Source organism: Thauera sp. 2A1, from assembly GCF_009469595.2.
Taxonomy (GTDB): Bacteria; Pseudomonadota; Gammaproteobacteria; order Burkholderiales; family Rhodocyclaceae; genus Thauera.
This window is the reverse complement of the sequence record NZ_SSXV01000001.1, coordinates 1-112,059: the sequence shown is the minus strand read 5'-3', so window position 1 is coordinate 112,059 and position 112,059 is coordinate 1. Positions and strand designations below refer to the sequence as shown.

Sequence of the window (112,059 nt, the reverse complement as noted above, 5' to 3'; positions counted from 1 at the left end):
TGGGATTCGGTGCATAAAACTGGAACACCACCGGCTGGAAGGTTTCGAAGCCGCCGCCGGTGATGCGGGCCTTGGCGACATTGAAAGCCGTCCACCATGCGTTGATGCGTCCTTGCGCCGAGCCGTCATCCTGGTAGGTCTTGATCGAGTTCATGCGGTCGTACCATTCCTCGGGCATGATCTGCGCGATGACCAGGATGGAGAGGGCCCCGAGGATCGCCACCATGAACTTCTGACGCGACTTGAACCAGAACACCAAGCCCATGATCGCCATGCCGACCATCGCGCCCCGCGACTGCGTGCCGATTGCTCCGATGGCGTTGAGTACCGTGATCGCATACACGGCGGGACGCAAGGAAAGGGGCGTCGCATTGCGCGCGAGGAAGTAAAGCAGCGGCACGGTCATGGCGACGGCGAGGCCGAGTTCGTTGTTACCCTCGATGAAGGTCCCCGGTGGCCCCTGCACCCGGAAAGCCCCCCCGTGGATGATGGTGAAGATCCCGCCCTTGAGGCCATAGACGCCGATCGAGATGGCGATGACCCATACCAGCCACTTAAGCCGGTCTTCGGTCGTGATCAGCATCATCGCCACGAAGATCATCACCTGAATCTTGATGATCTTTTCGAACTGCTCCCAGGCATAGGCGGGGAAGAGCGCGTTGATCGTCGTGATCAACATCCAGCCGATGAACAGAGCGAGGACGACGGTTTCCCGCTCCCACGGTATGCGCTTCGGCACCCGGTGCATGATCATCGACGTAAAGGTCGTCAGCGCCACGATGTAGGCAAACGGCATCGTCGTGCTGAATCCCCACGCCATGCGGTGGGGATTCATGAAGCCGAGCCAGGTCCACACCAGGATGCCGATCCATGGCCGCTTGAGGATGAAGGGCAATGAACCGAATACGGCCAGCGTTACGGCGATGTCCCTCATGCGCGCTTTTCCTGGACGGCAGTCCTTGCGAACCACTCGACGCGACGAGGCAAGGCCAGCCCGGCCAGCATGTCCGGCAGGCGTCTGGCCAACGACCTTTCATGCGCGAGGCCGCGATCCTTGACCTGGTACAGCCTGCCCTTGCCAGGCTGCGCCACACCCAGGGATTCCCCGCGCCCAAGGCGTTCGACGGCTTCCGCGTACACCTCCGCGCTGTCGCGCACGGCGCGCCAGAATAGGACCAGTTCGCTGTCGCCCGCCTTCACCTCGGGCGAGACGTGGGCGATGAGGCGGCCGGTGTCGATGCCGGCGTCGATGTAGTGCAGCGTGCAGCCGACCTTTTCCGGTTCGCCGTTGTACAGCGCCCAGAAGGTGCAGTCGGCGCCGCGATATTCGGGCGACAGGCCGCCGTGCAGGTTGACGATGCCGAGGCGCCCTTCCTTCAGCAGCTCGCCGCGGATCAGCGAAGTGCCGAAGACGCAGATGAGGTCGGGCTTGAGTTCGCGCGCGAGCTTGAGCACGTCCGGGTGATTGATGTGCGGCACTTCGCGCACGAGCTCCGGGCGGTCGAGCCGGGGATTGCCGCCGGGGAAGAAGAACTTCGCCTCCGGATTGCCGGTATAGCGCCGGCGGTCGCGCAGCCAGCGCCAGGCCTTGCGCGCGAGATTGTCCGGGCGCAGCTTCCTGAGCGTCTTGCGCAGGTTCCACTCGGTGCCGGTCTCCTGCACGATGGCGACGGCGTCGCCGGCCTGGCACAGGCGGTTGGCGACGTGCAGGTGCCGTGCACTGCGGCCGCACAGGATCATCAGCCGCAGCTTGCTCATTTCGGCGATCCTTCGGCAGCGGCTGGAACCGGCGGCACGGCGATGCCGGCCATGTCCATCAGCAGTGCATCGGCAAAGAACTTGGCGGCCCAGTTGGGGAATTCGAAGCGCGAATAGGCGCCCCAGATCGGTGCCGAGCCGGGGATGGCGCCGCGCACGATGAGGTCGTTGTCGTCCAGGCTTTGCGTGCGCTTGACGTAGCCGATGGCCTTGCGCGCCGCTTCGCGGAAATCCGCCTTGCCGGTGATCTGGGCCAGGCGCAGCCAGCACAGCGCCATTTGCGCGACGCCGGTGACGCAGGCGTAGCCGGCGGTCGGCTTCCAGCCGTCGGCATAGGTGCCGGCAAGCCAGCCGTCCTCGCGCTGTCTTGCCATGATGCCGCGCGCCGCTAAATCGGCGGCTCGCAGGTAGCGCTCCTCGCCCAGCAGCACGCCGACCTCGATGAAGCCGCGGATGGCGTAGGCGATGGTGTGGGTGAAGGGATCGCGCGTGGGCACGAAGGCATTGGTGCCGAACCAGCCGCTGTCGGTCTGCTGCAACAGCGCCCAGTCGAGGTTGCGCCGCGCGGCCTGGGTGAAGCGGGTTTCGTTGGCCACCACGCCCATCGACGCCAGCGCCCAGATGGCGCGGGTGTTATACACGTGCGGCACGCCGTTGTGCTCGAAGCGCCGGTAGCAACCGTCGTCGTCCTGCTGGGCGACGAGCCAGTGAGCGGCGCGCACGCCGGCCTCGAGGCAGTCCTTGCGGCCCAGTTGCACATGGCCGGCGACCAGGCCGTGCATGATCTGGCCCTGGTTGAAGATGACCGGATGGCTGCCGGGCTCGCCGAAATGGCCGGGGAAGGCGCCGTCGGACGCCTGGAGGGACAGTTCCCAGTCGATCATGCGCTGCGCGCGCTGGATGAGCTCCGGCCGTCCAAGCTGTTCGGCCGCCGCGATGAAGGTTTCGATGATGTAGCCGGTGGTTTCCGGGTAGGACGGCAGCCAGCCGTCCTCGAAGCTCCAGCCCGCAGCGACGCCGCCGGCATCGGGCCGGTTGTTGCGCACGTCCTGCGCGCGGCAAAGCCAGTCGATGGCGCCCCGCAGATGGACGCGGTGGTCCCGCTCCGGCTGGCGCGCCGCCCCGGCCAGGTCGCGCATCAGCAGGCGCAGGTGGCGGCCGCGCCAGGGTTTGTAGCGGAGGGGGAGTTCGAGAAGCGAGGAAGGATTCATGGGCGGATTCGGTTGATTGTCACGCGGCGGCCTGCTGCAGGCCGCCCGCCAGAGGCACGTGACTGACGACATAACGGTGCTTGCCGGACGCTTCCGGCGGGATTTCGTCCATCAGGCGCAGATCGATGCGCAGCGAGGCGCCAAGGCGCGCCTGCAGGCCGGCTTCGATGGTGCTGCGGCTGGCGTCGCTCCACCCCGGTCCGGGAACGACCTGCACTTCCATGCGATCGATGGCGTGCTGGATGCACTTGAACTGCGCCACGCCCGGCGCCGCACGCAGCACATAGATGACGGCGAGCGCGTGCATCACGCGGCCGTCCCGAGCCACGACGAAGTCGGTCTGACGCCCGCTCACCTCGGCAATGACGTGCAGCCCCCTGCCGCCGGCCGCGGGCTGGGTGGACAGGCGCAGCGTGTCGCCGGTGCGATAGCGAATGAAGGGTTGCGCTTCCGAGGTGAGGCCGGTGACGACGGCTTCGCCGACTTCGCCAGGTGCGACGGGCGCACCCGCCGCATCCAGCACCTCGACGATGTGGCTTTCGCTCAGCAGCAGCATCTGGCCGCCGGGGGCTTCGTGCGCGGTGAAGCCGATGTCGCGGCTGCCGAACTCGTTGGCGACGGGGGCGCCGAAGACGCGGCCGATCAGCTCGCGCTGGTGCGGATACAGCGGCTCGCCGGTGGTGCACACCACCTTGAGCTGCTTCAGGCCGGGATCGACGCCGCGCGCCTCGGCGTGCGCGGCAAGCAGCGCGACGCTGGAGGCGTAGCCGTACAGGCATTTGGGCTGCCAGGCCTTGAGCGTGTCGAGGTAGGCGTCCATGCGCTCGGGCGACATGGCGAAGGCGTTGAGCACGAGCTGGTTCACCAGGCGGTCGCGCAGCGTCTTGACGCGGTCCGTCTTGTTGAGCTCGACCGGCGCACCCCACAGGTAGGCCTCGCGGTCACCCGGCGCCACGCCCCACCAGTTGCGCGCACGCATGCGGCCCGCAGCATCCGAGGCCTGGCGGCTGCGGCCGAAGTAGAAGATGAGCGGTTCGCCGCTGGAACCGCCGGTGTTGTACTTGAAGACGCCGCCGGGCGCATCGCGCCAGACCAGGTGATCGAGGTTCTCGCGCGCGTCGCGCTTGCCCATGGTGGGGAGGCGAGCCAGGTCGGCGATGCCCACGTGGCTAGCGCGCACCGCGTCCTCCAAGCCGGCGGCACGGATGCGCTCCGCATGCCAGGGGCTGTGCGCCAGCGCATGCCGCAGCAGAACGTTGAGCTTGCGCGCCTGCAGGGCTTCGATGGCATCGCGCGACAGCCACTGGCTCTGCTCGAGCTCCTGCCAGTAATCGAAAGTGGGTCGGCCCAGGGCCGCTTCCTGGGCGCGGTAGATGGCACGGGCGAGTGAGGTCAGCATCGGCTTCAGCGTGCCCGGGTCTGCTGCAGCGCGCTGCCGATCTGCGGCGCGGCGGACTGGACGAATCGGGACAGCTTCTCTTCGGCGACCTCGCGGTGATCCGCCACCGACGACGTAAACACGGCGACCATGGCCGAATCGTCGCCCTGCCCCATCAACTGGGCAAGCGCCAGGTAAGCTTTGCCCACGTAGTCGCTCGAGGTCCAGCGCCCGCCGATCCAGTACCAGTGCCAGACCAGCACACGATGCTCGGGGTTGCGGATCTCGGTGGAACGCACCTCCACCGTCTGCTGCCCGAAGCTGGCCGCATTGGTGCCATAACCGGCAAAGGTCCATTCCGGATCCTTGTTCATCAGGACGCGGTTCTCGGAGTTGATCAGTTCGGCGTCCTGCTCCTGGTCGCGGTAGTAGGCGATGTGCAGGCCGACGGTGCTGCCATTGCCATCGGTGAACGCGAGCCGCTGCTCGCCGCGCATGCCGTGATAACGCGGCGTCCAGGGCGGCAGCGCGTCGTTTGAGGCCTGCTGCCAGCCGGGGACACTGATGTCGGCGAACTGCACCGGCCCGTGATTGCCACGGCGGTCCAGGTCAGCCAGCAGCGGCTTCCATGCCAGCACGGCAAGCAGCGCGACGGCGAACCATACGAAATTGGATCTGCGCAGCGTGCCCGCTTCACTGGCCGCAGCGGCCGACAATACCGGCACCGGCGCTTCGTCTTCCTGCCAGCGGGCACCGATCCAGAACAGCCCGAGCATGATGATGCCGAAGAACACCCAGCCATAGACGAGGTGATCGACACCGGTGGCGATCCGGTTGTCGCTGAAGTGGCCGAGCATGACGATGCCCCAGGCGCGCACCCAATTGGCGAAGACGGGTAGCACCACCGACACCGCGGTGAAGATGACGCGGCGGGTGGTGGACCGGTAATTGAGGTAGGCGTAAAGGCTGCCGACCACCACCGAGGCGATCAGGTAGCGCACGCCGCTGCAGCCTTCGACGACCTGCCAGTTGCCCGACGGGATCACCAGGCTGCGGCCTTCCGCGTACACCGGGATGCCCGACAGGCGCAGCGCACCGACCACGAAGTTTGTGGTCCAGTCCATCATCGTCGGGAACAGAAACTCGCCGAAGGGCACGAGGAAGACGAGAAAGAAGATGGGGAAGGCGTAGGCGCGCAGCACCGCGGTGCCCATCACCGCCCAGATCACGGAGATGATCATGCCCACGAGGGCGAACTGCGACACGCTGGCCACGCTGGTGAGTTCACCCAGCAGCCAGCCGAAACCGGCCACCGCACCGGCCAGCACGCCGAGCAGCGACGGCGCGAGGGGCACGCCCTTGATGTGCTCGCGATGCCGCCACACCAGCCACAGCGAGATCGGGGCGACCAGGTAGCCGTGGGCGTAGGTGTCGGAGCGCTCCCAGATGTGGACGATGGACATCAGCGTGTCGCGGTACCAGAACAGCAGCCAGGCGAGCGCGATGCCGAGCACGGCCAGATGCTGGTTGCGCGCCGAGCGGGCGGCGTCCTGGGGGACGGGCATCGCCGGGCTGCCGGCGGAGGCCATGCGTCCACCGCCGCCGGAGGGGCCGGCGGGCTCGAGGGAATCTGTGTGGCTGGACGGGGCGCGCATCGGATCCTTCATGTCTTTCAAGTGAGCTGCGGGCGCGCGGCCCGCATCGCGTCGTCGTAGGTTGTGGCGAGTACGGTCCGCACCGAGTCCCAGCGGTATTGGCGCACCTCGGCGAGGCCATTTGCAACGAGCTGGGCGCGCAGCCCGGCGTCGCGCAGCACGTCGAGCGCGGCGTCGGCGAGGGCCGGCGCATTGTCGGGCGGTATCAGCATCGCAGTGTGGCGGTCGCGCACCATGTGCGGGATGCCGCCCACGTTGCTGCTGACCACCGGCACGCCGCTCGCCAGCGCTTCGAGGACTGCGTTGGGCATGTTATCCACTCTGCTGGCGTTGAGCATGAGATGTGCATCACGGTAGAGCGCAGCCATCTGGTCGCGGTCGAGGCGGCCGGTGAAATGCACACGCTCGGCGATGCCCAGGTTTCGCGCGAGCTCGGCGAGCGATGCGGCCTCGGGGCCGGAGCCTGCAACAGTCAGGCGTGCCGTGGGGAAGTGCTCGAGGATGCGGGCGAAAGCCTGCAAGGCCACGTCGTTGCCGTAGATGGGCTCGAGGTTGCGGGCAACGACGAGGCGCGGCGCCTCGCTCGCCGCGCCCGGCGCGGCAGCGGGGCGGAAGCGGTCGAGATCGATGATGTTGGGCACGACGCGCCCGGGCATGCCGTGGCGTGCGAACACTTCGAGCAGGAAGCTGGATGGCAGCACCAGCGCCGCCGCACGCCGCATGGTGGGCTGTACCCACTTGCCCGCTCGTGTCAGGAAGGCATCGGCTTCGCCGCCGCGGTAATTCACCACCACCGGCGTGCCGCGCAGCCAGGCGATCCATACCGCGGGGGCCGCGAACAGGTGCCACGACCAGCCCGAGTTGGCCATCACATGGACGAGATCGGCCCGCCCGCAGCCGCGCCACAGCGCCAGCAGGTAGGGCACAAGGCGAAACAGCGCCCGCAGCCCCTTGATGCGACCGGCCCAGGCGGGACGGTAGGGTGCGTTGACCTGCGCGACCTCGACCTGCACGCCCTCCCCGCGCAGCAGCTCGGCGAGTTGGCGCGTCTGGTTGGCCATGCCGCCGGCAGGCGGCGGCAGCGGGCCGACGAGGAGGAGGCGGAGTGAGGGAAAGGTCATATCGCAAGCCTCGCACCCAATGACAGAAACTCCGTCGGCTGGCAGCAAGGAGCCCTCCTACAGCAGCACATTGAGATCCTTCAGCATCAGGAAAAGATGATACGGGTCCGTCGGGCTAGGCTCGAACTCCCAGGATTCGTACCAGCGCTGCGCGGCTTCATCCTTCGCGTGCACAAGCAGGCAGCGGATGCCGGCGATATCGGCGGCTTGTGCCGTACGCAGCAAGGCGTCCTTCAGCAGCGCCTGCCCCAGGCCCTTGCCTTGGTGATCCTTGGCGACCGCGAGCCGGGCGAGGAGCATCACCGGCACCGCGTGGCGAGCCAAGCCCTTGATGACGCGCGCCGGGGCACGGTCCGGTTCCACGCTGCCGACGGCGAGGCTGTAGAAGCCCACAACGGACGACGCCACGCAGCACACATAGGTTTGTGCGCTGTTGGCGCGCTGGTTGAGGAAGGCGTAGCGTTCAAGATACTGGTTCAGCGCCGGCTGCCCGCAATCGAAGCGTTCCACGACGTCGGACGCGGCAAGCTTGCGGATCGGTGCGTAGAGGCTGCTCAACCCAGTACCCCGCGCTCGGACAACAGCTTCGCGAGCCGTGGCTTGGGCTGGACAGGGCGATCGAGCGCTTCCTGGAACGCGCTCCAGCGCTCGTCGTCGAGCACGAATTGGCGACGCTCCGACAGCGCGAGGTTGGCCGCCGTGACGCCGGCATCGAGCAGGAATTCGCTGACGTTCTTATGAACCGACCGCGCGGCCTCCTGCAGGAGCAGCTTGACCGGGCCGCTGGTGCGGACGTCGATCCGCTCGGTTTTCGACAGGTTCGGTGAAGTCATGATCGCCTCGGGCTGGACACTGAGACATGTTAACGTCCGGACATCAGCCTGACAAATACGCTGTTCAAGCAGCCTTCCTCTGTGCCAGGCGGCGATACACCGGCGCGTAGTTGGCGACGCTGTTCTTCCAGTTGCGCACTTCTTCGACGAAGCGGCGGCCCTCGGCGCGCATGGCGGGCCAGCGGTCGCGGTGGGCGAGCATGTCGAGGATGGCGTCGGCGAGCGCGTTGGCGCTGCCGGCCTTGAAGAGCTTGCCGGTTTCGCCGTCGCGGATCAGTTCGTGGTGGCCGCCGACGTCGGACGCGACGAAGAGCCGGCCCTGCGCCATCGCCTCGAGCGGCTTCAAGGGCGTGACGAGCTCGGTGAGGCGCATCGAGTGGCGCGGGTAGGCGAGCAGGTCGATCTGGTCGTAGTAGCGGCTCACTTCCGAATGCGGCACGCGGCCAGTGAATACGACCTTGTCGGCGATGCCGAGGCGCTGCGCCTGGGCCTTGAGCTTGGCGTCCTGCGGGCCACCGCCGACGAGGAGGATGCGCAGCTCGGGGCGCTGGGCGAGCAGCCTGGGGAAGGCGTCGAGCAGCAGGTCCAGGCCTTCGTAGGCATAGAAGGAACCGACGAAGCCGAGCACGGTGGCGCCTTCGAGGCCCAGCTTGCGGCGCAGCTCGGGGTCGGCGTCGCCGGAGAGCTGGAAGCCTTCGATATCCACCGCGTTGGGGATCACCGTGACCTTGGATTCCGGGATGCCGCGGCCGACGATGTCGCGCCGAAGGCCTTCGCAGATGGTGAAGACGTGGTCGATGCGCTTGAGCGCCCACGTCTCCAGCGCCTTGGTGGCGCGGTAGCGCAGGCTGCCTTCGTTGGTGGTGCCGTGGTCGACGGCGGCGTCTTCCCAGAAGGCGCGGATCTCGTACACGACCGGGATGCCGAGCTTCCTGCCGACGCGGATCGCCGGGATGGCGTTGAGCACCGGCGAATGCGCGTGCAGCACGTCGGGCTTGAGCTCGCGCGCAAGCTGCTCCAGCCGCGCTTCCACCGTGCGGATCTGGCGCCATTCGTTGAGCCCCGCCCTGCCCGGCTCCAGCGCCGGGCTGCGGTAGAAGCGCAGGCCGTCGACGTCTTCCACGTCGGCAGTGGTCTTGCCTTGCTTGGGCGAGGTCAGGTGAAAGGTCTCCCACCCCAGCGCCCGCTGCTCGCGCAGGATGGCCGCGGTGCGGAAGGTGTAGCCGCTGTGCAGCGGGATGGAGTGGTCGAGGATGTGGAGGATGCGCATGGGTCGATGAGTACGTTCTGCTACTTGCGATAAACCTCACGGCGGTTACCCACCCGCACGACAAGAATGGTCAGGAGGCCGTCTTCAATCTTGCTGATGATCCGGTAATCCCCGACCCGATACTTCCAGAACTCCCCGAGCGTCGGCCCACTGAGCGCCTCGCCAATGCTTCGTGGGTCATCGAGCACGGCGACGCGCTCGCGCAGGAATCGCGTAATGCGCCGCGCGACAGGTTTGTCGAATCCGGATAGATCCTTGAGCGCAACACGATCGAACTCAATCTTCCAAGCCAAGGATTCGCTCCGCTTCGTCTAACGAGTAGGTCGCAGACTCCCCTGCACGGTTGGCGATGAGGCGTTGTTCCGCAAGGTAGAGATCTTCCAGGTCGTCGAGATGCTCAAGAATCGCTTCGCGCGCGTAGAAGGTTTTCGTTCGGCCGGTCGCTTTTGCGAGCGCCTCAAGCCGCGCCTCGACGTCCGACGGTAATCTGATGGCGAGCATGTCCAAGTCCCTCGTTCGTTATTGCTATACAAGTATAGCTTGACTGCTCGGCACGTTTGGCGTCGCAGCGGACTTGAGCTGATTCCGCACGAACGCCTCGAACATCAGCACCGTCCACAGCGGCGCGCTGTAGTCGCGCGCGCCGGACTGGTGGGCGTCGACCAGGTGCTGCAGGTAGTCGCGGTTGAAGATGCCGGTGGCGGCCAGGGTGTCGCCCAGCACCGCGTCACGCACGCGCTGCTTGAGCGGACCGCGGAACCAGCGCGCGAGCGGCACGGCGAAGCCCATCTTGGGGCGGTACAGCACGTCGTTGGGCAGCAGCGGCTCCATCGCCTTCTTGAACAGGTACTTGCCTTCGTTGCCCTTGATCTTGAGGCCGGAGGGCAGCGTGGCCAGCCATTCCACCAGCTTGTGGTCCATCAGCGGCTCGCGCACTTCCAGCGAGTGGGCCATGCTGGCACGGTCAACCTTGGTGTTGATGTCGCCGACCAGGTAGGTCTTGAGGTCGAGGTACTGGATGAGCGCCAGCGGGTCGTCGGTGTGCACCTTGGCGGCGTGGCGGCGGAACACGTCGATGGCGTTGTAGCCGCCGAGCTGCTTGCGGAAGCCCGGGGTGAAGAGGCTGCGGCGCATGTCGTCGCGCAGCAGCGACACCGAGTGGAAATACGCTTCCACCGAGTCGCGCGCCAGCGCCTGGAAGGTGGTCTTGGCGCGGAACACGCGCGGCGCCCAGTCGGCTTTCGGATACACCCGGCCGAGCAGGCCGAACACCGGCTGGCGCACGCCCAGCGGCATCGCGGCGCGCATCTTCTCTTCCATCAGGTGCAGCCGGTAGCGGCGGTAGCCGCCGAAGCTCTCGTCGCCGCCGTCGCCCGACAGCGCCACGGTGACCTTCTTGCGCGCGAGCTGGCACACGCGGTAGGTGGGGATGGCGGAGCTGTCGGCGTAGGGTTCGTCGTACAGCGCGGCGAGCGTGTCGATGAGGCCGAAATCGTCGGACTTCACCGTCTCGACGAAATGGTTCGTGCGGTAGCGGTCGGCGACCATCTGCGCGAACTCGGACTCGTTGAACTTGGGGTCGTCGAAGGCGATGGAGCAGGTGTTGACCGGCTCGTCGCTGATGCCCGCCATGGTCGCGACCACCGCGCTGGAGTCGACGCCGCCCGACAGGAAGGCGCCCAGCGGCACTTCGGCGATCATGCGCAGGCGCACGGATTCGCGCAGGCGCTCGGTGAGTTCGGCGGTGGCGTCGGCGAAGCTGATCTTGTTGTCGAGGGTGAAGTCGACGTCCCAGTATTGCCTGGGCTCGGGGATGGGCTGGCCGCGGCGGATGCACAGCGACTCGCCGGGGCCGAGCTTCTTCGCGCCGAAGAAGATGGTGCGCGGCTCGGCGACGTAGCCGAGCGCGAAGTACTCCTCCACCGCGTGAGGGTCGATGCGGCGATCCAGCGCCGGATGCTGCATCAGCACCTTGAGCTCGGAGCCGAAGGCGAGCGTGCCGTCCGCGAGCAGCGCGTAGAACATCGGCTTGACCGCGAGGCGGTCGCGCGCCATGAAGAAGGTGTCGCGGTTGCGGTCGTGCAAGGCGAACGCGAACATGCCGCGGAAGCGCTGCACGCAGTCCTCGCCCCAGGCCTCCCAGGCGTGGACGATGACCTCGGTGTCGCTGCGGGTATGGAAGACGTGGCCCAGCGCTTCCAGCTCGGGAACCAGTTCCTGGAAGTTGTAGATCTCGCCGTTGAAGACGACGGCGACCGAGCCGTCCTCGTTGAACAGCGGCTGCTGGCCGGTGGCGATGTCGATGATCGACAGCCGCCGGTGCGCCAGCGCCACGCCCGGCTCGAGATGGTAGCCGCCTTCGTCCGGCCCGCGGTGGTGCTGCACGTCGTTCATGCGGCGCATCAGCTCGCGATCGAAGTCGCGCTTGCCGCGGGTGTCGAAGAGGCCGGCGATTCCGCACATGCTGTTAACTCCTTTGTTCCCGATCGTCTGCAACGGAATCGATGCCTGAGGCGAGCTCGAGACATTGTGCGGCCCAGCCGAGAATCCCCGAGACGGCACCATCAAGCTCATCCCGCGTGATGGGCGCAACAAGCTCGTCGTCGTAGCGAAACTCGACCGCAAATGGGTTGATGAGGCGCAGGGTGTCGATGTCGACGGCAGGGGTCACACCACTTGCCCGGATCAGTTCGGCCAAAGCGGCGAGGTCATGCGTGCGACGGATCTCGATATCTCGCAGCACGCACACTGCTTTCAATGCATTCTCGATGGACTGCTGGGCATGAAAACCCACCGCAGCGAGGCTGGCCTGCGGAATGTCTTTGAGCAATCGGAATGTCTCGTTGTCCCTCTGCGCCAGCCGAAGCAGACGAATCGCTTCTTCAAAGGCTGGCGTCATACAGCTGCTTTCCTTCCTTTGCCGCCCAGTAGGGCAAGGTGCCTCGCACCTGACTGCGCCGGACGAACTCGTCGCGCGAGAAGACGAGTACGTCCACCCCGACCCCCAACGGTCCGATCGCACGATGCAAGCGCACGTACTCCGCCGCCTTGTCGGGCACCTCGTCTTCGATCACCAGCAGGTCCAGATCCGAGGCTTCATCAGCGTCTCCCCGTGCGTAGGAGCCAAACAGGATCACGCGCGCGGGGCTGCTGGCCGCGCTCGCTGCGCGTCGTGCGGCATCCATGATTGCTTCAGGTGCGAGCATGTGCTTGCTCCATCTACGGGAAACTCTGGTAGACGCGAGTGTATCGCTCCACCATGCCATCGAGGCTGAACTCCGCCTCCACTCTCTTCCGCCCCGCCGCGCCGTGACTTTGCCGCAGCGCAGCATCTGCAGCGTAGCACATCAGCGCGTCGGCCATTGCAGCGGGGTCCGCCGCAGGCACGAGGGTGCCGGTTGCGCCGGCGACGACCAGTTCGCCGTTGCCGCCGACATCCGTGGCGACGACCGGCAGGCCGCTGGCCATGGCTTCGAGAATGGTGTTGGAGATGCCTTCGGAGATGGACGGTAGCACGAAGACATCCAGGCCCCGCATGAACTCCGGCACATCCTTGCGCTCGCCGGCGAGCCAGATGCGGTCGGCGCAGCCGGAGGCGCGGACCTCGGCTTCGACCTGGGGGCGCAGCGGGCCGTCGCCGGCGATCACCAGCCGCGCCCGATCGCTGCCGGGCGCGCCGCTGGCGGCGAGACGGGCGAAGGCGCGCACCAGGGTGAGCTGGTCCTTGACTGCCTGCAGGCGGCCGACGGTGCCGATGAGCACGTGATCCGGCGACGCGAACGGGCTGCCTGCGATGGGCGGACGCGTGCCGTTTGCGGGATGGAAGCGCACGGTGTCCACGCCGTTGCAGATGCGGCTGACGCGTGCCGCCGCGATGCCCACACGATCGACGAGGTAGCGCTCGAGATCGGCCGACAAGGCGACGTAGTGGCTGACGAAGGGCCGGTAGAGCCGGCGCAGGAAGCGGAACTTGGGGTTCAGCCCGCGCGGGTCGGACTCCTCCCAGCCGTGTTCGCCATGGATGCGCACCGGCACGCCGGCAGCGAACGCGGGCACCACCGCCTCGAGCGCGGCGAGGTTGCGGCTGTGCAGGATGGCCGGGCGGTACTGGCGGAACAGTCGAAACAGCTTCGGGTAGAGCTTGTAGCCCTGCCCCGGCGGCTTGTGCAGCGACAGGAACTCCACGTCCGGCCGCGTGATGCGGGCGCAGAAGGCCGGCGCGCATTGGGTGAGCGCGACGACCATGTGGCGGAAGCGCTCCGGCGGCATGCGGTTGATCAGGTTGACGACGCCGTTCTCCAGCCCGCCGACGTCGAAGCTGTAGACGAGGTGCATCACCAGCGGGCGCGGATCGCTCATCGCGGCGCGGCGCTGGCCGGGGTATGGATGACGGTGGCTGGCGGCTCGCATGCCGGCGGATCGTCGGCGCGGCGCAGGGCGAACAGGCGCTCGAGCTGCGCGAGATGGGCCGACCAACTGTAGCCGCGCAGCACCGCCTCACGGCCGGAGCGGCCCATGTCGCCGCCACGATCGGGCTGACCGAGGAGTTCGACGACCTTGTCGGCGAAGCTGGCGGCATCGGCCGCGATGGCGCAGTCGCGCCCGTCTTCCGCCGCGAGGCCGACGGCGGGCGCGGCGGACAGCACCACCGGGCGGCCCATGGCCATGGCCTCCAGCACCTTGTTCTGGATGCCGCGCGCAATACGCAGCGGCGCGACGACCACGTCGGCATGGGCGAGGTACGGGCGCACATCGGGCACGGTGCCGGTGACGCGGACGACTGCGCCCTCGACGTCGCTGGCCAGGGCCTGCACCGCGGGCGCGGGATTCATGCCGACGATCCAGAAGCGCACGCCGGGCACCTGCGCGCGGATGGCGGGCAGGATGTCGGCGGCGAACCAGGTCACCGCATCCACATTGGGCCAGTAGTCCATCGCGCCGGTGAACACCAGCACCGGGCCGCCGGGCGGGAATGGTGAATCGAAGCGGTGCGACGGCGAGAAGTATTCGGCATCGACGCCGTTCTGCATCGCGCTCACCTTGGCGGCCACCTCCGGCGCAGCGCGGCGGAAGAGCTCGGCTTCGGCCGCGGTGACGAACAGGCTGGCCTCGGTGGCGGCCGCCGCGCGGCGCTCGAAGGCGAGCAGGCGCGCGCCTTCGCGGCGGTACAGCCAGGACATCGGCCAGCGCCGGTCGGCGGCGTACTGCGTCCACTTGGCCGAATCGACGTCGCAGAAATCGACAATGCGCCGCGTCAGGCCAGGCGCATCGAGGTATTGCGCCATCGGCCCGGAGAAGGCGACCGCGTCGCGGATGCGGTGCTGCGCCACCGTCTGGCGCACCCACGCGGCCAGGCCGGCATTGCGGTAGTAGGGCAGGCTGAGCGCCTCGCCGCTGATCAGCCCGCGCAGGCTGGCGAGCCGCGCGCGGCGCGGGTCGATGGGTACCGCATGGACGTCCTCGCACCACTGCGACAGTGCCTCGACATGGCGCTGATCGTCGGGGTGATCGACGAAGGTGCCGAGGAACACCCGGTGGCGCCGGGCGAGCTGGCGCAGGATGTTGAACGAGCGCACCTTGTCGCCCTTGTTGGGCGGGTACGGGATGCGATGGACGAGATAGAGCAGCGGCGGTCGCGCCGCGCGATCCTTGTCCATCTCCTCACCCCAGGTTGCGCACGATGTGCGGGCCGAGGGCGTTGGCCACACCGAGCGGCAAGCGCTTCCACAGGGCGATGAAGGCGCGGTACTTCGGATTCATCGGGTTGTTCTGGGGCACGCTGTCGCGCTTGTACAGGCGGTATTCGTAGGACAGCGGCTGGGGCTCGAAGCCCCAGTTCTTCTTGAAGCTCCACGGCCCGGTGCCGACCTTGCTGCGGCCGTAGTCGAACACCTTGCAGCCGCGCTCGCAGGCGCGGCGCATCAGGTCCCAGTACTTGAAGTCGTTGGCCGCCAGATCGCGCGCGGCGACGTCGTCGCCGGCGTAGTACGGCAGCACCTCATCGCGGAAGTAGAAGCTGAGCACGCTGGACAGCGGCTTGCCGGCGGGATCGGTGACAGTGAGCACCTCGCAGGCGTCGCCGAAGGCGCTCTTCAGACGCTGAAAGAACTTCTTGGGCAAAGCCGGCGTGCCGTGGCGCAGCACGTTGTCCGAGTAGAGCGCGAAGAAGCGATCCACGCTGGCGTCGATATGGCCGACGAGGCCGTTCTTGATGCCCTTGCGCACCATCGCGCGCTGCTTGCGCGGGATGGCGAGCATGTTGTCCTCGACCTCGGGCAGGATGGCCTTGCGGAAGGTGACGTAGAGCTCCTGCCGCGGCCAGTCGGCGTGGCGCGGTGCAAGGTTGCGGTATTCCAGGTGCTGCACGCCGCGCTGGCGGGCGATGCGGTCGGCTTCGGCCTCGAGCGCGGCGACGGCATCGGCCTCGCATTCGGCATCGGCGGCGATGCCGCCATAGACGCAGAATGGCAGCGAGGTGAGCGCGTGGCCGAACAGCCGGCTCTTCACCTCGGCCAGCGGCAGCACTGCGACGATCTCGCCGGCGCGCTCCGCATACAGGAAATGCGCGCGGTGGCGGAAGACGCCTTCGATGATGTCCTGCCAGGGCGACAGGTGGAAGAAGGTGCCCTGCGGGCAGGCGCGCACGAAGGCGTCCCAGCGCGCGGCGGTTTCCGGCGCGCCGGGCGTCAGCGTCTTCACGATCACGGGCAGTCTGTCCATGGGCGGGTGTGGCAGTGTGGGTTCAGGCAGCGTCGCGGAAGACTTCGTCCGCGCGCCCCCAGGAGAAATCGGCGAGCAGGCGCTCGAGCCGCGATGCGGTGCGCTCTAGATTGACGTAGTGGCGGAAGCGGGTGCGGGCAGTGGCTTCGCGCACGCGCGGCTGCTCGGGGTCGATCTCCCACGGGTGGAAGTAGAAGATCGCCGGCTGCTGGTCCTGCGCATTGACGCGCGCGATCTGCCAGCGCGACACGCCATACGGCAGCAGGCGGAAGAAGCCGCCGCCGCCCGCAGGCCAGTTGCGGCCGAAGACGCGCAGCGTGGTGACCGGGACTTCCACCAGGCCGTTGTCGAGCCGCCAGGGGAAGCGCGGTGCGTCGGGAATGCCGTAGTGGTCGTGCTTGACCGGATAGACGCTGGAGCTGTAGCGGTAGCCCGCCTCGGCGATGCAGTCGTGCGCCCACAGGTTGGCCTTGCCGATGGAGAAGCTCGGCGCGCGGTAGCCGGTGATGAGGCGCCCGGTGATGTCCTCGAGCACTGCCTTGGCGAGGGCGATGTCGGCCTTGAAGGCCTCGGGCGTCAGCGCGCTGGCGCGCTCGTGGGCATAGCCATGGCTGGCAACCTCGTGCCCGGCCGCAGCGATGCGGCGCACGAGCTGCGGGAAGCGCTCGGCGATCCAGCCCAGCGTGAAGAAGGTGCCGCGCGCGCCGTGGTCGTCGAGCATCTGCAGGATGCGCTCAACGTTGCGCTCGACCCGGCAGGGCACGTTCTCCCAGGTGTGGCGCGGGAAATGCGGCGCCAGCGCCGAGACCTGGAAGTAATCCTCGACGTCGCAGGTGAAGGCGTTGGTGATGCGCTCTGCCATGTCAGGCACCTGCAGCGCGTTCGTGCGTTTCGAGCCAGGCGGAAAGGTGCGCGGCGATGCGTTCGGCAGTGTGGCCGTCCCACAGCTCGGGCACGCGGCCGCGCTTGCCGCCGCCGGCGAGGATGACGTCGGCCGCATCGATGATGGCCTGCGGCGAGATGCCGACCAGGGTGTTGGTGCCCTGCTCCACCGTGATCGGCCGCTCTGTGTTCTCGCGGATGGTCACGCAGGGCACGCCGAGCGCGGTGGTTTCCTCCTGGATGCCACCGGAGTCGGTCAGCACCATGCTGGCGCCCGACATCAGGCCGAGCATTTCCAGGTAACCCTGCGGCGGCAGCACGAGGAAGCCGGACGAATCCAGCTTGGCAAGCAGGCCGAAGCGCTCGAGGTTGTTGCGGGTACGCGGATGCAGCGCGAACACCAGCGGCAGGCGCGCACTGATGTGGCGCAGCGCGTCGATGATCGGACCCAGCGTGTCGGGGTGATCGACGTTGGACGGCCGGTGCAGCGTCACCACGCCATATCCGCCACCGATGCGGCTCGCGTCGAGGCCGGCGCCGGCGAGCAGATCGGCCGGCGGCACCGCCTTGGGCAGGCTGGCGAGCAGGCTGTCGATCATGACATTGCCGACGAAGACCGCGCGTTCGGCGGCGATGCCCTCGCGCGCGAGGTTGTCGTGGGCGCTGCGCTCGGTGGTGTAGAGCAGGTCGGAGATCTGGTCGGTGAGCACGCGATTGATCTCTTCGGGCATGCGGCGGTCGTCGCTGCGCAGGCCGGATTCGACGTGGACCACCGGCACGTGGCGCTTGGCCGCGACCAGTGCGCAGGCGAGCGTGGAGTTGACATCACCGACGACGAGCACCGCACGCGCGCCGTGCTCGTCGATGATCGGCTCGAAGCGCTTCATGACTTCGGCCGTCTGCACCGCATGCGAGCCGGAGCCGACGGCGAGATTGACGTCGGGCTCGGGCAGGCCGAGATCGGCGAACAGGCGGTCCTTCATCGCCGGGTCGTAGTGCTGGCCGGTGTGTACCAGCAACGTGCGCAGCGGCGGCTGGTGCGCGGCGAGCGCGCGGATGATGGGCGCCACCTTCATGTAGTTGGGGCGCGCACCGACCACGCACAGGATGGGCGCCGCGGCGCCGGTGGGCACGCTCATTGCGACTCCTCCTCGACCGGGCCGTCGCGACGCACGGCCTGCAGCAACTGGTTGAGCACGCCCAGTGTCGCGGACATGGAGTGTTCCAGCCCGGCCAGGCGCGCCTCGATGCGCTGCACATCGAAATTTGCCGCCATGCCGGCGACCTGCTCGGCCACCTCGGGCGAAACCTTGAGGCGATCGAGCGCGAGCTGGTCGAAACGGATCTCGCTCACCCCCGGGCCGGCGCCCGCGCCGCCCACTGCGTCGCGCAGGATGGGTCGCGCCTCGACCTTGCCTCCCCGCGCCGCGAACTCTTCGTTGAGCTCCTCGATGACGGCGCGCACATCGTCCTCGTCGATGGAATGGCGCTCGGCAAGGAAAGCCGCGAGCATCAGCCGGTCGCACAAGGTGTTGATGCGCCGCGGGATGCCTCCGGAGTGGCCGTAAACCGTCGTGAAGGCCGCGGGCGAGAAGATCGGGTCGCCCTCCCAGCCGACGTGGCTCAGCCGGTGTTCGATATAGGCGCGGGTCTCTTCCGCATCGAGCGGGCCCAGGTGGTACGAGGCGATGACCCGCTGGCGCAGTTGCTGCATCTCCGCGCCCTGCATCATGTCGCGGAATTCCGGCTGGCCGACGAGGAAGCTCTGCAGCAGCGCGTGGTCCTCGAGCTGGAAGTTCGACAGCATGCGCAGCTCCTCGACCGCGTCGGCGCCGAGGTTCTGCGCCTCGTCGACGATCAGCAGCGCCCGCTTGCCGGCCGCGGTGATCGAGACGAGGAAGGTTTCCAGCGCCAGCAGCAGCCCTGCCTTGTCCAGCGTGCGGTTGGGCAGGCCGAAGGCGGCCGCCACCATGCGCAGGATGTCCTTGGAATCCACCTGGGTGCTGACGAGATTCGCGGCGACGACCTTGTCGGGGTCGAGGTGTTCGAGCAGGCTGCGGACGATGGTCGTCTTGCCGGCGCCGATCTCGCCGGTGATGACGATGAAGCCCTCGCTCTGGTGCAGGCCGTATTCGAGATAGGCCATCGCCCGCCGGTGACCGCGGCTGCCGTAGAAGAAGGCAGGGTCCGGGTTGAGCTGGAAGGGCTTGCCGCGAAGCTTGAAGAAGGATTCGTACATCTGCTGCCTGTCTTAGAAGCGCATGCCGACCGATGCGGTGACTGCGTTCTCGGTGAATTCATTGTTGTTGCTGCCGCCGAAGCTGTCACCGTCGGAGCGCTGGTGGCGGTATTGCAGCAGGCCCGTGGTATGCGGGCCGAGGCTGGAACTGAGGCCGACCACGAACGCAGTGCGCTGCGTGTCAGCGGCGTTGAGCCCGGAGCCGCTGGAATTGGTCCGGGTCAGCGAGGTGTTCAACGAAGTCTCCGGCGTCAGGCGGTGGCTGTAGGAGAGGGTCGCAGACCTGGATTTCAGTGCGTTGAAGTTGCGGAAATCATCGACGGTGCTGAGCCCATCGCCCGAGCCGATGCGCGAGTTGTCGGAGCGGCTGAGCGTCAGCGACAGTACACCGCGCGGCAGGCTGTAGGTAAAGCCGCCCGAGAGGCTGCGTGCGACATAGTAGGCATTGGTCAGCGCATAGGCACTGCCCAGGCCCAGTTGCCTCAGCAGCCAGTCCCGGCGGGCGATGGGGTCGGGGATCAACTGAACGAAGAACGGGTTGTTGTAGAGCGCCAGGAAGGTCGGATCGAGCAGGCCGCCGCCAGCGATCAGATCCAGAGAAGACCGGATGTCGCGCGAGAAGGTCGCGAAAACGGCCGTGCGCGCAAACCGGTGCTGGAAGCTGAAGTCGTAGCCGCGACCGAAGATGCGGCGCTCCACCGTGCCGGCAATGGTGGTGCGGTTGGTGGGGTTCCAGTCGAAACCGCCGCCGGTGACCGTGGTGCTCTGCCTGCCGCGGTCGCCGTAGTCGTTCGATTCGCGGCCGACGATGCCGCGCAGGCGGAATTCCGGCGTGACCTTCGCATACAGCGTGGCGCGCGCGACTTCCTGCGACTTGCCGCCGCTCAGCCCGGAGCGGGAGCCCGATCCGATCCCGCTGCCACCACCGAGGCCGGAAGCATTGCCGTAGCTGCCCTCGGTGCGCTGGTAGTCCAGCCCGAGGCCGAAGATGCCGGTGATCTGGGTGTTGGAGATCTGCGCCGACCACTGCCCCGCACTCTGGTTGGCGAGCCCGGTGTTGCCTGAGTCCGTCCAGCGGTAGCGGTAGAGCAACTGGCCCTGGGTGTTGTCGCCGATGCGGAACTTGAAGCGCGGCGACAGCGAGAAGACGCGCGTTTCGTTGTTTGAATTGACGTCGAGGCCGTCGTTCGGCCCGCGCGTGGAGAACACCGACAGGTTGCTGCGGCTGATCGACGCGTCGGCGTCGATGAAGAACATGTCCTTGACCGCCTCGTACCGGCCTGCGCCCGTGAGCGCGAGATAGGACGTGTTCGAATCGCTGTTGCTCGCGTACATCAGATTGCGGAAGCTCGCGCTCAGCGTGCCGCTGAGCCGCCCGCTGTCGCGCGACATCGAGACGCCCGGCGACAGCTCGAGGATGAAGTCCTCGCCGCCGCGACGGCCACCACCGAAACCCCCACCGCCGATGCCGCCAAAACCGCCGATGCCGGAGCTGCCGGCGTTGTCCGTCCAGGTGAGGCTGGCGTTCAGCGTCGGGCTGACGACAGTGGTCTGCGCGGCGACGCTGCCAGCGCCCAGCATCATCCCCAGCGCGAGCAGCGACGGCGCAGGCAGCCGGCCCCCTTCAGGCCGCTTGCGGCGGACTCGCTTCAGCGCCATATCCGTAACCATATCCATAACCGTAGTAGGAGCCGGCACCCGCGCGGCGCGACTTGTTCAGCACCATCAGCTTGACCGGGCAGGCGTCGATCGTTCCCAGCGCCTGCCGCACCGAACCCTGGGTGGTGCGCTCGGCCTCGACCACGACGACGATCTGGCCCATGTGGGTGGCGAGCACGCGCGCCTCGGTCGTCACCAGCAGCGGCGGCGAGTCGAACACGATGATACGGTCGGGGTAGCGCTTGGCGATCTGCTCCAGCAACTGGTTCATGCTGTCCGACGCCAGCAGCTCGGTGGCGCGCGGATGCGGCATGCCGGCGGGCAGGATGGACAGCTTCTCGATGTTGGTGCGCAGCAGCACGTCGCCGAGGTCATCGACGTCGCCGGTCAGCACGTCCATCAGCCCGCGCTCGGGAGCCAGGCCGAGGTGGCGCAGGACCGACGGGCGCGACACGTCGGCATCGACGAGCAGCACGGTGTGATCGAGCTCCATCGCGATGCTGACCGCGAGGTTGATCGCGGTGAAGGACTTGCCCTCGCCCGGCAGCGCGCTGGTCACCATGATCAGGTTGCCATTGACGACGGCGGCCGGACCGCTTGCCGTCGCGTTGTGCAGCAGCGGACGCTTGATGACGCGAAACTCTTCGGCAAGCGGGCTGCGCGAATGCTCGGGCGTGACCATGCCGATGTGATGCAGGCGCTCGAGGTCGATCGCCACGCTGCGCGAGACGATGGGATTGGCGTGCATCGGCGCCGAACGCGGCACCGCGGACGACTGCATGGCGGGTGCCGGCTCCGGCTCGGCCGCACGCGGCGCGACGGGCGCCACCGACTCCAGGGTGTCGATGTCTTCACCCGCGGCCTGCTTGAGCTTCTCCAGGCGTTGTGCTGCTTTTTCGATCAGGCTCATTGCTCTATTCCGTTCAACGCTGGATCACCATGAGCGCGACCGTTGCCAGCACGATCGCACCCACGAAGGACGCAAGGCCGCCCGAGAAGGCGAGCAGGCCACGGCGGCGCGCACGGATGCGCTCCGGGGTCGACAACATGGAGACGATCCCCAGGACCGGCAGGCCGGTGGCCTCGCGCAGCCCACGACCATCGCTGAAGGCAGGGCGCAACTGGCTGATGAGGAAGGTCAGCGCCGCGCCGGCCGCGAGCGCGGCAAGGCCGACGAGAGGCAGCAGCAGCAGGCGATTGGGCGCCGACGGCTTGTTCGGCAGTGTCGGCGGATCGATCAGGCGGAATTCGGCGATGCCGGACTGCGCGCTCATCTCGACACCGATGTTGGCCGACTCGCGCCGCGCCACGAGCTGGTCGTAATTGCTCTTGTTCACCGCATAGTCGCGGTTGAGCTGCGCCATTTCCGCTTCGAGCTCCGGCACCATCTTCGCCGAGCCGCTCAGTTGCTGGATGCGGTGCTCGTATTCGCTGACGCGTGCGCGCATCGAGGCGACGCGCGCATCGGCTTCGGCCAGCGCCAGCTTGAGCTGCTGGAAGCCCGGGTTCGCTCCCATCACGCCCATCGGGGCGCCGACGGCCGCCTGCTGCATCTGCGCGATCTGCTCGCGCTTCTGCTGCTCGAGCTGGGTAATGACGCGCCGCGCGCCGATCACGTCCGGATGCTGGTCCGTGTAGCGCTGCATCATGTCGTCGAGGTTGCGCTTGAGCGCGTCGATGCGGGCGTCGATTTCCGGCGTGGCCATCGCGGCCGCAGGCGGCGCCATCTCCTGGGTGGAAGGTTCGCCCAGAAGCTGCTGCTTCATCGCGTCGCGCGAATTCTCCGCCTCACGAAGCTCGAGCCTGGCCTGCTCGAGCTGCTCCTGCAGCTTGCCGATCTGGCCGAGAAAGTCCCCGGTGCTGCTGCCGAGCAGCGCCATGTTCTTGAGGCGGAACTCTTTCAGGCGGTTCTCGGCTTCGGTCAGCTTCTGCTCGTAGCTCTTGATCTGCTCTTCGATGAAGCGCCGTGCCGCATCGCTGTCCTGGCGCTTGCTGCCAAGGCCGGATTCGACGAAGAGCGATACCAGCGACTGCACCACCCGCTGCGCGCGCGCCGGCTGGGTGTCGGCATAAGCGAGCAGGAAGAGGTTGTTGCTGCCGCGGTCGGCCGGACGGATCTGCAGGCCGTTGCTCAGCGAGTCGATGAGCGCTTCGCGCTCCTTCTGCGAGCGCACGCCGAGGTCGAGGTCGGCCATGGTGATGAGCTTCTCGACATTGGGGCGACTGATCAGCGTACGGCTCAGGATGGCGACCTGCTGGTCGATGTTGGGCTGCACGGCAAGGCCGGACATCAGCGGCCGCAGCACCGACTGGGTGTCGACGAAGATGCGGGCACTGGATTCGTACTTGTCGGGCATCAGGTAAACGACGACGCAGCCGGCAATGCCGACCACCCACGACAGTGCGAGCCCCCACCAGCGAAAGCGCCACATGCCGCGCAGGTAGCCGACCAACTGTGTTACGAGTTCTTCCATGAATCAGTACCGCTCAGGGCCGCGCGCGCCGGACTGCCGTCCAGCGCCGCGAAGGTGAAGAAACGAGAGGGAAAATCAGAACCAGCTCTGAGGGATGATCAGCACGTCGCCCGGCCGCATCTCGACGTTGGCCGACACATCGCCGCGCTTGATCAGGTCGCGGATGCGCACGCCGTATTGCTTGTTGCCCTCGGCAGTGCGCAGGATGGATGCTCCGTTGCCATCGGCAAACTCGGTGATGCCGCCCACCGCGATCATCACGTCCAGCAGCGTCATCTTCTGCTTGTAGGCCAGCGCTTGCGGATTGGCCGCCTCGCCCACCACGCGGATCTGCTCGCTGTAGGGGCCAACGCCGTTGGCCATCACCGTGACGATGGGGTCACGCACATACTTGCCCAGCACCTTCTCCATGTCGCGCGCCAGCGTCGTGCCGTCCTTGCCCATGGCCGGCAGGTCCTCGACCAGCGGCACGGTGATCTTGCCGTCCGGCCGCACCGTCGCCGATGAAGAGAGCTCGGGGTTGCGCCAGACCTGGATGTTGACCGTGTCACCCGGTCCGATCACCCAGTTCCAGTCCGGATCCGCAGCCAGCGCAGGCGCGGGCGGGTAGGGCGTCGCGCATGCGGACAACACGCCAGCCGCCACCACGATGGCAAACAGGCCACGAAACTTTTGCCACCAGTTCAACAAGGCTTTGCTCATGCTCAAACCCTCAGATTGCAAACGGGCGCTATGATACGCCCAGAAAATTGATGACATGCTACGGACAGGGTGATCCCTGGTTACAGGAAAAAATACACAAACGCGCGAAACGCCCACCTCGTCCAGCCAGCAAGGGAGCTCGCGTGGTGAATTCCAGGCCACGAAAGAGGGGAACGATGCCCTTGGCACAGCGGCAGGAAGGGCTCAACAGCCCTTCGCCAACAAGCAGTTCGCAGAACTCGCTAGGGATCGCCATTCATGACATATAGAATGCGATCCCCATGAACCCGACCATTGTCCATCACGGTGCGCGCCACGGCGTGACCGGCTCGTGCCACCAGCTTTTCGTCGAAGGCGACGACAGCCTGCTGATCGACTGCGGGCTGTTCCAGGGTGCGGAAACCGCCCCCGACGGCAGTGCCGCTGCCGACCGGCTGGACATTCCCTTCCCCGTCGACAAGATCGGCGCGTTGGTGCTGACGCATGTGCACATCGACCACTGCGGCCGGCTGCCCTGGCTGCTGGCGGCCGGCTTCAAGGGGCCGATCCTGTGCAGCGAGCCGTCCGCCCGACTGCTGCCGACGGTGCTGGCCGATGCCTTCGAGATGGGCGTCACGCGCAACAAGGCGCTGGTCGAGCGCTACCTGAAGATGGTCGAGGCACGCCTGCGGCCGCTGCCCTACCGCGAATGGCGCACGGTGTACTCGAGCTCTCAGACGACGTTGCGCATCCGGCTGCAGCGCGCCGGCCACATCCTCGGTTCGGCCTATGTCGAATGCGATTTCTCCGGCCCGGCGTGGCCGCAGGGACGGCGCGTGCTGTTCTCCGGCGATCTCGGCGCGCCGCACGCGCCGCTGCTGCCGGCGCCGCGGCCGCCGTGGCATGCGGACGTGGTGGTGCTGGAGACGACCTACGGTGACCGCGTGCACGAGGACCGGCGCAGCCGGCGCGCACGCCTGCAGAAAGTGGTCGAACAGGCGCTGGCCGATGGCGGCACGGTGATCATCCCGGCCTTCAGCATCGGCCGCACGCAGGAGCTGTTATACGAGTTCGAGGACATCCTGCATCGGCAGCGCGTCCGGCCCGGGCGCAAGGCGGAGCGCTGGGCAGAATTGCCGATCTACCTCGACTCGCCGCTCGCCGGCCGCTTCACCGAGCTGTACCGCGAACTCCAGCCCTACTGGGACGCCGAGGCGCTTGCCCGCGTGCGCGCCGGACGCAAGCCGCTGGGCTTCGACCAGTTGGTGGCGATCAACGACCACGAGGCGCACCTGGCCAACGTGCGGCGCCTGGCGCGCAGCGGCGAGCCTGCCATCGTGATCGCCGCCAGCGGCATGTGCGCCGGCGGGCGGGTGGCCAACTATCTCAAGGCGATGCTCGGCGACGCGCGCCACAACGTGGTCTTCGTCGGCTACCAGGCGCGCGGCACGCCGGGGGCGGCCATCCAGACCTACGGGCCGCGCGGCGGCTATGTGGAACTCGACGGCGAGCGTCTCGACATCCGCGCCGGGATCCACACGCTGTCAGGCTATTCGGCGCACGCCGACCGCGACGATCTCACCCGCTTCATCCTGCGCATGCGCCACCTGCCCGAGGAAGTGCGGCTGGTGCATGGCGAGGACGCCACGCGCCAGGCCTTCGCCGAGCACCTGGCGCGCGCGAGCGGCGGGCAGGTGAGCGTGGTCGTCTGACGGCGCAGCCCGGCCCGCTTACTCCAGCCCCCACTTCTGCAGCCGGTAGCGCAACTGGCGCAGCGTCATGCCGAGCTTGCGCGCGGCGGCCGAGCGGTTCCAGCGTGTCTCGTCGAGCGCGCGCAGGATGCGACGGCGCTCGTCGTCGCTGTCGTCGGCAGCCTCGCCGGCCGTCCCCTCGGCAGCCGCGGCGGGATCGGCGAGCGGCATGGCGAGGCACGCGGGCTGCAGGTCGATGTCGGCCACGTCGATGACGTCGCCCTCGCACAGCGCACAGGCACGCTCGAGCAGGTTCTCCAGCTCCCGCACATTGCCGGGAAAGGCATGCGCCTGCAGCGCCGCCAGCGCCGCGGCCGACAAGCTGCGCGGCGCACCCCCCTCACGATCGGCGAGCTTCGCCAGGATGTGCTCGGCCAGTTCGGGGATGTCCTCGACGCGCTCGCGCAGCGGCGGCACGCGCAGGGTGATGACGTTGATGCGGAAATAGAGGTCCTGGCGAAACCTGCCTTCGGCCACCAGGCGCGACAGGTCCTGGTGCGAGGCGGACAGGATGCGTACGTCGACCGGTTCCTCGGCATGCGCGCCGACCGGGCGCACCGCCCGTTCCTGAATCGCACGCAACAGCTTGACCTGCATGCCCAGCGGCAGCTCGCCCACTTCGTCGAGGAACAGCGTACCGCCGCGCGCAGCCTGGAACAGGCCCTCCTTGTCGGCCGTCGCGCCGGTGAAGCTGCCCTTGCGGTGGCCGAAGAACTCGCTTTCCATCAGCTCGGGCGAAATGGCGCCGCAGTTGACCGGCACGAAGGGGCCGGCTGCGCGCGCGCCCAGGCCGTGGATGAGGCGGGCAATGACTTCCTTGCCGGTTCCGGATTCGCCGCGGATGAACACGGGGGCCTGGTTGCGCGCGAGCTTCTCGATCTGCGCGCGCAGTTGCTCGAATGCCGGCGAATGCCCGATCAGACTGCGGCCGGCCACCAGCGGGGCGATCCTGGGCTCGAGCTTCAACGCGTGGCTCACCAGTTCGCGCAGTGCCTTGAGCTCGACCGGCTTGGTGACGAAGTCGAACGCGCCCAGCTTGAGCGCACGGATGGCCGTCTCGATGCTGCCGTAGGCGGTGATCACCGCCACCGGCAGGCCGGGCAGTTGGCTCTGGATGAATTCGACGAGCTCGAGACCGTCGCCATCGGGCAAGCGCATGTCGGTCAGGCACAGGCGATAGCGGCGCTGCGCGAGCCGCTCCCGCGCCTCGGCGACGCTGCCCGCGGTGTCGCAGGCCAGCCCCATGCGCAGCAACGACAGCTCCAGCAGTTCGCGGATGTCCTCCTCGTCGTCGACGATGAGAACGTCGATGCTTTCTGGGCGGTTGCGGCGCTCGATGACACTCATGGTCGACTCCGTCCGGTCAGCACGAAGTCGGCACCGGTGCCTTCGCCCTGCAATTCCAGCGTGGCGTCGTTGGCCTCGGCCAGTTCGCGGGCGATGTACAGCCCGAGCCCGGTGCCCTTGGCGTGCGTGGTGAAAAAGGGTTCGAAGAGATGGCTGCGGGTTGCCGCATCGAGCCCGGGGCCGTCGTCGATGACGTGCAGCGCGACACGGCCACCGGGCAGGGTCTCGGCGCGCAGGCGCACCGAGCCGGGCTGGCCGCTGCAGTAGCGGCGGGCGTTGGCGAGCAGATTGTCGAGGATCTGGTGCAGATGCGCGCGATCGACGCCCAGGGTGATGTCGTCACCGATCTCCAGCGCATGGACGCGGCGTTCGGTGTCGTTGGTGAGCACGCGCGCATCGATCACCTCGTTGACGAAGGCGGCAAGCGGCAGCGCCTCAGGCACGGCATGCTCGCGACGCCCCAGCGCCAGCACGTCGCGGATCATGCGCTCGATGCGATGGGCGTTGTCGTTGATGATGCGGGCGAGGCGCGCCTGCATGTCGGCGCGCTTTTCCTCGCACAGCAGCTCGGCTGCCTGGGTGACGGCCGACAGGGGGTTGCGGATCTCGTGCGCCATGCTGGCGGTCAGGCGGCCCAGTGCGGCGAGCTTGAGCTGCTGCATCTGCCGCTCCACATCCTCGAAATCGGTCAGGTAGAGCAGCGCCTCGCCCGTGCCGCCGTCTGTCGCGCTGCGCACCGTGCGGCAGCGAATCAGCCGCCCTTCCGCCCCGAGCCTTAGCACGCGCGGCTCCTGCGCGTCGTCGCGGGCCAGCGCCTCGGCGAAGACCGGGTCGATCTCGTCCAGCCGGCGCCCCTCGATCCGCGCCACGCCCAGCAGGGCCGACGCCTGCGGATTGACCTGCAGCGCGCGACCGTCGCCCCCCACCACGATCACGCCGTCATGCATGTCGCGGATGATGCGCTCGTTGACCGCCTGCTGGCGCGCCAGCGCCTCGCCGCGCTCGGCCGCCAGCGAGGCGTTGGCTTGCGCGCGCAGCGCGAGCCGGCGCGACACCACGGCAATGCCGAAGAAGCCGGTGCAGAAGATGCCGACCTGCAGGAAATCGCCCGGCTGGCCGCCTGCGGCGAAGCGCCAGGCGTTCTCGATCAGCACGGCGAGCGTCGCCAGCGCAGCGAAGAACAGCACCATGCGCCCTTCGGCGAGCAGGCCGGTGCCGGCGAGCACCACCATCATCAGCACCGGCATGCCGCTGCGATAGCCGCCGCTGGCCCACATGATCACCGACAGCGCCACCACGTCGACCAGGATCTGCAGCAGGATCACCCGCTCCAGGCCCAGGCGCCGCACGGCATCGGGGAACCCCAGCGCCAGTACCGCGGCGAGATAGCCGAAGGAGGCGGCATCGAAGACGAACGGGTGCTCGCCGCCGAGCCCGAAACTGCGGCCGCCTACGACGAAGACGCCCGCCAGCAGCAGACGGAAGAGGTTGAAATAGCGCAGCGACAGGCGTCGCGAGTGGTCGATGCCCGCCCAGGCGGTATAGGCCTCAGTCACGCTGGCGGGGGCCGGCGAGGCGGTGCGCTTCGCTGCAGAAGAATCGCCCGCCCTCGCGCACGCCCTCGGCCTCGGGAACGTGCAGGCCGCAATGCGCGCACTCGACCACGTGCTCCACCTTGCGCCCAGGCTTGCCCTGGCCGGCATCCTGCCTGCGCGCTTCGCCGGCTCGCCGCATGACACGACGAACCCACCAGATTCCCCACAAGGCCAACAGAAAGATCAGCAGATTGCGCACGACAGCTTCGCACCGGATGACAGGCGTGAAATGTTAGCACGCACCCGAGCTCGAGCCCGGGCTCACACCCGGGCGAGGCGCTCGCAGGCTGCGGCCAGGGTGGCCTCGTTCTTGGCGAAGCAGAAACGGATGACGCGCTCGTCGCGGCCATCCGCGAAGAAGGCCGACACCGGGATGGCGGCGACACCGACTTCGCGCGTGAGGCGGTTGCAGAAGGCCACATCGGGCTCGTCCGAGATCGCGCCATAACGGGCGAGCTGGAAATAGGTGCCGTGCGAGGGCAGCAGCTCGAAGCGTGAGCCGGCCAGCCCGCTACGAAAGAAATCGCGCTTGCCCTGGTAGAAGCCGGCCAGCGCCAGATGGCGCGCGGGGTCGGCCATGTAGTCGGCGAGCGCGAGCTGGACCGGCGTGTTCACGGTGAACACGTTGAACTGGTGCACCTTGCGAAACTCGGCCATCAGCTCGCGCGGCGCCACCACGTAGCCCACCTTCCAGCCGGTGATGTGGTAGGTCTTGCCGAAGCTCGACACCACCATGCTGCGCGCAGCAAGCTCGGCATGCGCCGCACAACTGGCGTGGCCGGCGCCGTCGAACACGATGTGCTCATAGACCTCGTCGGACACCACGACGATGCCGGTGCCGCGGGTGATCGCGGCGAGGCGCTCGAGATCGGCCGCCGACCACACGGTGGCGGTGGGGTTGTGCGGCGAATTGATCATGATCATGCGGGTGCGCGGGCCGACGGCGGCGGCCACCGCATCCCAGTCCGGCCGGTAGTCGGGGGCGGCCAGGCGCATGCGTACCGCGCGACCGCCCGCCAGCTCGATGGCCGGCACGTAGGAGTCGTACACGGGCTCGAACACGATCACTTCGTCGCCGGGCCGCACGAGGGCCGTCACCGCGGTGAACAGGGCCTGCGTGGCGCCGGCGGTCACGGTGACTTCGGACTCCACGTTGTAGGCCGTACCGTAGAGCGTCGCCACCTTGGCCGCGATAGCCTCGCGCAACGGCAGGCAGCCGGCCATCGGCGCGTACTGGTTATGGCCGGCGCGCATCCAGTGCGCGACGCGTTCGAACAGCACATCCTCGGCGTTGAAGTCGGGGAAGCCCTGCGACAGGTTGATCGCGCCGCATTCCTGCGCGAGCCGGGACATGACGGTGAAGATGGTGGTGCCGACCGAGGGCAGGCGCGACTCGATCGGGGCGGGGAAGCTCGGCATGGTGGCGCTCGGGCGTTGTCGTCGGTTGGGAATGCGCATTGTCGCAAAGCTGGGCGCGTGTGGGTGCAAGCGCTTGCTGCAAGCTGGGCGCCCTCGCACTGGCAGCGCGGATTCCAGTCGGGCCGGCAACCGTGGTCGAATCAGGTTGCACTGCGCCAATCCGAGCCGCCGGTAGAATGCGGGCGTTGCCCTGTCACGGGCAAGGTGCCGCGTCGTTGGCGGTGCAAGAGTTCCCCATGAACCACCCCGAAAATGGCCCCGCCCTCCCTCCTGTCGCCGCCCGCTGTCATGTCCTCCGGTCCTCGCAATACGCTCAATTTTCTTCAGCCGATCCCGACTCTGCGGCGCGACGGCGACGCCATCGCCATCCTCGACCAGACCCTGCTGCCGTTTCGCAGCGAAATTCGCCGCCTGGCAAGCACGCCCGAGGTCGCAGAGGCGATCGTGTCGATGCGGGTGCGCGGCGCGCCGCTGATCGGCGCCACCGCTGCTTTCGGCGTGGCCATCGCGCTCGCCACCGAGGGCAGCGACGACACCACGCTGGAGCGGGCCCTGGCACTGCTCGGTGCCACCCGGCCGACAGCGGTCAACCTGCACTGGGCGCTCGCGCGCATGGACGCCGTGCTGCGTCCGCTCGCGCCCGCGCAGCGCCTGGCCGCCGCCTGGCGCGAAGCCGAGGCCATTACGGCCGACGACGCCGCCACCTGTGCCGCGATCGGCAGCCACGGTCTTCCGCTGCTGGCGGACGTCGCCGCGCAGCGCGGCCGTGTGCGCGTGATGACGCACTGCAACGCCGGCTGGCTCGCCACCTGCGGCGCCGGCACGGCGCTGGCACCGGTCTATGCTGCACACGCGCACGGCATCGCGGTGGAAGTGCTGGTGAGCGAGACCCGGCCGCGCAACCAGGGCCTGCTGACCGCCTGGGAACTGCGCGAGGCCGGCGTGCCGCACACGCTGATCGCGGACAACGCCGCCGGGCTGCTGCTGGCGCGCGGCGAGGTCGATATCGTGATCACCGGCGCCGACCGCATCGCCGCCAACGGCGACACTGCGAACAAGGTCGGCACGCTGCTGAAGGCGCTCGCGGCGCGCGAGGCCGGCGTGCCCTTATACATCGCTGCGCCACATTCGACGCTGGATTTCGCCTGCGCCGACGGCACCTGCATTCCGATCGAAGACCGCGGCGCCGACGAGCTATGCGTGGTGCGCGGTATCTGCTGCGATGGCGAGGGTGACGGACGCATCGCCGAGCTGCGCCAGGCGCCGGCCGGTACTGCGGTGGCCAATCCGGCCTTCGACGTGACGCCGGCGCGCCTCATCGGCGGCATCATCACCGAGCGCGGCATCGCGACACCCGGCGAGCTGCGCGGCCTCTACCCGGAGCAGGCCCGATGAAGCCCCAGGGCGCCGACGCGCTGCGCCTGCCCTTGCTCGAAACGGCACGCGCCATGACGGCTGCCGGGCTCAACGTCGGCACCGCCGGGAATGCCAGCGTGCGGCTGGGCGACGAACTGCAGGCCGACGGTCTGTTGATCACGCCGAGCGGCCTGGCGGCCGAACGCTGCACCGTGCAGGACATGGTGTTGCTGCGCGCCGACGGCAGCTTCGACGGCGCGCTGGCGCCCTCGTCGGAATGGCAGTTGCACCGCGACATCTACGCCGCCTTCCCGGAGGCCGGCGCGATCCTGCACGCCCATGCGCCCTTCGCCACCGCGCTGGCCTGCCAGCGCGGCGACATCCCGCCCTTCCACTACATGATCGCGCGCTTCGGCGGCAGCACCATCCGCTGCGCGCGCTACGCCACCTTCGGCACCCAGGCGCTGTCCGACGCCGCGGTGGCCGCGCTGCAGGGTCGTCGCGCCTGTCTGCTGGCCAACCACGGCATGGTGGTGCACGGCCGCGACCTCGACCACGCCTTGGCGCTGGCAATCGAGTTCGAGACGTTGTGCGCGCAGTACTGGCGCACCTGCCAGCTCGGCGCGCCGGTGCTGCTGTCGGACGAGGAGATGGCGGAGGTGATCGAGCGCTTCAGGTGGTATGGCAAGCCGAAGCCTGCTCCGCCGTAAGGGCAGAATCCAAACGGGTCGCGGTCGAGCCCGCTCCTACGGCACCCATCCGGCGGCGGTCCCGTGGGAGCGGGCTTGACCGCGATTGGCCTGAGGCTTGGGCCAGGTTCTCACTTGCCCTCGGCTTCCTTGTCGTCGCTGGTGACCGCATCCACGCCGGCCGCAACCACATCCACCGCCATGCCGGTGACCGCTGCACCCGCCTTCACCGCGGTGGCGGCGACGGTCACCGTGGCGTCGGCCACCGCGATCACCGCACACCCCTGCAGCCACACGAGCCCGGCGCAGCAGAGCGCGAGCCTGGCGCTCACGCGTCCGCCCGGCCGCCGCCGGCCTGCTCCAGCACGCGCAGCAGGACGGAAGTGTCCTCGCGCGCCCAGCCGCTGGCCATCAACGCGTTGAGCTGCTGCCACACCTGCGCTGCCACCGGCAGCGGTGCGCCAAGGTGGGAGGCATCGTTCATCAGGATGCCGAAGTCTTTGTGGTGCAGGCGGGCCTCGATGCCGGGCACGAAATCGCGCTTGACCATGCGCTCGCCCATCACGTCGAGCACGCGCGAGCCGGCCGAACCGCCGACGAGCGCCTGGCGCACCGTGGCGAGGTCCAGCCCGTGCGCCGCAGCCAGGTGCATGGCCTCGGCGCAGGCCTGGATCACCGACACCATGATCATCTGGTTGCAGGCTTTCGCCACCTGCCCGGCGCCGGCCGGGCCGATGTGCACGATGCGCTGGCCCATCGCCTGCAGCAGCGGCATCACTGCCTGCAGCGTCGCCTCCTCGCCGCCGGCCATGATCGCCAGGCTGGCATCGATCGCGCCCTGGCTGCCGCCCGACACCGGCGCATCCACCCAGCCCACGCCCTGCTTCGCGTAGCGCGCCGCGAGCGCGCGGGCGGTGGCCGGCGCGATGGTGCTCATGTCCACATGGACGGCGCCGGGGCGGAACCCCGCGGCGAGCCCTTGCGGGCCGAAGGCCAGCGCCTCGACGTCGGCACTGGCGGTGACGATGCTGATCACCACGTCGCTGCGCACAGCCAGTTCGGCAGGCGTCGCACACACTTCCGCGCCGGCCTGCGCCAGCGCTTCGACCGACTGCGGCCGCCGCGCCCACACCGCCAGATCGTGCCCGGCGGCGAGCAGATGTCCGGCCATCGGCGCGCCCATGGTGCCCAGCCCCACGAAACCCACCTTCATCTTCGCCCCGCTCATTGTCCCTGCCCTCCGCTCATGCGTTCGAGCAGCTTCAGCATCGCCACCGAGTCCTCCTCGCCCAGGCCGCTGCCGGCCATCGCGTTGAACATCTGCGCCGCGGCGGCCGACGCCGGCAGCGCGAGGCCGAGCCGGTGCGCCTCTTCCATGACGATGCGCAGGTCCTTCTGGTGCATCCAGGCCTTGAAGCCGGGCTTGAAGTTGCGCTCCAGCATGCGCTTGCCGTGGTTCTCGAGGATGCGCGAGTAGGCAAAGCCGCCGAGCAGCGCCTCTCGCACCTTGCCGCCATCGGCTCCGCTCTTGGCCGCGAAGTTGAGCGCCTCGGCTACCGCCGCGACACTCACGCCGGTGATGATCTGGTTGCAGGCCTTGGACACCTGGCCGGCGCCGGCCGCACCCACGCGCGTCACCGACTTGCCCATCGCCTCGAACAGCGGCTTCACGGTGTCGAACGCTGCCTCGTCCCCGCCCACCATGATGGTCAGCGTGCCGGCGATCGCGCCGACGTCGCCACCCGAAACGGGCGCATCGAGCGCGACAACGCCCTTTTCCTGCAACCGCGCGGCAATGCGCTGCGCTGCGGCAGGCGCGATCGTGCTCATGTCGATGTGGATGTGGCCGGGCCGCGCGCCGTCGGCCACGCCGTCGGCACCGAGGGTGATCTGCTCGACATCGGGCGCATCGGACACGATGCTGATCGTCACCGGCGCATGGCGGGCGAGATCTGCCGCGCTGGCGCAGGCGATCGCACCCGCCTCGAGCAGCGGCTGCATCGCCTCGCGGCGCCGGCTCCACACATGCACCCGATGTCCGGCCTTCAGCAGATTGAGGGCCATGGGGCGCCCCATCAGGCCGAGCCCGATGAATCCGACTTCCATTTATTGCTTCCTCCTTGAATAATCGTGCGATGAACTACGGACCCATCATCAAGGAAATCGGCCGGGGCGCCAAGGGCTCGCGGCCGCTCGACATTCCCACTGCGGCGAGTCTGTTCGGTGACATTCTCGACGGCAAGGTGCCCGATCTCGAACTCGGCGCGATCCTGATCGCGTTGCGGGTGAAGAGCGAGTCGCTCGACGAGTTGCTCGGCTTCAAGCAGGCCATGGATGAACGCTGCGCACAGGTGACGGTGCCGGACGGACCACGTTGCGTGGTGCTGCCCACCTACAACGGCGCACGCCGCCAGCCCAACCTGATGCCGCTGGTCGCGCTGCTGCTGGCGCGCGCAGGCGTGCCGGTGCTGATCCAGGGGCGGCACGATTTCGAGACGCGGGTCAGCCCCTTCGAGCTGCTCGCGGCGCTGGGCATCGCGCCCGCCGCCGACACCGCGTCGGCTGCGGCGCAACTGGCGACGTCGCGCATCGCCTGCCTGCGAGTGGATCAGTTGCTGCCCGGGCTGGACCGGCTGCTGTCGCTGCGCCTGCGCATGGGCGTGCGCGCCAGCGGCCACACCATGGCGAAGCTGCTCGACCCGGCGCTGGGGCGCAGCGTGCGGGTGGTGGCGGTGACGCACCCGGAATATCTCGAACGCATGGACGAGTTCCTGCGCCGCGACGGCGGCCGCGCGATGCTGCTGCGCGGCACCGAAGGCGAGATCTACGCCAACCCGCGGCGCTGTCCGGAACTGAAAGCGTACGTGGAAGGCGACGCGCGCATCGCCGTGGCCGCCGAGGAAGGCGGCGCGCCGCCGCTGGCCGGCCTGCCCGACACGCCGTCGGTGGCGGACAACGCCGCGATCATCCGCGCCATGCTGGCGGGCGATCAGCCGGTGCCGGAGCCGATCCGCGCCCAGGTCGCGGCCCTGGTCGATCTCGCAAAGTCCGACGTGTAGGCGCGGGCTCGACCGCGACCCGCATCCGGAATCGCGGTCGAGCCCGCGCCTACGGCGCAACGCAGCGCGGTCAGGCCGCCAGACGGCCCTCGCGGAAATCGCTCAGCGCCTGGTAGATCTCCTGCTCGGTGTTCATGACGAAGGGCCCGTACTGCGCGATCGGCTCGTTGAGCGGCTGGCCGGCGATCAGCAGCAGCTTCGCATCCTCGGTCGCCTCGATCACCACGCCGTCGGCCTGCGCGTCATTGGCGAGGATGGCCATGCGCTGCACCGGCACCGCGTCGTCGCCCAGCCTCACCGCGCCGCGATACACGTAGACGAAGGCGTTGTGCGCCGCCGGCAGGGCTTGCGCGAAGCGGCTGCCGGCCGGCAGGTGGATGTCCAGATAAAGCGGCGCGGTCGCCTCGCGCGTCACCGCACCGGCCACACCGTGGCTTTCGCCGGCGATCACGGTGACGTCGGCGCCAGCCGCGGTGGTGAAGCGCGGCAGCTCGGCGCTGGCGAAGTCGCGATACCAGGGGGCGCACATCTTGTCGCGGCCGGGCAGGTTCAGCCAGAGCTGGAAGCCTTCCATCACGCCTTCTTCCTGCTGCGGAATCTCCGAGTGGATGACGCCGCGGCCGGCGGTCATCCACTGCACGCCGCCGTTCTCGAGCAGGCCCTCATGGCCGGCGCTGTCGCGGTGCAGCATGCGGCCGGCGATCATGTAGGTGATGGTCTCGAAGCCGCGATGCGGGTGATCGGGAAAGCCGGCGATGTAGTCGTCCGGGCGATCGCTGCCGAAGGCGTCCAGCATCAGGAAGGGATCCAGCCGGCGCTGCAGCGGCTGCGTCAGCACGCGGGTGAGCTTGACCCCGGCGCCGTCCGACGTCGGCTTGCCGGCGACCAGGCGCTCGACGCGACGCGGCTGCTCGACCTGTTCGATGCGAAGTGCGGTTTGCTTGGTCATGATCCCTCCTGCGGGAAATCGGTCACGGGGCGCCGGTCGCGCCCCGAGCATGGCACGCTCAGGCGAGCGCGGCCTCGAGATCGGCGGCCGCCTGCGCGAAGCCCTTCTGCGCCGCTTCCGGCCCCATGTTGAGGCCTTCGGCGTAGATGAAATGCAGGTCGGTCATGCCGAGGAAACCGAGCACCGCCTTCAGGTAGGGCACCTGGGTGTCGAGTTCGGAGCCACGGTACATGCCGCCGCGCGCCAGCGCGACATAGACCTTCTTGCCCTTCAGCAGGCCCTCGGGGCCGTTTTCCGTGTAGCGGAAGGTGACGCCGGCGCGGGCGATGGCATCGATCCAGTTCTTGAATTGCGCCGTCACGGTGAAGTTGTACATCGGTACGCCCAGCACCAGCACGTCGGCTGCCTGCACCTCGGCGATCAGCGCGTCGTACAGCGCGACGCGGGCCGCCTGATCCGCCGTGCGCTGGTCGGCCGGGGTGAACAGTGCGCCCAGCCCCGCTTCGTCGAGGACCGGCACCGGATCGGCGGCGAGGTCGCGCACCGACAGCTTCGCCGCAGGATTGGCGGCGAGGACGCGGGCGGCGACCTCGTTGGCGACGCGGGTGGAATTGGCGCCTTCGCGGCGGGCACTGGAATTGATTTGCAGGATGTTCATGAGGGACCTCTGTGTTGAATCAGGTTGGTGTGGAATGAACTCTAATCTTCCCAGGTTCTCCACATAAGCCTGCCAATCGGATTACATTATCCCGAATATGGAACAGTTCGATCCCAACGACTTGCTGATTTTCGCTCGCGTTGCCGACGTGGGCAGCTTCAGCCGCGCCGCCGATCGGCTCGGCCTGCCGAAGTCGACGGTGTCCCGCCGCGTCGCGCTGCTGGAAGAGCGCCTGGGCGAGCGCCTGATGCTGCGCACGACGCGCCGCCTGACGCTGACCGAGTTCGGCCAGCACCTGCTGGAGCATGCGCGCCAGGTGGCGTCCGAAGTAGATGCGGTGCAGGCGCTGGCAGAGCATCGCCAGGCCCGCCCCAGCGGCCGGCTGCGGGTGTCGATGCCGAGCGATTTCGCCAACCTGTTGCTCACCGACATGCTGGCCGCCTTCATCGCACTGCACCCCGACGTGTCGCTGGAGCTGGACCTGTCACCGCGCCGGGTCGATCTGATCGGCGAAAACTTCGACGTGGTGCTGCGCATGGGCAGCCTGCCCGACGACGCACTGCTCGCGGCGCGCAAGATCGCCGTCTTTCCGCACGGCCTGTATGCGGCGCCCTCCTATCTTGCCGAGCACGGCGAACCTGCCGCACCCGAGGATCTCGGCGAGCACCAGGCCCTGCGCCTGCTCGGGCGCAATGGCGACCCAGTCCCCTGGATACTCGAATGCGGCAACCAGCGCTGGGAAGGCGTGCCTCCCGGGCGGGGAACGGCGAACTCGCCGGAGCTGCTGATCCGCCTCGCGCGCGCCGGCGCGGGCATCGCCGCGGTGCCGGAATTCGCCGCCAGTCCGCGTGTGCGCCGCGGCGAGCTGCGCCGCGTGCTGCCGCAATGGAGCCTGCCCTCGCACACCGCCTGGGCCGTGTTTCCCGGCCGTCGCCTGATGCCGACCAAGACCCGCGCCTTCATCGACATGCTGCAGGTGGCCATGGCCGGCGAAGGGGCGCAGCAGGCAAGCATCTGACGGAGGAACTCGTCCCTCGGTCGCTGCTGTTGCCGCACCACCGATCAAGCACCGAAGTGCTCGCGAGCAGATCAGGATTGCGCCACGCGGTCATGGGTGCGGCGCAACATCGCCTACAATGTCACGTCGGCGGCGCCTGCAGCCAGCGCCCATCACCTTTCCCATCAAAAACCGATCACCGCTCCGATGTCACTGCTACAGCAAGTCCTGCGCCTGCCCGCCCGTGTCCTGTTCTTCGCGCTCTTCGTCGTCTGCATCGGCCTGCTCGCCGGCGGGCTGTTCCTGCAGCATGTCGTGGGCCTGCAACCCTGCCCGATGTGCATCATGCAGCGCTATGCCTTTGTCCTCGTCGCCCTGATTGCGCTGATTGCCGCGCTGCACGGCCCCGGCGCAGCCGCCGCGCGCATCTATGCCCTGCTCATCGGTGCCGCAGCGGTGGCCGGCGGCAGCGTCGCCGCGCGCCAGAGCTGGATGCAGCTCAACCCGCCGGAATTTCCCGAGTGCGGCCCCGGCCTGGAATACATGCTGGAAAGTTTTCCGCTGAACAAGTCGCTGCCGATGATCTTCCGCGGCGCGGGCGACTGCTCGGCGATCGACTGGACCTTTCTCGGCCTGTCGCTCGCCAACTGGTCGCTGCTCTGCTTTGCCGGGGTGACGGTGTTTGCGCTGTGGATGCTGTTCCGCCGCGGCCGCGCGTGAGCGGCCGGCTGCCGCGTCACTCGACGACGCGCACGATCGCCCCGCCGATCTCGTAGAGACCTCCGCCGAGCGCGTTGCAGCGCGTGACCTGCAGGCGCACCCGCAAGGGCGGGCGTTGCAGGGCGCCCTCCGGCCCGGCCACCGCCACGTCGAGCACTTCGCCTGCCGCGGGCACATAGGCGGCATGCAAGCTCATGCCGCCGACGCCGATTTCCATGCACTTCGCCGTCACGCGGCTTCCTGCTTCGAGGTGGATCAGCGCCGGACAGCCGATCGGGATGCGGCGGTCCAGGCGCCGGTCGTCATGGCCGGTTCTGTTGTGCATGCTGTTCGAAAGCGGGAATGAAGGTGCCGCATTGTATCCCGCCTGCAGCAGCGCCCTCCTCGCGCACTTGCCTCAATCCCTGACGCCGCACTTGCGCAGGATGTTTTCCAGCGGGCACAGCCCGGTGAAACCGCTCTGGAACAGGTTGGCGCCGACGAACACGGTGAACCACAGGAAGTTCTTGTTCACGAACAGCGGCGAGCCTTCCACGCCGAGGGCGAGCGAGATCAGCACGAAGGCACCGGCGAAGATGCGTACGAGTTTGTTGATGTTGAGCGCCATCAGTTTTCCTCCTTGAGTCGGTCGAGGCGATTGCGCATCGCCGCGTAGTACAGCACCGGGATCACGACCAGGGTGAGCAGCGTCGAGATGAAGATGCCGAAGATCAGGCTGATCGCCAGGCCGTTGAAGATGGGGTCGTCGAGGATGAACAGCGCGCCTATCATCGCCGCCAGCCCGGTGAGCCCGATCGGCTTGGCGCGCACCGCTGCCGCGCGGATCACCGCCTCGCCGAAATCCATGCCCGGCTTCCCATCCTCGCCTCGCACCTGCTGGTTGACGAAATCGACGAGCAGGATGGAGTTGCGCACGATGATGCCGGCCAGCGCGATCATGCCGATCATCGAGGTAGCGGTGAATTGCGCCCCCAGCAGCGCATGGCCGGGCATCACGCCGATGATGGTGAGCGGGATCGGCGCCATGATGATGAGCGGCGCCAGGTAGCTGCGGAACTGCGCAACCACCAGCAGGTAGATCAGCACCAGGCCGACCGCATAGGCAGCGCCCATGTCGCGGAAGGTTTCGTAGGTGATCTGCCACTCGCCGTCCCACTTCAACTGGTAGCCGCCATAGGCGTCGGCAGGCTGGCGGATGAACCACTCGCCCAGGGTGCCGCCCAGCCCCGGCGCGCCGGCCAGCGCCATGTCCTTCACCTTGCTGCGGATGTCGAACATGCCGTAAAGGGGCGAATCGAGCTTGCCACCCATGTCGCCGGTCACGTACACCACCGGCAGCAGGTCCTTGCGGTACAGCACCTGCTCGCGCGTCGTCTCGCTCACCTGGACCAGCTCGGAAATCGGGATCAGCCTGCCCGCATTCTGCCCTTCGCGGGCGCGCACCTTCATCGCCAGCAGGTTGGCCACGTCGGACTGCCGCACCGAGGGCAACTGGATGCGCACCGGAATCTCGTACTTGTTGTCGCCACCGTGGACCGGCGTGACGTTCTCGCCCGACAGGCCCAGCCGCACCACCTCGACGATGTCGGCCTGCGCCACACCCATGCGCGCCGCCTTGGCCTGATCCACGCGCAGCACCAGCTTGGGCGCGGCTTCATCCACCGTGTCATCGACGCCGACGATGTCGGCCGTGCCTTCGAACGCCGCACGCACCTTCTTCGCCACGGCGACCTGTCCGTCGTAATCGGGGCCGTAGATCTCGGCGACGATGGGCGACAGCACCGGCGGCCCCGGCGGCACTTCGACCACCTTCGCATTGCCACCGCTGCGGCGGGCGATGTCGGCCACGGCCTCGCGCACTGATGCGGCGATGTCGTGGCTCTTGCGGTGGCGTGCCTTCTTGTCGACGAGGTTGACCTGGATGTCGCCCATCTCCGGGTTGCTGCGCAGGTAGTACTGGCGCACCAGGCCGTTGAAGTTGATCGGCGCCGCGGCGCCGGCGTAGGACTGCCAGTCGGTGACCTCGGGCACGGTCGCCAGGTGGGCGCCGATCTCGTTGAGCACGCGCGAGGTTTCCTCGACCGGCGTGCCCACCGGCATGTCGAGCACCACCTGGAACTCGCTCTTGTTGTCGAAGGGCAGCATCTTCATGACGACGAGCTGCACCGCCGGCAGCGCCACCGAGACGACGATCAGCGCCAGCACGGCCAGCCACAGCCTGAGGCGCGCGCGGCCGCCACTCTGGGCGTCGAGCATCGGCGCCATCACGCGGCGGAACAGGCCGTCGAGCCTGAGCGTGAGCTTGTCCTCGCCCTCGTGGTGATGCGCGTCGACCGATTTCAACAGCCTCTGCGCCAGCCACGGCGTGACGATGAAGGCCACCGCCAGCGAGATGAACATGCCCATCGACGCGTTGATCGGGATGGGGCTCATGTAGGGCCCCATCAGGCCGGTCACGAAGGCCATCGGCAGCAGTGCGGCGATGACGGTGAAGGTGGCGAGGATGGTCGGGCCGCCCACTTCGTCGACCGCACGCGGGATCAGCTTCCACAGCGGAGTGTCGGGCTCCAGCGTGTGCCAGCGATGGATGTTCTCCACCACCACGATGGCGTCGTCCACCAGGATGCCGATGGAGAAGATCAGCGCGAACAGGCTCACCCGGTTGAGCGTGAAACCCCACGCCCAGGACGCGAACAGCGTCGCGGCCAGCGTCAGCGACACGGCGATGCCGACGATCACCGCCTCGCGCCGCCCCAGGGCGAAGAACACCAGCGCGACCACCGCCGCCGTGGCGAACACGAGCTTGCCGATGAGCTGGTTGGCCTTGTCGTTCGCCGTCTTGCCGTAGTCGCGGGTCACCGACACTTCGACGCCTTCGGGGATGAGGCTGCCGTGCAGCGCGTCCATGCGCGCGAGGGCCGCCTGCGCGACATCCGCCGCATTGGCGCCCGGCTTCTTCGAAATCGCCAGCGTCACCGCGGGGAAGACCTTCTGCCCGGCGGCGGCCTGCACCACCCGCTCGGGCGCGGCTGCGCCGGTGCCGAACCAGACGTAGCGCGTGGGCTGATCGGGGCCGTCCTCGACCTGGGCGACGTCGCGCAGGTACACTGGCCTGGCATCCTGCACGCCGACCACCAGGCGGCGCACGTCCTCGGCGGATTCGATGTACGTGCCGGTCTGCACCAGCACGTCGCGGTTGCCGGCCACCAGGCTGCCCGCAGGCTGCGATGCGTTGGCAAGCTGCAGCGCCGCGCGCAGATCCTGCGCCGTGACGCTGTGCGCGTTCATGCGCTCGGTGTCCATCTGCACGCGGATGACATGGCCCGGCCCGCCCACGGTGGTGACGTCGCGCGTGCCGGCGATGCGCTTGAGCTCCGTCTCCGTCGCGCGCGCCACCTGCTGCAGGTCGAAACCCGCGCGCGCCGGATCCGGTGTCCACAGCGTGAAGCTGATGATGGGCACGTCGTCGATGCCCTTGGGCTTGATCAGCGGCGTGCCCACGCCCAGTTGCGGCGACAGCCAGTCGGAATTCGAATGCACGGTGTCGTACAAGCGCACCAGCGCGGTCTGGTTGGGCACGCCCACCTTGAACTGCACCGTGATCACCGCCATGCCGGGGCGAGACACGGTGTAGACGTGATCGACATCGGCCATGCGCGACAGCACCTGTTCCGCCGGCCGCGCCACCAGGGCGTCGACGTCGCGCGCGGAAGCGCCCGGGAACGGCACCAGCACGTTGGCCATGGTGACGTCGATCTGCGGCTCTTCTTCCTTGGGCGTGATCAGGGTCGCGAACACGCCGGCCAGCAGCAGCACCAGCGCGATCAGCGGCGTCAGCGCATTGCGCTGGAAGGTGGCCGCGATGCGGCCCGAGATGCCGAGTCGGTCTGCCATCGTCGGGCTCCGTGCTCAGCGCGCAGTGGCGGACTTGGCCGCCTGTGCGGCGACGCCCGCCTGCACCGGATCGAGCGCCACGGTTTCGCCTCCGGCGAGCCCGGCGAGCACCTCGACTTCGCCTTGCGGCCCGACCGGCTGGCCGATGCGGACCTGGCGCAGCGCAAACCCGCCCTTGCCATCGGCGACATACATCGCGGTCAGTTCTCCACGCCGCAGCACCGCCGTCGCCGGCACCATGACGGGCTGCACCCGGGTCGCCTGGTCTGCCGAGTAGAACTGGACGCGGGCAAAGCTGCCCGGCAATACGCCTCGCGTGCCCGCAGGCAGGTCGACGCGCACCCGCACCGTGTGCGTGCGTTGGTCGGCCGCCGGCAATACCGTCACCCCTGCCGCATCGAAGGAACGCCCGCTGTCGGGCAGTTCCACGCGCGCGCGCAAGGCTGCCGCGCCGCCGAGTTCGGCAATCCGCTGCTCTGCCAGATCAACCAGCGCGCGCATCGCCGTCGGGTCATACACGGTGAGCAGCATGCGCCCGGGCTGGGCCATCTCGCCCCGCTCGATGTGCCGCGCCGCAACGAGGCCGTCCAGCGGCGACACGATGGCGGTATAGCCCTGCACCGTCGCGGCCTGGCCGCGGCTGGCGCGTGCCGCGCGTACCTGCGCCTCCGCCGCCTGGTAGCGGGTACGCGCCTGATCGAGCCCAGACTGGCTGATGAACTTGCGCTCGACCAGGCTGCGCGCGCGCTCGTATTCGGCGCGCGCATTGATGAGATCGGCCTCGGCACGCGCCACGCCGGCGTCGGCGCCCGCGACCGCCGCCGCCGCTTCCGCGGCGTCGATGCGCATCAGCACCTGGCCCTTGCGCACGGCGTCGCCTGCGTCGACGGCAAGCTCGACGACGCGGCCAGGCACCTGGGCTGCGAGCACCGATTGCCTCACCGCCTCGATCGTGGCCTCGGCAGGCTGCGTACGCATCACCGCCTGCACCTCGATCCGGACGACAGGCACTTCGGCCCGGCCGACGGTTGCTACTGCAGCAAGCAGCGCAGCCACAGAAAGGGGAATGATGAGGTTTTTCATGTTTATAAGTATATTCTTATAAACAACGACGTCAACGCCATGCTCCCGGCCCTGCACAGCAGCGCGTCGCCCGGCGATCGAACTCAGCCGGCTCGCATCTCCTGCACGCAATGCCGCGCGTAATCCGCCATGGCGCTGACCACACCATCGGCTTCGCCGGCCGCGCGCGCGAGCGTGATGGCACAGCCAGGATGCGCGCCGCGCGCCTCCTCGACCAGCAGTGGCAGATCCCGCTTCAGGTGCCCGCCCTGCGCCAGAAAGACCGGCACCACTGCGATGCGATCGGCGCCGCCGGCGACGAGCCGGCCGATCGCATCGGCCAGCGGCGGCGTCATGAACTCGAGAAAGGCGAGCTCCACCCGCACGCCCTGCTGCTCCAGCGCCGCACGAATACGCTCCATCGGCCGCGCCCACTCGGGATCCCGGGCACCATGTCCGAACAACACCACGGCCGATCCTGCGCTCGTCATTTCCTCACCCACCCCGCACCTCCTGGATTCACGCTGCGCAATGCGCGCAGCAATTGTTCGATCGCCCTCGCCGCGGCGAAGAGCCCCACGCTGGCCGTCACCGCCACGCTGGAACCGTAGCCTGCGCAGGCCAGGCCCTGCGGCCCGCGCGACGCGACAGCGGTCTGCGGCGCCTCGCCCACGTCGCAGGCTGCGGGCGCCGGGTAGCGCAGCGGTTCGGTCGAATAGACCGCCTCGATGCCGAACTTGCGCTTCGGATCACGGGTAAAGCCATGTTCCTTGCGTAGCCGGGCGCGCACCTTCGCCAGCAGCGGATCCTGCTCGGTGCGCGCAAGGTCATCGACCCGGATGCGGCCCGGGTCGAGCTTGCCGCCGGCGCCGCCCGCCATCACCAGGGGAAGGCGTCGATCACGGCACACCATGGCAATCGCCACCTTGGCGCGCACATTGTCGATGGCATCGACGACCACATCGAAGCCCTCGAGCAATGCGGCGGCGTTCTCGGGCGTGAGGAAATCGTCGACCGTGTCGATGCGGCAGGCCGGATTGATGTCCCGCATGCGCGCCGCCATCGCCAGCACCTTGGCCTGTCCCAGGGTGCTGTCGAGCGCCTGCACCTGGCGGTTGATGTTGGATTCGGCGACATGATCGAGATCGATCAGCGCGATGCGGCCGACGCCACTGCGCACCAGGGCTTCCGCTACCCAGGAGCCGACGCCGCCGATGCCGACCACACAGGCACGCGCGCCGGCAAGCGTGTGCACGGCACCCGCGCCGTACAGCCGGTCGAGGCCGCCAAAACGGCGCTCGGGGTCGGTGGCGGCATCGGCCAGCGGATCAGGGCCGCTGGCAAAGGAGGCGACGTGGTTCGGCGTGGTCATCGCGAGTCGTGTCCTGCGCATCGTGGGCGCCGGCGTGGCGTCGGCGCCCGCCAGTCATGTTCGGCGCATGTTACCGCAGCAGGCCGCTCCGGGATGAACTCGCGCCGGCCGGCGCGCTCCAACCCGCAACCGCCGCGCCTGCCGCGCTCACGCCCCAACCTAAACCCATCATGACGACGAACGCGAGTGCTGCCACAAGATCCCTCCTGCGCCGCCGGCCCGACGGCCTCGTCGCGACGATGCGCCGCAGGTGCGTCGCCACCGCCTGTGCGACGCTGCTGGCCCTGCCTGCGTTCGCCCACGCGACGCCACCAGCGGGCGATGTCGCGCAGGCCGGCGTCGTCGCCTACGAGGACGGTCGCATGGCAGAGGCAGGTGCGCTGTTCGAGCGCGCAGCCCGCGCCGGCAACCGGCTCGCCCAGTTCAATTACGCGATGATGCTGTATCGCGGCGAAGCTCAGGCGCAGGATGCCGGCCATGACGCCGCCTGGGGCTGGCTGCGGCGGGCGGCGGGCGCCGGCCTGCCACAGGCGCAGTACGTCCTCGCCCAGCTATACGACCATGGCGACGGCGTACCGCGGTCCCTCACCACAGCCGAGGAGTGGTATCGACGGGCAGCCGATCAGGGCCACGTGGAAGCTCAGATCGCGCTGGCAACCATGTATTACGTCGGCACGTCGGTCGCTGCGCCCGACTACCAGAAGGCGGCACGGTGGTACCTGGCGGCAGCGCGCGCCGGCGAGCCCGGCGCCCAGTTCCTGGTGGCGGACATGTATGACAAGGGATACGGCCTGCCGCGGGACGCGCGGCTGGCGGCCCACTGGTATCGCGCAGCCGCACGCCAGGGCGACCCTGTCGCGGCGGCACGCCTGGCCGCGCAGGGCGCCGCCGCCGACGCGCCCGGCGAGAGCGCCCCTGCGGCGGCGGAGCCCGCCGCCATGCCTGCTGCGCCGGCGCTCCCGCCTACGCGCTGACGAGCCCGCCCGCGCGTTCGCGCTGCGCGTCGAGCCACTCGCCCAGCCCCTGGGCGTTGAGCTCGAGATCCACGCGCAGCAGTTCCAGCGCGTCGTCCTCGGACAAAGCCCAGCTCTGGCGCGCGGTCTCCTCGCGCACGATCTGCTCCAGCCCGGCCAGGATCTCGACATGGCGTGCCACGCCGTCACCGCGGGCCGCCTTGGCGACCGCGACCATGGTGTCGATCAGGCGGTGCAGGTCGCCGGCAAGGCGCTCGACCTCGGTGACGCGGCTGAAGTGAGTGAGGTACATCGAGCGCGGCTCGAACGACAGCATGCGGTCGATCGAGGCGTGCATCGCCGCGGGATCGAACTGGGTGGGCGTCGTGGTGGGCATGATGAAGGCGCGCCCATCGACATCGAACTCGCGGTATGAAAGCCCGAAGGTATCCCCGGTGAAGAAGGAGCGCGAGGTCTCGTCCCAGATGCAGATGTGGTGGCGGGCGTGGCCCGGCGTGTCGAGCATGCGCAGGCGGCGACCGGCGAGATCGATCTCCAGCCCGTCGGTCGCCGCGACGATACGCGACGCCTCGACCGGAACCAGCCGGCCGTAGAGTTCGAAGGCCTTCTCCGCGCCGTATACTGCCGCGGTACCCTCCCACAAACGCGCCGGGTCCGCCATGTGCCGGGCACCGCGCTGATGCACCACCAGTCGCGCGTTGGGCAGGGCACACATGAGGCTGCCAGCCGCACCCGCATGGTCCAGGTGAATGTGCGTTAGCAGGACCCAGTCGACCGCCTCCGGGACGATGCCCAGATGCGCCAGCGCCGACAGCACCCGCGGCACCGAGGCGTTACTGCCGGTATCGACAACGGCCGCATGCCCCTTGTGCACGATGATGTGAATTGCGGCCAGCATCGGCCTGCCATAGCCCGAGTCGAGCGCATAGATGCCCTGCGGATGGGCAATGAGATTCTGCACGGCTAACTCCCGTCGTTGTGCTTCTTCTGCCTGCTTTTCCGCCATTATAACTTTGCGGTCGAGCCTACTCCCGGCCGACCGCCTGTTCGAGTGATTTGATCACGTCCCCAAGAACCTCCCCTGTTCTTGCCAAACGACGCGACAGGCTGCCGCAGCGCTGCCACAGCCCGTCTGTCCGGTGATGCCGGCAGGCTCCTTACCTCGCGGGAGACGGCTCCCGCTTCTGCTCGAGAGCTTCGGCACGCTTCGCCGCCATCTCGCGCGCCTTGTCGGCGAGTGGCGGGAAAGGACCGAATCTGTGCTGGTCGGCCGACGCCCCGTCGACATACGGAGGGAAGGCCGCGTCGATCGGCTTGTTCCACCGTGCAGGGAAATCCTTCTCGAGGTTCGCCTTCACCGGCCTGGGGTGGGACAGCACATAACCGGCCACATCGAACGCCTCGTCGTCCGTAAGAATGGGGTTCGTGTGATTGACGCCCTGGGGCATGTTGTACTTGATGAAACGTGCAGCGGTCAGGATGCGGTTCATGCCCGCGCCGTTGTTGAATGAGTCGTCGCCCCAGAGGGGGGGAAAGAGGTAGCCCTGGGCGTCACCCGCCACGCCGACTCGGCGGCCTTCGCCATTTTCTCCATGGCAGACTTGGCAATTCGCCCTGAAAACGGCCTCGCCGGCCGCCAGATCCACCCGCCGGTTCGGGATCTTGATCGATTTCGTCGCGGCGCCATCGATTTCCGCTCCTACCGGAACGCCCCGCGACAGGAAGTGGATGTAGGTGGTGAAGGCCTTCATCTCGGGCGAATCGAGCGGCAGCGACTTTCCGTTCATGCTTCGTTCCATGCAACCATTGACCCGCTCTTCCACCGTACTGAGCATGTCCTCGCGCGCACGGTATTGGGGAAAGGTCGCCGTGACGCCGACCCAGGGAATGGCGAAAGGCTTGGTGGCATCTTCCTGGTGGCATGAGGTGCAGGCCAGGTTATTGCCTGCGAAGCGCCTGGCGCGATCCTGCACCTCGGGGCCGACATGAGCAAAGGTCCGCGTGGCAAGTTCGTGGCCTCTCCGGACCAGACGACCATAGTCGTCGTCGGGGAGGCTTTCCAGGGCCGGCCTCGGCCGATCGAGCAGGCTGATCCTGCCTGGAGACACCCCGGGGGTGGAGGCGGTCTGGGCCTGTGCGGTCGATCCCAGCACGACGGCAGCGGCAATGAAAGGCGGGGATACAGCGTATTTCATGGTCTCTCTCCTGCTCGTTGCCCCGCGACTGGCCGCGGTGACGGAGCGCATATTTTAGCATTTCCATATATTTTGATATATATCAAGGAACGATGCTCGTTTTCCTGGACGCCGCATTTATCCCAGCCAGACCCTCGTTCTGCAATAGGGAAAATGATCTAGTGCGCCTCACCGGGGTGCGCTCGTCGTAGCCCGCCCGCCGCTGAATCAAGGCCTTGCGGGCAACGGCTACATTCTGAAATACACCACAGCACCGTCAGATCCTAGACTGCCTACAGGGCTGACGACCGGTTAGACCATGAAGAGCGATCATCCGGGCGGAAGCCAAGAACCGTCGTACAGACGAACAACCGGAGCGAGATCATGAAACCCAGGATGCTTTTGATCGCCAGCCTCGCCGCCGCGCTTTCGGCCGGCGCCTTCGCACAATCGGGCGGAGGGTTGCCGCCGGTCACCGACCAGACGCCGATCTACGGCTCGCAGATCATGACGCAGCAGGAGCGAAACGAGTATCGAAGCCAGATGCGGGCGGCCAAGACGCTGGAGGAACGCGAGCAGATACGCGCACGCCACCACGAGCAGATGGTGGAACGCGCCCGGGAAAAAGGCGTCACGCTGCCGGCGGAGCCTCCGGCACGGGGTGGCGGAATGGGGCCGGGCGGAGGGATGGGGCCGGGCGGAGGAATGGGGCCCGGTGGTGGAATGGGCCTGGGAGGAGGCATGGGCCCACGCGGCGGAATGGCGCCCGGCGGCCCGAACCGCTGACGCCTGCCGCCACGACTGCGATCATTCGCGCGCGACCGCGCCCATCCGTGCCGGCGGCAACCGGTCCGGCCGCGTCGTCGCCAAGGTCAGAGTGAAGGGCGCCCACCTTCCCACGATGACCGTAATGGGAAAGTGGATGGCGTGACGCTCAGAAGGGGATGTCGTCGTCGAAGTCGCCGAACCCGTTGGATGCCGGCTGTTGCGCAGGCTGAGGGCGCGCGGCGGGCGCCGGAGGCGTGCGCGAAGGCGGCGCCGATTCGTAGCCACCCGCATCGCCGCCGCGCATCGGCGCCTCACCGGCGCCCTCACGGCGGCCGAGCATCTTCATCTCGTCACCACGGATCTCGGTGGTGTACCGGTCCTGCCCGTTCTGATCCTGCCACTTGCGCGTCTGCAGGCGTCCCTCGACATAGATCTGGCTGCCCTTGCGCAGGTACTGCGCGGCGACTTCCGCGACACGGCCGAAGAACACCACGCGATGCCACTCGGTCGCCTCGCGACGCTCGCCGGTGGTCTTGTCCTTCCACGTCTCGGTCGTCGCCAGGGTCAGGTTGCAGATTGCGTCGCCACTGGGCGCGTAACGCGTTTCGGGATCCTTGCCGAGGTTGCCGATCAGGATCACTTTGTTCAACGATGCCATCGAGGTTCTCCTTTGAATGCGAAGGCGGTCGCTGCAGCGCGCCCGCCGTTGTCGTCAGCCGCCCGCAGGCGCCAGCGCGCTGCGCACCGGCGGCGGTTTCATTCCCGCCACCAGGGCGAGCCAGACCAATGCCAGTGCGCCGCACAACAGGTTCACCGCGCCATGGCCGAAGTGCTGCCCCACCCAGCCACCCAGCATGCCGCCGAGGAACAGGCCGATGGACTGCAGCGTGTTATACACACCCAGCGCCGTCCCTTTCGCGTGAGGCGGCGCAATGCGCGAGATCCACGACGGCTGAGTGGCTTCGAGCACGTTGAAGGCGACGAAGAAGAGCGTCAACAGCAGGGCAAGCGGCAGCAGCCTGTCCCCCGCCAGATAGAAGCCGAACTGCACCAGCGCGAGCAGCGCAACCGCGCCTGCGAACACCTGCTTCATGCGATTGCGGCGCTCGGCAACGATGATCGCCGGCACCATCACGACGAAGGACACCAGCACCGCCGGCAGGTAGACCTTCCAGTGCTCCGCCACCGGCAGGCCGCCCGCCGCCACCAGCGCCGCCGGCACCATGACCCACATCTTGGTCTGGATCAGATGCAGGGCGAACACGCCGAGGTTCAGGCGCATCAACTGGCCGTCGCGCAGCACGTCGGCGAATCGTCCGCCATTTGCACGCGGCACCGGCGGGGCATCGGGTACGACCCATACGACGACCGCCATCGCCCCCAGGGCCAGCGCCGCGGTCAACCAGAAGATGCCGCTCATGCCGATGGCCGCATACAGCAGCGGCGCTGCCACCATGGAAAGCGCGAACACCAGGCCGATGCTGGAGCCGATCATCGCCATCACCTTGGTGCGGTGCTGGTCGCGCGTCAGATCTGCCGCCAATGCGGTGACGGCCGCCGAGATCGCACCCGCGCCCTGCAGCACGCGACCGACGATCACCATATGGATGTTGTCGGCCATCGCTGCCACCGCGCTGCCGACGACGAACAAGGCCAGCCCGAAGAGGATCACCGGCTTGCGCCCGAAGCGATCCGATGCCGCTCCGAAGGCGATCTGCAGGAAGCCCTGCGTGAGGCCGTAGGCGCCGATCGCAAGGCCGACGAGCATCAGGTTGTCGCCGCCGGGGATGTGCGCGGCATGCACCGAAAACACCGGCAGGATCAGGAACAGCCCCAGCATGCGCAGCGCGAAGATCGCGGCGAGGCTCACCCCGGCACGGCGTTCGTCGGGCGTCATCGGGTCACGCGGATTGGCAGACATGCGGACGGTGCGTTGGCAGGACGGGAAAGGCCGGAATTCTACCATTGGCCCGGGCACGCCTTCTCTTCTATAGTTTCACGTTACCCTCAAGCCATCGGCGCATCGCTCATGGACGAAATCCGCATCCGCGGCGCTCGCACCCACAACCTCAAGAACATCAGCCTCGATCTGCCGCGCAACCGACTGACGGTGATCACCGGCCTGTCCGGGTCGGGCAAGTCCTCGCTGGCCTTCGACACGCTGTATGCGGAAGGCCAGCGTCGCTACGTCGAGTCGCTGTCAGCGTATGCGCGCCAGTTCCTGCAGTTGATGGAAAAGCCCGATGTCGATCTGATCGAGGGCCTGTCGCCTGCGATCTCGATCGAACAGAAGGCGACCAGCCATAACCCGCGCTCCACCGTCGGCACGGTCACCGAAATCCACGACTACCTGCGCCTGCTCTACGCACGCGCCGGCACGCCGCATTGTCCAGACCACCCGGACCAGGCGCTTGAAGCGCAGACGGTGTCGCAGATGGTGGACCACGTGCTGGCCCTGCCGGACGAGACACGGCTGATGATCCTTGCGCCGGTTGTCGCCGGCCGCAAGGGCGAGCAGCACGACCTGTTCGCGGACCTGCGCGCGCAGGGCTTCGTGCGCGTGCGCGTCGACGGCCAGGTATGCGAGCTCGACGCCATGCCGCCGCTCGAAAAGGGCCGGCGTCATACGGTGGAAGTGGTCATCGACCGCCTGAAGGTGCGCGCCGACCTGCGTGGCCGACTCGCCGAGTCCTTCGAGACCGCCCTCACCCACGCCGACGGGCGCGCCATCGCGGTGGAAATGGACAGCGGGCGCGAACACCTCTTCTCCGCGCGCTTCGCCTGCCCGGTGTGCAGCTACGCGCTGGCCGAACTCGAGCCGCGGCTGTTTTCGTTCAACAACCCGGCCGGCGCCTGCCAGAAATGCGACGGTCTCGGGCAGGTCGACTTCTTCGATCCGGAACGCGTCGTCGCGCATCCCGAGCTGTCGCTTGCCGCCGGAGCGATTCGCGGCTGGGACCGGCGCAACCAGTTCTACTTCCAGATGCTCACCAGCCTCGCCGCCCACTACGACTTCGACGTGGAAACGCCGTTCGGCGAACTCGCGCCGCCGGTACGTGACATCGTGCTGCACGGTTCGGGCCAGGAAAAGCTCAGCTTCCTGTACATGGCCGATAACGGCCGCATGGTCGCCAAGCAGCATCCCTTCGAAGGCATCATCCCCAATCTCGAACGCCGCTACCGCGAAACGGACTCCATCGCGGTGCGCGAGGAACTGGCCAAGTACCGCGCCACCCGGAGCTGCCCGGCATGCGGCGGCTCCCGCCTGCGCAGCGACGCCCGCCATGTGCTGGTGGGCGGAAAGCCGCTGCACGCCATCTCCGCGATGCCGCTGGGCGAGTGCGTGCGCTTTTTCGGCGCGTTGCAACTGACGGGGCAGCGCGCCCAGGTGGCGGAAAAGATCGTCAAGGAGATCGCCAGCCGCATCAGCTTCCTGATCGACGTCGGGCTCGACTACCTGTCGCTGGACCGCTCCGCCGATACCCTGTCGGGCGGCGAGGCGCAGCGCATCCGCCTGGCGAGCCAGATCGGCTCAGGCCTGACGGGCGTGCTTTACGTGCTCGACGAACCTTCGATCGGCCTGCACCAGCGCGACAACGACCGCCTGCTGGCAACGCTTGCGCGCCTGCGCGATCTGGGCAATACGGTGATCGTGGTCGAACACGACGAGGACGCCATCCGCTCGGCCGATTACCTGATCGACATGGGGCCGGGCGCGGGCGTGCATGGCGGCGAAATCGTCGCCCGCGGGCGTCCCGATGAAGTGTTCGCCCACCCCGCCTCGCTGACCGGCGCCTACCTGTCGGGCCGGCGCCGCATCGCCGTGCCCTCCTCACGCACGCCGCCCACACCTGGCAAGGCGCTGCGCATCGTCGGTGCGCGCGGCAACAACCTCAAGGGCGTCACCGTCGACCTGCCGGTCGGGCTGCTCACCTGCGTCACCGGCGTCTCGGGCTCCGGCAAATCGACCCTGATCAACGACACCCTCGCCGCGCTGGCCGCACGCCTGCTCTACGGCTCGGCCACCGAACCCGCGCCCTGCGACGCCGTCGAGGGTCTCGACGCCTTCGACAAGGTGATCAACGTGGACCAGGCGCCGATCGGCCGCACCCCGCGCTCCAACCCCGCCACCTACACCGGCATGCTGACGCCGATCCGCGAGCTGTTCGCCGGAGTACCCGAATCGCGCGCACGCGGCTACGGGCCGGGCCGCTTCTCGTTCAACGTCAAGGGCGGACGCTGCGAAGCCTGCCAGGGCGACGGCCTGATAAAGGTGGAGATGCACTTCCTGCCGGACATGTACGTCCCGTGCGACATCTGCCACGGCAAGCGCTACAACCGCGAAACGCTGGAGATCCGCTACAAAGGCAAGACCATCTACGAAGTGCTGGACATGACCGTCGAGCAGGCGCTGGACTTCTTCGAGTCGGTGCCCGCAGTCGCTCGCAAGCTGGAGACCCTGATGGATGTCGGCCTCGGCTACATTCGCCTGGGGCAGAGCGCAACGACGCTCTCAGGCGGTGAAGCGCAGCGCGTCAAGCTCGCGCTCGAGCTCTCCAAGCGCGATACCGGCCGCACCCTCTACATCCTGGACGAGCCCACCACCGGCCTGCATTTCCAGGATATCGAGATGCTGCTGACGGTGCTCCAGCGCCTGCGGGACCACGGCAACACCATCGTGGTCATCGAGCACAACCTGGACGTCATCAAGACCGCCGACTGGATCATCGATATGGGGCCGGAAGGTGGTGATCGCGGCGGCAAGGTGCTGCGCTCGGGCACGCCGGAGCAAGTCGCCGACACTCCCGGCAGCCATACCGGCCGCTACCTCGCCCGCGTGCTGGCCACCGCCGACCAAGGCATCAGCCCGACGCGTTCCGCCACCTCACCACCGCACGCGTCGTGATGCTGGCTCCGCTTCACGGTTCGCCGTAACCTTGGGGATTCGCGCTCTGCCAGCGCCACGCATCAGCACACATGCGGGCCAGATCGCGCTCGGCGCGCCAGCCGAGCACCTCCGCCGCCAGCGCGGGATTCGCCCAGCACTCTGCTACATCCCCGGGGCGCCGAGCCACGATGTCGTAGGGCACCGCGCGCCCCGATGCCGCCTCGAATGCCCGCACCACCTCGAGGACGCTGTAGCCGCGGCCCGTACCCAGATTCACCGTCGTCACGCCCGGCAAAGCGCCGATCCGCTCCAGCGCCCGAAGATGGCCCATCGCGAGATCGACGACGTGGATGTAGTCGCGCACCCCCGTGCCATCCACCGTCGGGTAGTCACCGCCAAAGACCCGCAGCCTCGGCAGGCGCCCCACCGCCACCTGGCTGACATAGGGCATCAGGTTGTTCGGGAGTCCGTTCGGATCCTCGCCGATGCGTCCGCTCTCGTGCGCGCCAACCGGGTTGAAGTAACGCAGCAGCACGATGTTCCACTGCGCATCCGCTGCGCCGACATCGCGCAGGATCCACTCGCCCATGAGCTTGGTCCGACCGTATGGATTCGTCGCCGACGTCGGGAAGGACTCGTCGATCGGAACGCTGGACGGGTCGCCATACACCGTCGCGGACGAGCTGAACACCAGCGACTTCACCCCGGCCTGTGCCATGACGCGCACCAGCGTCAGCAGCCCGCTGAGGTTGTTGTCGTAATACTCCCGCGGCAGCGCGACCGATTCGCCGACCGCCTTCTTCGCCGCGAAGTGCACCACCGCCTCGACCTCGTGGCGCGCGAAAATCCCCCCCAGGGCTTCGCCATCCCTGACATCCGCACGCACGAACGCCGCCAGCGCACGACCGCCGAGCTCCTCTACCCTGCGGATGGCCTCGTACGACGAGTTGGACAAGTCATCCACCACCACGACGTCTCGCCCGGCCCGAAGCAACTCGACGCAGGTATGCGTGCCGATATACCCAGCACCTCCCGTCACCAACGTAACAGCCATCGCCCCTCCCCCTGCCGCACCCGACCGCAGCGGCCCACTTCGACACCTGCGCGCCCTGCCGGGCGCACAAAAAGAAAAGGCCGGGACGCACCCGGCCTTTCCAATGACTGACAGACGCAACGCCGCGAATTACTCGACGACGACTTCACCTTCCGTCGCCAGCCCCTCCGGACGGTCCATCAGCTCGACCAGCGCCATGGGCGCATTGTCGCCGTTGCGGAAACCGAACTTCAGGATGCGAAGATAACCACCATTGCGGGTCGCGTAACGCGGACCCAGCTCATCGAACAGCTTGACGACGATCTCGCGGTCGCGCAGGCGGTCGAAGGCAAGGCGACGATTCGCCAGGCTGGGCTTCTTCCCCAGGGTGATCATGGGTTCGACGACGCGGCGCAGTTCCTTTGCCTTCGGCAGCGTCGTCTTGATGACTTCGTGACGCAGCAGCGAGTTGGCCATGTTGCGGAACATCGCCTGGCGGTGGCTGCTCGTACGATTCAGCTTGCGAAGACCGTGACGGTGACGCATTTCAATTCCTCACTATTCCGAACCGATTCAACCGAGCTTTTCGAGCCCGGCCGGCGGCCAGTTTTCCAGTTTCATGCCCAGCGTCAACCCACGGGAGGCCAACACTTCCTTGATCTCGTTGAGCGACTTGCGGCCCAGATTCGGCGTCTTCAGCAGCTCGGTTTCGGTCCGCTGGATCAGGTCGCCGATGTAGTAGATGTTCTCGGCCTTCAGGCAGTTGGCCGAGCGCACCGTCAGCTCGAGGTCGTCGACCGGACGCAGAAGCACCGGATCCACCGTCACCTTGGTCTCGGCGACAGCCGTCGTCGGCGTGCCCTCCAGATCGGCGAACACCGAGAGCTGATCCATCAGGACGCGCGCCGCGTAGCGGATCGCTTCTTCCGGATCGACCGCGCCGTTGGTTTCGATGTCGATCACCAGACGATCCAGGTCGGTACGCTGCTCAACCCGCGCGCTCTCCACCAGATAGCTGACGCGGCGCACCGGTCCGAACGAGGCGTCGAGCACGACGCGCCCGATCGACTTGCTTTCGCTCGAACCCGGACGGGTGTTGCCGGGCACGTAACCGCGCCCTTCCTCGACCTTGATCTGCATGTCGATCTTGCCACCTGGAGCCAGGTGGGCAATGACATGCTCGGGGTTGATGATCTCGACGTCGTGCCCCACCTCGATGTCCGCGGCGGTGACAACGCCTTCACCCGACTTGGTCAGGCGCACGATCGACTCGCTGCGATTATGCAGCTTCATCACGACGCCCTTCAGGTTGAGCAGCAGGTCAACGATGTCCTCGCGCACGCCATCGAGCGTCGAGTATTCGTGCAACACGCCCTCGATCGTCACTTCCGTGACCGCATGGCCGGGAAGCGACGAGAGAAGAATGCGCCGCAGCGCATTCCCCAGTGTGTGGCCAAAACCACGCTCGAACGGCTCCATCGTCACGCGCGCCTGAACGGGCGAGATGCTCTGGACGTCGATGATGCGCGGTTTCAGCAGTGCATTGCTTTGCATCAGCATTTCCTCGGAACTAGAAGAGGATCAGCACGCCCGCTTAGCGGGAATACAGTTCCACCACCAGGCCTTCGTTGATCGTCGGCGGCAGTTCGGCGCGGGCCGGATAAGCCTTGAACACGCCCTTGCCAGCCTTTGCGTCGACCTCGATCCACTCCGGGAAACCGCGCGAGGCGGCAGCCTCGAGGGCGGCCTTCACGCGCAGATGGTTCTTGCAGCGATCGGTCAGCTCGACGACGTCGCCCGGACGGACGACATACGACGGAATGTTGACGCGCTTGCCATTGACCAGCACGCCGTTGTGGCGCACCACCTGGCGAGCCTCGGCGCGCGATGCACCGAAACCCATCCGATAAGCGACGGAATCCAGGCGCCCTTCGAGCAGTTGCAGCAGGTTCTCACCGGTCTGACCGCGACGGCGGTCAGCTTCAGCGTAGGTCTTGCGGAACTGGCGCTCCAGCACGCCATACAGGCGGCGAATCTTCTGCTTCTCACGCAGTTGCACGCCATAACCCGACAGGCGCTGACCGGAACGCTGGCCGTGCTGGCCAGGCGCGTAAGCACGGCGCTCGATGGCGCACTTGTCGGTAAAACACTTTTCGCCCTTCAGGAACAGCTTTTCGCCTTCGCGACGGCACTGACGGCACTTGGGATCGAGATTACGAGCCACGTTTCAACTCCTTGTCAGATACGACGCTTCTTCGGCGGACGGCAGCCGTTGTGCGGGATGGGGGTGATGTCCGTGATGCTGGAAATCTTGATCCCCAGCGCATTGAGCGCGCGCACCGCGGACTCGCGACCCGGACCAGGGCCCTTGATGCGAACCTCGAGGTTCTTGACGCCACACTCCTGTGCAACCTTGCCCGCCGCCTCGGCTGCAACCTGTGCGGCGAACGGCGTGCTCTTGCGCGAGCCCTTGAAGCCCGCTCCACCCGAGGTCGCCCAGGACAGCGCGTTGCCCTGACGGTCGGTGATCGTGATGATCGTGTTATTGAAGCTCGCGTGAACGTGCGCAATACCTTCGGCGACGTTCTTCTTGACCTTCTTACGAACCTTAGTACCAGTCTTTGCCATTATCGGTTCCTATCACTTCTTGCCGGCGATCGCCTTGCGCGGGCCCTTGCGGGTACGCGCATTCGTGCGGGTGCGTTGCCCGCGCAGCGGCAGACCACGACGATGACGAACACCACGATAGCAACCCAGGTCCATCAGCCGCTTGATGTTCATCGTGACTTCACGACGCAGGTCGCCCTCGACCACGAAGCGGCCGACCTCGTCACGAAGTTTTTCCATATCCGACTCGGTCAGATCCTTCATCTTGACCGAACGCGCGACACCGGCGGCGTCGCAGATCCGCTGAGCACGCGAACGGCCGATCCCATAGATGGCGGTCAGCGCGATCTCGGCATGCTTGTGATTGGGAATGTTAACCCCAGCAATACGGGCCATTCGTTTACCCCAGAATGCGAAACATTAAATTTTAATGCGTTAGGGCGACTTGATCAACCCTGACGCTGCTTGTGACGCGGATCGGTGCAGATCACGCGAACCACGCCCTTGCGGCGAATGATCTTGCAGTTGCGGCAGATCCGCTTCACTGAAGCCTGGACTCTCATTTTTTGCTCCTGTATCTCTGATTCTTCACTTGGTCCGGAACACGATCCGACCCTTGGTCAGATCGTAGGGGGTCAGTTGCACCGTCACCTTGTCGCCAGGCAGGATGCGAATGTAGTGCATCCGCATTTTTCCCGAAATATGGCCAAGCACTTCATGACCATTCTCGAGCCGGACCCGGAACGTTGCGTTGGGGAGGTTCTCGGTCACCTCGCCCTGCATCTCGATTACGTCTTCCTTCGCCATCGCTTACCTGAGCGGCAGACCCGCCCCCTTGAAATTCGCCTTCTTCAGCAGACTTTCATACTGGTGCGACATCACGAACGCCTGCACCTGAGCCATGAAGTCCATCGTCACCACGACGATGATCAGCAGCGAGGTGCCACCAAAGTAGAACGGCACGTTCCACTTAAGGATCAGGAACTCCGGCAGCAGGCACACCAGCGTGATGTAGACCGCGCCAGCAAGCGTCAGGCGCATCAGGATCTTGTCGATGTAACGAGCCGTCTGGTCCCCCGGCCGGATGCCCGGAACGAACGCTCCGCTCTTCTTCAGGTTGTCAGCCGTCTCACGCGCATTGAAAACCAGCGCCGTGTAGAAGAAGCAGAAGAAAACGATGGCCAGCGCGTACAACAGGACATAGATCGGCTGACCCGGAGACAGCGTCGAGGCAATGTCGCGCAGCCAGTACATCCCGCTGCCGGCAGAACCAAACCACTGCCCCAGCGTCGCCGGGAACAAGATGATGCTGGACGCGAAGATCGGCGGAATCACCCCCGACATGTTCAGCTTGAGCGGCAAGTGCGAACTCTGCCCACCGTACACCTTGTTACCCACCTGCCGCTTCGCGTAGTTCACCAGGATCTTGCGCTGACCACGCTCGACGAACACCACGAACGCAGTCACCAACACCACCAGGATGCAAATGAACAGCGCAGTGAAGGGGTGCATCGCCCCGGTTCGCACCAGCTCGAACAACCCGCCGATCGACTTGGGCAGCCCCGCCGCGATACCCGCGAAAATGATGATCGAGATGCCGTTGCCGATGCCGCGTTCGGTGATCTGTTCGCCGAGCCACATCAGGAACATCGTACCGGTCACCAGCGTGGCCACCGTGACGAAGCGGAACATGACTCCCGGCTCCAGCACCAGCCCCTGCTGCCCTTCCAGCGCAATCGCAATACCGAGCGCCTGCGCGAACGCGAGCACCACAGTGCCGTAACGCGTGTACTGCGTGATCTTGCGACGCCCCGCCTCACCTTCCTTCTTGAGCGCCTCGAGCTGAGGCACCGCCACCGTCATCAGCTGCATGATGATCGACGCCGAGATGTACGGCATGATCCCCAGCGCGAAGATGGTGAAGCGCGACAGCGCACCGCCGGAAAATAGGTTGAAGACACCGAGGATGCCGCCGGACTGCGACTGGAACAACTCGGCTAGACGAGCCGGGTCGATCCCGGGAACCGGGATGTGCGCACCGAGCCGATAGACGATCAGCGCGCCAACCAGGAACAACAGCCGGCGCTTCAAGTCGCCGAACTTACCGGGAGCACCCAGCGTGGCAGCAGGTTTGGCCACAGCTTTACCCTGTTACTCAGCCGAAACCGAACCGCCGGCAGCTTCGATCGCCGCCTTGGCGCCGGCCGTCGCACCGATACCGCGGAGCGCGACCTTCTTGCCGAGCTCGCCTGACAGCACCACCTTGGCCGAAAGGGCGTCCGCAGGGACCAGTCCGGCCTGCTTCAGCGTCAGCAGATCGATCTCGTCAACCGGCAGCCCGGCCAGTTCGGACAGGCGCACCTCGACATTGCGGCCGCTCGTCAGCGAGACGAAACCACGCTTCGGCAGACGACGCTGCAGCGGCATCTGGCCGCCTTCGAAACCGACCTTGTGGAAGCCACCGGAACGCGACTTCTGCCCCTTGTGGCCACGACCGCAGGTCTTGCCCAGGCCGCTGCCGATGCCACGGCCGACACGCTTGGCGGTCGACTTAGAGCCGGCACCCGGCTTAATGGAATTCAGGCGCATATCAACCCTCACACTTCACGAGGTAGGACACCTTGTTGACCATGCCGCGCACCTCGGGGGTATCGGCAAGCTCAACGGTGTGGTTCAGTCGACGCAGCCCCAGACCACGAACCGTGGCGCGGTGCGACTGCTTGGTGCCGATCACGCTCTTTACGAGCGTGACCTTGATCTTCTTGTCGGACATCGCTTACCCCAGGATCTCTTCGACGGACTTGCCGCGCTTGGCAGCAATTTCCGCCGGGGTGTTGATCGCCATCAGGCCATTGATCGTCGCGCGAACCACGTTGTAGGGGTTCGACGAACCGATGCACTTGCAGATGATGTCGGTCACGCCCATCACCTCGAACACAGCGCGCATCGGGCCGCCCGCAATGATGCCGGTGCCGCTCGGCGCCGGCTGCATCAGCACCGACGAGGCGCCATGCTTGCCAATCACCGTGTGCTGCAAGGTGCCGTTCTTCAGCGACACCTTGCGCATCTTGCGGCGCGCCTCATCCATCGCCTTCTGCACGGCGACCGGAACTTCACGCGACTTGCCCTTGCCCATGCCGACGGCGCCGTCGCCATCACCGACCACGGTCAGTGCGGCAAAACCGAGGATACGGCCACCCTTCACCACCTTGGTGACACGGTTGATCGCGACCATCTTCTCCCGGAGGCCGTCATCACGCTCTTCGCTGGCCTGCGGGCGCTTGGTTTGCTGCTTAGCCATTCGAATCCTCGCTTAGAACTTAAGACCGCCTTCACGGGCGGCCTCGGCCAGCGCCTTCACGCGACCGTGATAAAGGAAACCGGAACGGTCGAACGCGACCGTCTCGATGCCGGCAGCCTTCGCACGCTCGGCGATGAGCTTGCCCACGGCCTGCGCCGCGCCGACGTTGCCGCCGTTCGGGACCGACGCGCGCACTTCGGGCTCGAGCGTGGAGGCGGCAGCGAGCACTCGCGAACCGCAGCCCGAGATCACCTGGGCGTAGATGTGGCAGTTGGAACGGAACACGGCAAGGCGGACCGCCTTGAGCTCCGCAAGCTTGGCGCGGGTTTTGCGCGCACGGCGAAGACGAGTTTCTTTCTTGTTCATGACGAACCGCCTTACTTCTTCTTGGTTTCCTTGAGCACTACCACCTCGTCCGAGTAACGGACGCCCTTACCCTTGTAGGGTTCGGGAGCGCGGTAGGCACGAACCTCAGCCGCGACCTGGCCGACTTGCTGCTTGTCGATGCCCTTGATCACGATTTCGGTCTGGGTCGGGGTTTCCACCTTGACGCCGGCAGGCATCTGGTGAACCACCGGATGCGAGAAGCCCAGCGACAGGTTCAGCTTGTCACCCTGAGCCTGAGCGCGGTAACCCACGCCCACCAGGTTGAGCTTGCGCTGAAAACCCTGCGTGACGCCGGTGACCATGTTGTTCACCAGAGCACGCGTCGTTCCGGACAGCGCATTAGCATTGGGCGCACCGTCACGCGCCTTGCACAGCAGCGCATCACCTTCACGCTCGACGCTCACAGCAGCGCTCAGCGCCTGGCGCAGGGTGCCCAGCGGCCCCTTCACTGCGATCTCGGCCGCCGAAATCGAAACCTCGACACCAGCGGGGATCGCAACCGGATTCTTAGCTACACGAGACATTGCATCCCCCCTTAGGCCACGAGGCAGATGACTTCGCCGCCGACACGACTGGCGCGGGCAGCACGATCGGTCATCACACCGCGCGGCGTCGACACGATGGCAACGCCGAGGCCGTTCATCACGCGCGGCAGGTCATCGCTACCCTTATAGACACGCAACCCCGGGCGGCTGACGCGCTCGATACGCTCGATGACCGGACGGCCGGCATAATACTTCAGGGCGACGTCGAGAGCGGCCTTGCCAGCCTCGTCGCGCACCGAGAAACCATCGATATAACCTTCGTCCTGCAGCACTTTCGCGATTGCGACCTTCAGCTTCGACGACGGCATGCTTACGCTTGCCTTCTGAGCCTGTTGGCCGTTGCGGATGCGCGTCAGCATGTCGGCGATCGGATCGGACATACTCATCTTCAGATTCTCCTTACCAGCTCGCCTTGGTCATGCCAGGCACTTCGCCACGGAACGCGATTTCGCGCAGCTTGTTGCGGCACAGACCGAACTTGCGGAACACGCCACGCGGACGCCCGGTGAGAGCGCAGCGATTGCGCTGACGCGTCGGATTGGCATTGCGCGGCAGTTGCTGCAGCGTCAGGCGCGCGGCCATGCGTTCCTCATCGGACAGCTTGCTATCATTGACCTGCGCGACGAGCGCAGCGCGCTTGGCAGCAAACTTCGCCACCAGCTTGGCGCGCTTCTCTTCGCGGTTGATCAGAGCCAGTTTCGCCATATCACCCTCAATTCTTGAACGGGAACTTGAACGCGCCGAGCAGCGCACGCGCTTCCTCGTCGGTCTTCGCCGTGGTCGTGATGCTGATGTTCATGCCGCGCAGCGCATCGATCTTGTCGTACTCGATTTCGGGAAAGATGATCTGTTCCTTCACGCCGAGGTTGTAATTCCCACGTCCGTCAAAGCCCTTCGCACCGATGCCACGGAAGTCGCGCACGCGCGGCAGGGCGATCGTGACGAGACGATCGAGGAATTCGAACATGCGCGGACCACGCAGGGTCACCATGCAGCCAATCGGGTAACCTTCACGAATCTTGAAACCCGCAATCGATTTGCGCGCCTTCGTCGTCACCGGCTTCTGACCCGCGATCTTGGTCATGTCGCCGAGCGCGTTCTCAAGCACTTTCTTGTCACCGACCGCCTCACCCACACCCATGTTCAGCGTGATCTTGGTGATGCGCGGCACTTCCATCACGGACTTGTAACCGAAACGCTTCTGCAGCTCAGGCGCGACGGTGTCCTTGTAAAACTGTTGCAAGCGAGCCATCGTCACTCCTTAGGCGTTCACCAGCTCGCCGTTCGACTTGAAGAAGCGAACCTTGCGGCCATCCTCAAGCACCTTGATCCCGACGCGATCAGCCTTCTGCGTCGCCGGATTGAACAGCGCGACATTCGAAACCTGGATCGGCATCTCTTTCTCGACGATGCCGCCCACTTCACCCTTGAGCGGATTCGGGCGGACATGCTTCTTCACCCGATTCACACCCTCGACGACGACCAGATCGTCATCGACGCGGCGCACGACGGTGCCGCGACGACCGCGATCCTTGCCCGTCAGCACCACAACCTCGTCACCCTTGCGGATCTTGTTCATCTGCTCGACTCCTCAGAGCACTTCGGGCGCGAGCGAGACGATCTTCATGAATCGCTCGGTACGCAGCTCGCGGGTCACCGGCCCGAAGATACGGGTACCGATCGGCTCGAGTTTGTTGTTGAGAAGCACGGCCGCATTGTTGTCAAACTTGACCAGCGAACCGTCGGGACGGCGAACACCCTTGGCGGTACGCACCACCACGGCGTTATAGACATCACCCTTCTTGACACGACCGCGCGGTGCAGCATCCTTCACGGAAACCTTGATGATGTCGCCAATGCCGGCGTACCGACGCTTGGACCCACCCAGGACCTTGATGCACATCACCGAGCGCGCGCCGGTGTTGTCGGCCACGTCCAGCCTGGACTGCATTTGAATCATGAATTTATCTCCAACTTCTCCCGCATCGCGGTCAGTCTTGGAACCCGTCAGGGCAGGATGCCCCAGCGAGCACCGGAGCAAGAAACGAAAAGTATAACAGCCTGACGCGGAGGCGCCAAGCTGTTTCACGAAAAAACGATTGCTCGCTGACTCAGATCACGCGTGCCTTTTCGAGCACCTTGGCGACACGCCAAGTCTTGGTGCGCGAAATCGGACGGCACTCTTCGATCTCGACCAGATCGCCTTCGCCAACACCGCCGTCTTCGACATGCGCATGGTACTTCGCAGAGCGGGTGATGATCTTGCCGTAAAGCGGGTGCTTGACCCGGCTTTCGACCAGAACGGTCACCGTCTTCTGCATCTTGTCGCTCACCACTCGCCCGACCAGGGCGCGGCGAACCTTTTCAACTTGCTCGCTCATTGCTGACCCGCCTTCTCGCGCAGGACGGTACGAACGCGAGCGATGTCGCGGCGCACCTTTCCGATCTGACTCGTGTTGCCGAGTTGCTGAGTTGCATGTTGCATGCGCAGGGAAAACTGCGCCTTCAGCAGCTCGAGCAACTCCTGGTTCAATTCACTTGCGCTCTTCGCGCGGAGTTCACTCGCTTTCATTCTCAAGCCCCAATCATGCGGGTGACGAACACGGTCTCGATCGGCAGCTTTGCAGCGGCGAGGCGGAAGGCCTCACGGGCCAGCGCTTCGTCGACGCCGTCCATCTCGTAGAGCACCTTGCCCGGCTGGATCTCGGCGACCCAGTACTCCGGGTTACCCTTGCCGTTACCCATCCGGACTTCAGCCGGCTTCTTCGAAACGGGCTTGTCCGGGAAAATGCGGATCCAGATGCGACCGCCACGCTTGATGTGACGGGTCATCGCGCGACGCGCCGATTCGATCTGACGCGCGGTCAGGCGACCCCGACCGATGGCCTTCAGACCGTACTCGCCGAAGCTGACCTTCGCACCACGCGTTGCCACGCCGGTGTTGCGGCCCTTCTGCTCCTTACGATACTTCCTTCTAGTCGGCTGCAGCATCATTCACTCCTGCTTTCTTCTTGCCGGCCTTCGCCGCGCCGGGCCGGACGGCGACCGGGGCGGCCTTCACCGTCGCGCGGCGCACCACGGCGACCACGGCGGTTGTCGGCCTCAGGTTCGGCAGCCACGGGTTGCTCGTTGCGGCCGAGCATCTCGCCCTTGAACACCCACACCTTGATACCGATGATGCCGTACGTCGTCTTCGCCTCCGAGACGCCGTAATCGATGTTCGCGCGCAGCGTGTGCAGCGGCACGCGACCTTCGCGATACCACTCGGTACGCGCGATCTCGGCACCATTGAGGCGGCCCGAACTCATGATCTTGATGCCCTGCGCGCCCAGACGCATCGCATTCTGCATCGCACGCTTCATTGCACGACGGAACATGATGCGCTTCTCGAGCTGCTGGGCGATCGAGTCGGCGATCAGCTTGGCGTCGATTTCCGGCTTGCGCACTTCCTCGATGTTGACGTGAACCGGGACGCCGACGATCTTCTGCAGATCGCGCTTGAGCGCCTCGATATCCTCGCCCTTCTTGCCGATGACCACACCGGGGCGAGCGCTGTACAGCGTCACACGGGCATTCTTGGCCGGGCGCTCGATCACCACACGACCCACCGAAGCGTGCGCGAGGCGCTTCTTCAGATAGTCACGGACCTTCAGGTCCTCATGCAGCATGCCAGCGAAATCGTGGCTCGAGGCGAACCAGCGGGAAGCCCAGTCACGCGTGACGGCGAGCCGGAAGCCGGTCGGATGAATTTTCTGACCCATATCTACTCCTTACTCGCCAACCGTCAGATAAACGTGGCAGGTCGGCTTGAGGATGCGGTTGCCGCGACCCTTCGCACGCGCGGTGAAGCGCTTGAGCGTCATGCCTTCTTCGACGTGAATGGTCTTCACCTTCAGCGCGTCGATATCAGCGCCATCGTTGTGCTCGGCGTTCGCGATCGCGGACAGCAGCACCTTGCGGATGATCTGCGCGCCCTTCTTCGGCGAGAACGTCAGGATGTTGAGCGCCTGCTCGACCGGCTTGCCGCGCACGAGGTCGGCCACCAGACGGCCCTTCTGGGCCGACAGGCGAACACCACGGAGAATTGCTTTGGTTTCCATGTTGTCCTCTTAACGCTTGGCCTTCTTGCTCGCGGCGTGACCCTTGAAGGTACGCGTCAGCGCGAACTCGCCCAGCTTGTGGCCGACCATGTTTTCGGTGACGTACACCGGGATGTGCTGCTTGCCGTTGTGAACGGCGATCGTCAGGCCGACAAAATCCGGCAGGACAGTGGAACGACGCGACCAGGTCTTGATCGGGCGCTTGTCGTTGCTTGCCCGGGCCGCGTCGATCCTCTTCAGGAGGTGCGCGTCGACGAACGGGCCTTTCTTGATAGAACGTGCCATCTGTTACCCCTTAACGCTTGTGACGACGCTGCACGATCATGTTATCGGTGCGCTTGTTGCTGCGCGTACGATAACCCTTGGCCGGCGTGCCCCACGGGCTCACAGGCTCACGTGCCTCGCCGGTGCGACCCTCGCCACCACCATGCGGGTGATCGACCGGGTTCATCGCCACACCACGGACCGTCGGGCGGATACCGCGCCAGCGGTTCGCACCCGCCTTGCCGATCTTGCGCAGGCTGTGCTCCTCGTTGCCCACTTCGCCGATGGTCGCGCGGCACTCGACGTGCACGCGACGAATCTCGCCGGACCGCAGGCGGAGCTGGGCATACACACCCTCACGCGCAAGCAGTTGAACCGACGTACCGGCGGCGCGTGCAATCTGCGCGCCCTTGCCCGGGGTCATCTCGATGCAATGAATGGTCGAACCCACCGGGATGTTGCGGATCGGCAGCGCATTACCGGCGCGGATCGGCGCCTCGGGACCGCTCATGAGCTGCTGACCGACTTCCACGCCGCGCGGCGCGATGATGTAGCGACGTTCACCGTCGGCGTAGCACAGCAGCGCGATGTGAGCCGAACGGTTCGGGTCATACTCGATCCGCTCGACCTTTGCCGGGATACCGTCCTTGTTGCGACGGAAATCGACCATGCGATAGTGCTGCTTGTGGCCACCACCCTGGTGACGCATCGTGATGCGGCCGTTGTTGTTGCGACCCGCATTCTTGGTTTGCTTCTCAACCAGGCCCGCAAAGGGACGACCCTTGTGCAGATCCGGGTTGACGACCTTCACCATGCCACGACGGCCGGCGGAGGTAGGCTTGAGTTTTACCAGTGCCATGACTTATCACTCCCCAGCCGCAAAGTTGATTTCCTGGCCGGGCTTCAGGCAGACGAAAGCCTTCTTCCAGTTCTTGCGGCGACCCATCATGCCGCCGAAACGCTTGGACTTACCCTTGACGTTGGCAACGTTCACCGACTCGACCTGCACCTTGAAGAGCTGCTCGACGGCAGCCTTCACTTCAGGCTTGGTCGCATCGGCGGCCACCTTGAACACCACCTGCTCGTTCTTGTCGGCGATATAGGTCGCCTTCTCCGAAACCTGCGGGGCGAGCAGCACCTGCAGCAGACGTTCCTGACTGATCGCGCTCATTGCCACACTTCCTCCATCTTCGCCAGCGCACCCTTGGTGACGATCACCTTCGGGAAGCGAACCAGCGACACCGGATCGGCCTCCTGAACCTCGAGCACCAGCACCTGGTGCAGATTGCGCGAGGACAGGAACAGGTTCTCGTCGATCTGATCAGTGATGACCAGAACGGAATCCAGACCCATGCCCTTCAGCTTTTGCGACAGCAGCCGAGTCTTCGGCGCCTCGATGCTGAAGCTATCCACGACGGCGAGACGATCTTCACGCGCCAGTTGCGACAGGATGGCCGCAACGCCAGCGCGATACATCTTGCGGTTCACCTTTTGCGAGAAGTTCTCGTCAGGCGTGTTCGGGAAGATCTTGCCACCCCCGCGCCACAGCGGGCTCGACGCCATACCGGCACGCGCGTTGCCCGTACCCTTCTGGCGGAACGGCTTTCGCGTCGACTTCGCGATCTCCGAACGGCCCTTCTGCTTGCGATTGCCCGAACGCGCGTTCGCCATGTAGGCGGTCACGACCTGATGCACGAGCGCTTCGTTGTACTCACGGCCAAACAGCGCATCCGACGCCTGCAGCGTCGACGCGGCCTGACCCTGATCATTCAACAGTTTGAGTTCCATTGCGGGCTAGCTCCTTACGCCTTGATCGCAGGACGCACGACGACGTCGCCACCCTTGGACCCCGGCACCGCACCCTTGACCAGCAGCAACTGACGCTCGGAATCAACACGAACGATTTCCAGCCCCAAGGTGGTGCGCTGCACGTTGCCGTACTGGCCGGCCATGCGCTTACCCGGGAACACTCGACCCGGGTCCTGCGCCATGCCGATGGAGCCCGGGGAGTTATGGGAAATCGAGTTACCGTGCGAGGCACGGTTCGACGAGAAGTTGTGACGCTTGATCGGACCCGAAAAGCCCTTGCCGATGGTGACACCGGTCACGTCAACCTTTTGGCCAACCTGGAACAGGTCGGCGCCGACGACATCGCCCGCCTTCAGCGAAGCGAGCTGTTCGGCATCGACGCGGAATTCCTTCAGGCCGCGCGCCGGCTCAACCGCCGCCTTGGCAAGATGACCCGCCACTGGCTTGGTGATACGGCTGGCACGGCGCTTGCCGAATGCCACCTGAACCGCGGAGTAACCGTCGGTATCAGGCGTCTTGATCTGGGACACGCGATTGTCGGACACGTCAAGCACCGTCACCGGGATGGAACTGCCATCCTCGGCAAAGATGCGAGTCATGCCGACCTTGCGCCCTACAAGGCCTAGACTCATTTTTTTCTCCTGAATCCCGGTTGCGATTGACCGGGGGTCACACTGATTAATGCGCCAAAAGGCACAAAGGCCGGATTATACCGGCCTTATTCAAGAATCCGCAAGCAAGCCGCTTACTGAAGCTTGATTTCGACATCCACGCCCGCGGGCAGATCGAGCTTCATCAGCGCATCGACGGTCTTGTCGGTCGGATCGATGATGTCCATCAGGCGCTGGTGCGTGCGGATTTCCATCTGGTCGCGGGAAGCCTTATTGACGTGCGGCGAACGCAGCAGGTCAAAACGCTCGATGCGGGTCGGCAGCGGCACGGGTCCGCGGACGACGGCGCCAGTGCGCTTCGCCGTCTCGACGATTTCCTGCGCCGATTGGTCGATCAGGCGATAGTCGAAGGCTTTCAGGCGAATGCGGATTTTCTGGTTCTGCATGATTCGAATTCCAAAGAGCGAAAAGAGCGGAGCGGCGGGACCGGCTGATCCCGCCGCATGCGGGTGTTACTCGATGATCTTGGCGACGACGCCGGCACCGACGGTGCGGCCACCTTCGCGGATCGCGAAGCGCAGACCTTCTTCCATGGCGATCGGCGCGATCAGCTTCACGGTGATCGACACGTTGTCGCCCGGCATGACCATCTCGGTGCCTTCCGGCAGCGAGATCGAACCGGTCACGTCCGTGGTACGGAAGTAGAACTGCGGACGGTAGTTGTTGAAGAACGGGGTGTGACGGCCGCCCTCTTCCTTCGACAGCACGTAGATCTCGCCGGTGAAGTGGGTGTGCGGGGTGATCGAACCCGGCTTGCACAGCACCTGGCCACGCTCGACGTCTTCACGCTTGGTACCGCGCAGCAGCACGCCCACGTTGTCGCCCGCCTGACCCTGGTCGAGCAGCTTGCGGAACATTTCCACGCCGGTGCAGGTGGTCTTGACGGTCGGCTTGATGCCGACGATCTCGATTTCCTCACCGACCTTGACGACGCCGCGCTCGACACGGCCGGTCACCACGGTGCCGCGGCCCGAGATCGAGAACACGTCCTCGATCGGCAGCAGGAAGGGCTTGTCGATGGCGCGCTCAGGCGTCGGGATGTAGCTGTCGAGGGCGTCCGCCAGGCGCATGATCGCCGGCTCGCCGATGTCCGACTGGTCGCCTTCGAGCGCCTTCAGCGCCGAACCCTTGACGATGGGAATGTCGTCGCCCGGGAAGTCGTACTTCGACAGCAGCTCGCGCACTTCCATCTCGACCAGCTCGAGCAGCTCCTCGTCGTCGACCATGTCGCACTTGTTCAGGAAGACGATGATGTACGGCACGCCGACCTGACGGGCCAGCAGGATGTGCTCGCGCGTCTGCGGCATCGGGCCGTCAGCGGCCGAGCACACCAGGATCGCGCCGTCCATCTGCGCCGCACCGGTGATCATGTTCTTCACGTAGTCGGCGTGACCCGGGCAATCCACGTGCGCATAGTGGCGCGTGGCAGTCTCGTACTCGACGTGCGCGGTGTTGATCGTGATGCCGCGCGCCTTCTCTTCCGGCGCCGCGTCGATCTGGTCGTACGCCTTGGCTTCACCGCCGAACTTCTTCGACAGGATCGTCGTGATCGCCGCCGTCAGCGTCGTCTTGCCATGGTCAACGTGGCCGATCGTACCGACGTTCACGTGCGGTTTGGTGCGTTCGAACTTACCCTTAGCCATCTTGATGGGTCCTTATGTTGAGTGTCGGTTACTTGCGATTGCTGATCACAGCCTCGGCGACGCTCTTGGGCGCCTCGGAATAGTGCTTGAACTCCATGGAGTACGTCGCACGACCCTGGCTCAGCGAGCGGAGCTGCGTCGCGTAGCCGAACATTTCGGCCAGCGGCACTTCCGCCTTGATTTCCTTCATGCCGCCAGGGATGTCGTCCATGCCCTGGACGATGCCACGACGACCCGAAAGGTCGCCCATGACGTTACCCATGTAGTCTTCCGGCGTCTCGACGACCACCGCCATCATCGGCTCCAGCAGGACCGGACTGGCGCGGCGCATCGCTTCCTTGAAGGCCATCGAGCCGGCCATCTTGAACGCGTTTTCGTTCGAGTCCACGTCGTGGTAGGAGCCGAAGTGCAGGGTGACCTTCACATCGACGACCGGGAAGCCGGCCAGCACGCCATTGTTCAGGGTGTCCTGGATGCCCTTGTCCACCGCCGGGATGTACTCGCGCGGCACCACGCCGCCCTTGATCGCATCCACAAACTCGTAGCCCTTGCCCTGTTCGGCAGGCTCGAGGTTGATGACCACGTGACCGTACTGACCGCGACCGCCCGACTGTTTCACGAACTTGCCTTCGACGTCGTTGGCCGCTTTGCGGATGGTTTCGCGATAGGCAACCTGCGGCGCGCCGACGTTCGCCTCGACGTTGAACTCGCGCTTCATGCGGTCGACGATGATCTCGAGGTGCAGCTCGCCCATGCCCGAGATGATGGTCTGGCCCGACTCTTCATCGGTGCGGACGCGGAACGAGGGATCCTCGGCCGCCAGACGACCCAGGGCGATGCCCATCTTTTCCTGGTCGCCCTTGGTTTTCGGTTCGACGGCGACGTGGATCACCGGATCGGGGAAGACCATGCGCTCGAGGATGACCGGCGCGGCAGGGTCGCACAGCGTCTCACCCGTCGTGACGTCCTTGAGACCGACCACGGCAGCGATGTCTCCCGCCAGCACTTCCTTGATTTCCTCGCGGTCATTGGCGTGCATCTGCAAAATGCGGCCGATGCGCTCTTTCTTGCCCTTGACCGAGTTCAACACCGTCGAACCGGACTCGAGGACACCCGAGTAAACGCGGATGAAGGTCAGCTGACCGACGAACGGATCCGTCATCAGCTTGAAGGCGAGCGCGGAGAACTTTTCCTCGTCCTTCGCGTAACGCACCACCTCCTTCTCGTCATCGTCGACGCCCGCAACCGGCGGAATGTCGATCGGCGACGGCAGGTACTGGATGACGGCATCCAGCATGCGCTGCACGCCCTTGTTCTTGAACGCGGTGCCGCACAGCATCGGCTGGATCTCGCACGACAGCGTACGTGCGCGCAGGCCAGCGATGACTTCCTCCTCGGAAAGCTCGCCTTCCTCGAGGTACTTGTTCATCAGGTCTTCGTTGGCCTCAGCAGCCGCCTCGACCATGTTGGCACGCCATTCTTCGGCAGTCGCGACCAGATCCGACGGAATATCGTGATACTCGAACTTCATCCCCTGGGACGGCTCGTCCCAGATGATCGCCTTCATCTTGAGCAGATCGACCACGCCCTTGAAGTTGTCCTCGGCACCGATGGGGATCACCACCGGGACGGGATTGGCCTTCAGGCGCGTCTTCATCTGATCGACGACCTTGTAGAAGTTGGCACCCGAACGGTCCATCTTGTTCACGAAGGCAAGGCGCGGCACCTTGTACTTGGTCGCCTGGCGCCAAACGGTCTCGGACTGCGGCTGCACGCCACCCACGGCGCAATACACCATGCAGGCACCGTCGAGCACACGCATCGAGCGCTCCACCTCGATCGTGAAGTCCACGTGTCCCGGAGTGTCGATGATGTTAAAGCGATGCTCGGGGAAGGAATTGTCCATACCCTTCCAGAAGCACGTGACCGCAGCGGACGTGATCGTGATGCCGCGCTCTTGCTCCTGCACCATCCAGTCGGTGGTCGCCGCGCCATCATGCACCTCACCGAGCTTATGGCTCACGCCGGTGTAGAACAGGATGCGCTCGGTCGTAGTCGTCTTGCCGGCGTCGATGTGAGCGGAGATACCGATGTTGCGGTAGCGCTCGATGGGAGTCTTGCGAGCCACGTTTTACCTGCCTTGTCTGAGTCGCGCTTGTGACGCGACGAACGGTTTCATGCGTTAGAAAACAATCGAGCCCTGTGCAGGGCCCGAGATACCGCTACCGACGAAAATCAGAAGCGGTAGTGCGAGAACGCCTTGTTGGCTTCGGCCATGCGGTGCACTTCCTCGCGCTTCTTCATGGCGGAACCGCGACCTTCGGCGGCTTCCAGCAGTTCGCCGGCGAGGCGCTGGGCCATGGACTTCTCGGCACGCTTGCGCGCAGCTTCGCGCAGCCAGCGCATGGACAGCGCCATGCGACGCGACGGACGCACTTCGACCGGCACCTGATAGTTGGCACCGCCCACGCGACGGCTCTTCACCTCGACGACCGGCTTCACGTTGGCAACCGCTGCCGCAAAGACCTCAAGCGGGTCCTTGCTGGACTTGGCGGCGATGTTCTCGAACGCACCATAAACGATGCGCTCGGCAACCGACTTCTTGCCGGACTGCATGATCACGTTGATGAACTTCGAAACATCCTGATTACCGAATTTCGGATCGGGCAGGACTTCGCGCTTGGGTACTTCACGACGACGCGGCATGGCAACCTCTAGCTAAATTTCTGTGACCAACAATCAGGCTTTCTTCGGGCGCTTCGCACCGTACTTCGAACGCGACTGCTTACGATCCTTGACGCCCTGCAGATCGAGGGAGCCGCGGACGATGTGGTAGCGCACACCCGGAAGGTCCTTCACACGACCACCGCGGATCAGGACCACCGAGTGCTCCTGCAGGTTGTGACCTTCGCCACCGATGTAGGAGATGACCTCGAAGCCATTGGTCAGGCGAACCTTCGCGACCTTACGCAGCGCCGAGTTCGGCTTCTTCGGGGTCGTGGTATAGACACGGGTGCACACACCACGCTTCTGCGGGCAAGCGTCCAGCGCGGGAACCTTGCTCTTGGTCGCTTCCATCTGGCGCGGCTTGCGGACAAGCTGATTGATTGTTGGCATAGCTTAAGAATTTCCCAAAAGACCGAGGCAGCCCACCGCGGGCCGCCTCGGGCGGATTATTCCGGCTGCAACCGACTACGATTGGTCGGTCTACAAAAAGAGGCCGGAGTTTATGCCGAGGCCGGCGGCAAAGTCAACTGGCCTCGATGTCCTGCTGCGTTTCGACAACCTCTTCCACTGCGGACCAAGCGTGACCGGCGCCGAGATCCACGCCTTCCTCCTGAGCCTTGCGGCTGCGGTGATAGGCCAGACCGGTACCGGCCGGGATCAGGCGGCCGACGATGACGTTTTCCTTCAAACCACGCAGCTCGTCGCGCTTGCCCATGATCGCCGCCTCGGTCAGCACCCGCGTGGTTTCCTGGAACGAAGCAGCGGAGATGAACGAATCGGTGGAGAGGGACGCCTTGGTGATGCCCAGCAGCACGTTTTCGTAATGCGCCGGCAGCTTGCCCTCGCCATCGACGCGATCGTTCTCGTCGAGCACTTCGGAACGTTCGACCTGTTCCTCGCGGATGAACTTGGAATCGCCCGGGTCGGTGATGACCACGCGGCGCAGCATCTGGCGAACGATCACCTCGATGTGCTTGTCGTTGATCTTCACGCCCTGCAGTCGATACACGTCCTGCACTTCGTCGATGATGTAGCGCGCGAGTTCATTGATACCCTGCAGCCGCAGGATGTCGTGCGGATCGGCCGGACCGTCGACGATGAGCTCGCCCTTGTTCACCACCTGACCATCGTGGACCATGAGATGCTTGTCCTTCGGGATCAGGAACTCGTGCACGTTGCCGTCGGGCTCGGTGATCACCAAGCGCTGCTTGCCCTTGGTCTCCTTGCCGAACGACACCGTGCCGGTGTACTCGGCAAGCAAGCCCGCGTCCTTCGGCGAACGCGCTTCGAAGAGCTCGGCAACGCGCGGCAGACCACCGGTGATGTCGCGCGTCTTGGCCGATTCCTGCGGGATGCGCGCCAGGATGTCGCCGACGTTGATCTGCTGGCCGTCCTTCACGGTGATCAGCGAACCGACCTGGAAGGTGATCGCCACCGCGTGGTCTGTCCCGGCGATCTTCACCTCCTCGCCGCTCTCGTCCAGCAGCTTGACCTGCGGGCGCAGACCCTTGGCCGCACCGGTGCTGGAACGACGCTTGGAATCGATCACCACCAGCGTCGACAGACCCGTGACTTCGTCGATCTGCTTGGCGACCGTCACGCCCTCCTCGACGTTCTCGAACTTCACCGTACCGGCGTATTCGGTCACGATCGGGCGGGTGTGCGGATCCCACGAGGCCAGTTGGGTGCCGGCCTTCACCGAGGCGCCGTCGTCGGCCATCAGCATGGCGCCGTACGGCAGCTTATGGCGCTCGCGCTCGCGGCCCATGTCGTCGGCCACCACGACTTCCGCCGAGCGCGCGATGACGACCTTCTCGCCCTTCGCGTTGGCCACGTAGCGCATGTTGCCGGCGAAGCGGACGGTACCGCCCGACTTCGCCTCGACGCCGCTCGCCGCCGCCGCCCGCGACGCCGCACCACCGACGTGGAAGGTACGCATGGTGAGCTGCGTGCCCGGTTCGCCGATCGACTGCGCGGCGATGACGCCCACTGCCTCGCCGACGTTGACCATCGAACCGCGGCCGAGGTCGCGGCCGTAGCACTTGGCGCACAGTCCGTAGCGCGTCTCGCAGGTGAGGGGCGTGCGCACCTTGACCTCGTCAACACCCAGGCTTTCGATCAGTTCGACCGCGTCTTCGTCCAGCAACGTGCCGGCCTCGATCGCGGTTTCCTGGTTATCCGGATTGACCACATCCTCGGCGCAGACGCGGCCCAGGATGCGCTCACGCAGCGGCTCGACGACTTCGCCGCCCTCGATCAGCGCCTTCATGGCGAAGCCGTCGCGCGTGCCGCAGTCGTCCTCGATGACGACCAGGTCCTGCGTGACGTCGACCAGGCGGCGCGTCAGGTAACCCGAGTTCGCGGTCTTCAATGCGGTGTCGGCCAGACCCTTACGCGCGCCGTGCGTCGAGATGAAGTACTGCAGGACGTTCAGGCCTTCGCGAAAGTTCGTGGTGATCGGCGTCTCGATGATCGAGCCGTCCGGCTTCGCCATCAGGCCGCGCATGCCCGCGAGCTGGCGGATCTGGGCGGCGGAACCGCGCGCACCCGAGTCGGCCATCATGTAGATGGAGTTGAACGATTCCTGGCGGACGTTCTGTCCGTCGCGGTTCACGACATCCTCCGAGCCAAGCTGCTCCATCATCGCCTTGGCAACCTGGTCGCCGCAGCGGCCCCAGATATCCACGACCTTGTTGTAGCGCTCGCCGTCCGTGACCAGACCCGAGGTGTATTGCTGCGCAATCTCCTTGACCTCGGCCTCGGCGGCGCGGATGAGCTCGTGCTTCGCGTTCGGCACCAGCATGTCCTTGACGGCAATCGAGATGCCCGCACGGGTCGCCAGGCGGTAGCCGAACTGCATCAGCTGGTCAGCGAAGATCACCGTCGCGCGCAGCCCGCAGCGGCGGAACGAGGCGTTGATGAGCTTGGAGATTTCCTTCTTCTTCAGCGCCTTGTCGATCACGCTGAACGGCAGGCCCGCCGGCAGGATCTCGGACAGGATGGCGCGCCCAGCAGTCGTGTTGTAGCGCGTGATGCGCTCGATGCGCTCGCCGTTGGGGCCGAGGTCAGCCTCCTTCAGGCGCACGGTGACACGCGCATGCAGAGCGATCTGGCCGGACTCGTAGGCGCGCTTGACCTCGCCCACGTCGGTGAAGATCATGCCCTCGCCGGGCACATTCACCCCCTCGCGGGTGGCGTAGTACAAGCCCAGAACGATGTCCTGCGACGGCACGATGATCGGCTCGCCGTTGGCGGGAGACAGCACGTTGTTGGAGGCCAGCATCAAGGTGCGGGCTTCCATCTGTGCTTCCAGCGACAGCGGCACGTGGACGGCCATCTGGTCGCCGTCGAAGTCGGCGTTGAAGGCGACGCAGACGAGCGGATGCAACTGGATCGCCTTGCCCTCGATCAGCACCGGCTCGAAAGCCTGGATGCCGAGGCGGTGCAGCGTCGGCGCGCGGTTCAGCATCACCGGGTGCTCGCGGATCACCTCTTCGAGGATGTCCCACACCACCGGCTCCTGCGACTCCACCATCTTCTTGGCCTGCTTGATGGTCGTGGCCAGACCCATCAGCTCGAGCTTGTTGAAGATGAAGGGCTTGAACAGCTCCAGCGCCATCAGCTTGGGCAGGCCGCACTGGTGCAGCTTGAGTTGCGGACCGACGGTGATGACCGAACGGCCCGAGTAGTCGACGCGCTTGCCCAGCAGGTTCTGGCGGAAGCGGCCGCCCTTGCCCTTGATCATGTCGGCGAGCGACTTCAGCGGACGCTTGTTGGCGCCCGTCATGGCCTTGCCGCGGCGGCCGTTGTCGAGCAGCGAGTCGACGGCTTCCTGCAGCATGCGCTTCTCGTTGCGCACGATGATGTCGGGCGCCTTCAGTTCGAGCAGGCGCTTGAGGCGGTTATTGCGGTTGATGACGCGGCGGTACAGGTCGTTCAGGTCGGAGGTGGCGAAGCGGCCGCCGTCCAGCGGCACCAGCGGACGCAGGTCCGGCGGCAGCACCGGCAGCACTTCGAGGATCATCCACTCGGGCTTGATGCCCGACTGCTGGAAGGCCTCCAGCACCTTCAGGCGCTTGGAGAACTTCTTGATCTTCGCTTCCGAGTTCGTGGTTTCGAGGTCGCCGCGCAGACGCTCGATCTCGAGGTTCACGTCCAGCGTGCGCAGCAGCTCGCGGATGCCTTCGGCGCCCATCACCGCGTCGAAGTCGTCGCCGTACTCCTCGACCTTGGCGAGGTAGTCGTCTTCGGTCAGCAGCTGTGCGCGGTTGAGCGGCGTCATGCCCGGCTCGACGACAACGAAGGCCTCGAAGTACAGCACGCGCTCGATGTCGCGCAGGGTCATGTCGAGCACCATGCCGAGACGGCTCGGCAGGCTCTTCAGGAACCAGATGTGGGCGACCGGCGAGGCGAGCTCGATGTGGCCCATGCGCTCACGGCGCACTTTCGACAGCGTCACTTCGACGCCGCACTTCTCGCAGATCACGCCACGGTGCTTGAGGCGCTTGTACTTGCCGCACAGGCACTCATAGTCCTTCACCGGGCCGAAGATCTTGGCGCAGAACAGGCCGTCACGCTCCGGCTTGAAGGTGCGGTAGTTGATGGTCTCGGGCTTCTTCACCTCGCCATAGGACCACGTGCGGATCTTGTCCGGCGACGCGAGGCCGATGGTGATGGCGTCGAACTCTTCCTCGTTCGGCAGGGTTTGCTTGAACAGGTCAGCGAGCAGGCTCTTCATGTATCACTCCATCCGGGAGGCGGCATCGTGTGCCACCCCCGCGGGATTCATTCGCAGGCGAGGGTTTGCGGTTTCCCGTTCATTCACGATCGAGGTCGATGTCGATCGCGAGCGAGCGGATTTCCTTCACCAGCACGTTGAAGGACTCCGGCATGCCGGAATCGATCTTGTGTTCGCCCTTGACGATGTTTTCGTACACCTTCGTCCGGCCGGTCACGTCGTCGGACTTGACCGTCAGCATCTCCTGCAACGTGTAGGCCGCGCCATAGGCCTCCAGCGCCCACACTTCCATCTCGCCGAAGCGCTGGCCACCGAACTGCGCCTTGCCGCCCAGCGGCTGCTGGGTGACGAGCGAGTACGGGCCGGTCGAACGGGCGTGCATCTTGTCGTCGACCAGGTGGTGCAGCTTCAGCACGTGCTTGTAGCCGACGGTGACCTTGCGCTCGAACGCCTCGCCGGTGCGACCGTCGTACAGCGTGACCTGGCCGCCCACCGGCAGGCCGGCAAGCTCGAGCATCGCCGAGATCTCTGCCTCCTTCGCGCCATCGAAAACCGGCGTCGCGAACGGAACGCCCTTGCGCAGGTTCGCTGCCAGCTCGACAACTTCGACCTCGCTGAGTTCTGCGATGTTCTCGGACTTGCCGCTGGAGTTGTAGATCTTGTCCAGGAAGCCACGAAGCTCCTCGACCGCCGCCTTGGCGCGCATCATCTGGTCGATCTGCTTGCCCAGGCCCTTCGCCGCCCAGCCCAGGTGCGTCTCGAGGATCTGGCCGATGTTCATCCGCGACGGCACACCCAGCGGATTCAGCACGATGTCGAGCGGCGTGCCGTCTTCCATGTAGGGCATGTCCTCGACCGGAACGATCTTCGACACCACACCCTTGTTGCCATGACGGCCGGCCATCTTGTCGCCCGGCTGCAGGCGGCGCTTGACGGCCAGGTAGACCTTGACCATCTTCTGTACGCCCGGCGGCAGTTCGTCGCCCTGGGTGAGCTTCTTCTTCTTGACCTCGAAGGCCAGGTCGAAGTCCTTGCGGGTGTTCTCCAGGCCTTCGCGCACTGCCTCGAGCTGCGTCGCCAGCGCCTCGTCGGCCAGGCGGATATCGAACCAGTGGTAGAACTCGAGCGAGTCGAGGTATTCCTCGTTGATCTCGGCGCCCTTGGCGAGCTTCTTCGGACCGCCATTGGCCTTCTGACCCACGATCATGCGCTTGATCCGGGCGAACGCGTCACGCTCGACGATGCGCATCTGGTCGGCGAGATCGGTCTTGTAGCTGCGCAGGTGGTCATCGATGATCGACTGCGCGCGCTTGTCGCGCTCGATGCCTTCGCGGGTGAACACCTGCACGTCGATCACGGTGCCGACCATGCCGGACGGCACGCGCAGCGACGTGTCCTTCACGTCGGACGCCTTCTCGCCGAAGATCGCGCGCAGCAGCTTCTCTTCCGGAGTGAGCTGGGTTTCGCCCTTGGGCGTGACCTTGCCCACCAGCACGTCGCCGGCTTCGACCTCGGCGCCGATATAGACGATGCCCGACTCGTCGAGACGCGACAGTTGCGCTTCACCCAGCGACGCGATGTCGCGGGTGATTTCCTCCGGTCCCAGCTTGGTGTCGCGTGCGACGACAGTGAGCTCCTCGATGTGGATCGAGGTGAAGCGGTCTTCAGCGACGACGCGCTCGGAGATCAGGATCGAGTCTTCGAAGTTGTAGCCGTTCCACGGCATGAAGCCGACCAGCATGTTCTGGCCCAGCGCCAACTCGCCGAGGTCGGTCGAGGCACCATCGGCCACGACGTCGCCCTTCGCGATCAGATCGCCCACCTTCACCACCGGACGCTGGTTGATGTTGGTGTTCTGGTTGGAGCGGGTGTACTTGATCATGTTGTAGATGTCGACGCCGACTTCGCCCGGCAGGGTCTCGTCGTCGTTCACCCGGATCACCACCCGGTTGGCATCCACGTAATCCACCATGCCGCCGCGGCGAGCCTGCACCGCCGTGCCGGAGTCGACCGCCACGCGGCGCTCCATGCCGGTGCCGACGAGCGACTTTTCCGGACGCAGGCAGGGAACCGCCTGGCGCTGCATGTTCGCGCCCATCAGCGCGCGGTTGGCGTCGTCATGCTCGAGGAACGGGATCAGCGACGCTGCCACCGACACGATCTGACCCGGCGCGACGTCCATGTACTGGACCATGTCGGAGGTCGCCAGCAGGAATTCACCCTTGTGGCGGCAGGACACGAGGTCGCCGGCCAGCGCACCCTCGGCATCGATCTCGGCATTGGCCTGGGCGATGACGTACTGGCCTTCTTCAATCGCCGACAGGAAATCGATCTGGTCGGTGACCTTGCCGTCGACCACCTTGCGGTACGGCGTCTCGAGGAAGCCGTGACGGTTGGTGCGGGCATACACGGCCAGCGAGTTGATGAGGCCGATGTTCGGACCTTCCGGCGTCTCGATCGGGCACACGCGGCCATAGTGCGTCGGATGCACGTCGCGCACCTCGAAGCCGGCGCGCTCGCGCGTCAGGCCGCCCGGGCCGAGTGCGGACACACGACGCTTGTGCGTGATCTCGGACAGCGGGTTGGTCTGGTCCATGAACTGCGACAACTGGCTGGAGCCGAAAAATTCCTTGATCGCAGCCGAGATCGGCTTGGCGTTGATCAGGTCGTGCGGCATCAGGTTGTCGGACTCGGCCTGCGACAGGCGCTCCTTGACCGCGCGCTCGACGCGCACCAGGCCGGCGCGGAACTGGTTTTCGGCCAGCTCGCCGACCGAACGCACGCGACGGTTGCCCAGGTGGTCGATGTCGTCGATCTCGCCGCGACCGTTGCGCAGCTCGACCAGCACGCCGATCACCGCCAGGATGTCGTCATTGACGAGCACGCCGGGGCCATCCTCGCCATGCGCGCCGACACGCTCGTAGAAGCGCTTCAGCCAAGCGGGCGCCTTGTCGTCCATCTTCTCCGGATAGGCGCGGCGGTTGAACTTCATGCGACCGACGGTCGACAGGTCGTAGCGCTCTTCGGCGTAGAACAGGCCATTGAACAGGCCTTCCACCGCGTCCTCGGTGGGCGGCTCGCCCGGACGCATCATGCGGTAGATCGCGACCTTGGCGGCCCACTGGTCGGCGGTCTCGTCGATGCGCAGCGTCTGCGAGATGTAGCCGCCGCGGTCGAGGTCGTTGATGTACAGCGTGCGCAGTTGCGTCACGCCCGCCGTGCGCAGCTTGTCGAGCAGGTCCTCGGTGATCTCGTCGTTGGCGCGCGCGAGCACTTCGCCCGTCTCCGGATCGGCGACGTTGCTGGCGATCACCCGGCCAAGGATGAAGTCGTCACCGACCGAGATCGTCTTCACGCCGGCCTGGTCCAGCTCGCGGATGTGCTTGGCGGTGATGCGCTTGTCGCGCGCCACGATCAGCTTGCCGTCAGGCGCGGTGATGTCGAAACGTGCCACTTCGCCGCGCAGGCGCTCGGGGACGATCTCGAACGACACGCCCTCGGGCTGCAGCACGAAGTTGTCGAAATCGTGGAAGGTCTCGAGGATTTCCTCCGGCGTCATGCCGATGGCACGCAGCAGGATGGTCACCGGCATCTTGCGGCGACGGTCGACGCGGAAATACAGGTAATCCTTGGGATCGAACTCGAAATCGAGCCAGGAGCCGCGGTAGGGGATGATCCGCGCCGAGAACAGCAGCTTGCCGGAAGAATGCGTCTTGCCGCGGTCGTGCTCGAAGAACACGCCCGGCGAGCGGTGAAGCTGCGAGACGATGACACGCTCGGTGCCGTTGATGACGAAGGAACCGGTGTCGGTCATGAGCGGGATCTCGCCCATGTAGACTTCCTGCTCCTTCACCTCCTTGATCGTCTCCTTGGGGGCCTCACGGTCCATGATGACCAGCCGGACGCGCGCGCGCAGCGGCGAGGCGAAGGTCAGGCCGCGCTGCTGGCATTCCGTCACGTCGAAGGCTGGCTCGCCCAGCATGTACTGGACGAACTCGAGCCGTGCATTGCCACTGTGGCTCGAGATCGGGAAAATCGAGGTGAAGGCCGCCTGCAGGCCCTGGTTGCGCCGCGTGTCGGGCGGCGTTTCGGCTTGCAGGAATTCGGCGAAGGACTCGATCTGGGTGGCGAGCAGGAAAGGCGCATCGAGCACGGCCGCGCGCTTGGCGAAGCTCTTGCGGATACGCTTTTTCTCAGTGTAGGAATACGCCATGGATGCTCCGGCTAGAGTTCGAACATCAAAAAGACAGAACACAGCGCCCGATGGGCGGTAACGCTCTGGTCTGGCTTCCGATGCAGTCGGGTCGGTAAAAACTTCAATACAAAGCGCGAAAGGGCCGGCACCCCTAGGAGTGCCAGCCCCGCTCGAAAGGCGAGAATTACTTGACCTCGACCTTCGCGCCAGCGTCCTCGAGCTGCTTCTTCAGCGCTTCGGCGTCGGCCTTCGAGATGCCTTCCTTCACCGCCTTCGGCGCGCCGTCGACGACGTCCTTGGCTTCCTTCAGTCCCAGGCCGGTAGCGGCGCGGACGACCTTGATGACCTCGACCTTCTTCTCGCCGGCAGCGGTAAGGATCACGTCGAATTCGGTCTTCTCTTCAACCGCGGCGGCGGCAGCGCCGGCACCCGGGGCAGCCACGGCCATCGCGGCAGCGGACACGCCGAACTTCTCTTCGAACGCCTTCACCAGGTCGTTCAGTTCCATCACGGTCATGGCGCCAACGGCTTCCAGGATGTCGTCTTTGCTGATTGCCATTTCAAATCACTCCAGAATCGATACTTGTAAGAAAACGGTAGTTGCAGCGGTAGTCGTGGCGCGCGCTCAGGCGGCCGACTCTTCGCGCTGCTTGGCGAGCGCAGCCATTGCGCGAGCGAAGCCGGAAACCGGCGCCTGCATGACGCCCAGCAGGGTCGCCAGCAGTTCTTCGCGGCTCGGGATCGAAGCGAGCGCCTGCACGCCGGCCTTGTCGAGCGTCTTGCCCGCATAGGAACCGGCCTTCAGCACCAGCTTGTCGTTGCCCTTGGCGAAGTCGTTCAGCACCTTGGCAGCGGCGACCGGATCGGTCGAGATGCCATAGATCAGCGGGCCGGTCAGTTGATCGCCCAGCCCCTCGAACGGGGTACCGGCGATCGCGCGGCGCACCAGGGTGTTCTTCAGCACGCGCAGGTAAACGCCAGATTCGCGGGCCTTGGCACGCAGCGCGGTGAGATCGCCCACCGCAATGCCGCGATACTCGGCCACCGCGATCGTCTGGGCGTTGGCCACTTGTGCCGACACCTCAGCCACTACGGCTTTCTTGTCATCGAGATTGAGACCCACGGGTCCTTCCTCCTATCAAGTCAACACGCGAACCACTTGTGGCGATTCGCACCCACGGCGACCTGGATCAGGAGTGCGGCTGTGGCTCAACAAGAGCCAGCAGCCAGAATCCTGTTCTGGGCACACCGTCTGCGCAGGCCGTCGGAGACAATTAAACGATTGCCGGAGCAATCGCACCTGCGGTCTTTGACGATCCGCCCGGCAAGCAGCACCGGGACGGCCCAAAGTTCCTGCATGCCGGCCCGCGAACGGGCCGGCGTAATTCGATACGCGACGTCGCCGCCGCGCTCACGTCACGCAGCGTTGACGCTGCTCGGTTCGACGCGGACACCGGCGCCCATCGTGCTCGACAGCGCGATGCGGCGCAGATAGACGCCCTTCGCCGCCGCCGGCTTGGCCTTGACCAGCGCATCGATGAAGGCGGAGAGGTTCTGCTGCAGCGCATCAACCCCGAACGAGGCGCGACCGATGGTGGCGTGCACCAGGCCAGCCTTGTCGGTGCGGTACTGCACCTGGCCTGCCTTGGCGTTCTTGACCGCAGTGGCGACGTCCATCGTCACGGTGCCAACCTTCGGGTTCGGCATCAGGCCGCGCGGACCGAGGATCTGGCCGAGCTGGCCGACCACGCGCATGGCGTCCGGCGTCGCGATGCAGACGTCGAAGTTGAGGTTGCCGGCCTTGACCTGCTCCGCGAGGTCATCGAAACCGACGACATCGGCGCCCGCGGCACGCGCAGCTTCAGCCTTGTCGCCCTGGGCGAACACAGCGACGCGCACCGATTTGCCGGTACCGGCGGGCAGCACCACCGAGCCACGCACGACCTGGTCGGACTTGCGTGCGTCAACGCCGAGGTTCACGGCGACGTCGATCGATTCATCGAACTTGGCGGTCGCGCAGTCCTTGACCAGCGCCAGGGCTTCAGCCACCGGATAGGCCTGATTGCGGTCGACCTTGGCGCGCAGCGCCTGAACTCGCTTCGAAAGTTTCGCCATGATCAGAGGCCCTCCACAGTGATGCCCATGCTGCGCGCGGAACCGGCGATCGTACGCACGGCTGCTTCCATGTCGGCGGCAGTGAGGTCAGGCATCTTGGTCTTCGCGATCTCCTCGACCTGCGCGCGGGTGACCGAGCCGACCTTGTCGGTGTGGGGCTTCGGCGAACCCTTCTGGATGCCCGCGGCCTTCTTGATGAGGATCGTGGCCGGCGGCGTCTTCATGATGAAGGTGAAGCTCTTGTCCGCGTAGGCGGTGATCACCACCGGAATCGGCAGGCCCGGCTCCATGCCCTGGGTCTTGGCATTGAAGGCTTTGCAGAATTCCATGATGTTCAGGCCGCGCTGACCGAGCGCCGGGCCGATCGGGGGGCTGGGGTTGGCCTTGCCGGCCGGCACCTGCAGCTTTACGTAACCAGTGATTTTCTTTGCCATTGCGGCTCGCTCCTGTGTTGAGTGCTAGCGCACCGGGGTCGCCCCGGCGCTCCTCGCATCCCGTGCGTCATGGGGACGTCAACGGGCTGCAGCAGGCCTCGCGGCCTGCCGCCATCGCGCTCAGGTCTTTTCGACCTGGGCGAAATCCAGTTCCACCGGCGTGGCGCGACCAAAGATGGTCACCGACACGCGCAGCTTGTTCTTCTCGTAATTGGCATCCTCGACCGCGCCATGGAAGTCGGTGAAAGGACCTTCCTTGACGCGGACCACCTCGCCGATCTCGAACAGCACCTTGGGGCGGGGCTTCTCAACCCCCTCCTGCATCTGCTGCATGATCTTGTCGACTTCCTTTTCGGAAATCGGCGCCGGCTTGGTGGCGGTACCGCCGACAAAGCCGGTGACCTTCGGCGTGGACTTCACCAGGTGCCAGGTCTCGTCGTTCATTTCCATCTCGACGAGCACGTAACCCGGGAAGAACTTGCGTTCGGTGATGCTTTTCTGGCCGCCGCGCATCTCGACGACCTCTTCGACCGGCACCAGCACCTGACCGAAGGAATCCTGCATGCCCGCGCGGTTGATGCGATCAACCAGCGCGCGCTGGACGGACTTCTCGAAGCCCGAATAGGCGTGCACCACGTACCAGCGCTTCGTCATATCACTTCCATCCCAGAATGAGATCGTAGAGAACCCACTCGAGGCTCTTGTCGGTCAACCACAGGAAGACCGCCATGATCACCACGAAGGCGAACACCAGCCCGGTGGTCTGCACGGTTTCCTTGCGGCTCGGCCACACGACCTTCTTGGTCTCGGTGATCGCGTCACGCGCAAAATCGGCGAAGCGGCGGCCGGGCTCGGAAAACCACGCGACCGCGCCACCAGCGATGACCCCCGCAAGCACGGACAGCACGCGCAGCACCATCGCCTGCTCGGACAGCAGGTAGAAGCCGACCACGCCGGCCGCAACCAGTGCCAGAGCCAGCGCGAACTTCAACTTATCGGCCATCGGAAAGAGAAACCCGGAAAAATATGGCAGGGGCAGAGGGAATCGAACCCCCAACCTTCGGTTTTGGAGACCGACGCTCTGCCAATTGAGCTATGCCCCTGCAGCAGAGACTACGAAGCGCACCCGCCAGGGTGCGCTTTGCGATCGAACAATCGGACTCCGATTACTCGATGATCTTGGCGACGACGCCGGCACCGACGGTGCGGCCACCTTCGCGGATCGCGAAGCGCAGACCTTCTTCCATGGCGATCGGCGCGATCAGCTTCACGGTGATCGACACGTTGTCGCCCGGCATGACCATCTCGGTGCCTTCGGGCAGCGAGATCGAACCGGTCACGTCCGTGGTACGGAAGTAGAACTGCGGACGGTAGTTGTTGAAGAACGGGGTGTGACGGCCGCCCTCTTCCTTCGACAGCACGTAGATCTCGCCGGTGAAGTGGGTGTGCGGGGTGATCGAACCCGGCTTGCACAGCACCTGGCCACGCTCGACGTCTTCACGCTTGGTACCACGCAGCAGCACGCCCACGTTGTCGCCCGCCTGACCCTGGTCGAGCAGCTTGCGGAACATTTCCACGCCGGTGCAGGTGGTCTTGACCGTCGGCTTGATGCCGACGATCTCGATTTCCTCGCCGACCTTGACGACGCCGCGCTCGACACGACCGGTCACCACGGTGCCGCGGCCCGAGATCGAGAACACGTCCTCGATCGGCAGCAGGAAGGGCTTGTCGATGGCGCGCTCAGGCGTCGGGATGTAGCTGTCGAGGGCGTCCGCCAGGCGCATGATCGCCGGCTCGCCGATGTCCGACTGGTCGCCTTCGAGCGCCTTCAGCGCCGAACCCTTGACGATGGGAATGTCGTCGCCCGGGAAGTCGTACTTCGACAGCAGCTCGCGCACTTCCATCTCGACCAGCTCGAGCAGCTCCTCGTCGTCGACCATGTCGCACTTGTTCAGGAAGACGATGATGTACGGCACGCCGACCTGACGGGCCAGCAGGATGTGCTCGCGCGTCTGCGGCATCGGGCCGTCAGCGGCCGAGCACACCAGGATCGCGCCATCCATCTGCGCCGCACCGGTGATCATGTTCTTCACGTAGTCGGCGTGACCCGGGCAATCCACGTGCGCATAGTGGCGCGTGGCGGTCTCGTACTCGACGTGCGCGGTGTTGATCGTGATGCCGCGCGCCTTCTCTTCCGGCGCCGCGTCGATCTGATCGTACGCCTTGGCTTCACCGCCGAACTTCTTCGACAGGATCGTCGTGATCGCCGCCGTCAGCGTCGTCTTGCCATGGTCAACGTGGCCGATCGTACCGACGTTCACGTGCGGTTTCGTCCGCTCAAACTTACCCTTAGCCATATCGCTATCCTTAAAATCAGAACCAGAAAAACCAGTGCGGCAGCCAAATCACATTGGCCGCCGCGCCAGGCCAGGCAGAAAATGAGTGGTGCCCATGACGTGGATTGAACACGTGGCCTCTCCCTTACCAAGGGAGTGCTCTACCACTGAGCTACATGGGCTCCGAAAAACAGCAAAACCGCAGCAAACCTGGAGCGGGTGAAGGGAATCGAACCCTCGTCATAAGCTTGGAAGGCTTCTGCTCTACCATTGAGCTACACCCGCACTTACCACGATGCAAACAAGGAGTCGATCCGACTCAACCGCCCGCCGCACATCAGCACGGCGCGACAAACAAATTCGTTGGTGGAGGGAGAAGGATTCGAACCTTCGAAGGCAGAGCCGTCAGATTTACAGTCTGATCCCGTTGACCGCTTGGGTATCCCTCCACGCGGCGAGCCCCGAACTATAGGCGTCGAACTCGATCGTGTCAAATACTTTTCACCTCAGTCTGGCAAGAATTCTGCGGGGGGCCGAACTCATGCCCCCTGCTCCGTCGCGGTTGCATGATGTCGTTGCCCGTCACGGAAGCGATAATGGCCGACCCGACCCAGGAGAGTAGACCGATGCGCGCCCCCTCTGACCACGAACGCCGCGCGCTGCCGCAGGCCTTCATTGATGCGATGAATGCCCGCTTCGGCGCGCGCTTCAGCCTCGGCGAGGCCGTCCGCGCGCATCACGGGCACGACGAGTCGCACTTTCCGGATGCGGCGCCCGACGCGGTGGTGTTCGCGCATGGCACCGACGAGGTGGTTTTCGCCGTGAACACCTGCCGCACGCATGCGGTACCGATCATCCCTTTCGGCGTCGGCAGTTCGCTCGAGGGCCACATCCTCGCGGTGCGTGGCGGCCTCACCGTCGACCTGAGCGAGATGAACCAGGTGCTCGCCATCCACGCCGAGGACATGGACGCGGTGGTGCAGCCAGGCGTCACCCGCAAGCAACTCAACAACGCCCTGCACGGCAGCGGCCTCTTCTTCCCGATCGACCCGGGCGCGGACGCGAGCCTGGGCGGCATGGCCTCGACGCGGGCCTCCGGCACCAATGCGGTGCGTTACGGGACCATGCGCGAGAACGTCCTTGCACTGACCGCGGTGCTGGCCGACGGGCGCGTCGTCCGCACCGGCGGGCGCGCCCGCAAGTCTTCGTCCGGCTACGACCTGACGCGGCTGCTGGTGGGCTCTGAAGGAACGCTGGGCATCATCACCGAGCTCACCGTGCGGCTGCATCCGCTGCCCGAAGCGGTCTCCAGCGCAGTATGTGCCTTCCCGGACATCGTCGATGCAGTCAATGCGGTGATCCAGACCATACAGCTCGGCGTGCCGGTGGCGCGCATCGAGCTGCTGGATGCGCTCACGGTGAAGGCGATCAACCGCTACAGCAAGACCACCTTGCGCGAATCGCCGATGCTGTTCTTCGAGTTCCACGGCTCGCCCGCGAGCGTCGAGGAGGAGGCGCAGACGGTGCAGGAGATCGCGCGCGAGCATGGCGGGCTGGATTTCGAATGGGCGAGCCGCCCGGAGGATCGAACACGTCTGTGGGCGGCACGCCATGACGTCCTGTTCGCCAGCCTCAACCTGAGGCCCGGAAGCCGCGGCATCTCCACCGACGTGTGCGTGCCGATCTCCCGCCTCGCCGAGTGCGTGGACGGCGTGCGCGGCGAGATCGACGCCAGCGGCCTGATCGCGCCCATCGTCGGCCACGTGGGCGACGGCAACTTTCACTGCGTGATCCTCGTCGATCCCGACGATCCGGCCGAGATCGCCCGCGCTGAAGACCTCAACCGGCGCATCGTCGAGCGCGCGCTCGCGATGGGCGGCACCTGCACCGGCGAGCACGGCATCGGCATCGGCAAGCAGGAATTCCTGCTGCGCGAGCATGGCCGCGAAGCCATCGACACCATGTGGCTGATCAAGCAGGCGCTCGACCCCTACAACCTGATGAATCCGGGCAAGGTGCTGCCACCCGGCTGAACGGCCTCCGGCCCTTCCGGACTCGTCACCGCAAACCTTCTGTCGATCAGGGTATCCAAGGATTGAGCCAGCCTTGCCCGAGGGCTAGGCTGGACTGAATCGCGGCCGGCCCTGCCCACGAGGCGTCGCCGGCCAGCGCGATGCGCAGCACGCCAAAGATACGGACTTTGGAAGGAGGCGGCGAAATGGCGGAAGCCGATCCGCGGGCCGATGCGAGAGCAAGCGGCGCCGATGTACGCAATGCTCATGTTCCCAGCCTGGATGACAAGTATTCGCAGGCGAGCGGGCGAGTGTATCTGAGTGGCTACCAGGCGCTTGTGCGCCTGCTGCTGATCCAGAAGGCACGCGACGAGGCTGCCGGCCTCGACACCGCCGGCTTCGTGTCGGGCTACCGCGGCTCGCCGCTCGGCGGACTTGACCAGACGCTGTGGAAGGCCAGGAGCCACCTGCAGCGCGCCGGCATCGTCTTCCAGCCGGGCATCAATGAAGACCTGGCGGCGACCGCTGTGTGGGGCAGCCAGCAGGTCAACCTGTCGCCGCAGGCGAAGCACGACGGCGTGTTCGCGATGTGGTACGGCAAGGGGCCGGGCGTCGACCGCTGCGGCGATGTCTTCCGCCACGGCAACGCGGCCGGCAGCTCGAAGCGTGGCGGCGTGCTGGTGATCGCCGGCGACGACCATGCGGCCAAATCCTCGACACTGCCACACCAGACCGACCACTTCTTCAAGTCGATGATGATGCCGGTGCTGACGCCGGCCGGTGTGCAGGAATACATCGACTTCGGCGTGCACGGCTACGCGCTGTCGCGCTATTCGGGTTGCTGGGTCGCGTTCAAGGCGCTGGCGGACACGGTGGAGACCTCTGCCTCGGTCGATGTCGATCCGCTGCGGGTGCAGGTCCGCCTGCCGACCGACTTCGCACTGCCGGTGGACGGACTCAACATTCGCTGGCCGGACCCGCCGCTGGTGCAGGAGAAGCGCCTGCTGCACTACAAGCTGTATGCGGCGCTGGCCTATTGCCGCAGCAACGGCCTGAACCGCACGGTGATCGACTCGCCTGCGCCACGGCTGGGCATCATCACTTCGGGCAAGAGCTACCTGGACGTGCGCCAGGCTTTCGACGACCTCGGCATTGACGAGGCGCTGGCGGCCGAGATCGGCATCCGGCTGTACAAGGTCGGCATGGTATGGCCGCTCGAGGCGGACGGCGTACGCGCCTTCGCCGAGGGCCTGGACGAGATCCTGGTGGTGGAGGAAAAGCGCCAGTTGCTCGAGTACCAGTTGAAGGAGGAGCTCTACAACTGGCGCGAAGACGTGCGCCCGCGGGTCATCGGCAAGTTTGACGAGAAGGGCGAATGGGCTCATGTGGTCCGTCCCGACGGCACGATCGACCACGGCGACTGGCTGCTGCCTGCCGCCGGCGAGCTGACGCCGGCGATGATCGCGCGCGCGATCGCCTCGCGCATCGACCGCTTCTTCACTTCGGAACGCATCCGCTCGCGGCTCGCCTTCCTCGAGGCCAAGGAGCGCACGCTGGCGGCACGCAACTTCGCCATCGACCGGGTGCCGACCTTCTGCTCCGGCTGCCCGCACAACACCTCCACCCACGTGCCCGAAGGCAGCCGCGCGTTGGCCGGCATCGGCTGTCACTACATGGTCACCTGGATGCCCGAGCGGCGCACCGGCACCTTCACCCAGATGGGCGGCGAGGGAGTGCCCTGGGTCGGGCAGGCGCCCTTCACCAACGAGAAGCACATCTTCGCCAACCTGGGCGACGGCACCTACTTCCACTCCGGCCTGCTCGCCATCCGCCAGGCAGTGGCCGCGAAGGTGAACATCACCTACAAGATCCTCTACAACGACGCGGTGGCGATGACCGGCGGCCAGCCGGTGGACGGCAGCCTGTCGGTGCCGCAGATCGTGCAGCAGTTGCGCGCCGAAGGGGTCCAGAACATCGTCGTCGTCACCGACGGCAGCGAGCGCGCCTACGGCCCGGCCGACCTGCCCCACGTGCCGCTGCGCCACCGCGACGAGCTCGACGCCATCCAGCGCGAACTGCGCGAGTCGGGCGGCGTGACCGCATTGATCTACGACCAGACCTGCGCCGCCGAGAAGCGTCGCCGACGCAAGCGCGGCACCTACCCCGACCCGGCGCGGCGCGTGTTCATCAACGAGGCGGTATGCGAGGGCTGCGGCGACTGCGGCGTCAAGTCGAACTGCATGTCCATCCTGCCGGTGGAGACCGAATTCGGGCGCAAGCGCCAGATCGACCAGTCGTCGTGCAACAAGGATTACTCCTGCCTGAACGGCTTCTGCCCCAGCTTCATCACGATCGAAGGCGGCCGCCTGCGCAAGGGCCAGGCGGTGCAGGCCGACGAGACCGCCTTCGCCGAACTGCCCGAACCGCGGATCCCCGCCACCACCCGGCCCTTCGGGCTGCTGGTGACCGGCGTCGGCGGCACCGGCGTGGTGACCATCGGCGCACTGGTGGGCATGGCTGCCCACCTCGACGGCAAAGGGGTCACGGTGCTCGACATGACCGGCCTGGCGCAGAAGGGCGGCTCGGTCTTCAGCCATGTGCGCATCGCCGACCAGCCAGAGTCACTGCACGCGGTGCGGATCGCCGCCGGCGAAGCCGATGCGGTGATCGGTGGCGACGCGATCGTCACCGCCAGCGTGGAGGCATTGGCCAAGGTTTCGACCAGCCGTACGCGCGCGCTGGTCAACATCGCCGAGACGCCGACTTCGGCCTTCGCACGCGACCCGGACTGGAAGTTCCCGCTCGATCGCATGCAGGCCGCGATCCGCGACGCGACCGGCGGCAATGCGCTGTTCCTCGATGCCAGCTCGCTTGCCGCCACGCTGATGGGCGATGCGATCGCGACCAACCTGTTCCTGCTCGGCCATGCCTGGCAGCAGGGCCTGGTCCCGGTGTCGCACGCCTCGCTGATGCAGGCGATCGAGCTCAACGCCACCGCGGTGGACATGAACAAGCGCGCCTTCCTGTGGGGGCGTCGCGCTGCGCACGACCTCGCCGCCGTGATGCGCTGCGCGCGGCCGCAGGCGTCGGTTCGGGCTCCGGCGAAGACGCTGGCCGAGCTTGTCGCGCGCCGCGTCGAGGTGCTCACCGCCTATCAGGACGCCGCCTACGGCGCGCGTTACCGCCGCCTGGTAGAAGGGGTGCTTGCCGTCGAAGCGGAAAAGGCCGGCGCCTCCAGCACCCGCCTCGCCGAGGCGGTGGCACGCAACTACTTCAAGCTGCTGGCCTACAAGGACGAATACGAGGTCGCCCGCCTGTACACCGACCCCGCTTTCTGGGATCGGGTGCACGCGACTTTCGAGGGCGATTTCGAGGTGCGCTTCCACCTCGCCGCCCCGCTGCTCACCCGTCCGGACCCGAACACCGGGCGCATCGCCAAGCGCAGCTTCGGCCCCGGCATGATGCGGGTGTTCCGCCTGCTGGCGCGCATGAAAGGGCTGCGCGGAACGCGCTGGGACGCGTTCGGATACACCGCCGAGCGCCGCGCCGAGCGCCAGCTCATCGCGCAATACGAGCGCGACGTTGCCGAACTGCTCGAGACGCTGAGCTGGGATCGGCTTGACGACGCGGTCGCCATTGCCCGCCTGCCCGAACAGATTCGCGGCTACGGCCATGTCAAGGCGCAGAGCATGGCGACTGCGGCGCAGCAGCGCGAACGGCTGCTGGCTGCCTGGCGCCAGACAGGCGCGCCGGCTTCCAAGGCCCGCAGCGCAGCGTGACGAGGCGGGCGGCGCTATGATCGCGGCCGTCCCGTTCGCCGCGCCACCCCATGCCCCCTGCCCTCAAAGCCCTGGTCGCCCAGCTCGCCGGCTGGCTGGCCGCTTTCCTGCTGGCGCGCAGTGGCGCGCTCGGCAGCGGCATCTGGCCGCTGGTGGCGACACAGGCGATCGGCGCCACAGGCGCTGCCTTCGCCTTGCGCAGCGCGCGCTGGTGGCTGCCGCTCCATCTCGCCTTCATGCCGCTGGTCGTGGCCGCACGCGCGCTGGACCTGCCGCCGGGCTGGTACCTCGGCGCCTTCATCGCCCTGCTGCTGGTTTACTGGACGAGCTTTCGCACTCAAGTTCCGCTCTACCTCAGCAACCGCGCCACCGCCGAAGCCCTCGCGCGCCTGCTGCCGCAAGGCCCGGCCCGCGTGCTCGACGTCGGCGCCGGCACCGGTTCGCTGCTGCGCCGGCTCGCCACATTGCGCCCTGACTGCCGCTTCGCCGGCGTCGAGCTGGCACCGGGCCCCTGGCTCGTGGGCAGCTTGCTGCTTGCTCGCCGAAGCCGGCAGGTCGAGTGGCGGCGTGCCGATCTTTTTTCCGTCCCGTGGGCCGACTACGATGTGGTCTATGCCTTCCTGTCGCCGGTGCCGATGGCGACCGTGTGGCGCAAGGCGGCAGCGGAGATGCGACCCGGCAGCCTGCTGGTCAGCAACACCTTCGAGATCCCCGGGCGCAACCCGGATTTCGTCGTCGAAGTCGGCGACCGTCGCGCCACCCGCCTGCTGGCATGGCGCATCCCGGCATCACGTGCGCCAAAATGACGGCGCGAATCGGCGTTATTTCGCCTCATGAAGTCGGGGCTCGCTGCCGATAATTCCCCATGCGGCACATCTGCCGCGTGCAGAGAAAGGAAGTACATGGCTGAGATCATCTGCGTGATCGGCAACAAGGGCGGCACCGGCAAGACCACCCTTTCGCACATGTTGTGCCAGGGTCTGGGCCTGCTGGGGCAGCGTTCCGCCTGCGTGCTGACCGACACGTCGCGCGAGCCGCTGCAGCCCGCTGGCCGCCGTTACATCACCGCCGATGCCCGCACGCGCGACGCCCTGACCAAGGTCGTGGACAAGCTGCGCACCCTCGACGACTGGATCGGCGTCATTGACGGCGGCGGCAACCGTACCGAGATGGACCGCAAGCTCTACGCGCTGTCGGACATCGTGCTGCTGCCGTTTCGCGAATCGCACGAGGATATCCGCACCGTCGTCCGCGACCTCGAGATGTTCCCGCGTGCCTACGCCGTGCCGTCGCAATGGCCGAGCAACCCGTGGCAGCGGGAGGCTGCAGACCGCAATGTCGCGCACTTGATGGGCGCCTACCGCCACCGCATCCTGAAGCCGGTCGGCGCCCTGTCGTCGTCCAAGCTGCTTTTGCAGAAGCAGGTTCCCGAGCAGTTGCCGACGCCCCTCGCCAACGCCTGCCGCGCCGTCGCGCGCCAGGTGCTGCAGGTGCTGGAAGTCGACTTTGCCGAACCGGCCATCGATATCGAGGAAGTCGAGGAAGTCGAGCGCCTGCCTGCGGCCGAGATGCCGATGCGCTTCGCCGCGACCGCACGCAGGTCGCACTGAGGTTTGCCAGGCGCCATGAAACGCGTCAGAGGCGCGTTCCGCTGCGCGCAATGACGATCAGCGCCTGCGCCCGGCTCGACACACCAAGCGCGCGGAAGATGGCGGACATGTGCACTTTCACCGTGCCTTCGGACAGGCCGAGCGCATCCGCGATTTCGCGATTGCTCTTGCCCAGCGCAAGCAGTTCCGTGACGCGGCCCTGAGCCGCGGTCAGCCCGAAGCGATCGCTGACCGGCCCCGCCGCGCGCCGTCCGGCGGCGGGTGTCGCGGAACCCCCATCGGGAACATGCACACCGCCATCGAGGACGATGCGCACCGCACGCAACATTTCCTCGCCGGAGCTCGCCTTGGACACGAAGCCGGATGCACCGCCCTTGATGGCGCGCTTCACCGAGGCCTCGTCATCCATGGCCGACACCACGATGGCCGGCACGTCGGGGAAACGCTTGGCGAGCACGCCGAGCAAGGCAAAGCCGTTCATGTCCGGCAGCATCAGGTCGACGATGGCGAGATCGACCCCGCCGCCCTCCAGCTTCTGCAGCGCAGCCTCGGCATTGCTTGCCTCGATGCAGTCGATGGCGGCATCGAGGCGCGCAAGCGTTTGCGCCATGGCCTCGCGGACCAGGGCATGGTCTTCGACGACGAGAATCTTCAGAATTTCGGCGCCCACCCGGCCCACCCCTTGTTTCGGCTTCGATGCGTGAAGCATAGCATGCCCATTCTGCGCCTCCCCCTATCGGCACAGCGCGAAAGCGGCGAGAATCTCGCGGTCGCGCCACAAGGCGGATCCCGTGTGCATGCAGCCGGGGCCGGGCCGCTCGCCACAGGCCGCAGTACATCGGCAACGGTCGCCTGCGTCGCGCACCGGGCCTGCCATGGCACCTGCACGCACCACCTTCCCGATGCCCTTTCGCCGCCTGGTCTTCCTGCTGTTGTGGTGCATTCTGCCGTTTGCGCTTAACGGGGCAGTCGCGCATGCGGGCAATGCCGCGGCCGAAGCGAGCGTCGCCGTCGTCACCAGCGCCAACGACGGGCCGTATCAGGAAACCGTGCAGGCATTGCGCGCCAGTCTGCTCGCGGCCGAACCCGAGGCCACGATCGAGGTGCTTGCCAACGCCGGGATCACTGCCGCAGACCTCGCAAACCGCCGGCTCGTCGTCACGGTCGGCACCCAGGCTGCGCAGCATGTTGCCGAACTGGCACCTTCCCGCCCGGTGCTGAACACCTTGCTGCCCGCCAGCGCATACGAACGCCTGCCGCGCGCGGCCGCTGGCAACACCCACACCGCCATCTTCCTCGACCAGCCAGCCGAGCGCCAGATCGCGCTGCTGCGCATCGCCCTGCCCGACTGGCCCCGCGTCGCGCTGGTCTCGGGCAGTGGCAGCGATCGATTGGCAAGCCGCCTGCGCGACGCGGCGATCGCCCGCCATCTGCAGGTGCGAGGCGCATCGATTGAAAGCGATGGCGAGCTCTATCCGGCCCTGCGACAGGTGCTGGCCGAACCATCGGTGCTCGTCGCGCTCCCCGACGCCAACATCTTCAATGCCAACACGGTGCAGAACGTGCTGCTCACCGCCTACCGTTACCGCTCGCCGGTGCTGGGTTTTTCTGCCGCCTATGTCCGTGCGGGCGCGCTGCTGGGCCTGTACTCCACGCCCGCGCAGATCGGCGCGCAGGCCGGCGCCGTTGCCGCACGCATGCTCGGCGGGGAGCGACTGCCCGCCCCGGCCGCGCCGAGCCAGTTCGAAGTGGGCGTCAACCTCAACGTGGCGCGCTCGATGGGCATCGCACTCAGGCCCGCGCAGGAACTTGGCGCCGAGCTCCAGCGCCGCGAACGAGGTCAGCCATGATCCGCAATTGGGGGGTCCGCGCCCGCGTGATGCTCGTCGCCGTGCTGCCCATGCTGGTGCTCGCCGTGCTGATGACCGCGCTGTACACATCGCTGCGCATCACGGACCTCGACCAGGCGCTCACCGATCGCGGCCGGGCCTTCGCACGCCAGCTTGCAGCCGCCAGTGAATACGCCGTGTTTTCCGGCGACCGCGAGGCCCTGCAGCAACTGGCCTCCACCGTGATGGGAGAGGAAGACGTGATCGGCGTGAGGATCGTCGGCCACGACGGCAACACCCTGGTGAACATCGGCCGGTTCGACGCCCGCCTGCCGGCCCTCGCCGGTCCGGGGGACCTGCACCCCGTGACCATCAAGGAGGGGCGAACCTTGCGCCTCGTCGAGCCCATCCGGGCGACCAAGCTGCAGCTCGACGACCTGCTCAGCGCGGCGGCATCGCAGCGCGGCAAGTCCGCCACGCGGAACAGCACGCTGGGTCTGGTCACAGTGGACCTGTCGCTCGACCGTCTGCAGCGCCGCCGTGGAGAACTCCTATGGACAGGCATCCTTTCGGTGCTGTTCGTTCTGACCGGCAGCCTGCTGCTGGCCGGCTACATGAGCCGTGGCGTGAGCGGGCCGATACGGCGCGTGGCCGACACCGCACTGCGGCTCGGCCAGGGGCGCCTGCACGAACGCGTGGCGATCACCGGCGGCGGCAGCCTGCGCAAGCTGGCCGAGGGCATCAACGAGATGGCCGAGCGACTGGCCGAGGTGCACGAGCACATGGCGCGCAAGATCGAGGAAGCCACTGCGGAACTGCGCACGCGCAAGGATGAAGCCGAAACTGCCAACCTCGCCAAGTCGCGCTTCCTGGCCGCCGCCAGCCATGACCTGCGCCAACCGATGCACGCCCTCGGCCTGTTCATCGCCGAACTCGACCAGCAGCCGCTGGCGCCCCGCGCGCACGAGCTGGCAAGGCACATCGCCGCTGCCGCGGAGGCGATGGAGAACCTGCTCGACAGCCTGCTCGACATCTCGCGGCTGGACGCCGGCGTGCTACGGCCGGCGCCCCGCCCGTTCAACCTGCAGCCGCTGCTCGAACGCATCGTCACCGGCCAGCGCCCGGCGGCCGCGGATCGCGGGCTGACGCTCGTCCTGCGTCCGGGCGAGTTCTGGGCGCGTAGCGATCCCGTGCTGCTCGAACGCATCGTCGCCAACCTCGTCAGCAACGCCGTCCGTTACACGCCGCACGGCACCATTCTCGTCGCCTGCCGGCGGAGAGGTGAGCGGGTGCGAATCGAAGTGCGCGACAGCGGCGTCGGCATACCGTCCGCGGCGCAGGAGATCGTCTTTCAGGAATTCGTTCAGCTCGACAACGCCGAACGTTCCCGCGACAAGGGCCTTGGACTCGGCCTGGCAATCGTCCGCCGCCTCGCCGACCTGCTCGATCACCGTCTGGAGCTGCGTTCAGCTCCGGGCCGGGGCGCGGTGTTCGCCGTCGAGCTTCCGCTTGCCGAGCCGGAGGCGAAGCCCTCGGAAAATGTGGACGAGCGCCCGCCCGGAGACCTTGGCGGCGTGCGCATTGCCCTGCTCGACGACGACCCGCTCGCCCGCGACGGCACCCGGGGCCTGCTGGCATCCTGGGGGTGCGAGGTGCTGTCGACCGAGACGGTGGAGGAACTGCGCGCGGCGCTGGCACCCGGTGACTGGCGGCCGGCCCTGCTGATCAGCGATTTCCGCCTCGGCGGCAAGCTGAACGGCATCGACCTGATCGGCCTGCTTCGCAGCCCGGACCAGTTCCCTGCGCTGCCCGCCATCCTGCTCAGTGGCGACACCGGCCCGGAGACGCTGGCCGCTGCCCAGCAAGCCGGCATCGTGCTGCTGCACAAGCCGGTACGCCCGGCGCGGCTGCGGGCGCTGATTCACCGCATGCTGAATGCGGCCGATTGAGCGCCGCCGTTCCTGTACCGGGTCGCCCGGCCTTGCTGCCGCGCAGAATGCTTCAGGCCGCAGGCATCGGTTATGATGATCTTGTCAAAGACCAGCCGGGAGCACTTGAATGTCTCAGGACCAGAACGCCCAGGATCCGCTCGAGTTCGTACGCGGAATGTGGCAGAACATGGGCTTTTCGCTACCGGGCATGGTGACGCCCACGCTCGACGTCGACGAGCTCGACAAGCGCATCGCCGACATGAAGGCGGTCGAGGGTTGGCTCAAGATGAACCTCAACATGCTGCAGATGAGCACCCAGGGGCTGGAGATGCAGCGCGCCGCCCTGGCCGCGGTGAAGGCGATGAGCCAGCATGCCCAGGAGGGCGAGACAGCCGACAAGGCGCAAAACCCAAACCCCTTCGCCGCTGCGGCGGCCATGTGGCCGTGGAACCTCATGGGAGGGCAGCCGGCAGCGTCGCAACCGGCCCCCGCGGGTGACGACAGGACGGCGCCGCGCAGCGCGTCGCGGCGCAAATCCACATCGGAAAAGTGAGCCCGCCGCGCTTCAGATGACGCCAGCGGCGCGCAGGCGGGCGATGTCGGCATCGCCCAGCCCGAGCGCCAGCAGGAGTTCTTCACTGTGCTCGCCGGCGCGGGAAGGCGCGGCAACCGCTGTCACCTCGAGGTCCGACATACGCACCGGCGGCGCGAACTGGCGTACGCCCTCCACGTCCTGAATCATGCCGCGTGCAACGATCTGCGGGTTTTCCATCGCCTCCTCCAGTCGCAGCACCGGCGTCACACAGCAATCCACCGTGTCGAACACTTCCACCCACTGCGCCTGAGTGCGCGAGCGGAAGATCGCCGCGACCTCCTCCCGCGCACGCGCGCCCTCCTCACCCGTGGCCAGGTGGGCGGCCTTGAGGTCCGGTCGACCCAGGGTGTCGCAGGTGAGGTGCCAGAACTTTTCCTCCAGCGAACCGACCGCCATGTGGCGTCCGTCGGCCGTCTCGTAGATGCCGTAGCACGGTACGCCGCCGGTCAGCAGATCCTCGCCGCGCGCACGCACGCCACCGTGGGCGAGCACCTCGGCGAGCGGGAAGATCGCATGCGCCATGGCGGCATGGGTCATCGAGACATCCACATGACGGCCGCGCCCGCTCGCGCGCGCGTCGATCAGCGCGACGAGCATGCCCATCACCGCCGCCATCGTGCCGCCCAGCAGGTCACCGATCTGCAGGTTGGACAGCGCCGGTGCGGCGCCCGCGCTACCGATCTGGTCGAGCACGCCGGCATAGCCGATGTAGTTGATGTCGTGCCCCGCCCGCAGCGCGTAGGGACCGGTCTGCCCATAGCCGGTGATGCTGCAATAGACGATGCGCGGGTTCTCCGCGGCCACGGCCGCATAGCCGAGACCGAGCTTGTCCATCACGCCCGGGCGGAAACCCTCGACCAGGGCATCGGCGTCCCGCACCAGGCGCAGGAACAGCGCCTTGCCGTCGGGGTGCTTCAGGTCCAGGCGCAGGCTCTTCTTGTTGCGGTTCACGACCTGGTAGAAATAGCTGGTATCGCCGCCCCTCACCCCCATCGTGCGCGCATAGTCGCCGGCGCCGGTGTCCTCCACCTTGATGACCTCGGCGCCGTAGTCGGCGAGATGCTGGGTGGCGAGCGGGCCGGGCAGCAGGCGGGTGAGGTCGAGGATGCGCAGCCCCTGCAAGGGGGGCGGTCGATGGCTGGATGCGGTCATGGCTGGTCGAGGGGGAAGAAGGAGAAAAAATGGGCCGCAGGCACCGAGGCCGACTGGCGCCCGGTGCCACGCGGCCCGAATCGCTCAGTCGTACTTGCGCAGGTCGTCGATGACCTTGCCGTCATTGGCAAGCGAACCGACGGGCAGGAAGGCCACTTCGCCGCGCAGTTTGGTCAACTCGCGGATGCTCGCCGCCACGCTCTCGGCCAGCGCCTCGCTGCCGCCGCCCGCCGCCTCGCACATCAGCGTCATGCGGTCGTTGAGCCCGGGATTGTCCACCACCAGGCGCACGCGCAGCAACTCCGGATGCCTCCGCGCCACCTGGGCGATCTGCCCGGGATGCACGAACATGCCTTTCACCTTGGTGGTCTGGTCGGCCCGCCCCATCCAGCCACGGATGCGAAGGTTCGTCCGCCCACAGGGCGAGGCGCCCGGCATCAGCGCCGACAGGTCGCCGGTGCCGAAGCGGATCAGCGGGTAATCGGGGTTGAAGGTGGTGACGACCACCTCGCCCACTTCACCGGGAGCCACCGGGTCGCCGGTGCCGGGGCGCACGATCTCGAGGACGATGTCCTCGTCGACCACCATGCCGTCGCGCGCCGGCGTCTCGTAGGCGATGAGGCCGATGTCGGCCGTCGCATAGGCCTGGAAGGCGGTGATGCCGCGCGCCGCGAAGGCCTCGCGCAGGCTGGGCGGGAAGGCCTCGCCGGACACGAAAGCCTTGTTGAAGGCCGGCTTCACGCCCAGCTCGTCGGCCTTGTCGAGCAGGATGCGCAGGAAGGAAGGCGTGCCGACGTAGGCATTGGGTTGCAGGTCGGCGATGGCCGCCACCTGCTGCTCCGTCTGCCCCACGCCGGCCGGAAACACCGTGCAGCCGAGCGCGTGCGCCGCCGTCTCCATCATCGAGCCGGCCGGCGTGAAGTGGTACGAGAATGTGTTGTGCACCAGGTCGCCGGCGCGAAAGCCCGCGGCATGCAGTGCGCGCGCCAGCCGGTAGTAGTCGGGCCGGGCGCCTTCGGGCTCGTACAGCGGGCCGGGGGAGGAGAACACGCGACGGCAGGCGGCACCCCAGCCCACCGCAGCGAAACCGCCGAAAGGTCGTGCCAGTTTCTGGCGCTCGACGAGTTCCGACTTGCGCACGACGGGTAGTTCGGCAAGCGCCTCGCGTGTGGTCACGGCGGCCGGGTCGACATCGGCGAGCAGCGCAGCGAAGGCCGGCGCGTGCGCCTTGGCATGCGCGATCTGCGCCGGCAAACGGGCGAGCAGCTCGCGCTCGCGCTCGGCAGCATTGCGGGCTTCCCGCTCGTCAAAGAATTCGGAAGGGTTCATGGCAGCATCCGTCGGATCGGTCGGCAAGCCTGAAAGCCGGGCTCAGCTCAGCCAGCGCTTGCGCCGGCGATAGTGCTTGACGTCGCGGAAGCTCTTGCGGCCCTCGCCCGACAGCCCGAGGTAGAACTCCTTCACGTCCTCGTTGGACGATAGCTCCTTCGCCTCGCCTTCCATCACGATGCGTCCGTTCTCGACGATGTAGCCGAAGTCGGAATAGCGCAGCGCCACCATGGTGTTCTGCTCGGCAAGAAGGAAGCTCACCTTTTCCTTCACGTTGAGATCCTTGACGATCTCGAACACCTCCTCGACGATCTGCGGCGCCAGGCCCATGGACGGCTCGTCCAGCAGCACCATGCGCGGATTCGACATCAGCGCCCGGCCGATCGCGCACATCTGCTGCTCGCCACCCGAAGTGTAGGCCGCCTGGCTGGTGCGGCGCGTCTTCAGGCGCGGGAAGTAGGTGTAGACCTTGTCGAGGTTGGCGGCGATCTCGCCCTTGTCGCGGCGCGTGTAGGCGCCGGCGAGCAGGTTTTCCTCGATTGTCAGGTGGGCGAAGCAGTGCCGCCCCTCCATCACCTGCACCACGCCGCGACGCACGAGGTCGGACGGAGACAGCGCCTCGATGCGCTCGCCCTTGAGCTCGATCTGACCCTTGGTGACCTCGCCGCGCTCACCCTTGAGCAGGTTGGAGATCGCCCTCAGCGTCGTCGTCTTGCCGGCACCGTTGCCGCCGAGCAGCGCGACGATGCGGCCTTCGGGCACCTGCAGCGAGACGCCCTTGAGCACCAGCGCCACATGGTTGTAGATGACCTCGATGCCATTCACATTGAGGAGGAGATTCGGTGCGTTCATCGCTTCATCCGGTCGGTCGGGCCCCTGCGGGAGCCGCTGTCGGTATCCGGAACCGCGCCGCACCCGCCGAAGCGGGCGCGGCACAGGCCCCGATCAGGCGTTGCAGTCGCTTGCGTCGCGGCGCTTGATCTGCTTCTCGGCCGCGTAGCGGTCGGCCGCCTCCTTGACCATCGGGTCGATGACCGACTTGTCGGCCTCGTACCAGTCGGGCTGCATCTTCCACTGGCTGCCATCCCAGGAGTGGATGCGGACCGAAGTCGAACCCATGTGGTCGGTGCAGCTCGTCTTCAGCGGACGGATCAGGCCGGCCAGGCCCAGCTCGCCGATGCGCTTCTCGTCGATGTTCAGGTTCTCCAGGCCCCAGCGCACCTGCTCGCCGGTCATCACCTTGCCCTGGCCGAACTTGGCCTGCGCGGTGCGCACCGCCTCGACGGCGAACATCTGGATCAGCAGGCCGCGCATGTACAGCACCGAACCGACTTCCTCGCGCGGACCGGAACCCTGGCCGGCGTCATGCACCTTCTTCAGGATGTCCTTCACCAGCGGCGAATCGGTGCCGTGCGGGTTGAGCGCCAGCGCGCTGTAGCCCTTGGCGTTGGCACCGACGTCCTTGACGTCCGGTTCGGCGCCCGACCACCACACGCCGAACAGCTTCTCGCGCGGATAGCCCGTGGCAACGGCTTCCTTCAGCGCGGTGGAGTTCATCACGCCCCAGCCCCACAGCAGGGTGTAGTCCGGGCGTTGCTGGCGCACCTGCAGCCAGGTCGCCTTCTGCTCCACGCCGGGCGCCGTCACCGGCAGCAGCACGAGTTCGAAGCCGTGCATCTGCGCGCGCTTCTGCAGCAGCGGGATCGGCTCCTTGCCGAACGGCGAGTCGTGATAGACGAGCGCGATCTTCTTGCCCTTGAGCTTGTCGAGGCCACCTTCCTTCTTGCCCAGGTGCTGGATCAGCGCGTCAGCCGCCGTCCAGTAGCTGCCCATCAGCGGGAAGTTCCACTTGAACACGCCGCCGTCCTGCGAGGCGGCCAGGCCGTAGCCCAGCGTGATGAGCGGAATCTTGTCGACCGGGGCCTTGTCGGTCAGCGCGAAGGTGATGCCGGTGGCCTGCGGGTCGATCAGCGTCGCCTTCTTGCCCTTCAGGCGCTCGTAGCACTCCACGCCCTTGTCGGTGGCGTAGCCGGTCTCGCACTCCTCATAGGCGATCTTCACGCCGTTGATGCCGCCGGTGGCGTTGATGTACTTGACGTAATCCTGCTTGCCGTTGGCCCAGGGCGTGCCGTTGGGGGCGTAGGCGCCGGTGCGATAGACCAGCAGCGGGAAGAACTGCTCGTTCGCCTGCTGCGCCGCGGCCGGCATCGACAGGGTGGCGGCGCCGACGGTCGCCAGCGCCATGGCAAGGGCAAAGGGTCTGAGCTTCATGGTGTCTCCTCTTGTGTAATGGTCGGTGGCAACTCACGTGTGCCGGACGTCGTGCTGGCTGGAATGCATCCGGGTCAGGTCCGCTTTCAGTGCGGGAAAGGCCACAGCCTCAGCTTCTGCTTGCCGATGCTCCACAGCTTGGCCAGCCCGTGCGGCTCGACGATCAGGAAGAACACGATCAGCGCGCCGAAGATCATGTGCACCAGGTGCGAGGTCGTGGCGGTGGAGAGCGGGATGCCGAGCAGTTGCGGAATCTGGTCGAGCAGGATGGGCAGCACGATGATGAAGGCCGCGCCGAAGAAGGCGCCCATGATCGAGCCCAGGCCGCCGATGATGACCATGAACAGCAACTGGAAGGAGCGGTCGATGCTGAAGGCCGCCGGCTCCCAGGCGCCGAGGTGGATGAAGGCCCACAGCACGCCGGCCACGCCGACGATGAAGGAGCTCACCGCGAAGGCGGTCAGCTTGGCGTACATCGGGCGGATGCCGATCACCGCCGCCGCCACGTCCATGTCGCGGATCGCCATCCACTGGCGGCCGATGGCGCTGCGCGTGAGGTTCTTCGCCATCAGCGCGAACACGCACACCACCACCAGGCAGAACATGTACTTGGACACCGGCGACTCGATCGGAAGGCCGAACACGTTGAGGCCCGCAACGCTGACCGAACCGGAGCTCGAGTTGTTGGTGAACCAGCTGATGCGCAGGAAGGCCCAGTCGGTGAAGAACTGCGCCGCCAGCGTGGCCACCGCCAGGTACAGCCCCTTGATGCGCAGCGACGGGATGCCGAACAGCACGCCGATCACCGTCGCCGACAGGCCACCCAGCAGCATTGCCGCGATCAGCGGCATGCCGTCGATGCGCACGAGGAAGTTGTAGGCGCCGTAGGCCCCCACCGCCATGAAGGCGCCGGTGCCGAGCGAGATCTGGCCGCAGTAGCCGACCAGGATGTTGAGCCCGAGCGCCGCCAGCGCGAGGATCAGGAAGGGGATCAGGATGGCGCGGAAGAGGTATTCCGAGCCGAACAGCGGCAGCACGATGAAGGCGATGGCCAGCAGCGCGCCGATGGCGACGCGATCCTGCAGGATCGGAAAGATCTGCTGGTCGGCCGCATAGCTGGCCTTGAACTGGCCGTTTTCCCTGTAGAGCATGAAGGATCTCCTGTTGCGCTCAGACGCGGTCGATGATCTTTTCGCCGAACAGCCCTTGCGGCCGCACCAGCAGGAAGGCGAGCGCCAGCACGTAGGCGAACCAGATCTCGATGCCGCCGCCGAAGAAGGGGCCGAGGTAGATTTCCGACAGTTTCTCGCCGACGCCGATGATCAGCCCGCCGAGGATCGCGCCCGGCACCGAGGTCAGGCCGCCCAGGATCACCACCGGCAGCGCCTTCAGCGCCACCAGCGACAGCGAGAACTGCACGCCCAGCTTGGAGCCCCAGATGATGCCGGCCACCAGCGCGGCGAAACCGGCCACCGACCACACGATGACCCAGATGCGGTTCAGCGGGATGCCGATCGACTGCGCCGCCTGGTGGTCGTCGGCCACCGCGCGCAGCGCGCGGCCGGTGGCGGTCTTCTGGAAGAACAGCGCCAGCAGCGCGACCAGGGCCGCGGCGATGATGGCGGCGATGAGGTCTTCCTTGCTCAGCAGCAGGCCGCCCTCGAACATGTTCTCGAGGATCATCGCCGGGTCCTTGGGCATGCCGACGTTGATGCTGTAGATGTCATTGCCGAACATCGTCTGGCCGAGGCCATCGAGGAAGTAGCTGATGCCCAGCGTCGCCATGAGCAGCGTGATGCCCTCCTGGTTGACCAGCTTCGACAGGCACAGGCGCTCGATCGCCCACGCCAGCACGATCATCAGCGCCATCGCGGCGACGAAGGCGAGCAGGTTGGCGACGATCAGGTTGTCGAAGCCCAGCCACTTCGGGATCCACTCGGCGAAGCGCGCCATCGCCAGCGCGGCGAACAGCACCATCGCGCCCTGCGCAAAGTTGAACACGCCCGAGGCCTTGTAGATCAGCACGAAGCCCAGCGCGATCAGCGAATACAGCATCCCGGCCATCAGCCCGCCGAACAGGGTTTCCAGAAAAAAGCCCATGTCTCGTTCCCCCGCTCAGTGCGACGTGCCCAGATAGGCACGGATGACTTCTTCGTTGTTGCGCACCTCGTCCGGCGCGCCGTCGCCGATCTTCTTGCCGTAGTCGAGCACCACGACGCGGTCCGAGATGTCCATCACCACGCCCATGTCGTGCTCGATCAGCACGATGGTGGTGCCGAACTGGTCGTTCACGTCGAGGATGAAGCGGCACATGTCCTGCTTCTCTTCCACGTTCATGCCCGCCATCGGCTCGTCGAGCAGCAGCATCGTCGGCTCGGCGGCCAGCGCGCGGCCCAGTTCCACCCGCTTCTGCAGGCCGTAGGGCAGTTGCCCCACCGGCGTCTTGCGCACGCTCTGGATCTCGAGGAAGTCGATGATCTCCTCAACCTTCTCGCGGTGGGCGATCTCCTCCTTCTGCACCGCGCCCCAGTACAGCGCCATCTGCAGCAGGTTGGATTTCATCTTCAGGTTGCGCCCGGTCATGATGTTGTCGAGCACGCTCATGCCCTTGAACAGCGCGATGTTCTGGAAGGTGCGGGCGATGCCCTGGGTGGCCGCCATATGCGGCTCCATCTTCTTGCGCTCCTGCCCGTGGAACAGGATGCGCCCCTCCTGCGGGTGATAGACGCCGTTGATCACGTTCAGCATCGAGCTCTTGCCGGCGCCGTTGGGGCCGATGATCGAGCGGATCTCGTGCTCGCGCACGTTGAAGCTGATGTCGGTGAGCGCCTTCACGCCGCCGAAGCGCAGCGAGATGTTCTGCAGGTCCAGGATCACGTCGCCGATCCGCCGCCCGCCGGTCGCGGACGCCGCAGCCTGCGCCGCCGCAATGTCGTTCATCATCATGTCTCCTCTCCTCGGGTGCGCCTCAGGCCGCCCTGCGCCCGGCCTGCGGCGCGAAGGTCTTCGCCTCCTCGATGCGCAGGTCGGCGGCCACCTTGCCGCTGCGGCCGTCCTCGTAGCTCACCTGGGTTTCGATGTACTGGCTGTTGCGGCCTTCGAACAGCGCCTCGATCAGCACCGCGTACTTCTCGGCGATGAAGTTGCGCCGCACCTTGCGCGTGCGCGTCAGTTCGCCGTCGTCGGCGTCCAGTTCCTTGTGCAGGATCAGGAAGCGGCGGATCTGCGAGCCGCCCATCTTCGGATCCGTCGCCAGATCCGCATTGACCTTCTCGACGCAGTCGCGGATCAGCTCGTACACCGCCGGCTGCGAGGCCAGGTCGGTGTAGCCGGAATACGGCATGCCGCGGCGCTCGGCCCAGTTGCCCACCGCTTCCAGGTCGATGTTGATGAAGGCGGTGACGAAGTCGCGTCCGGCACCAAAGGTCACCGCCTCCTTGATGTGCTGGAAGAACTTCAGCTTGTTCTCGATGTAGTTGGGCGCGAACATCGAGCCGTCGGACATCTTGCCCACGTCCTTGGCGCGGTCGATGATCTTCAGGTGGCCGTCCTCGTCGAAGAAGCCCGCGTCGCCGGTCATGAAATAGCCCTCGGCGTTGATCGACTCGGCGGTGGCGTCGGGGCGCTTGTAGTAGGCCTTCAGCAGCATCGGCCCCTTGACCAGGATCTCGCCGTTGTCAGCGAGCTTCACTTCGACGAAAGGCGCCGGCTTGCCGACGGAGTCGAGCTTGATCTCGCCGTCGGGCTGCAGGCACACATAGGCGCAGGTCTCGGTCTGGCCATAGAGCTGCTTCAGGTTGATGCCGATCGAGCGGTAGAAGCGGAACAGGTCCGGCCCGATCGCCGCGCCGGCGGTGTAGGCCACTCGGATGCGGCTCATGCCCAGCACGTTCTTCAGCGGGCCATACACCAGCAGGTTGCCGAGCCAGTACTGCAGGCGGTCGCCACCCGACACCGCCTTGCCGTCGAGGATGTCGGCGCCGCAGCGGCGGGCGACCTCCATGAAGTGCTGGAACAGCTTGCGCTTGAGCGGGCTGGCGTCCTCCATGCGGATCATCACCTGGGTCAGCAGGTTCTCGAACACCCGTGGCGGAGCAAAGTAGTAGGTGGGGCCGATCTCGCGCAGGTCGATCATCACCGTCTCGGCCGATTCCGGGCAGTTGATCGTGAAGCCCGCCACCATCGCCTGCGCGAAGGAAAACAGGTGATCACCCACCCAGGCCATCGGCAGGTAGGACAGGATGTCTTCCTGCTCGGTCAGCTTGTCGAACTGCATCGCGCCGGTGGCTGCGGCGATGAAGGCGCCGTGCGTCTGGCACACGCCCTTGGGCTTGCCGGTGGTGCCCGACGTATAGAGCATCACCGAGATGTCGTCGCCCGCGCCCTTGGCGATCTCGCGCTCGAGGAAGTCCGGCTGGTTGCGGTCGTGGATGCGGCCCATCTCCTGCAGCTCATCCAGGCCCATCAGCAGTGCGTCGGCATAGTGGCGCATGCCTCGAGGGTCGTCGTAGATCACGTGCTCGAGCAGCGGCGCCTCGCCGGCGATCTCGAGCATCTTGTCGACCTGCTCCTGATCCTCGACCACGGCGAACCTGATCTCGGCATCCTGCAGCACGTAGACCATCTCCTGCGCCACCGCGTCCTGGTACATCATCACCGGGATGCCGCCCAGGCACTGGCAAGCGGCCACCGACCAGTACAGCCGCGGCCGGTTGTCGCCGACGATAGCCAGGCGGTCGCCGCGCCGGAAGCCGAGCTGCGCCAGCCCGCAGGCGATGGCGCGCACGTTCTCGGCCACCTGCGCCCAGGTGTAGGTCTGCCAGATGCCGTACTCCTTCTCGCGCATCGCCGGCCTTTGCGGCCGCACGCGGGCGTGATGCATCAGCAGCCGCGGAAACGTGTCCAGCGTGCTTTCGGGCCCCGCCTTGGCTGCGCCCTGACCGTGGGTGTCGGACATGCCCCTTCTCCTCCTTCGGTGTCTTGCCGCCGTTTCCGCCCGCCCGCTTGTTGTGAGTCCGGGCTTCGGGCCTGCGACGCTCGTGAGCGCCGCGAAACGTTGTCAGGCTGCAGTTTCGCAAGGCATGTTTGCGCAACTGTTTGCACAATGTACTGAATTGTGAAGATGCGGCAGAATCCCGTATCACTATCAGCACCCGGCCTGCCCGGGCCCGCCCGCATGCCTTCGACTCTTACCCGACTCGTGCTGCAAGCCCTTTGCGGCGCGACGGTTCTGCTTGCACCCCTGGCCCACGCCGGTGTCGCCGTGGCGCTGAATTCCGCCGACGGCACGGTCAGCATCATCGACACTGCGACCTACCAGGTCATCGGCAAGGAAATCGCCTGCAAGGAGCCGCACCACCTGCTGCCCACGCCGGACGACAGCTCGCTGATCGTGGCCTGCTCGGCATCGAACCAGCTCGTCTATTTCGACCCGAAGACGGGCAAGGAACAGCGCCGCGTGCGCGACATCTCGGACCCCTACCAGCTCGGCTTCTCGCCCGACCGCAAGCTGTTCGTCACCACGTCGCTGCGTCTCGACCGCGTCGATGTGTACGACGCCCAGACGATGCAGTTGAAAGGCCGCCTGCATGCGCCCAAGACGCCGTCCCACCTCGCCTTTGACGACGACAGCCGCTACGTCTTCGTCACGCTGCAGGACTCCAACGAAGTCATGGCGATCAACCTGGCGACGATGCGGCCGGAGTGGTTCCTGCCGGTCGGCGCCACCCCGGCCGGCATCCTGATGTCGCCCGACAACCGCTACCTGATGGTCGCCTGCATGGGTGCAGGCCATGTCGAGATCATCGACTGGCGCGAACAGAAGACGGTGAAGACGATTCCGGCCGGAACGGCCACCCACAACCTGCAGCCGCGCGGTGACGGACGTCACTATTTCGTGTCCAACCGTTCGATGGACGGCAGCATCGTGCTGCTCGACACGCGCACGATGAGCATCATCGAGAAATACGACGTCCCCGGCGGCCCGGACGACATGGAAGTGCGCGCCGACGGCAAGGAGCTGTGGGCCACCGCCCGCTTTGCGCGCAAGGTCCAGGTAGTCGACCTCACCACCAAGCAGCTCGTCCGCTCCATCCCGGTCGGCAGTTCGCCGCACGGCGTGTTCTTCCTCGACCACGCAGGGCGCAAATGAGCTTCCTGCTCCGTCGCCTGACCTGCCTGCTGCCGCTGCTCGCCGCCAGCGGCCTCGCCGCGGCCGAGCCCGCGCCGGCCTGCAGCGGCACGCTGTACCTCACCTTCGACACGGGCAACATGCGCCACGCCGAGCTCATCGCGGAAACGCTGGCGCGCCATCAGGTCAAGGCGACCTTCTTCATCGCCAACGAAAAGACGCTGCGCGGCGACCATGCCCTGGACGACAGTTGGGCCGATTACTGGAAAGCGCGGGTCAAGGAAGGCCATGCCTTCGGCAGCCACACCTGGCGCCACGGCAGCTTCCGCGAGGATGCCGGCGACAAGGTGCATTACCGCCTGATGGACGGCAACACGGTGACGCTTGACCACGCTGCGATCTGCGACGAGATCCGCAAGCCCGACCAGCGCTTCCGCGAACTCACCGGCCGCGGCCTCGATCCCCTGTGGCGCGCGCCCGGCGGGCGCACCACGCCGAACGCGCTGCACGCCGCCACGACCTGCGGCTACCGTCACGTCGGCTGGGCCAAGGCCGGGTTCCTCGGCGACGAGCTGCCGTCCGAGACCTACCCGAACGCCATGCTGGTGGAGCGCGCGCTGGCCAGCCTGCGTGACGGCGACATCGTCATGGCACACCTTGGGATCTGGTCGCGCAAGGACCCGTTCGCACCGATGTTCGAACCGCTGATCGCAGGCCTCAAGGCGCGCGGCTTCTGCTTTGCGACCCTGGCCAGGCCATGATCCAGTCCGTCATCCAGCAATTCCTCGATGCCTTCGTCGCCGTGCAGGGCTGGCTGCTGGACAAGCTGGTACAGCCGCCACTGCTGGCGCTCGGCCTCGGCAGCTACATCGAGCTCGCCTTCGACGGCGTGGAAATCTTCATGTGGGGTGTGCTGCAGTTGCTGGTCGCGCTGCTGGTGCTGCGCCCGCTGGAAACCCTGCGCCCGCTGGAGCACTGGAAGGACCGCAAGCTGGTGCGGGTCGACGTGCTGTACACCCTGCTCGACCGGCTCGGCATCATCCCACTGGTCGTGTTCGCGCTCATCGCCCCCATCTTCGTCGAGATCGACGGCTGGCTGCGCTTCCGCGGCTACATCCCGCCGCAGCTCGAGGACCTCTTCCCGGCCCTGGAGCACGCCCCGCTGCTGGGTTTTTTCGTCTATCTGGTCGCCCTCGATTTCGCCGAATACTGGCGCCACCGCCTGTCTCACACCTTTGGCTGGTGGTGGGCGCTGCACGCGATTCATCACAGCCAGCGCCAGATGAGCCTGTGGACCGACAGCCGCAACCACCTGCTGGACGACGTGATCAGCGGGCTGTGGTTCGCGATCGTTGCCCTGGTGATCGGCATCCCGCCCGGGCACTTCATCGGCCTGATGCTGGTGGTGAAGCTGGTGGAGAACCTGTCGCACATCAACGCGCGCCTGTCCTACGGCCGCCTCGGCGAGCGGCTGGTCGTCAGCCCACACTACCACCGCTGGCATCACTCGCTGGCCTTGCCGCCGGGGCGCAGTTTCCGTCACGGCTGCAACTTCGCCATCCTGTTCCCGGTGTGGGACTGGCTGTTCGGCACGCTCTACCTTGCCCGCGACAATCCGCCCACCGGCATCGCGCCCCACACCGTGCCGGGCACGCCGGATCACGACGGTTTCTGGCGCCAGCAGTGGGATGGGCTGCGGGGAATGTGGCTGGCCCTGTTCGGGCCGCGCCGCCCCCAGCCCTGACCCCGAAACGGCGCTCAGTGCGCCAGGAAGTCCAGCACCATGCGGTTGAACTTGTCCGCATGCTCCCACTGCGCCCAGTGGCCGCAGCGGTTGAAGATGTGCATCTCGGCGTTCTGCATGCCCCACACCAGGCGCAAGCCGGTATCCATCGGCACGAAGCGGTCGTCGCGCCCCCAGATCACCAGCGTGGGCGCACTGATCTCGCCGAGGCGCGGCCCCTGGTCGGGGAACTGCTTGGGATTGGCAGCCAGGCTCTTGACGAAGTTGTCGAGGTGGTCGCGCCGCGCCAGCATGTTGTCAAGGCGCGCCTGGAACAGCTCCTCGGTCATGCTGCTGGGATCGAACACGAAGACGTTCATCATCTTCTTCAGGTTGTCGATCGTCGGCTCGCGATACAGGCCTTGCAGCAGCTTGATGCCTTCGGTGGGCATCGGCACGAACTGGCTCGGCCCGCCGGTGCCGCCGCCCATCAGGATCAGCTTGCCGACGCGCGTCGGGTTGGACAGCGCGAACGCGACCGCGCTGTGGCCACCCATCGAGTTGCCGACGATGTGCACCTTGTCGAGCTTGAGGCCATCGAGCAGGCCCTTCAGCGTGCGCGCATTGAGGTCCGAACGCGAGCCAGTGCACACCACCGGATCGCTCTTGCCCCAGCCGAGGCAGTCCATCAGCACCACGCGGTAGCCGGCGGCCACGAAGGCATCGACGTTGCGGTGGAAGTTCGCCCAGCCGGTGGCGCCCGGGCCGGAGCCGTGCAACATCACCACCGTCTCGGCGCCTTCGCCGGCATCGTTGTAGTGGATACGGGCGTCGATGTCGCCGTCGGTGATGTGCATGAAGCGGCTGGTTGCGGCCTCGGTCAGTGCCTGGGTGTTTGTTGTCATCGCTGTTTCTCCTTTGTTGGGTCCTTGTGTGTCATGAATCGGAATCGGGGCCCCACGCCTGCCGGCGCCGAGGCACGCTTCCGCTGTTTCGTCCGGGGACAGGTGCGCTCAATCGCCCTTGTACGGTCCGCCGCCAAGCCCGATGGGCGCCGGCGCCGCCTCCACCAGCTTCGAGAAGATCCGCGTGAAGTCCTCCTCGCCCGCCTTCGCGCGGCTGCCGCGCATCGGGTCGTCGGCGAGGAAGCCCGCGTCGGCCCGCGCCCAGTCCTCGTCGGTGAAGTGCGCCAGGATCAGCGGCAGCACTTCGCGCTCCTCGAGCAGCATGTGCTCGCGGT

At 66.4% G+C, this 112,059-nt stretch carries 115 protein-coding genes, 4 tRNA genes and 1 pseudogene (1 of these 120 only partly in view); 19 read left to right on the top strand and 101 right to left on the bottom strand.

Annotation, left to right across the window (positions count from 1 at the left end):
• The 24 genes from GH664_RS00600 to GH664_RS00485 all read right to left on the bottom strand — a co-directional run.
• Positions 1-934, bottom strand: partial view of a putative O-glycosylation ligase, exosortase A system-associated gene (locus GH664_RS00600; protein WP_153166215.1) — the 5' portion only. The gene continues 434 nt to the left of window position 1, outside the view; the window shows 934 of its 1,368 coding nt (coding positions 1-934); it begins with the start codon at positions 932-934; the stop codon falls past the left edge of the window.
• On the bottom strand, positions 931-1,758 hold the full coding sequence (locus GH664_RS00595) for a formyl transferase (protein WP_153166214.1): 828 nt from the start codon (positions 1,756-1,758) through the stop codon (positions 931-933). Before GH664_RS00595 ends, GH664_RS00600 begins: the two co-directional genes overlap by 4 nt.
• A complete protein-coding gene (locus GH664_RS00590; RefSeq protein ID WP_153166213.1) occupies positions 1,755-2,969 on the bottom strand; it encodes a beta-L-arabinofuranosidase domain-containing protein in 1,215 nt (404 codons plus the stop codon). The genes GH664_RS00595 and GH664_RS00590 overlap by 4 nt, the downstream gene beginning before the upstream one ends.
• A gap of 19 nt (positions 2,970-2,988) precedes the next feature.
• Positions 2,989-4,368, bottom strand: a complete 1,380-nt coding sequence (locus GH664_RS00585) for a phenylacetate--CoA ligase family protein (protein WP_153166212.1) — start codon at positions 4,366-4,368, stop codon at positions 2,989-2,991.
• A 5-nt stretch (positions 4,369-4,373) separates the two neighbouring features.
• Complete coding sequence (gene xrtA, locus GH664_RS00580) at positions 4,374-6,014, bottom strand: exosortase A (RefSeq protein WP_228111336.1); 1,641 nt, start codon at positions 6,012-6,014, stop codon at positions 4,374-4,376.
• A gap of 5 nt (positions 6,015-6,019) precedes the next feature.
• On the bottom strand, positions 6,020-7,123 hold the full coding sequence (locus GH664_RS00575; protein WP_153166211.1) for a glycosyltransferase family 4 protein: 1,104 nt from the start codon (positions 7,121-7,123) through the stop codon (positions 6,020-6,022).
• A gap of 57 nt (positions 7,124-7,180) precedes the next feature.
• Complete coding sequence (locus GH664_RS00570; RefSeq protein ID WP_153166210.1) at positions 7,181-7,681, bottom strand: GNAT family N-acetyltransferase; 501 nt, start codon at positions 7,679-7,681, stop codon at positions 7,181-7,183.
• On the bottom strand, positions 7,678-7,956 hold the full coding sequence (locus GH664_RS00565; RefSeq protein ID WP_153166209.1) for a DUF1778 domain-containing protein: 279 nt from the start codon (positions 7,954-7,956) through the stop codon (positions 7,678-7,680). Before GH664_RS00565 ends, GH664_RS00570 begins: the two co-directional genes overlap by 4 nt.
• A 64-nt stretch (positions 7,957-8,020) precedes the next feature.
• Positions 8,021-9,226, bottom strand: coding sequence for a TIGR04063 family PEP-CTERM/XrtA system glycosyltransferase (locus tag GH664_RS00560; protein ID WP_153166208.1), 1,206 nt, complete (start codon positions 9,224-9,226; stop codon positions 8,021-8,023).
• A 20-nt stretch (positions 9,227-9,246) separates the two neighbouring features.
• Positions 9,247-9,519, bottom strand: coding sequence for a type II toxin-antitoxin system RelE/ParE family toxin (locus GH664_RS00555; protein ID WP_153166207.1), 273 nt, complete (start codon positions 9,517-9,519; stop codon positions 9,247-9,249).
• Positions 9,503-9,727: a DUF6290 family protein gene (locus tag GH664_RS00550; RefSeq protein WP_153166206.1), complete on the bottom strand. Its 225-nt coding sequence runs from the start codon at positions 9,725-9,727 to the stop codon at positions 9,503-9,505. Before GH664_RS00550 ends, GH664_RS00555 begins: the two co-directional genes overlap by 17 nt.
• 24 nt (positions 9,728-9,751) lie before the next feature.
• The gene (locus GH664_RS00545) at positions 9,752-11,689 is read right to left on the bottom strand and encodes an XrtA/PEP-CTERM system amidotransferase (RefSeq protein ID WP_153166205.1); all 1,938 of its coding nucleotides are present in this window, start codon (positions 11,687-11,689) and stop codon (positions 9,752-9,754) included.
• Between the two features lie 4 nt (positions 11,690-11,693).
• Positions 11,694-12,125: a HEPN domain-containing protein gene (locus tag GH664_RS00540; protein WP_153166204.1), complete on the bottom strand. Its 432-nt coding sequence runs from the start codon at positions 12,123-12,125 to the stop codon at positions 11,694-11,696.
• On the bottom strand, positions 12,109-12,432 hold the full coding sequence (locus GH664_RS00535) for a nucleotidyltransferase domain-containing protein (protein WP_153166203.1): 324 nt from the start codon (positions 12,430-12,432) through the stop codon (positions 12,109-12,111). Before GH664_RS00535 ends, GH664_RS00540 begins: the two co-directional genes overlap by 17 nt.
• A 13-nt stretch (positions 12,433-12,445) precedes the next feature.
• Positions 12,446-13,585: a TIGR03088 family PEP-CTERM/XrtA system glycosyltransferase gene (locus tag GH664_RS00530; RefSeq protein WP_153166202.1), complete on the bottom strand. Its 1,140-nt coding sequence runs from the start codon at positions 13,583-13,585 to the stop codon at positions 12,446-12,448.
• The gene (locus GH664_RS00525) at positions 13,582-14,883 is read right to left on the bottom strand and encodes a TIGR03087 family PEP-CTERM/XrtA system glycosyltransferase (protein ID WP_153166201.1); all 1,302 of its coding nucleotides are present in this window, start codon (positions 14,881-14,883) and stop codon (positions 13,582-13,584) included. Before GH664_RS00525 ends, GH664_RS00530 begins: the two co-directional genes overlap by 4 nt.
• Before the next feature lie 4 nt (positions 14,884-14,887).
• Entirely contained in the window at positions 14,888-15,946 is a 1,059-nt protein-coding gene (locus GH664_RS00520; RefSeq protein ID WP_153166200.1) for a FemAB family XrtA/PEP-CTERM system-associated protein, read from the bottom strand.
• A 22-nt stretch (positions 15,947-15,968) separates the two neighbouring features.
• Positions 15,969-16,808 carry an XrtA system polysaccharide deacetylase gene (locus GH664_RS00515; RefSeq protein ID WP_153166199.1) on the bottom strand — a complete coding sequence of 280 codons (840 nt, stop codon included), beginning with the start codon at positions 16,806-16,808 and terminating at the stop codon, positions 15,969-15,971.
• 1 nt (position 16,809) lies between these two features.
• On the bottom strand, positions 16,810-17,967 hold the full coding sequence (gene wecB, locus GH664_RS00510; RefSeq protein WP_153166198.1) for a non-hydrolyzing UDP-N-acetylglucosamine 2-epimerase: 1,158 nt from the start codon (positions 17,965-17,967) through the stop codon (positions 16,810-16,812).
• Complete coding sequence (locus GH664_RS00505; RefSeq protein WP_153166197.1) at positions 17,964-19,067, bottom strand: XrtA/PEP-CTERM system-associated ATPase; 1,104 nt, start codon at positions 19,065-19,067, stop codon at positions 17,964-17,966. Before GH664_RS00505 ends, wecB begins: the two co-directional genes overlap by 4 nt.
• 12 nt (positions 19,068-19,079) lie before the next feature.
• A complete protein-coding gene (locus GH664_RS00500) occupies positions 19,080-20,726 on the bottom strand; it encodes a TIGR03016 family PEP-CTERM system-associated outer membrane protein (protein ID WP_194270283.1) in 1,647 nt (548 codons plus the stop codon).
• Positions 20,692-21,636, bottom strand: coding sequence for an XrtA-associated tyrosine autokinase (locus tag GH664_RS00495; protein ID WP_153166195.1), 945 nt, complete (start codon positions 21,634-21,636; stop codon positions 20,692-20,694). Before GH664_RS00495 ends, GH664_RS00500 begins: the two co-directional genes overlap by 35 nt.
• Before the next feature lie 13 nt (positions 21,637-21,649).
• Positions 21,650-23,200, bottom strand: coding sequence for an XrtA system polysaccharide chain length determinant (locus GH664_RS00490; protein ID WP_153166194.1), 1,551 nt, complete (start codon positions 23,198-23,200; stop codon positions 21,650-21,652).
• A gap of 75 nt (positions 23,201-23,275) precedes the next feature.
• Positions 23,276-23,902, bottom strand: a complete 627-nt coding sequence (locus tag GH664_RS00485) for an XrtA/PEP-CTERM system exopolysaccharide export protein (RefSeq protein ID WP_153166193.1) — start codon at positions 23,900-23,902, stop codon at positions 23,276-23,278.
• Positions 23,903-24,183: 281 nt separating this feature from the next.
• Between GH664_RS00485 and GH664_RS00480 the strand changes: the two genes are divergently transcribed.
• Positions 24,184-25,593: an MBL fold metallo-hydrolase RNA specificity domain-containing protein gene (locus GH664_RS00480; RefSeq protein ID WP_153166192.1), complete on the top strand. Its 1,410-nt coding sequence runs from the start codon at positions 24,184-24,186 to the stop codon at positions 25,591-25,593.
• A gap of 18 nt (positions 25,594-25,611) precedes the next feature.
• On the opposite strand, the gene GH664_RS00475 is transcribed toward GH664_RS00480, so the two are convergent.
• The 4 genes from GH664_RS00475 to GH664_RS00460 form a co-directional block, all read right to left on the bottom strand.
• A complete protein-coding gene (locus GH664_RS00475; RefSeq protein ID WP_153166191.1) occupies positions 25,612-26,979 on the bottom strand; it encodes a sigma-54 dependent transcriptional regulator in 1,368 nt (455 codons plus the stop codon).
• Entirely contained in the window at positions 26,976-28,535 is a 1,560-nt protein-coding gene (locus tag GH664_RS00470; protein WP_153166190.1) for a nitrogen regulation protein NR(II), read from the bottom strand. The genes GH664_RS00475 and GH664_RS00470 overlap by 4 nt, the downstream gene beginning before the upstream one ends.
• Positions 28,528-28,773 carry a PP0621 family protein gene (locus GH664_RS00465; RefSeq protein WP_153166189.1) on the bottom strand — a complete coding sequence of 82 codons (246 nt, stop codon included), beginning with the start codon at positions 28,771-28,773 and terminating at the stop codon, positions 28,528-28,530. The genes GH664_RS00470 and GH664_RS00465 overlap by 8 nt, the downstream gene beginning before the upstream one ends.
• A 62-nt stretch (positions 28,774-28,835) precedes the next feature.
• Positions 28,836-29,993: a pyridoxal phosphate-dependent aminotransferase gene (locus tag GH664_RS00460; RefSeq protein ID WP_153166188.1), complete on the bottom strand. Its 1,158-nt coding sequence runs from the start codon at positions 29,991-29,993 to the stop codon at positions 28,836-28,838.
• Positions 29,994-30,281: 288 nt separating this feature from the next.
• On the opposite strand from GH664_RS00460, the gene mtnA reads away from it, so the two are divergent.
• Positions 30,282-31,388 (top strand): S-methyl-5-thioribose-1-phosphate isomerase, encoded by a 1,107-nt coding sequence (gene mtnA / locus GH664_RS00455; RefSeq protein ID WP_153166187.1) that lies wholly within the window; start codon positions 30,282-30,284, stop codon positions 31,386-31,388.
• Positions 31,385-32,059: a class II aldolase/adducin family protein gene (locus tag GH664_RS00450; protein ID WP_153166186.1), complete on the top strand. Its 675-nt coding sequence runs from the start codon at positions 31,385-31,387 to the stop codon at positions 32,057-32,059. Before mtnA ends, GH664_RS00450 begins: the two co-directional genes overlap by 4 nt.
• A gap of 110 nt (positions 32,060-32,169) precedes the next feature.
• Here the strand turns inward: GH664_RS00450 and GH664_RS00445 are convergent, their stop codons facing one another.
• From GH664_RS00445 to GH664_RS00435, 3 genes are read right to left on the bottom strand one after another with little or no spacing between them, the layout of a single operon-like run.
• Positions 32,170-32,370, bottom strand: a complete 201-nt coding sequence (locus GH664_RS00445) for a hypothetical protein (protein ID WP_153166185.1) — start codon at positions 32,368-32,370, stop codon at positions 32,170-32,172.
• Positions 32,367-33,251 (bottom strand): NAD(P)-dependent oxidoreductase, encoded by an 885-nt coding sequence (locus tag GH664_RS00440; RefSeq protein ID WP_153166461.1) that lies wholly within the window; start codon positions 33,249-33,251, stop codon positions 32,367-32,369. The genes GH664_RS00445 and GH664_RS00440 overlap by 4 nt, the downstream gene beginning before the upstream one ends.
• An 11-nt stretch (positions 33,252-33,262) precedes the next feature.
• Positions 33,263-34,144: a 2-hydroxy-3-oxopropionate reductase gene (locus GH664_RS00435; RefSeq protein WP_153166184.1), complete on the bottom strand. Its 882-nt coding sequence runs from the start codon at positions 34,142-34,144 to the stop codon at positions 33,263-33,265.
• A 29-nt stretch (positions 34,145-34,173) separates the two neighbouring features.
• Between GH664_RS00435 and ybiB the strand changes: the two genes are divergently transcribed.
• On the top strand, positions 34,174-35,097 hold the full coding sequence (gene ybiB / locus GH664_RS00430) for a DNA-binding protein YbiB (protein ID WP_153166183.1): 924 nt from the start codon (positions 34,174-34,176) through the stop codon (positions 35,095-35,097).
• Positions 35,098-35,167: 70 nt separating this feature from the next.
• Here the strand turns inward: ybiB and GH664_RS00425 are convergent, their stop codons facing one another.
• Both GH664_RS00425 and GH664_RS00420 read right to left on the bottom strand, forming a co-directional pair.
• Positions 35,168-36,046, bottom strand: a complete 879-nt coding sequence (locus GH664_RS00425; protein ID WP_153166182.1) for a pirin family protein — start codon at positions 36,044-36,046, stop codon at positions 35,168-35,170.
• Positions 36,047-36,104: 58 nt separating this feature from the next.
• On the bottom strand, positions 36,105-36,704 hold the full coding sequence (locus tag GH664_RS00420; protein WP_153166181.1) for an FMN-dependent NADH-azoreductase: 600 nt from the start codon (positions 36,702-36,704) through the stop codon (positions 36,105-36,107).
• A gap of 97 nt (positions 36,705-36,801) precedes the next feature.
• Here GH664_RS00420 and GH664_RS00415 point away from each other — a divergent pair, with 97 nt between their 5' ends.
• A complete protein-coding gene (locus GH664_RS00415; protein WP_153166180.1) occupies positions 36,802-37,722 on the top strand; it encodes a LysR family transcriptional regulator in 921 nt (306 codons plus the stop codon).
• A gap of 186 nt (positions 37,723-37,908) precedes the next feature.
• A complete protein-coding gene (locus GH664_RS00410) occupies positions 37,909-38,421 on the top strand; it encodes a disulfide bond formation protein B (RefSeq protein WP_153166179.1) in 513 nt (170 codons plus the stop codon).
• A 16-nt stretch (positions 38,422-38,437) separates the two neighbouring features.
• Here GH664_RS00410 and GH664_RS00405 read toward each other — a convergent pair whose 3' ends face one another.
• The 6 genes from GH664_RS00405 to GH664_RS00380 all read right to left on the bottom strand — a co-directional run bounded on the left by GH664_RS00405 (position 38,438) and on the right by GH664_RS00380 (position 44,701).
• A complete protein-coding gene (locus GH664_RS00405; protein WP_153166178.1) occupies positions 38,438-38,746 on the bottom strand; it encodes a PilZ domain-containing protein in 309 nt (102 codons plus the stop codon).
• A gap of 72 nt (positions 38,747-38,818) precedes the next feature.
• Entirely contained in the window at positions 38,819-39,028 is a 210-nt protein-coding gene (locus tag GH664_RS00400; protein WP_153166177.1) for a DUF2892 domain-containing protein, read from the bottom strand.
• The gene (locus tag GH664_RS00395) at positions 39,028-42,315 is read right to left on the bottom strand and encodes an efflux RND transporter permease subunit (RefSeq protein WP_153166176.1); all 3,288 of its coding nucleotides are present in this window, start codon (positions 42,313-42,315) and stop codon (positions 39,028-39,030) included. Before GH664_RS00395 ends, GH664_RS00400 begins: the two co-directional genes overlap by 1 nt.
• 15 nt (positions 42,316-42,330) lie before the next feature.
• Positions 42,331-43,398, bottom strand: a complete 1,068-nt coding sequence (locus GH664_RS00390; protein WP_153166175.1) for an efflux RND transporter periplasmic adaptor subunit — start codon at positions 43,396-43,398, stop codon at positions 42,331-42,333.
• 83 nt (positions 43,399-43,481) lie between these two features.
• On the bottom strand, positions 43,482-43,868 hold the full coding sequence (locus GH664_RS00385; protein ID WP_153166174.1) for a sirohydrochlorin chelatase: 387 nt from the start codon (positions 43,866-43,868) through the stop codon (positions 43,482-43,484).
• The gene (locus tag GH664_RS00380; protein WP_153166460.1) at positions 43,865-44,701 is read right to left on the bottom strand and encodes a ThiF family adenylyltransferase; all 837 of its coding nucleotides are present in this window, start codon (positions 44,699-44,701) and stop codon (positions 43,865-43,867) included. The genes GH664_RS00385 and GH664_RS00380 overlap by 4 nt, the downstream gene beginning before the upstream one ends.
• Positions 44,702-44,919: 218 nt before the next feature.
• On the opposite strand from GH664_RS00380, the gene GH664_RS00375 reads away from it, so the two are divergent.
• Positions 44,920-45,723 (top strand): tetratricopeptide repeat protein, encoded by an 804-nt coding sequence (locus tag GH664_RS00375; RefSeq protein ID WP_228111307.1) that lies wholly within the window; start codon positions 44,920-44,922, stop codon positions 45,721-45,723.
• Here the strand turns inward: GH664_RS00375 and GH664_RS00370 are convergent.
• On the bottom strand, positions 45,713-46,684 hold the full coding sequence (locus GH664_RS00370; RefSeq protein ID WP_153166173.1) for an MBL fold metallo-hydrolase: 972 nt from the start codon (positions 46,682-46,684) through the stop codon (positions 45,713-45,715). The genes GH664_RS00375 and GH664_RS00370 overlap by 11 nt on opposite strands.
• Before the next feature lie 196 nt (positions 46,685-46,880).
• Entirely contained in the window at positions 46,881-47,969 is a 1,089-nt protein-coding gene (locus GH664_RS00365; protein WP_228111306.1) for a c-type cytochrome, read from the bottom strand.
• A gap of 312 nt (positions 47,970-48,281) precedes the next feature.
• On the opposite strand from GH664_RS00365, the gene GH664_RS00360 reads away from it, so the two are divergent.
• Complete coding sequence (locus GH664_RS00360) at positions 48,282-48,683, top strand: hypothetical protein (RefSeq protein WP_153166172.1); 402 nt, start codon at positions 48,282-48,284, stop codon at positions 48,681-48,683.
• Between the two features lie 148 nt (positions 48,684-48,831).
• On the opposite strand, the gene ssb is transcribed toward GH664_RS00360, so the two are convergent.
• Complete coding sequence (ssb, locus tag GH664_RS00355) at positions 48,832-49,323, bottom strand: single-stranded DNA-binding protein (protein ID WP_153166171.1); 492 nt, start codon at positions 49,321-49,323, stop codon at positions 48,832-48,834.
• 54 nt (positions 49,324-49,377) lie between these two features.
• Positions 49,378-50,586 (bottom strand): MFS transporter, encoded by a 1,209-nt coding sequence (locus tag GH664_RS00350; protein ID WP_228111305.1) that lies wholly within the window; start codon positions 50,584-50,586, stop codon positions 49,378-49,380.
• A gap of 108 nt (positions 50,587-50,694) precedes the next feature.
• Between GH664_RS00350 and uvrA the strand changes: the two genes are divergently transcribed.
• Positions 50,695-53,571, top strand: coding sequence for an excinuclease ABC subunit UvrA (uvrA, locus tag GH664_RS00345; protein ID WP_153166170.1), 2,877 nt, complete (start codon positions 50,695-50,697; stop codon positions 53,569-53,571).
• Positions 53,572-53,584: 13 nt separating this feature from the next.
• Here uvrA and galE read toward each other — a convergent pair whose 3' ends face one another.
• The 47 genes from galE to GH664_RS00110 form a co-directional block, all read right to left on the bottom strand.
• Entirely contained in the window at positions 53,585-54,607 is a 1,023-nt protein-coding gene (galE, locus tag GH664_RS00340) for a UDP-glucose 4-epimerase GalE (RefSeq protein ID WP_153166169.1), read from the bottom strand.
• Positions 54,608-54,736: 129 nt separating this feature from the next.
• Positions 54,737-55,132, bottom strand: coding sequence for a 50S ribosomal protein L17 (rplQ, locus tag GH664_RS00335; RefSeq protein WP_153166168.1), 396 nt, complete (start codon positions 55,130-55,132; stop codon positions 54,737-54,739).
• A gap of 27 nt (positions 55,133-55,159) precedes the next feature.
• Positions 55,160-56,146 (bottom strand): DNA-directed RNA polymerase subunit alpha, encoded by a 987-nt coding sequence (rpoA, locus tag GH664_RS00330; protein WP_228111304.1) that lies wholly within the window; start codon positions 56,144-56,146, stop codon positions 55,160-55,162.
• 34 nt (positions 56,147-56,180) lie between these two features.
• Entirely contained in the window at positions 56,181-56,810 is a 630-nt protein-coding gene (gene rpsD / locus GH664_RS00325; RefSeq protein WP_153166166.1) for a 30S ribosomal protein S4, read from the bottom strand.
• Between the two features lie 14 nt (positions 56,811-56,824).
• A complete protein-coding gene (gene rpsK / locus GH664_RS00320; protein ID WP_153166165.1) occupies positions 56,825-57,214 on the bottom strand; it encodes a 30S ribosomal protein S11 in 390 nt (129 codons plus the stop codon).
• A 12-nt stretch (positions 57,215-57,226) separates the two neighbouring features.
• Positions 57,227-57,589, bottom strand: coding sequence for a 30S ribosomal protein S13 (gene rpsM / locus GH664_RS00315; RefSeq protein WP_153166164.1), 363 nt, complete (start codon positions 57,587-57,589; stop codon positions 57,227-57,229).
• Between the two features lie 53 nt (positions 57,590-57,642).
• Positions 57,643-57,756 (bottom strand): 50S ribosomal protein L36, encoded by a 114-nt coding sequence (rpmJ, locus tag GH664_RS00310; protein WP_011767118.1) that lies wholly within the window; start codon positions 57,754-57,756, stop codon positions 57,643-57,645.
• Positions 57,757-57,781: 25 nt separating this feature from the next.
• Positions 57,782-58,000, bottom strand: a complete 219-nt coding sequence (gene infA / locus GH664_RS00305) for a translation initiation factor IF-1 (RefSeq protein WP_153166163.1) — start codon at positions 57,998-58,000, stop codon at positions 57,782-57,784.
• Between the two features lie 3 nt (positions 58,001-58,003).
• Positions 58,004-59,332, bottom strand: a complete 1,329-nt coding sequence (gene secY / locus GH664_RS00300) for a preprotein translocase subunit SecY (protein WP_153166162.1) — start codon at positions 59,330-59,332, stop codon at positions 58,004-58,006.
• Positions 59,333-59,344: 12 nt separating this feature from the next.
• Positions 59,345-59,782 (bottom strand): 50S ribosomal protein L15, encoded by a 438-nt coding sequence (rplO, locus tag GH664_RS00295; protein ID WP_153166161.1) that lies wholly within the window; start codon positions 59,780-59,782, stop codon positions 59,345-59,347.
• Between the two features lies 1 nt (position 59,783).
• Positions 59,784-59,966 carry a 50S ribosomal protein L30 gene (rpmD, locus tag GH664_RS00290; RefSeq protein WP_002931611.1) on the bottom strand — a complete coding sequence of 61 codons (183 nt, stop codon included), beginning with the start codon at positions 59,964-59,966 and terminating at the stop codon, positions 59,784-59,786.
• A 3-nt stretch (positions 59,967-59,969) separates the two neighbouring features.
• On the bottom strand, positions 59,970-60,494 hold the full coding sequence (gene rpsE, locus GH664_RS00285) for a 30S ribosomal protein S5 (protein WP_153166160.1): 525 nt from the start codon (positions 60,492-60,494) through the stop codon (positions 59,970-59,972).
• 12 nt (positions 60,495-60,506) lie between these two features.
• Positions 60,507-60,860, bottom strand: coding sequence for a 50S ribosomal protein L18 (gene rplR / locus GH664_RS00280; RefSeq protein WP_153166159.1), 354 nt, complete (start codon positions 60,858-60,860; stop codon positions 60,507-60,509).
• A gap of 11 nt (positions 60,861-60,871) precedes the next feature.
• Entirely contained in the window at positions 60,872-61,405 is a 534-nt protein-coding gene (gene rplF / locus GH664_RS00275) for a 50S ribosomal protein L6 (RefSeq protein ID WP_153166158.1), read from the bottom strand.
• A gap of 11 nt (positions 61,406-61,416) precedes the next feature.
• A complete protein-coding gene (gene rpsH, locus GH664_RS00270) occupies positions 61,417-61,812 on the bottom strand; it encodes a 30S ribosomal protein S8 (RefSeq protein ID WP_153166157.1) in 396 nt (131 codons plus the stop codon).
• A 13-nt stretch (positions 61,813-61,825) separates the two neighbouring features.
• Positions 61,826-62,131 carry a 30S ribosomal protein S14 gene (gene rpsN, locus GH664_RS00265; protein WP_153166156.1) on the bottom strand — a complete coding sequence of 102 codons (306 nt, stop codon included), beginning with the start codon at positions 62,129-62,131 and terminating at the stop codon, positions 61,826-61,828.
• A gap of 7 nt (positions 62,132-62,138) precedes the next feature.
• Positions 62,139-62,678 (bottom strand): 50S ribosomal protein L5, encoded by a 540-nt coding sequence (rplE, locus tag GH664_RS00260; protein ID WP_153166155.1) that lies wholly within the window; start codon positions 62,676-62,678, stop codon positions 62,139-62,141.
• 9 nt (positions 62,679-62,687) lie between these two features.
• A complete protein-coding gene (gene rplX, locus GH664_RS00255) occupies positions 62,688-63,005 on the bottom strand; it encodes a 50S ribosomal protein L24 (RefSeq protein WP_153166154.1) in 318 nt (105 codons plus the stop codon).
• 12 nt (positions 63,006-63,017) lie between these two features.
• Entirely contained in the window at positions 63,018-63,386 is a 369-nt protein-coding gene (gene rplN / locus GH664_RS00250; protein ID WP_153166153.1) for a 50S ribosomal protein L14, read from the bottom strand.
• A 151-nt stretch (positions 63,387-63,537) separates the two neighbouring features.
• Positions 63,538-63,807 carry a 30S ribosomal protein S17 gene (rpsQ, locus tag GH664_RS00245; protein ID WP_153166152.1) on the bottom strand — a complete coding sequence of 90 codons (270 nt, stop codon included), beginning with the start codon at positions 63,805-63,807 and terminating at the stop codon, positions 63,538-63,540.
• Positions 63,804-63,998, bottom strand: coding sequence for a 50S ribosomal protein L29 (gene rpmC, locus GH664_RS00240; protein ID WP_153166151.1), 195 nt, complete (start codon positions 63,996-63,998; stop codon positions 63,804-63,806). The genes rpsQ and rpmC overlap by 4 nt, the downstream gene beginning before the upstream one ends.
• Before the next feature lie 2 nt (positions 63,999-64,000).
• Positions 64,001-64,417, bottom strand: a complete 417-nt coding sequence (gene rplP / locus GH664_RS00235; protein ID WP_153166456.1) for a 50S ribosomal protein L16 — start codon at positions 64,415-64,417, stop codon at positions 64,001-64,003.
• Positions 64,417-65,187, bottom strand: a complete 771-nt coding sequence (gene rpsC, locus GH664_RS00230) for a 30S ribosomal protein S3 (protein ID WP_153166150.1) — start codon at positions 65,185-65,187, stop codon at positions 64,417-64,419. Before rpsC ends, rplP begins: the two co-directional genes overlap by 1 nt.
• A gap of 9 nt (positions 65,188-65,196) precedes the next feature.
• Positions 65,197-65,526, bottom strand: coding sequence for a 50S ribosomal protein L22 (gene rplV / locus GH664_RS00225; protein WP_153166149.1), 330 nt, complete (start codon positions 65,524-65,526; stop codon positions 65,197-65,199).
• Between the two features lie 9 nt (positions 65,527-65,535).
• On the bottom strand, positions 65,536-65,811 hold the full coding sequence (gene rpsS, locus GH664_RS00220) for a 30S ribosomal protein S19 (protein ID WP_153166148.1): 276 nt from the start codon (positions 65,809-65,811) through the stop codon (positions 65,536-65,538).
• Between the two features lie 10 nt (positions 65,812-65,821).
• Positions 65,822-66,649, bottom strand: a complete 828-nt coding sequence (gene rplB / locus GH664_RS00215; protein WP_153166147.1) for a 50S ribosomal protein L2 — start codon at positions 66,647-66,649, stop codon at positions 65,822-65,824.
• Positions 66,650-66,655: 6 nt separating this feature from the next.
• On the bottom strand, positions 66,656-66,952 hold the full coding sequence (gene rplW / locus GH664_RS00210; RefSeq protein WP_269468946.1) for a 50S ribosomal protein L23: 297 nt from the start codon (positions 66,950-66,952) through the stop codon (positions 66,656-66,658).
• A gap of 5 nt (positions 66,953-66,957) precedes the next feature.
• Positions 66,958-67,578, bottom strand: coding sequence for a 50S ribosomal protein L4 (gene rplD, locus GH664_RS00205; RefSeq protein ID WP_153166145.1), 621 nt, complete (start codon positions 67,576-67,578; stop codon positions 66,958-66,960).
• 14 nt (positions 67,579-67,592) lie between these two features.
• Positions 67,593-68,231, bottom strand: a complete 639-nt coding sequence (rplC, locus tag GH664_RS00200; RefSeq protein WP_153166144.1) for a 50S ribosomal protein L3 — start codon at positions 68,229-68,231, stop codon at positions 67,593-67,595.
• 113 nt (positions 68,232-68,344) lie between these two features.
• Positions 68,345-68,656, bottom strand: coding sequence for a 30S ribosomal protein S10 (rpsJ, locus tag GH664_RS00195; protein WP_153166143.1), 312 nt, complete (start codon positions 68,654-68,656; stop codon positions 68,345-68,347).
• Between the two features lie 66 nt (positions 68,657-68,722).
• Positions 68,723-69,913: an elongation factor Tu gene (gene tuf / locus GH664_RS00190; protein ID WP_153166131.1), complete on the bottom strand. Its 1,191-nt coding sequence runs from the start codon at positions 69,911-69,913 to the stop codon at positions 68,723-68,725.
• 28 nt (positions 69,914-69,941) lie between these two features.
• Complete coding sequence (fusA, locus tag GH664_RS00185) at positions 69,942-72,041, bottom strand: elongation factor G (protein ID WP_153166142.1); 2,100 nt, start codon at positions 72,039-72,041, stop codon at positions 69,942-69,944.
• A 107-nt stretch (positions 72,042-72,148) separates the two neighbouring features.
• Positions 72,149-72,619 carry a 30S ribosomal protein S7 gene (gene rpsG / locus GH664_RS00180; RefSeq protein WP_153166141.1) on the bottom strand — a complete coding sequence of 157 codons (471 nt, stop codon included), beginning with the start codon at positions 72,617-72,619 and terminating at the stop codon, positions 72,149-72,151.
• 33 nt (positions 72,620-72,652) lie between these two features.
• Positions 72,653-73,030 carry a 30S ribosomal protein S12 gene (gene rpsL, locus GH664_RS00175; protein WP_153166140.1) on the bottom strand — a complete coding sequence of 126 codons (378 nt, stop codon included), beginning with the start codon at positions 73,028-73,030 and terminating at the stop codon, positions 72,653-72,655.
• 133 nt (positions 73,031-73,163) lie between these two features.
• Positions 73,164-77,378, bottom strand: coding sequence for a DNA-directed RNA polymerase subunit beta' (rpoC, locus tag GH664_RS00170; RefSeq protein ID WP_153166139.1), 4,215 nt, complete (start codon positions 77,376-77,378; stop codon positions 73,164-73,166).
• Positions 77,379-77,457: 79 nt separating this feature from the next.
• A complete protein-coding gene (rpoB, locus tag GH664_RS00165) occupies positions 77,458-81,591 on the bottom strand; it encodes a DNA-directed RNA polymerase subunit beta (RefSeq protein WP_153166138.1) in 4,134 nt (1,377 codons plus the stop codon).
• A gap of 166 nt (positions 81,592-81,757) precedes the next feature.
• Positions 81,758-82,132, bottom strand: coding sequence for a 50S ribosomal protein L7/L12 (gene rplL / locus GH664_RS00160; RefSeq protein WP_153166137.1), 375 nt, complete (start codon positions 82,130-82,132; stop codon positions 81,758-81,760).
• Positions 82,133-82,198: 66 nt separating this feature from the next.
• The gene (rplJ, locus tag GH664_RS00155; RefSeq protein WP_153166136.1) at positions 82,199-82,696 is read right to left on the bottom strand and encodes a 50S ribosomal protein L10; all 498 of its coding nucleotides are present in this window, start codon (positions 82,694-82,696) and stop codon (positions 82,199-82,201) included.
• Between the two features lie 293 nt (positions 82,697-82,989).
• On the bottom strand, positions 82,990-83,688 hold the full coding sequence (rplA, locus tag GH664_RS00150; RefSeq protein WP_153166135.1) for a 50S ribosomal protein L1: 699 nt from the start codon (positions 83,686-83,688) through the stop codon (positions 82,990-82,992).
• 2 nt (positions 83,689-83,690) lie between these two features.
• Positions 83,691-84,122, bottom strand: coding sequence for a 50S ribosomal protein L11 (gene rplK, locus GH664_RS00145; protein WP_153166134.1), 432 nt, complete (start codon positions 84,120-84,122; stop codon positions 83,691-83,693).
• Between the two features lie 120 nt (positions 84,123-84,242).
• Entirely contained in the window at positions 84,243-84,776 is a 534-nt protein-coding gene (gene nusG, locus GH664_RS00140; protein WP_153166133.1) for a transcription termination/antitermination protein NusG, read from the bottom strand.
• A 1-nt stretch (position 84,777) separates the two neighbouring features.
• The gene (secE, locus tag GH664_RS00135; protein WP_153166132.1) at positions 84,778-85,125 is read right to left on the bottom strand and encodes a preprotein translocase subunit SecE; all 348 of its coding nucleotides are present in this window, start codon (positions 85,123-85,125) and stop codon (positions 84,778-84,780) included.
• Positions 85,126-85,149: 24 nt separating this feature from the next.
• Positions 85,150-85,225, bottom strand: a tRNA-Trp gene (locus GH664_RS00130).
• A 63-nt stretch (positions 85,226-85,288) separates the two neighbouring features.
• Positions 85,289-86,479 carry an elongation factor Tu gene (tuf, locus tag GH664_RS00125; RefSeq protein WP_153166131.1) on the bottom strand — a complete coding sequence of 397 codons (1,191 nt, stop codon included), beginning with the start codon at positions 86,477-86,479 and terminating at the stop codon, positions 85,289-85,291.
• Positions 86,480-86,565: 86 nt separating this feature from the next.
• A tRNA-Thr gene (locus tag GH664_RS00120) sits at positions 86,566-86,640 on the bottom strand.
• A 29-nt stretch (positions 86,641-86,669) separates the two neighbouring features.
• Positions 86,670-86,743 (bottom strand) — tRNA-Gly (locus tag GH664_RS00115).
• 79 nt (positions 86,744-86,822) lie between these two features.
• Positions 86,823-86,907: transfer RNA gene (locus GH664_RS00110), tRNA-Tyr, on the bottom strand.
• Positions 86,908-87,084: 177 nt separating this feature from the next.
• Between GH664_RS00110 and GH664_RS00105 the strand changes: the two genes are divergently transcribed.
• The 4 genes from GH664_RS00105 to GH664_RS00090 all read left to right on the top strand — a co-directional run bounded on the left by GH664_RS00105 (position 87,085) and on the right by GH664_RS00090 (position 93,859).
• Complete coding sequence (locus tag GH664_RS00105; RefSeq protein WP_153166130.1) at positions 87,085-88,491, top strand: FAD-binding oxidoreductase; 1,407 nt, start codon at positions 87,085-87,087, stop codon at positions 88,489-88,491.
• Positions 88,492-88,676: 185 nt separating this feature from the next.
• Positions 88,677-92,249, top strand: a complete 3,573-nt coding sequence (locus GH664_RS00100; RefSeq protein ID WP_153166129.1) for an indolepyruvate ferredoxin oxidoreductase family protein — start codon at positions 88,677-88,679, stop codon at positions 92,247-92,249.
• A gap of 50 nt (positions 92,250-92,299) precedes the next feature.
• Positions 92,300-93,055, top strand: coding sequence for a class I SAM-dependent methyltransferase (locus tag GH664_RS00095; RefSeq protein WP_153166128.1), 756 nt, complete (start codon positions 92,300-92,302; stop codon positions 93,053-93,055).
• Positions 93,056-93,151: 96 nt separating this feature from the next.
• Complete coding sequence (locus tag GH664_RS00090; protein WP_153166127.1) at positions 93,152-93,859, top strand: hypothetical protein; 708 nt, start codon at positions 93,152-93,154, stop codon at positions 93,857-93,859.
• Positions 93,860-93,884: 25 nt separating this feature from the next.
• Here the strand turns inward: GH664_RS00090 and GH664_RS00085 are convergent, their stop codons facing one another.
• Positions 93,885-94,517 carry a response regulator transcription factor gene (locus tag GH664_RS00085; RefSeq protein ID WP_153166455.1) on the bottom strand — a complete coding sequence of 211 codons (633 nt, stop codon included), beginning with the start codon at positions 94,515-94,517 and terminating at the stop codon, positions 93,885-93,887.
• Positions 94,518-94,734: 217 nt separating this feature from the next.
• On the opposite strand from GH664_RS00085, the gene GH664_RS00080 reads away from it, so the two are divergent.
• From GH664_RS00080 to GH664_RS00070, 3 genes are all read left to right on the top strand, one after another.
• The gene (locus GH664_RS00080; protein WP_194270281.1) at positions 94,735-95,709 is read left to right on the top strand and encodes an ABC transporter substrate-binding protein; all 975 of its coding nucleotides are present in this window, start codon (positions 94,735-94,737) and stop codon (positions 95,707-95,709) included.
• Positions 95,706-97,637, top strand: coding sequence for an ATP-binding protein (locus GH664_RS00075; RefSeq protein ID WP_153166125.1), 1,932 nt, complete (start codon positions 95,706-95,708; stop codon positions 97,635-97,637). Before GH664_RS00080 ends, GH664_RS00075 begins: the two co-directional genes overlap by 4 nt.
• A 109-nt stretch (positions 97,638-97,746) precedes the next feature.
• Positions 97,747-98,172: a PhaM family polyhydroxyalkanoate granule multifunctional regulatory protein gene (locus GH664_RS00070; RefSeq protein ID WP_153166124.1), complete on the top strand. Its 426-nt coding sequence runs from the start codon at positions 97,747-97,749 to the stop codon at positions 98,170-98,172.
• Between the two features lie 12 nt (positions 98,173-98,184).
• On the opposite strand, the gene GH664_RS00065 is transcribed toward GH664_RS00070, so the two are convergent.
• From GH664_RS00065 to GH664_RS00030, 8 genes are all read right to left on the bottom strand, one after another.
• Positions 98,185-99,366, bottom strand: coding sequence for a CaiB/BaiF CoA-transferase family protein (locus tag GH664_RS00065; RefSeq protein ID WP_153166123.1), 1,182 nt, complete (start codon positions 99,364-99,366; stop codon positions 98,185-98,187).
• A gap of 84 nt (positions 99,367-99,450) precedes the next feature.
• Positions 99,451-100,695 (bottom strand): phenylacetate--CoA ligase family protein, encoded by a 1,245-nt coding sequence (locus GH664_RS00060; protein WP_153166122.1) that lies wholly within the window; start codon positions 100,693-100,695, stop codon positions 99,451-99,453.
• Positions 100,696-100,737: 42 nt separating this feature from the next.
• The gene (locus tag GH664_RS00055; RefSeq protein ID WP_153166121.1) at positions 100,738-101,547 is read right to left on the bottom strand and encodes an ABC transporter ATP-binding protein; all 810 of its coding nucleotides are present in this window, start codon (positions 101,545-101,547) and stop codon (positions 100,738-100,740) included.
• A 93-nt stretch (positions 101,548-101,640) separates the two neighbouring features.
• Positions 101,641-102,966 carry an ABC transporter substrate-binding protein gene (locus tag GH664_RS00050; protein WP_153166120.1) on the bottom strand — a complete coding sequence of 442 codons (1,326 nt, stop codon included), beginning with the start codon at positions 102,964-102,966 and terminating at the stop codon, positions 101,641-101,643.
• Between the two features lie 86 nt (positions 102,967-103,052).
• Positions 103,053-104,117, bottom strand: a complete 1,065-nt coding sequence (locus GH664_RS00045) for a branched-chain amino acid ABC transporter permease (protein WP_153166119.1) — start codon at positions 104,115-104,117, stop codon at positions 103,053-103,055.
• Positions 104,118-104,136: 19 nt separating this feature from the next.
• Entirely contained in the window at positions 104,137-105,066 is a 930-nt protein-coding gene (locus tag GH664_RS00040) for a branched-chain amino acid ABC transporter permease (protein WP_153166118.1), read from the bottom strand.
• Between the two features lie 15 nt (positions 105,067-105,081).
• Positions 105,082-105,912 (bottom strand): ABC transporter ATP-binding protein, encoded by an 831-nt coding sequence (locus GH664_RS00035; protein WP_153166117.1) that lies wholly within the window; start codon positions 105,910-105,912, stop codon positions 105,082-105,084.
• Between the two features lie 22 nt (positions 105,913-105,934).
• Positions 105,935-107,923, bottom strand: a complete 1,989-nt coding sequence (locus GH664_RS00030; protein WP_153166116.1) for a long-chain fatty acid--CoA ligase — start codon at positions 107,921-107,923, stop codon at positions 105,935-105,937.
• A 219-nt stretch (positions 107,924-108,142) separates the two neighbouring features.
• On the opposite strand from GH664_RS00030, the gene GH664_RS00025 reads away from it, so the two are divergent.
• From GH664_RS00025 to GH664_RS00015, 3 genes are read left to right on the top strand one after another with little or no spacing between them, the layout of a single operon-like run.
• The gene (locus tag GH664_RS00025) at positions 108,143-109,117 is read left to right on the top strand and encodes a YncE family protein (protein WP_153166115.1); all 975 of its coding nucleotides are present in this window, start codon (positions 108,143-108,145) and stop codon (positions 109,115-109,117) included.
• Positions 109,114-109,857, top strand: coding sequence for a polysaccharide deacetylase family protein (locus tag GH664_RS00020; RefSeq protein WP_153166114.1), 744 nt, complete (start codon positions 109,114-109,116; stop codon positions 109,855-109,857). The genes GH664_RS00025 and GH664_RS00020 overlap by 4 nt, the downstream gene beginning before the upstream one ends.
• A complete protein-coding gene (locus GH664_RS00015) occupies positions 109,854-110,840 on the top strand; it encodes a sterol desaturase family protein (protein ID WP_153166113.1) in 987 nt (328 codons plus the stop codon). The genes GH664_RS00020 and GH664_RS00015 overlap by 4 nt, the downstream gene beginning before the upstream one ends.
• 14 nt (positions 110,841-110,854) lie before the next feature.
• Here the strand turns inward: GH664_RS00015 and GH664_RS00010 are convergent, their stop codons facing one another.
• Both GH664_RS00010 and GH664_RS00005 read right to left on the bottom strand, forming a co-directional pair.
• Positions 110,855-111,724: an alpha/beta fold hydrolase gene (locus tag GH664_RS00010; protein ID WP_153166112.1), complete on the bottom strand. Its 870-nt coding sequence runs from the start codon at positions 111,722-111,724 to the stop codon at positions 110,855-110,857.
• A gap of 108 nt (positions 111,725-111,832) precedes the next feature.
• Positions 111,833-112,059: pseudogene (locus GH664_RS00005) on the bottom strand (hemerythrin domain-containing protein); the annotation flags it as partial.

Excerpts from the sequence above, each read along its gene's own strand:
- GH664_RS00595 (WP_153166214.1), bottom strand. The coding sequence starts at position 1,758 with ATGAGCAAGCTGCGGCTGATGATCCTGTGCGGCCGCAGTGCACGGCAC.
- GH664_RS00590 (WP_153166213.1), bottom strand. The coding sequence starts at position 2,969 with ATGAATCCTTCCTCGCTTCTCGAACTCCCCCTCCGCTACAAACCCTGG.
- GH664_RS00585 (WP_153166212.1), bottom strand. The coding sequence starts at position 4,368 with ATGCTGACCTCACTCGCCCGTGCCATCTACCGCGCCCAGGAAGCGGCC.
- xrtA (WP_228111336.1), bottom strand. The coding sequence starts at position 6,014 with ATGAAGGATCCGATGCGCGCCCCGTCCAGCCACACAGATTCCCTCGAG.
- GH664_RS00575 (WP_153166211.1), bottom strand. The coding sequence starts at position 7,123 with ATGACCTTTCCCTCACTCCGCCTCCTCCTCGTCGGCCCGCTGCCGCCG.
- GH664_RS00565 (WP_153166209.1), bottom strand. The coding sequence starts at position 7,956 with ATGACTTCACCGAACCTGTCGAAAACCGAGCGGATCGACGTCCGCACC.
- GH664_RS00560 (WP_153166208.1), bottom strand. The coding sequence starts at position 9,226 with ATGCGCATCCTCCACATCCTCGACCACTCCATCCCGCTGCACAGCGGC.
- GH664_RS00550 (WP_153166206.1), bottom strand. The coding sequence starts at position 9,727 with ATGCTCGCCATCAGATTACCGTCGGACGTCGAGGCGCGGCTTGAGGCG.
- GH664_RS00545 (WP_153166205.1), bottom strand. The coding sequence starts at position 11,689 with ATGTGCGGAATCGCCGGCCTCTTCGACACCCGCGGCAAGCGCGACTTC.
- GH664_RS00540 (WP_153166204.1), bottom strand. The coding sequence starts at position 12,125 with ATGACGCCAGCCTTTGAAGAAGCGATTCGTCTGCTTCGGCTGGCGCAG.
- GH664_RS00535 (WP_153166203.1), bottom strand. The coding sequence starts at position 12,432 with ATGCTCGCACCTGAAGCAATCATGGATGCCGCACGACGCGCAGCGAGC.
- GH664_RS00530 (WP_153166202.1), bottom strand. The coding sequence starts at position 13,585 with ATGAGCGATCCGCGCCCGCTGGTGATGCACCTCGTCTACAGCTTCGAC.
- GH664_RS00525 (WP_153166201.1), bottom strand. The coding sequence starts at position 14,883 with ATGGACAAGGATCGCGCGGCGCGACCGCCGCTGCTCTATCTCGTCCAT.
- GH664_RS00520 (WP_153166200.1), bottom strand. The coding sequence starts at position 15,946 with ATGGACAGACTGCCCGTGATCGTGAAGACGCTGACGCCCGGCGCGCCG.
- GH664_RS00515 (WP_153166199.1), bottom strand. The coding sequence starts at position 16,808 with ATGGCAGAGCGCATCACCAACGCCTTCACCTGCGACGTCGAGGATTAC.
- wecB (WP_153166198.1), bottom strand. The coding sequence starts at position 17,967 with ATGAGCGTGCCCACCGGCGCCGCGGCGCCCATCCTGTGCGTGGTCGGT.
- GH664_RS00505 (WP_153166197.1), bottom strand. The coding sequence starts at position 19,067 with ATGTACGAATCCTTCTTCAAGCTTCGCGGCAAGCCCTTCCAGCTCAAC.
- GH664_RS00500 (WP_194270283.1), bottom strand. The coding sequence starts at position 20,726 with ATGGCGCTGAAGCGAGTCCGCCGCAAGCGGCCTGAAGGGGGCCGGCTG.
- GH664_RS00495 (WP_153166195.1), bottom strand. The coding sequence starts at position 21,636 with ATGAGCCTGATCGAAAAAGCAGCACAACGCCTGGAGAAGCTCAAGCAG.
- GH664_RS00490 (WP_153166194.1), bottom strand. The coding sequence starts at position 23,200 with ATGGAAGAACTCGTAACACAGTTGGTCGGCTACCTGCGCGGCATGTGG.
- GH664_RS00485 (WP_153166193.1), bottom strand. The coding sequence starts at position 23,902 with ATGAGCAAAGCCTTGTTGAACTGGTGGCAAAAGTTTCGTGGCCTGTTT.
- GH664_RS00480 (WP_153166192.1), top strand. The coding sequence starts at position 24,184 with ATGAACCCGACCATTGTCCATCACGGTGCGCGCCACGGCGTGACCGGC.
- GH664_RS00475 (WP_153166191.1), bottom strand. The coding sequence starts at position 26,979 with ATGAGTGTCATCGAGCGCCGCAACCGCCCAGAAAGCATCGACGTTCTC.
- GH664_RS00460 (WP_153166188.1), bottom strand. The coding sequence starts at position 29,993 with ATGCCGAGCTTCCCCGCCCCGATCGAGTCGCGCCTGCCCTCGGTCGGC.
- mtnA (WP_153166187.1), top strand. The coding sequence starts at position 30,282 with ATGTCCTCCGGTCCTCGCAATACGCTCAATTTTCTTCAGCCGATCCCG.
- GH664_RS00450 (WP_153166186.1), top strand. The coding sequence starts at position 31,385 with ATGAAGCCCCAGGGCGCCGACGCGCTGCGCCTGCCCTTGCTCGAAACG.
- GH664_RS00440 (WP_153166461.1), bottom strand. The coding sequence starts at position 33,251 with ATGAAGGTGGGTTTCGTGGGGCTGGGCACCATGGGCGCGCCGATGGCC.
- GH664_RS00435 (WP_153166184.1), bottom strand. The coding sequence starts at position 34,144 with ATGGAAGTCGGATTCATCGGGCTCGGCCTGATGGGGCGCCCCATGGCC.
- ybiB (WP_153166183.1), top strand. The coding sequence starts at position 34,174 with ATGAACTACGGACCCATCATCAAGGAAATCGGCCGGGGCGCCAAGGGC.
- GH664_RS00425 (WP_153166182.1), bottom strand. The coding sequence starts at position 36,046 with ATGACCAAGCAAACCGCACTTCGCATCGAACAGGTCGAGCAGCCGCGT.
- GH664_RS00420 (WP_153166181.1), bottom strand. The coding sequence starts at position 36,704 with ATGAACATCCTGCAAATCAATTCCAGTGCCCGCCGCGAAGGCGCCAAT.
- GH664_RS00415 (WP_153166180.1), top strand. The coding sequence starts at position 36,802 with ATGGAACAGTTCGATCCCAACGACTTGCTGATTTTCGCTCGCGTTGCC.
- GH664_RS00410 (WP_153166179.1), top strand. The coding sequence starts at position 37,909 with ATGTCACTGCTACAGCAAGTCCTGCGCCTGCCCGCCCGTGTCCTGTTC.
- GH664_RS00405 (WP_153166178.1), bottom strand. The coding sequence starts at position 38,746 with ATGCACAACAGAACCGGCCATGACGACCGGCGCCTGGACCGCCGCATC.
- GH664_RS00400 (WP_153166177.1), bottom strand. The coding sequence starts at position 39,028 with ATGGCGCTCAACATCAACAAACTCGTACGCATCTTCGCCGGTGCCTTC.
- GH664_RS00395 (WP_153166176.1), bottom strand. The coding sequence starts at position 42,315 with ATGGCAGACCGACTCGGCATCTCGGGCCGCATCGCGGCCACCTTCCAG.
- GH664_RS00390 (WP_153166175.1), bottom strand. The coding sequence starts at position 43,398 with ATGAAAAACCTCATCATTCCCCTTTCTGTGGCTGCGCTGCTTGCTGCA.
- GH664_RS00385 (WP_153166174.1), bottom strand. The coding sequence starts at position 43,868 with ATGACGAGCGCAGGATCGGCCGTGGTGTTGTTCGGACATGGTGCCCGG.
- GH664_RS00375 (WP_228111307.1), top strand. The coding sequence starts at position 44,920 with ATGACGACGAACGCGAGTGCTGCCACAAGATCCCTCCTGCGCCGCCGG.
- GH664_RS00365 (WP_228111306.1), bottom strand. The coding sequence starts at position 47,969 with ATGCGCTCCGTCACCGCGGCCAGTCGCGGGGCAACGAGCAGGAGAGAG.
- GH664_RS00360 (WP_153166172.1), top strand. The coding sequence starts at position 48,282 with ATGAAACCCAGGATGCTTTTGATCGCCAGCCTCGCCGCCGCGCTTTCG.
- ssb (WP_153166171.1), bottom strand. The coding sequence starts at position 49,323 with ATGGCATCGTTGAACAAAGTGATCCTGATCGGCAACCTCGGCAAGGAT.
- GH664_RS00350 (WP_228111305.1), bottom strand. The coding sequence starts at position 50,586 with ATGTCTGCCAATCCGCGTGACCCGATGACGCCCGACGAACGCCGTGCC.
- uvrA (WP_153166170.1), top strand. The coding sequence starts at position 50,695 with ATGGACGAAATCCGCATCCGCGGCGCTCGCACCCACAACCTCAAGAAC.
- galE (WP_153166169.1), bottom strand. The coding sequence starts at position 54,607 with ATGGCTGTTACGTTGGTGACGGGAGGTGCTGGGTATATCGGCACGCAT.
- rplQ (WP_153166168.1), bottom strand. The coding sequence starts at position 55,132 with ATGCGTCACCGTCACGGTCTTCGCAAGCTGAATCGTACGAGCAGCCAC.
- rpoA (WP_228111304.1), bottom strand. The coding sequence starts at position 56,146 with ATGCTGATGCAAAGCAATGCACTGCTGAAACCGCGCATCATCGACGTC.
- rpsK (WP_153166165.1), bottom strand. The coding sequence starts at position 57,214 with ATGGCAAAGACTGGTACTAAGGTTCGTAAGAAGGTCAAGAAGAACGTC.
- rpsM (WP_153166164.1), bottom strand. The coding sequence starts at position 57,589 with ATGGCCCGTATTGCTGGGGTTAACATTCCCAATCACAAGCATGCCGAG.
- rpmJ (WP_011767118.1), bottom strand. The coding sequence starts at position 57,756 with ATGAGAGTCCAGGCTTCAGTGAAGCGGATCTGCCGCAACTGCAAGATC.
- infA (WP_153166163.1), bottom strand. The coding sequence starts at position 58,000 with ATGGCGAAGGAAGACGTAATCGAGATGCAGGGCGAGGTGACCGAGAAC.
- rplO (WP_153166161.1), bottom strand. The coding sequence starts at position 59,782 with ATGCGCCTGAATTCCATTAAGCCGGGTGCCGGCTCTAAGTCGACCGCC.
- rpmD (WP_002931611.1), bottom strand. The coding sequence starts at position 59,966 with ATGTCCGACAAGAAGATCAAGGTCACGCTCGTAAAGAGCGTGATCGGC.
- rpsE (WP_153166160.1), bottom strand. The coding sequence starts at position 60,494 with ATGGCTAAGCAGCAAACCAAGCGCCCGCAGGCCAGCGAAGAGCGTGAT.
- rplR (WP_153166159.1), bottom strand. The coding sequence starts at position 60,860 with ATGAACAAGAAAGAAACTCGTCTTCGCCGTGCGCGCAAAACCCGCGCC.
- rplF (WP_153166158.1), bottom strand. The coding sequence starts at position 61,405 with ATGTCTCGTGTAGCTAAGAATCCGGTTGCGATCCCCGCTGGTGTCGAG.
- rpsH (WP_153166157.1), bottom strand. The coding sequence starts at position 61,812 with ATGAGTATGTCCGATCCGATCGCCGACATGCTGACGCGCATCCGCAAC.
- rpsN (WP_153166156.1), bottom strand. The coding sequence starts at position 62,131 with ATGGCGAAACTGGCTCTGATCAACCGCGAAGAGAAGCGCGCCAAGCTG.
- rplE (WP_153166155.1), bottom strand. The coding sequence starts at position 62,678 with ATGGCTCGCTTGCAACAGTTTTACAAGGACACCGTCGCGCCTGAGCTG.
- rplX (WP_153166154.1), bottom strand. The coding sequence starts at position 63,005 with ATGAACAAGATCCGCAAGGGTGACGAGGTTGTGGTGCTGACGGGCAAG.
- rplN (WP_153166153.1), bottom strand. The coding sequence starts at position 63,386 with ATGATTCAAATGCAGTCCAGGCTGGACGTGGCCGACAACACCGGCGCG.
- rpsQ (WP_153166152.1), bottom strand. The coding sequence starts at position 63,807 with ATGAGCGAGCAAGTTGAAAAGGTTCGCCGCGCCCTGGTCGGGCGAGTG.
- rpmC (WP_153166151.1), bottom strand. The coding sequence starts at position 63,998 with ATGAAAGCGAGTGAACTCCGCGCGAAGAGCGCAAGTGAATTGAACCAG.
- rplP (WP_153166456.1), bottom strand. The coding sequence starts at position 64,417 with ATGCTGCAGCCGACTAGAAGGAAGTATCGTAAGGAGCAGAAGGGCCGC.
- rpsC (WP_153166150.1), bottom strand. The coding sequence starts at position 65,187 with ATGGGTCAGAAAATTCATCCGACCGGCTTCCGGCTCGCCGTCACGCGT.
- rplV (WP_153166149.1), bottom strand. The coding sequence starts at position 65,526 with ATGGAAACCAAAGCAATTCTCCGTGGTGTTCGCCTGTCGGCCCAGAAG.
- rpsS (WP_153166148.1), bottom strand. The coding sequence starts at position 65,811 with ATGGCACGTTCTATCAAGAAAGGCCCGTTCGTCGACGCGCACCTCCTG.
- rplB (WP_153166147.1), bottom strand. The coding sequence starts at position 66,649 with ATGGCACTGGTAAAACTCAAGCCTACCTCCGCCGGCCGTCGTGGCATG.
- rplD (WP_153166145.1), bottom strand. The coding sequence starts at position 67,578 with ATGGAACTCAAACTGTTGAATGATCAGGGTCAGGCCGCGTCGACGCTG.
- rplC (WP_153166144.1), bottom strand. The coding sequence starts at position 68,231 with ATGAGTCTAGGCCTTGTAGGGCGCAAGGTCGGCATGACTCGCATCTTT.
- rpsJ (WP_153166143.1), bottom strand. The coding sequence starts at position 68,656 with ATGCAGAACCAGAAAATCCGCATTCGCCTGAAAGCCTTCGACTATCGC.
- tuf (WP_153166131.1), bottom strand. The coding sequence starts at position 69,913 with ATGGCTAAGGGTAAGTTCGAACGCACCAAACCGCACGTGAACGTCGGT.
- rpsG (WP_153166141.1), bottom strand. The coding sequence starts at position 72,619 with ATGCCGCGTCGTCGTGAAGTACCCAAGCGCGAAGTCCTGCCCGATCCG.
- rpsL (WP_153166140.1), bottom strand. The coding sequence starts at position 73,030 with ATGCCAACAATCAATCAGCTTGTCCGCAAGCCGCGCCAGATGGAAGCG.
- rpoC (WP_153166139.1), bottom strand. The coding sequence starts at position 77,378 with ATGAAGAGCCTGCTCGCTGACCTGTTCAAGCAAACCCTGCCGAACGAG.
- rpoB (WP_153166138.1), bottom strand. The coding sequence starts at position 81,591 with ATGGCGTATTCCTACACTGAGAAAAAGCGTATCCGCAAGAGCTTCGCC.
- rplL (WP_153166137.1), bottom strand. The coding sequence starts at position 82,132 with ATGGCAATCAGCAAAGACGACATCCTGGAAGCCGTTGGCGCCATGACC.
- rplA (WP_153166135.1), bottom strand. The coding sequence starts at position 83,688 with ATGGCGAAACTTTCGAAGCGAGTTCAGGCGCTGCGCGCCAAGGTCGAC.
- rplK (WP_153166134.1), bottom strand. The coding sequence starts at position 84,122 with ATGGCAAAGAAAATCACTGGTTACGTAAAGCTGCAGGTGCCGGCCGGC.
- nusG (WP_153166133.1), bottom strand. The coding sequence starts at position 84,776 with ATGACGAAGCGCTGGTACGTGGTGCACGCCTATTCGGGCTTCGAGAAG.
- secE (WP_153166132.1), bottom strand. The coding sequence starts at position 85,125 with ATGGCCGATAAGTTGAAGTTCGCGCTGGCTCTGGCACTGGTTGCGGCC.
- tuf (WP_153166131.1), bottom strand. The coding sequence starts at position 86,479 with ATGGCTAAGGGTAAGTTTGAGCGGACGAAACCGCACGTGAACGTCGGT.
- GH664_RS00105 (WP_153166130.1), top strand. The coding sequence starts at position 87,085 with ATGCGCGCCCCCTCTGACCACGAACGCCGCGCGCTGCCGCAGGCCTTC.
- GH664_RS00100 (WP_153166129.1), top strand. The coding sequence starts at position 88,677 with ATGGCGGAAGCCGATCCGCGGGCCGATGCGAGAGCAAGCGGCGCCGAT.
- GH664_RS00095 (WP_153166128.1), top strand. The coding sequence starts at position 92,300 with ATGCCCCCTGCCCTCAAAGCCCTGGTCGCCCAGCTCGCCGGCTGGCTG.
- GH664_RS00090 (WP_153166127.1), top strand. The coding sequence starts at position 93,152 with ATGGCTGAGATCATCTGCGTGATCGGCAACAAGGGCGGCACCGGCAAG.
- GH664_RS00080 (WP_194270281.1), top strand. The coding sequence starts at position 94,735 with ATGGCACCTGCACGCACCACCTTCCCGATGCCCTTTCGCCGCCTGGTC.
- GH664_RS00075 (WP_153166125.1), top strand. The coding sequence starts at position 95,706 with ATGATCCGCAATTGGGGGGTCCGCGCCCGCGTGATGCTCGTCGCCGTG.
- GH664_RS00070 (WP_153166124.1), top strand. The coding sequence starts at position 97,747 with ATGTCTCAGGACCAGAACGCCCAGGATCCGCTCGAGTTCGTACGCGGA.
- GH664_RS00065 (WP_153166123.1), bottom strand. The coding sequence starts at position 99,366 with ATGACCGCATCCAGCCATCGACCGCCCCCCTTGCAGGGGCTGCGCATC.
- GH664_RS00060 (WP_153166122.1), bottom strand. The coding sequence starts at position 100,695 with ATGAACCCTTCCGAATTCTTTGACGAGCGGGAAGCCCGCAATGCTGCC.
- GH664_RS00055 (WP_153166121.1), bottom strand. The coding sequence starts at position 101,547 with ATGAACGCACCGAATCTCCTCCTCAATGTGAATGGCATCGAGGTCATC.
- GH664_RS00050 (WP_153166120.1), bottom strand. The coding sequence starts at position 102,966 with ATGAAGCTCAGACCCTTTGCCCTTGCCATGGCGCTGGCGACCGTCGGC.
- GH664_RS00045 (WP_153166119.1), bottom strand. The coding sequence starts at position 104,117 with ATGCTCTACAGGGAAAACGGCCAGTTCAAGGCCAGCTATGCGGCCGAC.
- GH664_RS00040 (WP_153166118.1), bottom strand. The coding sequence starts at position 105,066 with ATGGGCTTTTTTCTGGAAACCCTGTTCGGCGGGCTGATGGCCGGGATG.
- GH664_RS00035 (WP_153166117.1), bottom strand. The coding sequence starts at position 105,912 with ATGATGATGAACGACATTGCGGCGGCGCAGGCTGCGGCGTCCGCGACC.
- GH664_RS00030 (WP_153166116.1), bottom strand. The coding sequence starts at position 107,923 with ATGTCCGACACCCACGGTCAGGGCGCAGCCAAGGCGGGGCCCGAAAGC.
- GH664_RS00025 (WP_153166115.1), top strand. The coding sequence starts at position 108,143 with ATGCCTTCGACTCTTACCCGACTCGTGCTGCAAGCCCTTTGCGGCGCG.
- GH664_RS00020 (WP_153166114.1), top strand. The coding sequence starts at position 109,114 with ATGAGCTTCCTGCTCCGTCGCCTGACCTGCCTGCTGCCGCTGCTCGCC.
- GH664_RS00015 (WP_153166113.1), top strand. The coding sequence starts at position 109,854 with ATGATCCAGTCCGTCATCCAGCAATTCCTCGATGCCTTCGTCGCCGTG.
- GH664_RS00010 (WP_153166112.1), bottom strand. The coding sequence starts at position 111,724 with ATGACAACAAACACCCAGGCACTGACCGAGGCCGCAACCAGCCGCTTC.